Origin of the sequence: Micromonospora sp. NPDC023956 (genome assembly GCF_040639195.1) — a bacterium.
GTDB lineage: Bacteria > Actinomycetota > Actinomycetes > Mycobacteriales > Micromonosporaceae > Micromonospora.
Genome location: NZ_JBEZZN010000012.1, coordinates 1 through 115,343 on the forward strand (window position 1 = coordinate 1; position 115,343 = coordinate 115,343).

The 115,343-nt window shown below is 73.4% G+C and carries 97 protein-coding genes and 1 tRNA gene (1 of these 98 running past the window's edge); 62 read left to right on the plus strand and 36 right to left on the minus strand.

Features of this window, described 5'->3' with window-relative positions; translation table 11 throughout:
- The first annotated feature begins 242 nt into the window (after positions 1 to 242).
- The 11 genes from AB0F58_RS21895 (at position 243) to AB0F58_RS21945 (ending at position 9,899) form a co-directional block, all read left to right on the plus strand.
- Positions 243 to 575, plus strand: a complete 333-nt coding sequence (locus AB0F58_RS21895; RefSeq protein WP_091457254.1) for a PadR family transcriptional regulator — start codon at positions 243 to 245, stop codon at positions 573 to 575.
- A complete protein-coding gene (locus AB0F58_RS21900) occupies positions 572 to 1,594 on the plus strand; it encodes a hypothetical protein (protein ID WP_357145807.1) in 1,023 nt (340 codons plus the stop codon). Before AB0F58_RS21895 ends, AB0F58_RS21900 begins: the two co-directional genes overlap by 4 nt.
- 134 nt (positions 1,595 to 1,728) lie before the next feature.
- Positions 1,729 to 2,430 carry a hypothetical protein gene (locus AB0F58_RS21905; protein ID WP_357145810.1) on the plus strand — a complete coding sequence of 234 codons (702 nt, stop codon included), beginning with the start codon at positions 1,729 to 1,731 and terminating at the stop codon, positions 2,428 to 2,430.
- Between the two features lie 140 nt (positions 2,431 to 2,570).
- Positions 2,571 to 3,257 carry a dienelactone hydrolase family protein gene (locus tag AB0F58_RS21910; protein WP_357145813.1) on the plus strand — a complete coding sequence of 229 codons (687 nt, stop codon included), beginning with the start codon at positions 2,571 to 2,573 and terminating at the stop codon, positions 3,255 to 3,257.
- A gap of 19 nt (positions 3,258 to 3,276) precedes the next feature.
- Positions 3,277 to 3,990 (plus strand): uracil-DNA glycosylase, encoded by a 714-nt coding sequence (locus AB0F58_RS21915; RefSeq protein WP_357146312.1) that lies wholly within the window; start codon positions 3,277 to 3,279, stop codon positions 3,988 to 3,990.
- 21 nt (positions 3,991 to 4,011) lie between these two features.
- Entirely contained in the window at positions 4,012 to 4,749 is a 738-nt protein-coding gene (locus AB0F58_RS21920; protein ID WP_357145816.1) for a DUF4129 domain-containing protein, read from the plus strand.
- Positions 4,746 to 5,333 (plus strand): hypothetical protein, encoded by a 588-nt coding sequence (locus AB0F58_RS21925; protein WP_357145819.1) that lies wholly within the window; start codon positions 4,746 to 4,748, stop codon positions 5,331 to 5,333. The genes AB0F58_RS21920 and AB0F58_RS21925 overlap by 4 nt, the downstream gene beginning before the upstream one ends.
- A 1-nt stretch (position 5,334) precedes the next feature.
- A complete protein-coding gene (locus AB0F58_RS21930; protein ID WP_357145821.1) occupies positions 5,335 to 6,342 on the plus strand; it encodes a MoxR family ATPase in 1,008 nt (335 codons plus the stop codon).
- Positions 6,339 to 7,718, plus strand: coding sequence for a DUF58 domain-containing protein (locus AB0F58_RS21935; protein ID WP_357145824.1), 1,380 nt, complete (start codon positions 6,339 to 6,341; stop codon positions 7,716 to 7,718). The genes AB0F58_RS21930 and AB0F58_RS21935 overlap by 4 nt, the downstream gene beginning before the upstream one ends.
- A 173-nt stretch (positions 7,719 to 7,891) precedes the next feature.
- Entirely contained in the window at positions 7,892 to 8,464 is a 573-nt protein-coding gene (locus AB0F58_RS21940) for a hypothetical protein (RefSeq protein ID WP_357145827.1), read from the plus strand.
- 103 nt (positions 8,465 to 8,567) lie between these two features.
- A complete protein-coding gene (locus AB0F58_RS21945; protein ID WP_357145830.1) occupies positions 8,568 to 9,899 on the plus strand; it encodes an NAD(P)/FAD-dependent oxidoreductase in 1,332 nt (443 codons plus the stop codon).
- Positions 9,900 to 9,952: 53 nt separating this feature from the next.
- On the opposite strand, the gene AB0F58_RS21950 is transcribed toward AB0F58_RS21945, so the two are convergent.
- Entirely contained in the window at positions 9,953 to 11,827 is a 1,875-nt protein-coding gene (locus AB0F58_RS21950) for a hypothetical protein (RefSeq protein ID WP_357145833.1), read from the minus strand.
- Between the two features lie 103 nt (positions 11,828 to 11,930).
- Between AB0F58_RS21950 and AB0F58_RS21955 the strand changes: the two genes are divergently transcribed.
- The 3 genes from AB0F58_RS21955 to AB0F58_RS21965 all read left to right on the plus strand — a co-directional run bounded on the left by AB0F58_RS21955 (position 11,931) and on the right by AB0F58_RS21965 (position 13,578).
- Positions 11,931 to 12,014 (plus strand) — tRNA-Leu (locus AB0F58_RS21955).
- A 105-nt stretch (positions 12,015 to 12,119) separates the two neighbouring features.
- The gene (locus AB0F58_RS21960) at positions 12,120 to 12,950 is read left to right on the plus strand and encodes a Bax inhibitor-1/YccA family protein (protein ID WP_357145836.1); all 831 of its coding nucleotides are present in this window, start codon (positions 12,120 to 12,122) and stop codon (positions 12,948 to 12,950) included.
- 292 nt (positions 12,951 to 13,242) lie between these two features.
- On the plus strand, positions 13,243 to 13,578 hold the full coding sequence (locus AB0F58_RS21965) for a hypothetical protein (RefSeq protein ID WP_357145838.1): 336 nt from the start codon (positions 13,243 to 13,245) through the stop codon (positions 13,576 to 13,578).
- Between the two features lie 57 nt (positions 13,579 to 13,635).
- Here AB0F58_RS21965 and AB0F58_RS21970 read toward each other — a convergent pair whose 3' ends face one another.
- The 3 genes from AB0F58_RS21970 to AB0F58_RS21980 form a co-directional block, all read right to left on the minus strand.
- On the minus strand, positions 13,636 to 14,898 hold the full coding sequence (locus AB0F58_RS21970) for an acetyl-CoA C-acetyltransferase (RefSeq protein WP_357145841.1): 1,263 nt from the start codon (positions 14,896 to 14,898) through the stop codon (positions 13,636 to 13,638).
- A 104-nt stretch (positions 14,899 to 15,002) separates the two neighbouring features.
- Positions 15,003 to 15,806, minus strand: a complete 804-nt coding sequence (locus AB0F58_RS21975; protein ID WP_357145844.1) for an SGNH/GDSL hydrolase family protein — start codon at positions 15,804 to 15,806, stop codon at positions 15,003 to 15,005.
- A complete protein-coding gene (locus AB0F58_RS21980) occupies positions 15,803 to 16,960 on the minus strand; it encodes an SGNH/GDSL hydrolase family protein (RefSeq protein ID WP_357145847.1) in 1,158 nt (385 codons plus the stop codon). The genes AB0F58_RS21975 and AB0F58_RS21980 overlap by 4 nt, the downstream gene beginning before the upstream one ends.
- Before the next feature lie 190 nt (positions 16,961 to 17,150).
- Between AB0F58_RS21980 and AB0F58_RS21985 the strand changes: the two genes are divergently transcribed.
- A complete protein-coding gene (locus AB0F58_RS21985; protein ID WP_357145850.1) occupies positions 17,151 to 17,507 on the plus strand; it encodes a YkvA family protein in 357 nt (118 codons plus the stop codon).
- A 74-nt stretch (positions 17,508 to 17,581) separates the two neighbouring features.
- Entirely contained in the window at positions 17,582 to 18,952 is a 1,371-nt protein-coding gene (locus AB0F58_RS21990; RefSeq protein WP_357145852.1) for a cystathionine beta-synthase, read from the plus strand.
- Positions 18,953 to 19,039: 87 nt separating this feature from the next.
- On the opposite strand, the gene AB0F58_RS21995 is transcribed toward AB0F58_RS21990, so the two are convergent.
- From AB0F58_RS21995 to msrA, 6 genes are all read right to left on the minus strand, one after another.
- Positions 19,040 to 19,558, minus strand: coding sequence for a GNAT family N-acetyltransferase (locus tag AB0F58_RS21995; RefSeq protein WP_357145856.1), 519 nt, complete (start codon positions 19,556 to 19,558; stop codon positions 19,040 to 19,042).
- Complete coding sequence (locus AB0F58_RS22000; protein WP_357145859.1) at positions 19,555 to 20,487, minus strand: ribonuclease Z; 933 nt, start codon at positions 20,485 to 20,487, stop codon at positions 19,555 to 19,557. The genes AB0F58_RS21995 and AB0F58_RS22000 overlap by 4 nt, the downstream gene beginning before the upstream one ends.
- A gap of 317 nt (positions 20,488 to 20,804) precedes the next feature.
- Positions 20,805 to 22,022 carry an osmoprotectant NAGGN system M42 family peptidase gene (locus AB0F58_RS22005; protein WP_357145862.1) on the minus strand — a complete coding sequence of 406 codons (1,218 nt, stop codon included), beginning with the start codon at positions 22,020 to 22,022 and terminating at the stop codon, positions 20,805 to 20,807.
- Complete coding sequence (gene ngg / locus AB0F58_RS22010; protein WP_357145865.1) at positions 22,019 to 23,899, minus strand: N-acetylglutaminylglutamine synthetase; 1,881 nt, start codon at positions 23,897 to 23,899, stop codon at positions 22,019 to 22,021. The genes AB0F58_RS22005 and ngg overlap by 4 nt, the downstream gene beginning before the upstream one ends.
- 2 nt (positions 23,900 to 23,901) lie before the next feature.
- Positions 23,902 to 25,686: an N-acetylglutaminylglutamine amidotransferase gene (locus AB0F58_RS22015; protein WP_357145868.1), complete on the minus strand. Its 1,785-nt coding sequence runs from the start codon at positions 25,684 to 25,686 to the stop codon at positions 23,902 to 23,904.
- 296 nt (positions 25,687 to 25,982) lie between these two features.
- The gene (gene msrA, locus AB0F58_RS22020; protein WP_357145872.1) at positions 25,983 to 26,645 is read right to left on the minus strand and encodes a peptide-methionine (S)-S-oxide reductase MsrA; all 663 of its coding nucleotides are present in this window, start codon (positions 26,643 to 26,645) and stop codon (positions 25,983 to 25,985) included.
- A gap of 173 nt (positions 26,646 to 26,818) precedes the next feature.
- On the opposite strand from msrA, the gene AB0F58_RS22025 reads away from it, so the two are divergent.
- Positions 26,819 to 27,382 (plus strand): GNAT family N-acetyltransferase, encoded by a 564-nt coding sequence (locus AB0F58_RS22025; protein ID WP_357145875.1) that lies wholly within the window; start codon positions 26,819 to 26,821, stop codon positions 27,380 to 27,382.
- A gap of 47 nt (positions 27,383 to 27,429) precedes the next feature.
- On the opposite strand, the gene AB0F58_RS22030 is transcribed toward AB0F58_RS22025, so the two are convergent.
- Positions 27,430 to 27,840, minus strand: a complete 411-nt coding sequence (locus AB0F58_RS22030; protein WP_357145877.1) for an HIT family protein — start codon at positions 27,838 to 27,840, stop codon at positions 27,430 to 27,432.
- A gap of 138 nt (positions 27,841 to 27,978) precedes the next feature.
- On the opposite strand from AB0F58_RS22030, the gene AB0F58_RS22035 reads away from it, so the two are divergent.
- The 4 genes from AB0F58_RS22035 to ilvA are packed head-to-tail and all read left to right on the plus strand — an operon-like array spanning position 27,979 to position 32,684.
- Entirely contained in the window at positions 27,979 to 29,121 is a 1,143-nt protein-coding gene (locus AB0F58_RS22035; RefSeq protein WP_357145880.1) for a cystathionine gamma-synthase, read from the plus strand.
- Positions 29,122 to 29,137: 16 nt separating this feature from the next.
- Positions 29,138 to 30,547 carry an amidase family protein gene (locus AB0F58_RS22040; protein ID WP_357145883.1) on the plus strand — a complete coding sequence of 470 codons (1,410 nt, stop codon included), beginning with the start codon at positions 29,138 to 29,140 and terminating at the stop codon, positions 30,545 to 30,547.
- 50 nt (positions 30,548 to 30,597) lie between these two features.
- Positions 30,598 to 31,467: a DUF4328 domain-containing protein gene (locus AB0F58_RS22045; RefSeq protein ID WP_357145885.1), complete on the plus strand. Its 870-nt coding sequence runs from the start codon at positions 30,598 to 30,600 to the stop codon at positions 31,465 to 31,467.
- A complete protein-coding gene (gene ilvA / locus AB0F58_RS22050) occupies positions 31,464 to 32,684 on the plus strand; it encodes a threonine ammonia-lyase (RefSeq protein WP_357145889.1) in 1,221 nt (406 codons plus the stop codon). Before AB0F58_RS22045 ends, ilvA begins: the two co-directional genes overlap by 4 nt.
- Positions 32,685 to 32,793: 109 nt before the next feature.
- Here the strand turns inward: ilvA and greA are convergent, their stop codons facing one another.
- Together greA and AB0F58_RS22060 are read right to left on the minus strand one after the other, a co-directional pair.
- Positions 32,794 to 33,294 (minus strand): transcription elongation factor GreA, encoded by a 501-nt coding sequence (greA, locus tag AB0F58_RS22055; RefSeq protein WP_357145892.1) that lies wholly within the window; start codon positions 33,292 to 33,294, stop codon positions 32,794 to 32,796.
- Positions 33,295 to 33,424: 130 nt separating this feature from the next.
- Positions 33,425 to 33,859 (minus strand): DUF4307 domain-containing protein, encoded by a 435-nt coding sequence (locus tag AB0F58_RS22060; protein ID WP_357145895.1) that lies wholly within the window; start codon positions 33,857 to 33,859, stop codon positions 33,425 to 33,427.
- A 206-nt stretch (positions 33,860 to 34,065) separates the two neighbouring features.
- Here AB0F58_RS22060 and mca point away from each other — a divergent pair, with 206 nt between their 5' ends.
- From mca to AB0F58_RS22075, 3 genes are all read left to right on the plus strand, one after another.
- The gene (mca, locus tag AB0F58_RS22065) at positions 34,066 to 34,947 is read left to right on the plus strand and encodes a mycothiol conjugate amidase Mca (RefSeq protein WP_357145898.1); all 882 of its coding nucleotides are present in this window, start codon (positions 34,066 to 34,068) and stop codon (positions 34,945 to 34,947) included.
- Between the two features lie 48 nt (positions 34,948 to 34,995).
- Positions 34,996 to 35,241, plus strand: coding sequence for a hypothetical protein (locus AB0F58_RS22070; RefSeq protein WP_357145901.1), 246 nt, complete (start codon positions 34,996 to 34,998; stop codon positions 35,239 to 35,241).
- A gap of 319 nt (positions 35,242 to 35,560) precedes the next feature.
- On the plus strand, positions 35,561 to 38,005 hold the full coding sequence (locus AB0F58_RS22075; protein ID WP_357146315.1) for an EAL domain-containing protein: 2,445 nt from the start codon (positions 35,561 to 35,563) through the stop codon (positions 38,003 to 38,005).
- A gap of 107 nt (positions 38,006 to 38,112) precedes the next feature.
- On the opposite strand, the gene AB0F58_RS22080 is transcribed toward AB0F58_RS22075, so the two are convergent.
- The 5 genes from AB0F58_RS22080 to AB0F58_RS22100 form a co-directional block, all read right to left on the minus strand.
- On the minus strand, positions 38,113 to 39,150 hold the full coding sequence (locus AB0F58_RS22080; protein ID WP_357145903.1) for a phosphatidylinositol-specific phospholipase C domain-containing protein: 1,038 nt from the start codon (positions 39,148 to 39,150) through the stop codon (positions 38,113 to 38,115).
- A gap of 104 nt (positions 39,151 to 39,254) precedes the next feature.
- Positions 39,255 to 39,959, minus strand: coding sequence for an NUDIX domain-containing protein (locus AB0F58_RS22085; protein WP_357145907.1), 705 nt, complete (start codon positions 39,957 to 39,959; stop codon positions 39,255 to 39,257).
- Positions 39,960 to 40,005: 46 nt separating this feature from the next.
- A complete protein-coding gene (locus AB0F58_RS22090) occupies positions 40,006 to 40,842 on the minus strand; it encodes a hypothetical protein (RefSeq protein WP_357145910.1) in 837 nt (278 codons plus the stop codon).
- Complete coding sequence (locus AB0F58_RS22095) at positions 40,839 to 41,765, minus strand: 5'-methylthioadenosine/S-adenosylhomocysteine nucleosidase (RefSeq protein ID WP_357145913.1); 927 nt, start codon at positions 41,763 to 41,765, stop codon at positions 40,839 to 40,841. Before AB0F58_RS22095 ends, AB0F58_RS22090 begins: the two co-directional genes overlap by 4 nt.
- Positions 41,762 to 43,468, minus strand: a complete 1,707-nt coding sequence (locus tag AB0F58_RS22100) for a hypothetical protein (RefSeq protein WP_357145916.1) — start codon at positions 43,466 to 43,468, stop codon at positions 41,762 to 41,764. Before AB0F58_RS22100 ends, AB0F58_RS22095 begins: the two co-directional genes overlap by 4 nt.
- A gap of 228 nt (positions 43,469 to 43,696) precedes the next feature.
- Between AB0F58_RS22100 and AB0F58_RS22105 the strand changes: the two genes are divergently transcribed.
- The 3 genes from AB0F58_RS22105 (at position 43,697) to purE (ending at position 47,563) form a co-directional block, all read left to right on the plus strand.
- Positions 43,697 to 45,724: a thioredoxin domain-containing protein gene (locus tag AB0F58_RS22105; protein WP_357145918.1), complete on the plus strand. Its 2,028-nt coding sequence runs from the start codon at positions 43,697 to 43,699 to the stop codon at positions 45,722 to 45,724.
- Positions 45,725 to 45,857: 133 nt separating this feature from the next.
- Entirely contained in the window at positions 45,858 to 47,018 is a 1,161-nt protein-coding gene (locus tag AB0F58_RS22110) for a 5-(carboxyamino)imidazole ribonucleotide synthase (protein ID WP_357145921.1), read from the plus strand.
- Between the two features lie 53 nt (positions 47,019 to 47,071).
- Complete coding sequence (gene purE / locus AB0F58_RS22115) at positions 47,072 to 47,563, plus strand: 5-(carboxyamino)imidazole ribonucleotide mutase (RefSeq protein ID WP_357145924.1); 492 nt, start codon at positions 47,072 to 47,074, stop codon at positions 47,561 to 47,563.
- Between the two features lie 47 nt (positions 47,564 to 47,610).
- On the opposite strand, the gene AB0F58_RS22120 is transcribed toward purE, so the two are convergent.
- Both AB0F58_RS22120 and AB0F58_RS22125 read right to left on the minus strand, forming a co-directional pair.
- Positions 47,611 to 52,545, minus strand: a complete 4,935-nt coding sequence (locus tag AB0F58_RS22120; protein WP_357145926.1) for a permease — start codon at positions 52,543 to 52,545, stop codon at positions 47,611 to 47,613.
- 194 nt (positions 52,546 to 52,739) lie between these two features.
- Positions 52,740 to 54,167 carry a UDP-glucose/GDP-mannose dehydrogenase family protein gene (locus AB0F58_RS22125; protein ID WP_357145929.1) on the minus strand — a complete coding sequence of 476 codons (1,428 nt, stop codon included), beginning with the start codon at positions 54,165 to 54,167 and terminating at the stop codon, positions 52,740 to 52,742.
- A 247-nt stretch (positions 54,168 to 54,414) separates the two neighbouring features.
- On the opposite strand from AB0F58_RS22125, the gene AB0F58_RS22130 reads away from it, so the two are divergent.
- Positions 54,415 to 55,578 (plus strand): acyl-CoA dehydrogenase family protein, encoded by a 1,164-nt coding sequence (locus AB0F58_RS22130; RefSeq protein ID WP_357145932.1) that lies wholly within the window; start codon positions 54,415 to 54,417, stop codon positions 55,576 to 55,578.
- Here the strand turns inward: AB0F58_RS22130 and AB0F58_RS22135 are convergent.
- Positions 55,550 to 56,893, minus strand: a complete 1,344-nt coding sequence (locus AB0F58_RS22135; RefSeq protein WP_357145934.1) for an HEXXH motif-containing putative peptide modification protein — start codon at positions 56,891 to 56,893, stop codon at positions 55,550 to 55,552. The genes AB0F58_RS22130 and AB0F58_RS22135 overlap by 29 nt on opposite strands.
- A gap of 158 nt (positions 56,894 to 57,051) precedes the next feature.
- Between AB0F58_RS22135 and AB0F58_RS22140 the strand changes: the two genes are divergently transcribed.
- The 4 genes from AB0F58_RS22140 to AB0F58_RS22155 are packed head-to-tail and all read left to right on the plus strand — an operon-like array spanning position 57,052 to position 63,534.
- Complete coding sequence (locus AB0F58_RS22140; protein ID WP_357145937.1) at positions 57,052 to 57,312, plus strand: hypothetical protein; 261 nt, start codon at positions 57,052 to 57,054, stop codon at positions 57,310 to 57,312.
- A 27-nt stretch (positions 57,313 to 57,339) separates the two neighbouring features.
- Entirely contained in the window at positions 57,340 to 61,122 is a 3,783-nt protein-coding gene (gene fxsT, locus AB0F58_RS22145) for an FxSxx-COOH system tetratricopeptide repeat protein (protein WP_357145940.1), read from the plus strand.
- The gene (locus AB0F58_RS22150; RefSeq protein ID WP_357145943.1) at positions 61,119 to 62,282 is read left to right on the plus strand and encodes a hypothetical protein; all 1,164 of its coding nucleotides are present in this window, start codon (positions 61,119 to 61,121) and stop codon (positions 62,280 to 62,282) included. Before fxsT ends, AB0F58_RS22150 begins: the two co-directional genes overlap by 4 nt.
- A gap of 4 nt (positions 62,283 to 62,286) precedes the next feature.
- Positions 62,287 to 63,534, plus strand: a complete 1,248-nt coding sequence (locus AB0F58_RS22155) for a hypothetical protein (RefSeq protein WP_357145946.1) — start codon at positions 62,287 to 62,289, stop codon at positions 63,532 to 63,534.
- Here AB0F58_RS22155 and AB0F58_RS22160 read toward each other — a convergent pair.
- The 4 genes from AB0F58_RS22160 to AB0F58_RS22175 form a co-directional block, all read right to left on the minus strand.
- Positions 63,515 to 65,794, minus strand: a complete 2,280-nt coding sequence (locus AB0F58_RS22160) for a BREX system ATP-binding domain-containing protein (protein WP_357145949.1) — start codon at positions 65,792 to 65,794, stop codon at positions 63,515 to 63,517. The two genes, AB0F58_RS22155 and AB0F58_RS22160, sit on opposite strands and share 20 nt — an antisense overlap.
- Positions 65,794 to 66,735 carry a hypothetical protein gene (locus AB0F58_RS22165; RefSeq protein ID WP_357145952.1) on the minus strand — a complete coding sequence of 314 codons (942 nt, stop codon included), beginning with the start codon at positions 66,733 to 66,735 and terminating at the stop codon, positions 65,794 to 65,796. The genes AB0F58_RS22160 and AB0F58_RS22165 overlap by 1 nt, the downstream gene beginning before the upstream one ends.
- 5 nt (positions 66,736 to 66,740) lie before the next feature.
- Positions 66,741 to 67,574, minus strand: a complete 834-nt coding sequence (locus tag AB0F58_RS22170) for a hypothetical protein (RefSeq protein WP_357145955.1) — start codon at positions 67,572 to 67,574, stop codon at positions 66,741 to 66,743.
- Positions 67,575 to 67,780: 206 nt separating this feature from the next.
- Complete coding sequence (locus AB0F58_RS22175) at positions 67,781 to 68,434, minus strand: hypothetical protein (RefSeq protein ID WP_357145958.1); 654 nt, start codon at positions 68,432 to 68,434, stop codon at positions 67,781 to 67,783.
- 23 nt (positions 68,435 to 68,457) lie between these two features.
- Here AB0F58_RS22175 and AB0F58_RS22180 point away from each other — a divergent pair, with 23 nt between their 5' ends.
- Entirely contained in the window at positions 68,458 to 68,976 is a 519-nt protein-coding gene (locus AB0F58_RS22180; protein WP_357145961.1) for an acyl-CoA thioesterase, read from the plus strand.
- A gap of 146 nt (positions 68,977 to 69,122) precedes the next feature.
- Positions 69,123 to 71,117 carry an acetoacetate--CoA ligase gene (locus tag AB0F58_RS22185; protein WP_357145963.1) on the plus strand — a complete coding sequence of 665 codons (1,995 nt, stop codon included), beginning with the start codon at positions 69,123 to 69,125 and terminating at the stop codon, positions 71,115 to 71,117.
- 72 nt (positions 71,118 to 71,189) lie between these two features.
- Here the strand turns inward: AB0F58_RS22185 and AB0F58_RS22190 are convergent, their stop codons facing one another.
- Complete coding sequence (locus tag AB0F58_RS22190; RefSeq protein WP_357145966.1) at positions 71,190 to 71,870, minus strand: TIGR03089 family protein; 681 nt, start codon at positions 71,868 to 71,870, stop codon at positions 71,190 to 71,192.
- A gap of 162 nt (positions 71,871 to 72,032) precedes the next feature.
- Between AB0F58_RS22190 and AB0F58_RS22195 the strand changes: the two genes are divergently transcribed.
- Together AB0F58_RS22195 and AB0F58_RS22200 are read left to right on the plus strand one after the other, a co-directional pair.
- Positions 72,033 to 73,178 carry a glycosyltransferase family 1 protein gene (locus AB0F58_RS22195; RefSeq protein WP_357145969.1) on the plus strand — a complete coding sequence of 382 codons (1,146 nt, stop codon included), beginning with the start codon at positions 72,033 to 72,035 and terminating at the stop codon, positions 73,176 to 73,178.
- Between the two features lie 126 nt (positions 73,179 to 73,304).
- A complete protein-coding gene (locus AB0F58_RS22200; protein WP_357145972.1) occupies positions 73,305 to 74,396 on the plus strand; it encodes a sugar phosphate nucleotidyltransferase in 1,092 nt (363 codons plus the stop codon).
- Here the strand turns inward: AB0F58_RS22200 and AB0F58_RS22205 are convergent.
- On the minus strand, positions 74,365 to 75,009 hold the full coding sequence (locus AB0F58_RS22205) for an NUDIX domain-containing protein (RefSeq protein ID WP_357145975.1): 645 nt from the start codon (positions 75,007 to 75,009) through the stop codon (positions 74,365 to 74,367). The two genes, AB0F58_RS22200 and AB0F58_RS22205, sit on opposite strands and share 32 nt — an antisense overlap.
- A gap of 39 nt (positions 75,010 to 75,048) precedes the next feature.
- On the opposite strand from AB0F58_RS22205, the gene AB0F58_RS22210 reads away from it, so the two are divergent.
- Together AB0F58_RS22210 and AB0F58_RS22215 are read left to right on the plus strand one after the other, a co-directional pair.
- Positions 75,049 to 76,092 (plus strand): hypothetical protein, encoded by a 1,044-nt coding sequence (locus AB0F58_RS22210; protein ID WP_357145978.1) that lies wholly within the window; start codon positions 75,049 to 75,051, stop codon positions 76,090 to 76,092.
- 197 nt (positions 76,093 to 76,289) lie between these two features.
- Complete coding sequence (locus tag AB0F58_RS22215) at positions 76,290 to 77,279, plus strand: winged helix-turn-helix domain-containing protein (protein ID WP_357145981.1); 990 nt, start codon at positions 76,290 to 76,292, stop codon at positions 77,277 to 77,279.
- Positions 77,280 to 77,339: 60 nt separating this feature from the next.
- Here AB0F58_RS22215 and AB0F58_RS22220 read toward each other — a convergent pair whose 3' ends face one another.
- Entirely contained in the window at positions 77,340 to 78,428 is a 1,089-nt protein-coding gene (locus tag AB0F58_RS22220; protein WP_357145985.1) for a coenzyme F420-0:L-glutamate ligase, read from the minus strand.
- A complete protein-coding gene (cofD, locus tag AB0F58_RS22225; RefSeq protein WP_357145988.1) occupies positions 78,425 to 79,372 on the minus strand; it encodes a 2-phospho-L-lactate transferase in 948 nt (315 codons plus the stop codon). Before cofD ends, AB0F58_RS22220 begins: the two co-directional genes overlap by 4 nt.
- A gap of 101 nt (positions 79,373 to 79,473) precedes the next feature.
- Between cofD and AB0F58_RS22230 the strand changes: the two genes are divergently transcribed.
- The 3 genes from AB0F58_RS22230 (at position 79,474) to AB0F58_RS22240 (ending at position 84,423) form a co-directional block, all read left to right on the plus strand.
- Positions 79,474 to 80,565, plus strand: coding sequence for a hypothetical protein (locus AB0F58_RS22230; RefSeq protein ID WP_357145991.1), 1,092 nt, complete (start codon positions 79,474 to 79,476; stop codon positions 80,563 to 80,565).
- Between the two features lie 217 nt (positions 80,566 to 80,782).
- Positions 80,783 to 83,341, plus strand: coding sequence for a bifunctional FO biosynthesis protein CofGH (locus tag AB0F58_RS22235; protein ID WP_357145994.1), 2,559 nt, complete (start codon positions 80,783 to 80,785; stop codon positions 83,339 to 83,341).
- Between the two features lie 824 nt (positions 83,342 to 84,165).
- Positions 84,166 to 84,423 carry a WhiB family transcriptional regulator gene (locus AB0F58_RS22240; RefSeq protein ID WP_088980572.1) on the plus strand — a complete coding sequence of 86 codons (258 nt, stop codon included), beginning with the start codon at positions 84,166 to 84,168 and terminating at the stop codon, positions 84,421 to 84,423.
- A gap of 69 nt (positions 84,424 to 84,492) precedes the next feature.
- Here AB0F58_RS22240 and AB0F58_RS22245 read toward each other — a convergent pair whose 3' ends face one another.
- Complete coding sequence (locus AB0F58_RS22245; RefSeq protein ID WP_091394113.1) at positions 84,493 to 84,942, minus strand: metallopeptidase family protein; 450 nt, start codon at positions 84,940 to 84,942, stop codon at positions 84,493 to 84,495.
- Positions 84,943 to 85,140: 198 nt separating this feature from the next.
- Here AB0F58_RS22245 and AB0F58_RS22250 point away from each other — a divergent pair, with 198 nt between their 5' ends.
- From AB0F58_RS22250 to AB0F58_RS22275, 6 genes are all read left to right on the plus strand, one after another.
- The gene (locus AB0F58_RS22250) at positions 85,141 to 85,512 is read left to right on the plus strand and encodes a DUF3499 domain-containing protein (RefSeq protein WP_357145998.1); all 372 of its coding nucleotides are present in this window, start codon (positions 85,141 to 85,143) and stop codon (positions 85,510 to 85,512) included.
- A gap of 252 nt (positions 85,513 to 85,764) precedes the next feature.
- Positions 85,765 to 86,949, plus strand: coding sequence for a spermidine/putrescine ABC transporter substrate-binding protein (locus tag AB0F58_RS22255; protein WP_357146001.1), 1,185 nt, complete (start codon positions 85,765 to 85,767; stop codon positions 86,947 to 86,949).
- Positions 86,949 to 88,100, plus strand: a complete 1,152-nt coding sequence (locus AB0F58_RS22260; RefSeq protein ID WP_357146004.1) for an ABC transporter ATP-binding protein — start codon at positions 86,949 to 86,951, stop codon at positions 88,098 to 88,100. Before AB0F58_RS22255 ends, AB0F58_RS22260 begins: the two co-directional genes overlap by 1 nt.
- Before the next feature lie 40 nt (positions 88,101 to 88,140).
- Positions 88,141 to 89,058: an ABC transporter permease gene (locus tag AB0F58_RS22265; RefSeq protein WP_357146007.1), complete on the plus strand. Its 918-nt coding sequence runs from the start codon at positions 88,141 to 88,143 to the stop codon at positions 89,056 to 89,058.
- A complete protein-coding gene (locus tag AB0F58_RS22270; protein WP_357146010.1) occupies positions 89,055 to 89,870 on the plus strand; it encodes an ABC transporter permease in 816 nt (271 codons plus the stop codon). Before AB0F58_RS22265 ends, AB0F58_RS22270 begins: the two co-directional genes overlap by 4 nt.
- A gap of 106 nt (positions 89,871 to 89,976) precedes the next feature.
- Positions 89,977 to 90,669 carry a G5 domain-containing protein gene (locus AB0F58_RS22275; RefSeq protein WP_357146013.1) on the plus strand — a complete coding sequence of 231 codons (693 nt, stop codon included), beginning with the start codon at positions 89,977 to 89,979 and terminating at the stop codon, positions 90,667 to 90,669.
- 75 nt (positions 90,670 to 90,744) lie between these two features.
- Here AB0F58_RS22275 and AB0F58_RS22280 read toward each other — a convergent pair whose 3' ends face one another.
- The 3 genes from AB0F58_RS22280 to AB0F58_RS22290 all read right to left on the minus strand — a co-directional run bounded on the left by AB0F58_RS22280 (position 90,745) and on the right by AB0F58_RS22290 (position 94,043).
- Complete coding sequence (locus tag AB0F58_RS22280) at positions 90,745 to 91,089, minus strand: DUF779 domain-containing protein (RefSeq protein ID WP_357146318.1); 345 nt, start codon at positions 91,087 to 91,089, stop codon at positions 90,745 to 90,747.
- Between the two features lie 116 nt (positions 91,090 to 91,205).
- Positions 91,206 to 92,711 (minus strand): aldehyde dehydrogenase, encoded by a 1,506-nt coding sequence (gene adh / locus AB0F58_RS22285; protein ID WP_357146015.1) that lies wholly within the window; start codon positions 92,709 to 92,711, stop codon positions 91,206 to 91,208.
- A 39-nt stretch (positions 92,712 to 92,750) separates the two neighbouring features.
- Positions 92,751 to 94,043, minus strand: coding sequence for a transcriptional regulator (locus AB0F58_RS22290; RefSeq protein WP_357146018.1), 1,293 nt, complete (start codon positions 94,041 to 94,043; stop codon positions 92,751 to 92,753).
- A 373-nt stretch (positions 94,044 to 94,416) separates the two neighbouring features.
- Here AB0F58_RS22290 and AB0F58_RS22295 point away from each other — a divergent pair, with 373 nt between their 5' ends.
- Positions 94,417 to 95,133 (plus strand): G5 domain-containing protein, encoded by a 717-nt coding sequence (locus AB0F58_RS22295; protein WP_357146021.1) that lies wholly within the window; start codon positions 94,417 to 94,419, stop codon positions 95,131 to 95,133.
- 71 nt (positions 95,134 to 95,204) lie between these two features.
- Here AB0F58_RS22295 and AB0F58_RS22300 read toward each other — a convergent pair whose 3' ends face one another.
- On the minus strand, positions 95,205 to 96,710 hold the full coding sequence (locus AB0F58_RS22300; protein WP_357146320.1) for a S8 family peptidase: 1,506 nt from the start codon (positions 96,708 to 96,710) through the stop codon (positions 95,205 to 95,207).
- Between the two features lie 327 nt (positions 96,711 to 97,037).
- On the opposite strand from AB0F58_RS22300, the gene AB0F58_RS22305 reads away from it, so the two are divergent.
- Entirely contained in the window at positions 97,038 to 98,477 is a 1,440-nt protein-coding gene (locus AB0F58_RS22305; protein WP_357146023.1) for an aldehyde dehydrogenase family protein, read from the plus strand.
- Positions 98,478 to 98,541: 64 nt separating this feature from the next.
- Here AB0F58_RS22305 and AB0F58_RS22310 read toward each other — a convergent pair whose 3' ends face one another.
- The gene (locus AB0F58_RS22310) at positions 98,542 to 99,777 is read right to left on the minus strand and encodes an SUKH-3 domain-containing protein (RefSeq protein ID WP_357146026.1); all 1,236 of its coding nucleotides are present in this window, start codon (positions 99,775 to 99,777) and stop codon (positions 98,542 to 98,544) included.
- Positions 99,778 to 99,866: 89 nt separating this feature from the next.
- On the opposite strand from AB0F58_RS22310, the gene AB0F58_RS22315 reads away from it, so the two are divergent.
- The 12 genes from AB0F58_RS22315 to ahcY all read left to right on the plus strand — a co-directional run bounded on the left by AB0F58_RS22315 (position 99,867) and on the right by ahcY (position 114,269).
- Positions 99,867 to 100,277 (plus strand): YbaB/EbfC family nucleoid-associated protein, encoded by a 411-nt coding sequence (locus tag AB0F58_RS22315; protein ID WP_357146029.1) that lies wholly within the window; start codon positions 99,867 to 99,869, stop codon positions 100,275 to 100,277.
- The gene (locus AB0F58_RS22320; RefSeq protein ID WP_357146031.1) at positions 100,274 to 100,621 is read left to right on the plus strand and encodes a hypothetical protein; all 348 of its coding nucleotides are present in this window, start codon (positions 100,274 to 100,276) and stop codon (positions 100,619 to 100,621) included. Before AB0F58_RS22315 ends, AB0F58_RS22320 begins: the two co-directional genes overlap by 4 nt.
- A gap of 18 nt (positions 100,622 to 100,639) precedes the next feature.
- Complete coding sequence (locus AB0F58_RS22325) at positions 100,640 to 104,710, plus strand: toxin glutamine deamidase domain-containing protein (protein WP_357146034.1); 4,071 nt, start codon at positions 100,640 to 100,642, stop codon at positions 104,708 to 104,710.
- Positions 104,676 to 104,978 (plus strand): hypothetical protein, encoded by a 303-nt coding sequence (locus AB0F58_RS22330; RefSeq protein WP_357146037.1) that lies wholly within the window; start codon positions 104,676 to 104,678, stop codon positions 104,976 to 104,978. Before AB0F58_RS22325 ends, AB0F58_RS22330 begins: the two co-directional genes overlap by 35 nt.
- Before the next feature lie 212 nt (positions 104,979 to 105,190).
- Positions 105,191 to 105,841 carry a deoxyribonuclease V gene (gene nfi, locus AB0F58_RS22335; RefSeq protein ID WP_357146040.1) on the plus strand — a complete coding sequence of 217 codons (651 nt, stop codon included), beginning with the start codon at positions 105,191 to 105,193 and terminating at the stop codon, positions 105,839 to 105,841.
- Positions 105,842 to 106,132: 291 nt separating this feature from the next.
- Positions 106,133 to 107,311, plus strand: coding sequence for a hypothetical protein (locus AB0F58_RS22340; RefSeq protein WP_357146042.1), 1,179 nt, complete (start codon positions 106,133 to 106,135; stop codon positions 107,309 to 107,311).
- 61 nt (positions 107,312 to 107,372) lie between these two features.
- Positions 107,373 to 108,758, plus strand: coding sequence for a phosphomannomutase/phosphoglucomutase (locus AB0F58_RS22345; RefSeq protein WP_357146044.1), 1,386 nt, complete (start codon positions 107,373 to 107,375; stop codon positions 108,756 to 108,758).
- A 62-nt stretch (positions 108,759 to 108,820) separates the two neighbouring features.
- Positions 108,821 to 109,000: a Trm112 family protein gene (locus AB0F58_RS22350; RefSeq protein WP_275033856.1), complete on the plus strand. Its 180-nt coding sequence runs from the start codon at positions 108,821 to 108,823 to the stop codon at positions 108,998 to 109,000.
- Complete coding sequence (locus AB0F58_RS22355) at positions 108,997 to 110,190, plus strand: SIS domain-containing protein (protein ID WP_357146047.1); 1,194 nt, start codon at positions 108,997 to 108,999, stop codon at positions 110,188 to 110,190. Before AB0F58_RS22350 ends, AB0F58_RS22355 begins: the two co-directional genes overlap by 4 nt.
- Positions 110,191 to 110,251: 61 nt before the next feature.
- On the plus strand, positions 110,252 to 111,319 hold the full coding sequence (locus tag AB0F58_RS22360; RefSeq protein WP_357146051.1) for a cation diffusion facilitator family transporter: 1,068 nt from the start codon (positions 110,252 to 110,254) through the stop codon (positions 111,317 to 111,319).
- A gap of 2 nt (positions 111,320 to 111,321) precedes the next feature.
- Entirely contained in the window at positions 111,322 to 112,485 is a 1,164-nt protein-coding gene (gene manA / locus AB0F58_RS22365; RefSeq protein ID WP_357146054.1) for a mannose-6-phosphate isomerase, class I, read from the plus strand.
- 287 nt (positions 112,486 to 112,772) lie between these two features.
- Positions 112,773 to 114,269, plus strand: coding sequence for an adenosylhomocysteinase (gene ahcY, locus AB0F58_RS22370; protein ID WP_357146056.1), 1,497 nt, complete (start codon positions 112,773 to 112,775; stop codon positions 114,267 to 114,269).
- A gap of 62 nt (positions 114,270 to 114,331) precedes the next feature.
- On the opposite strand, the gene AB0F58_RS22375 is transcribed toward ahcY, so the two are convergent.
- Positions 114,332 to 114,487, minus strand: coding sequence for a hypothetical protein (locus tag AB0F58_RS22375; protein ID WP_357146059.1), 156 nt, complete (start codon positions 114,485 to 114,487; stop codon positions 114,332 to 114,334).
- Positions 114,488 to 114,654: 167 nt separating this feature from the next.
- On the opposite strand from AB0F58_RS22375, the gene mtrA reads away from it, so the two are divergent.
- A protein-coding gene (gene mtrA / locus AB0F58_RS22380) for an MtrAB system response regulator MtrA (RefSeq protein ID WP_088980532.1) crosses the window boundary here: on the plus strand, positions 114,655 to 115,343 show its 5' portion. Its footprint extends 1 nt past the window's final position; 689 of the gene's 690 nt are visible here — the first part of the coding sequence; it begins with the start codon at positions 114,655 to 114,657; the stop codon is cut by the window's right edge — 2 of its three bases fall inside, at positions 115,342 to 115,343.

Below are 115,343 nucleotides of genomic sequence, written 5' to 3' on the forward strand. Positions count from 1 at the left end.
AGGTCAGCGGCGAAGGTGCGGCCGTCGTCGCGGCGCAGCGCGTAGTCGACCGTGCAGGGAGCCGGGCGGTCGAGCCCCATCCGGGCCTCGTCCGGTGGGCCGGGCCTCCGCCGCAGCGCGTCCGGCGTCGACGCTCCGCCACCCAGCGTCCCCGATCCTCGGGCGGCGGACGGGCCTGCTCCCGGCCGGTGTCCGGGAGCGTCGGTTGACGCTATTGCGCATCGCACAGTAGTGTGCGGCGCGTGGATACCACCCAGCTCCTGAAGGGCGTTCTGGATCTCGCGGTCCTCGCCGTTCTCCGCGAGGAGGACGGCTACGGCTACGACATCCTGCGCCGGCTGCGTGCGGCCGGGCTGGAGGAGGTCGGGGACGCCTCGGTCTACGGCACGCTCCGGCGGCTCTTCGCCGCCGGCCTGCTGACCGCGTACGTCGTGCCGAGCGAGTCCGGCCCGCACCGCAAGTACTACTCGCTCAACGCGGCCGGGCGGGACCAACTGCGCCGGTCGGGCAAGCTCTGGCGCTCGTTCGCCACCACCATGGATGCACTGCTCGACGATCGGGGGACGGCGGCATGACCGTCATGGAGCAGGAAATCACGGCGTACGCCGAGCGGGTCCGGGCCGCGTTGGCCGACCTGCCCCCGGCCCAGCGGGACGAGTTGACCGAGGACCTGCCGGAGCACCTCGCCGAGGTGGCCGCCGAGGACGGGGGGTCGCTGGTCGACCGGCTCGGTGAACCGGAGGTGTACGCGGCCGAGCTGCGGGCCGCCGCCGGCGCCCCGGTGCGGAGCACGCCCAACCTGGACCAGCGGGTCGCCGGCCTCGCGCTCGGGGCCCGCACCCGGCTGCGTGCCCTCGACGTCCGGCTCGGCCCGCCGCTCGGGTACGCCGCCGCCTCGGACTACCTGCGGCTGCTCCGTCCGGCCTGGTGGCTGGTCCGGGCCTACCTGGCCGCGATGCTGGTGACCGCGCTGAGCACCGGCGGCCCCTTCGGGGTGCTGCCCCGGCTCGGTGGCAGCGACCTGGGCGGTCTGGTGCTGCTGGCCGGCTGCGTGGTCGGCTCGCTCTGGCTCGGTCGTAACGCGGACCGGCTCTCCCGGTGGCCACGCCGGCTCGTGCTCGTCGGGTCGCTGGGGCTGGCCTTCTTCGGGCTCGTCGGGGCCGCCACCCTCGACGGCCGCGCCCGGTGGGGCGGCTACGACGGCTACTCCTCGGTGTCGGTCGACAACCAGTACTCCGAGATCCGGGACGTCTTCGTCTACGACCGCGAGGGGCGGCTGGTGCGGGACGCCCGCCTGTTCGACCAGGACGGCACCCCGATCCGACTCGGCTGGCCGGGCTACTGCCAGGCGCCGGAGGCCGATCCGGTCGACGAGTCGATCCGCAGGACCTACCCGTACTGCCCGGAGCAGGCCCCGTTCCAGTTCGGTACGTCGGACCCGACGACGGCCCCGCCGCCCGCCGACCCGACCGCGACGCCGGACGCCACCCCGGGCGACCCGGCCACCCCGAGCGGTGCGGCCACCCCGGGCGATCCGGCGAGCCCGAGCGGCGAACCGGCGCCGACCCCGACGGAGTCCGTGCCGGCCCGGTGAGCCGGTAGGCCGGTGGAGCCGACCGGTCGACCGGCGGCGGCCCGACAAGGGACGGAGGTCACGTTCCGGGGGACAGCGCGAGCGGTGCCACGTGGTTACCGTTTCCGCTGTCGATCATCCTGGAAGGATCGCCCGTGACCGAGCAGGCCGTGCCCCCCGCGTCGACCGAGGACGAGAGCGCCGGAGGAGGGCCGACCGGCCGGACCGACGCCGCCCCGGCCGACGACGCGACACGGGTCGAGGGCACCGCTCCGGTGGCCGACGACGCACCGGCCGAGGAGGCCCCACGGGCCGACGACGCCACGCCGGCTGCGGGCGGGCCCACGCCGACCAGCGGTGATCCGCAACCGGCCGCCGACAGCGAGCCAACCGCCGCCGAGCCGGCCGACGACAGCGAGCCAATCGCCGCCGAGCCGGCCGACGAGGCCGGGCCGGGTGGGCGGGGAGGGCACCCGCTGCTGCGGGTGCTGGTCACGCTCGGCGCGGTCGCGGTGCTGGTGGGCGTGCTCGTGGTGGTCGGGCTGCGGTACGACGTCGCGGGCCGCCTGCTCAACCCGGACCGGACCGCCGACGCGCGGGTGGGGGACTGCCTGGCCCCGCTGCCCGACGTCGCGCAGGGCGGGCAGCGCCGGACCGCCGAGGCGCGGGAGGTCGCCTGCTCCTCCCCGGACGCCGCGTACAACGTGGTCGGGCGGGTCGACGGGCAGCGTAGGGAGCAGGTCGGCGACGGCAGCCAGTGTGAGCCCTTCGTCGCCGTGGGGGCCACCTACTACATCTACAGCAGCATCCCGCCCGGCGGCACCGGGTACCTGCTCTGCCTGGTGCCGCGCGGCTGAGCCGCCGGGCCGCCGCAGCGGTCGAACAGGAGGTGAATCCCACTCTGCCGGTATCTTCCCCGGCCGGTCGGCGCATGACACGCTACCGGCACGTAACCACGCGACCAGCCAACGATGACTGACCGCCAGGAGGATGCCCGATGGGCGAGATGGTGAGCTACCGCCACGACGGTACGACGAGCGAGGGGTACCTCGCGATACCCTCCGGCGGTGCGCCCGGTCCTGCGGTCATCGTCATCCAGGAGCGGTGGGGTCTCGTCCCGCACATCACCTCGGTCGCCGACCGGTTCGCCGAGGCGGGGTTCGTGGCGTTCGCGCCGGACCTCCAGAACGGTGTCCCGACCGGGGACGCGCAGGAGGCGAAGCGACTGATGACGGCGTCGCGGATGGACGATGCGGCGGCCGGTGTCCACGCCGCCGCCGGATACCTCGCCGACCGTCCGGAGGTCACCGGCGGGATCGGCTGTGCCGGTTTCTGCGCCGGGGGCAGCCTGGCGCTCTGGTCGGCGACGATCTCCGACCGGATCGTCGCCACCGCCGGCTTCTACCCGGTGCTGCCCTGGGCGGAGATGCGTCCCGAGTGGGCCGACTACGCCGGCAAGACGGCGGTCATCCACTGCGCCGAGGCGGACGGCACCTCCACCGCCGAGGGGGTGCAGACCGCCCGGCGGGCGATCGAGTCCGCCGGTGGCACCTGCGTCCTCCACGACTACCCGGGCACCGCCCACTCGTTCTTCAACGACGACCGGCCCGAGGTCTTCGACCAGTGGGCCGCCGCCAGCGCCTGGGCCCGTACCCTCGAACTCTTCCGGAGCCGGCTTGGCTGAGCCCCGTACCGCCGAGGAGGTGGCCGCCCGCGCCCGGCGGGCGGCCGACCTGCCCGACCTCGACGGCGCGATCAGCGGGTGTTTCGCCTGCCCGCGCCTGGTCGCCTGGCGGGAGGAGGTGGCCCGGACGAAACGGGCGGCCTTCCGGGACCAGGAGTACTGGGGCCGCCCGGTGCCCGGCCTCGGGGCTTCCGACGCCCGCATCGCCATCCTCGGCCTCGCCCCTGCCGCGCACGGCGGCAACCGGACCGGGCGGGTCTTCACCGGGGACCGTTCCGGTGACGTCCTCTTCGCCGCGCTGCACCGGGCCGGCCTGGCCAACCAGCCGACCAGCGTCGCCCGGGACGACGGGCTGGCCCTGCGGGCGACCCGGATCTTCGCCGCGGTGCGCTGTGCGCCGCCGGACAACAAACCCACCCCGGACGAGCGGGACACCTGCGCCCCGTGGCTGCACCGCGAGTTGGAGCTGATCCGGCCCACGCTGCGCGTCGTGGTCGCGCTGGGCGCGTTCGCCTGGGCCGCGTGGTGGCCGGCGCTACGTGCGGTGTACGGCGTCCGGCCGCCCAGCCCGCGACCGGTGTTCGGCCATGGGGCACACTGGTCCGGCACGGCCGTACCGGAACTGCTGGGCTGCTACCACGTCAGCCAGCAGAACACCTTCACCGGACGGCTCACACCACGGATGCTGGACGAGGTGTTCACCCGGGCGAAGCAGGTGGCCGGGGTGGACTGACACTGCGCGGGGCGGTGACGATTGGATTTCAGCGTGCTGCGCAGATGGTGGCCGGTCCTGGCGGTGGCCGCCCTGCTGGCTGTCACCGCGGTCACCGCCGCGCACTCCGCGCTCGGTGCGACCCGGATCCCACCGGCGGCGGAGAATGTCCCGTTCATTCCGGAATATCCCGAGTCCCAGCCCTCCCCGTCGTTCCCGGTCGAACCCCGGGAGGCCGCCCGGGAGACCGCGGCGCGCATCCCCGGCTGGGTCACCACCGCTGCGGTCGTGCTGCTGGGCCTGACCGCCCTGCTCGCCCTCGGCTACGCGCTCTGGACGGCGCTGCGGGGCGCGCTGCGCCGGATCAACCGGCGGCGGCTGCCCGCCACCCGGCCCCGCCCGTCGGCCGAGGGGACCACCCGGGACGTGGTCGCCGCGCTCGACGCCGGCCTGATCGAGCTGGACGACCGCTCCAGCGACCCCCGTACCGTGGTGATCGCCTGCTGGGTACGGCTGGAGGAGGCCGCCGCCACCGCCGGCGTGTCCCGGCGGGCCGGCGACACCCCGACCGACCTGGTCACCCGCCTGCTGCGGGGGGAGAACGACAGTGGCGTCCCGGCGATCGTCAGCGCCGACGTGCTGGCCGAGTTCGCCCACGTCTACCGGTCCGCCCGGTACGACACCCGCACCGTGGACGAGCGGATGCGCGACCAGGCCCGCGCCGCGCTGCGCCGGATCCGGGCCGAGCTGACCGTCTTCGCCGACGAGGTGCCGACGTGAGCGAGCCGGGCCTGCTCGGCGGCGCGAGCATCGACGACCTGCTCCGGTTCGAGGACGAACCGGTCGTCCGGTCCGAGCGCCGCCGGGGCGGCTGGCTGCGCTGGCTGCTGCGGACCGCGCTGGTCACCGGGGCGGCCACGGCGGTGCTGGTCGCCGTGCTCCGGGCGATCGGCTTCACCGTCTCGTTGCCGGTTCTGGTGGCCGGGGTCCTCGCCCTCCTCGGGGTCCGGACGGTCACCGGCCGGCTCGCCCCGCCGCCGTCGCGCCGGGGTCCGGCGGTGACCGGCGAGGACGAACCGCCGCCCGCCGGGGACGCGCTGCGGGCCGCCGTCGACGGCTGGGCCCTGCCCCTGCACTGGGCGACCAGCGAGCCGGACCGGTTCACCCGGGTCGTCCTGCCCCGGATCACCGAGCTGGCCGACGAACGACTGCGCCAACGACACGGCGTGACCCGCGAATCCGATCCGGCCCGCGCCCGTGCCCTGCTGGGCGAGCGACTCTGGACCTTCCTCGCCGCACCCGGCCGCCGCCCCCCGACGCCGCGCGACCTCGCGGCGATCGTCGCCGAACTGGAGAAGATCTGAGATGAACGACGTGGACCGGAACGTCACGCCCGCCGAGGCCGGTCGGCTGGCCCGCTCGGTGCTCGACGCGGTGGGCTCGGTCGTGGTCGGCAAGCGCGACGCGCTGGAGCTGGTCCTCGCCGGGATCCTGGCCGGCGGGCACGTGCTGCTGGAGGACCTGCCGGGACTGGGCAAGACGCTCACCGCGCGGTGCTTCGCGCAGGCCCTCGGCCTGGACTTCCGCCGGTTGCAGTTCACCCCCGACCTGCTGCCCGCCGACGTCACCGGCTCCTTCCTCTACGACCAGCGCAACGGTGACTTCACCTTCCGGCCGGGTCCGCTCTTCACCAACCTGCTCCTTGCCGACGAGATCAACCGGACCCCGCCGAAGACCCAGTCGGCGCTGCTGGAGGCGATGCAGGAGAAGCAGGTCTCGGTGGAGGGCGTCACCTACCGGCTGGACGAGCCGTTCCACGTGCTCGCCACCGCCAACCCGATCGAGTACGAGGGCACGTACCCGTTGCCCGAGGCACAACTCGACCGGTTCCTGCTCCGGGTCTCCTTCGGCTACCCGGAACGCGAGGAGGAGTGGGAGGTGCTGCGCCGGCGGATGGCCCGCCGTCGCGAGGAGGCGGAGATCAAGCCGGTGGTCGACGCGACCACCCTGCGCTCCATGCAGGCCGCCCTGGAGGACGTGGCGGTCGAGGACTCCGTCGGGCGGTACATCGTCGAGCTGGCCGCGGCCACCCGGGACCACCCGTCCGTGCTGGTCGGCGCGTCGCCGCGCGGGTCACTGGCGCTGTTGCTGCTGGCCCGGGCCCGAGCCGCGTTCGGCGGCCGGGACTACGTGGTGCCGGAGGACGTCAAGGACGTCGCCGTGCCGGCCTTGGCACACCGGATCACCCTGCGTCCGGAGATGTGGCTGCGTCGGGTCGACCCGTCGTTCGTCGTGGGCGAGGTCCTCGACGCCACCCCGGTGCCGGCCAGCGGCGCGCTGCCCAGCTACGCCGCCGGTCGGGGCGGACGTTGACCGGTACGCCCACCGGGTCGCCCCCGGATCCGCAGACCCCGACCGCCTGGGTGCCGACCCGGGCGCTCGGCCGGGCGGTGCTGCTCACCGGGTTGCTGCTGGTGGCCGGGGTGATGCTCGGCCGGGTCGACCTGGTGGTGCTGGCCGCCCCGTTCGCGCTCGGGACCGCGTACGCGCTGCGCCGCCGGCCGGTCGCGCCGCCGCAGGTCTGGCCGGGGGCGGCCGAGGGACACCTCGTCGAAGGTGGCGACCTCGCCGCGACGGTGACCGTGGGCAACCCCGACGGGGCGGGTTACGACCTGGCGGTGCTCCGGACCCGGGTGTCGCCGTGGCTGCGCGTCGAGCGGTCCGGGTTCGACGTGGAGACCCCGCGCCAGGGGCCCGCCGACCGTCCCTTCGCGACCTTCGTCCCGGCCGGTGAGGCGGTCGACCTGACGCTGGCCGGCACCGCGCTGCGCTGGGGCCGGCACCCGGTCGGCCCGGCCGGCGTGCGGGCCGCCGCCGCCGACGGGCTGCTGGTCTCCCGGGTGGTGGTGGCCGAGCCGGCCCGGGTGACGGTGTACCCGAAGACCGAGCCGTTCGAGGCGGTCGAGGCGATGCCCCGGGCCGCCGGCCTGGTCGGCGCGCACCACTCCCGCCGCCCCGGCGAGGGGGGAGAGCTGGCCGGGGTACGCGTGTTCACCCCCGGTGACCGGCTCCGTCGGATCGACTGGCGGGTCTCGCTCCGGACGAAGCAGTTGCACGTCGCGGCGACCCTCTCCGACCGCGACGCCGAGGTGGTGCTCCTGCTCGACGTGCTCGCCGAGGCGGGACGCTCCGGCGGGATCGACGGCGCCGCCTCGGTGCTGGACACCACGGTCCGCGCCGCCGCCGCGATCGGCGAACACTACCTGCACCGGGGTGACCGGGTGGCGATGCTGGAGTTCGGTCCGACCGCCCGGCGGCTGCGTCCCGCCACCGGCCGCCGGCAGTACCTCACCGTGCTGGAATGGCTGCTCGACGTCCGTGCCGAGTCGTGGCCGGACGAGGCGGACGACCAGGTCTTCGGTCCGCAACTGCTCTCCTCGGACGCGCTCGTGGTGGTGCTCACGCCGCTGTTGCAGGAGCGGTCCGCCCAGATGCTCGCCCAGCTCGCCCGCTCCGGTCGGTTCGTGGTGGCGGTGGACACCCTCCCCACCGACCTCCCCCCGCCGGGGGGACGGCGGAACTGGGCCGAGGTGGCGTTCCGGCTCTGGCGCCTGGACCGGGACGTGATGATCGAGCAGTTGCGCGAGCACGGCGTGCCGGTGGTGCGGTGGGCCGGTGCCGGCAGCCTGGACCAGGTGCTCCGGGACGTGGCCCGCCTCGCCACCGCCCCCCGGGCAGGTAACCGGTGAGCGCGAGGAACGCAGCGCAGCGGAGTCCCGCAGTCGGGAACGGAAGGTGGCTCCGGTGAGCGCGAGGAACGCAGCGCAGCGGAGTCCCGCAGTCGGGAACGAAGGGTGGCTCCGGTGAGCGCGAGGAACGCGGCGCAGCGGAGTCCCGCAGTCGTGAACGAGAGGCAGTCCCGATGACGACGGTCGTCCGGCGGGTGGTCGACCGGGTGCGCGCGGCGCGGCACGCGGCCCGCCGGGCCACTCTGGTGCCGTTCCTGGTCCGGGCCGGGGTCTTCCTCACCGTGCTGGTCGGCTTCACGGTGGCGTTCCCCGTCGACGTCTGGTTCGGCGACGCCCTGCCGGCGCTGCTGGTCACCGCGCTGCTGCCGGCGCTCGGGCCGCGCCGGTTCTGGCCGACGTTCGCCGCCCTGGTCGCCGTGGGTGGCTGGCTGCACGGCACGTTCAACCAGGGGGAGCCGATCGGGCTGTGGCGGCTGTTGCTGCTGGCCGCCCTGCTCTACCTGGGGCACACCCTCTGCGCCCTGGCCGCGCTGCTGCCGTACGACGCCGTGGTCGACCCGGCGCTGGTGGTCCGCTGGCTGGTCCGCGCGGGCGGGGTGATCCTCGCCGCCGGGGTCGCCAGCGTGCTGCTGCTGACCCTCGCCGGGGTCGGCGGGGAGCGGGGGGCGCTGCCGGTGACGATCGGCGGGCTGGCGGTCGCGGTCGCGGTGACGGCGGTGCTGGGGTGGCTCCTGCGCCGCCGGTGACACCGGCCGGGACCGATGGTCGTGCAGGTCACAGGCGGGTTCTGCGTCACAGAGAAGGGGCGCGAACAGGATTACCCCGACCGGGCGGGGAAAGATAGAAGACGTGAATCCGAAGCGGATCCTTGTGGTAGGCGCCGGCCACGTCGGGCTGTACGCGGCCCTGCGCCTGGCGAAGAAGCTGAGCTCACGTGAGGCCGAGGTCATCGTCGTCGACCCGCAGCCGCACATGACCTACCAGCCCTTCCTCCCGGAAGCGGCGGCGGGCAACATCTCTCCCCGGCACAGTGTGGTGCCGCTGCGGCGGGAGTTGCGTAAGTGCACCATCGTCGCGGGTGCGGTGACACGGATCGAGCACTCCCGCCGGATCGCCACGGTCCAGCCGATCACCGGCCCGGTGCGCGAGATCCGGTACGACCACGTGATCGTCGCTCCCGGCTCGGTCTCCCGGACCCTGCCCATCCCCGGTCTGCACGAGCAGGGGATCGGCTTCAAGACCATCGGTGAGGCCATCTACCTGCGCAACCACGTGCTGAACCGGTTGGACGTGGCGGCGGCCACCACCGACCCGGACGTCCGCCGTCGCGCGCTGACCTTCGTCTTCGTCGGCGGCGGGTACGCCGGCATCGAGGCGCTCGCCGAGATGGAGGACATGGCCCGGGACGCGCTGAAGTACTACCCGGAGCTGACCCCCGAGGACATGCGCTGGGTGCTGGTCGAGGCGACCCAGCGGGTGCTCCCCGAGGTCGACCGGGACATGGGCGCGTACACGGTGCAGCAGTTGCTCAAGCGGAACATGGACATCCGGCTGGACACCCGTCTGGAGTCCTGCGTCGACGGGGTGGTCAAGCTCTCCGACGGCGACAGCTTCGCCTCCGACACCCTCGTCTGGACGGCCGGCGTGAAGCCGTCGCCGCTGCTGGACGCCACCGACCTGCCCCGCGACGAGCGGCGTCGGGTCACCTGCCTGCCCACCCTCCAGGTGGTCGACGGCGACCGGATCGTCGAGGGCGCGTGGTCGGCCGGTGACTGCTCGGCGGTGCCCGACCTGACCGGCCCGCCCGGGACGTACTGCTCGCCGAGCGCGCAGCACGCGGTGCGGCAGGCCACCCGGATGGCCGACAACATCGTCGCGGTGATCCGGGGCCGGGAACCGGTCGACTACCGGCACAAGCACGCGGGCAGCGTGGCCAGCCTCGGCCTGTACAAGGGCGTCGCCCAGGTGTACGGCATCAAGATGACCGGTTGGCCGGCGTGGTTCATGCACCGGACGTACCACATGAGCCGGATCCCCTCGCTGAACCGCAAGGTGCGCGTGGTGGTCGACTGGACGCTGGCGTTCTTCCTCCGCCGGGAGGTCGTCGCGCTCGGCCAGCTGCACGACCCGCGCGAGGAGTTCGTCGAGGCCTCTCAGCCCGTGGGCGCCCCCCACGCCTGAGCTGTGACGGTAGGGCCCCTGTCACCGTGGCAGGGGCCCTGCCGCCCAGATGCCTAGGGCCGCCAGATCCACGCGTCGGCCACCCGGGTCGCCGGTCCGTAGAGCTGCTCCAGCGTGCCGCGCAGGCTCTCCGCGTGCCGTTCGTTCGCGGCGAGGACCACGCAGGACGCGTTCCAGAAGTCGGCGTCCAGGGCGGCCTGCCGGCGTTGACCCTCGCTGACCACCGGCTGTTCGCCGTGCCGGGCCACCTCCGCCAGCAGCGCCGACGTGGGCTGCTTGTAGGTGCCCATCGCCGCCGTCCCGTCGCGTCCGTACGGCCCGATGAAGAACCCCTCGGGCAGGGCGAACGCCGCGTCCGCCGCCACCGCCCAGCGCATCGGCCAAGGCTCCCTCGGGGTGGGCGCGGGCACCGGGACCAGCACTCCGCCCGGTCGTACGCAGTCACGCCAGTGCCCGGCGGTGATGAACTCCGGCACCGGCGGCCGGTCCTCGGTGGCCAGGGGGGTGGGTGCCGCCGGCAGCAGCGCCGCCACGACGGCGGCCGGGACGACCACCCGCCACCGGCCGCCCTGGCGCCCGGCCCGGTCCACGGCGAGCACGAGCACCGTGGCCAGCAGCGGGAGCACGGCCAACGCGAAGCGCATCGGCAGCGCGCCGTCCACCACCGGCACGTCGAGCAGGAACCGGAACGGTCCCGGAACCCCGGTCCGCTCACCGTCGACCACCACGTCCGGGCCGAGCGACAGGGCGCCCATCGCCAGTGCGCCGGCCACGCAGGCGACCACCAGCGGCTGACGGCGCAGCCAGACCGCGCAGGCCGCGCCGACCAGCAGCAGCGGCCAGCCGAGGAAGGTGTTGTACTCGGCGGGACCGGTGGTGAGCCGGGCCGCCGCGTCGTCGCCGGCCAGCGAGAGCGGCGAGAACGTCCACCAGCTCGTCAGATCGGCCGAGAAGTAGTACGGACTGAACATCCCGTCGGCCACGCCCTGCGGCCCGGCGAACTGGAACCAGAGCGGGTAGGCGAGCACGACCAGGGCCAGTCCGGTGGCGAGCAGCATCCCCGCCGCGAAGCCGGGGAAGGCCCGCCGGGCGAGTCGCCGGTCGACGGCGGCGTAGGCGGCGGTCATCACCGCCAGGGTGAGTGCGGCGAGGAACAGCACCTCCTCACCGACGAAGACCTGGACGGTCACCACGACGGCCAGCCCCACCGCCGAGACGAGCATCCGCCGGTCCGCTCCGCCGGCACCGTCCCGCCCGCTCCGCCGACCGCCGTCCCGACCCGCGCCGTCCCGGAGGGGCCGGTCGGCGGCCCGGACCATCCGGACCACCAGCCAGACGATCACCGGAACCAGCCACTGCGCGGTCATGTGCAGGTGGCTGTTGGTCTGCGACACGATGCCCGGCCCGAAACCGCAGAGGCCGGCACCGAGGGCGGCGGCCAGCCGACCGGCTCCGAGCACCCGGACGTAGAGCGCGTACCAGGCGATCGCGGTGCCGGCCAGGTTCACCGCGGCGAGCAGGGCGAAGGTGGTCGGCGCGCCGAAGAGCAGGGTGACCGGGGCGAGGAGCATCCCGAGCGCGATGACCGTGGTGTTGGCCATCAGGTTGACCCCGTCGGGTGCGTTGAGCCGGTCGCTGAGCAGGCTGAAGTCGCCGAGCAACGCGCGTGAGTCGACGGCCAGGAACCACTCGTAGAGGGTCTGGTCCGCCGGGTTGAGCGCCAGTACCCGACCGGACGGGTTCGGCCAGAGCCCGTGGGTGAGCACCCCGGCGAGGACCAGGAAGCCCAGACCCGCCAGCAGGTCCACCCGGTTCCGGTGGAGCGTGGCGACGAGCCGCGCCCGCCGGGAGCGGGGCACCGCCGGGGCCTCCGGGCTGGGCTCCCGACCGGGCCCGGCGTCCTGGTCGGTACAGGCTGCGCTGCTCACGGCCTCGACCATAGTGCCGCAGTGGTATCGGGGTACGCCGGGTTCGGCGAGACCGGCTACCGTGACACTGCACCGCCGCGTGTCGACGCGCCGGTGGTCACCCGCCCGGGTGGTGGAAAGGCAGACACGGCCGCCTTAAAAGCGGCTGCCGCAAGGCGTGCGGGTTCGACCCCCGCCCCGGGCACCAGACTCTCAGCTTCCCTTCAGCATGGTGATCACCAAGAGGTCGGGCCGGCGGTTTACCCTGGACAGGCACGTTCACCGTGCATCGACCCCCTGAGGGAGGCTGAAAGTGAAGACCTCGAACCCGGTGCTCGCCCGGCTCGGCCAGGCGGCTGAGCGGGAGCGGGCGGCCGGGTACGCCCCGGCCGGGCCCCACGGGCAGCCCGGTTATCCCCAGCAGTACCCGGGTGCGGGCTACCCGGCGGCCCCCGGTTACCCGGCCGCACCGCCCACCGTGACGCCGATGTCGCTGGACGACGTCGTGGTCAAGACCGTCGTGCTCCTCGGCATCCTCGCCGCCTCCGCCGCGGCTGCCTGGGTGCTGGTGCCCGACGCGCTGGTCGGCGTCGCCTGGATCGGCGCCGCCGTCGTCGGCCTCGTGCTCGGGATGATCATCTCGTTCTCGCGGATGGCCAACCCGGCGCTCGTCATCACCTACGCGGTCGTCGAGGGTGTCTTCGTCGGCATGGTGAGCAAGGCCTTCGAGTCGCTCTACGACGGCATCGTGCTCCAGGCCACCACCGCCACCTTCGGCGTGTTCTTCCTGATGGCGATGCTCTACAAGGCGCGCGTCATCCGGGCCACCCCGAAGTTCGTGCGCGGCATGATCGCGGTGATGGTCGGCCTCTTCGCGGTGATGCTGATCAACCTGGTGCTGGCGCTGTTCGGGGTCAACACCGGCCTGCGGGACGGCAGCCCGCTGGCCATCGGCTTCAGCCTGGTCTGCATCGTGGTGGCCGCGCTCAGCTTCATCCTGAGCTTTCACGAGGTGGAGGAGGGCGTCCGGATGGGGCTGCCCCAGCGCTACTCCTGGGTGGCCGCGTTCGGCATCCTGGTCAGCCTGGTCTGGCTCTACATCGAGATCCTGCGCATGCTCAGCTACTTCCAGGGTGACGACTGATCAGACAGTCAGCAGCTGGTCGACCGGTGCGCCCGCCCCCTCCGCAGGGGGCGGGCGCCCGTCGTCGTGGCGGACGCGGTCCACGGAAGGCCTGCTGGTCCGCCCCTGGACGGCGGGGGCGGGCGCCGGTCCCCGCCGAGGTGCACCGGCTCCGGTCCACCACCCGCCCGACCCGAGCAAACGGCGGGGCCGACCGGGTCCGTGGCGGTCGGCGCGACCGTAGACTCGCTCCGGTGAACAGCGCGCAGACCGGGGCTCACCCGGTGGAACAGGCCGGGGCCCGGTGAAGCCGGTGGCCGGCGATCCGACCTCCGGCGCCGCCCTCGACCGGGCGGTGGAGGCCCTGGTCCGGCAGGTCGGGCACTGGCAGCCGCCGCGCTGGGCCGCGTTGGCCGCCGAGGGCAACGTCTCCCGCGCCGACCTGGTGCACCGGTGCGTGCAGGAGGTCGCCAACCTGGCCGCCGACGCCGAGGGCCAGCCACGGCGCACCGTTCCCCGGCTGGAGAACGACCTTGCCCTGCCCGACCAGCTCCGGGTGGTCGCCGCCGACCTGGTCGCCGCGACGCCGCCGCCCGAGGCGCTGGCCCGGGCCGCCGCCGAGGTGACGGCGACCCGGAGTGCCCTCTGACCGACCCGGCGCGATCTGCTGGGGAGTCCGGCCGGGGATGCCGAGCGCGGGCCGGCGTCAGGAGAGGCGTTCGAGGACCATCGCCATGCCCTGACCGCCGCCGACGCACATGGTCTCCAGGCCGACCGACCTGTCGTGCCAGTCGAGGGCGTTGAGCAGGGTGCCGGTGATCCGGGCCCCGGTCATGCCGAAGGGGTGCCCGACGGCGATCGCGCCGCCCATCACGTTCAGCTTCTCCACCGGGATGTCCAGCTGCCGGTACGAGGGGATCACCTGGGCGGCGAACGCCTCGTTGATCTCCACCAGGTCGACGTCGTCGATGGTCATGCCGGCCCGCCGCAACGCCTGCCGGCTCGCCTCGACCGGACCGAGTCCCATGATCTCCGGGGAGAGCGCGGTGACGCCGGTGGAGACGATCCGGGCCAGCGGGGTGATGCCCAGGTCCGCGGCCCGCTGGGCGCTCATGATCACCACAGCGGCGGCCCCGTCGTTCAGCGGGCAGCAGTTGCCGGCGGTGATCCGGCCGTCCGGGCGGAACACCGGCTTCAGGCCGGCCACGCCCTCCAGGGTCACCCCGGGACGGGGGCCGTCGTCGGTGCTGACCACCGTGCCGTCCGGCGTGGTGACCGGGGTGATCTCCCGGGCCCAGAAGCCGTCGGCGATCGCCTTCTCGGCGAGGTTCTGACTGCGGACGCCGAACTCGTCCATGTCGGCGCGGGTCACGTCGTACGCCTGGGCCAGGTTCTCCGCGGTCTGCCCCATGGTCAGGTAGATGTCGGGCAGCTCGCCGGCTTCGCGTGGGTCGGTCCAGACCTCCGCCCCGCCGGCCGCCCGCCGGGCCGAACGCTCCCGGGCCGCCGCGAAGCGCGGGTTCTCCCACCCGCCACCGACCAGCGCCTGCGCCTCCGGCGGCAGGCCGTCGGAGTTGCCCCGGACGTACCGGGAGACGACCTCGACCCCGGCGGAGACGAAGACGTCCCCCTCGCCGGCCCGGATCGCGTGCATCGCCATCCGGGTGGTCTGGAGGGAGGAGGCGCAGTACCGGGTCAGGGTCGCGCCGGGCACGGTGTCCAGCCCGAGCAGGGTGGCCACCACCCGGGCCATGTTGAAGCCCTGCTCGCCGCCGGGCAGTCCGCAGCCCAGGTAGAGGTCGTCGATCTCGTTCGCGTCGAGCTGGGGGACCTTGTCCAGCGCGGCCCGGATGATGGTCGCCGCGAGGTCGTCCGAGCGGACGTCGCGGAGGGAACCCTTGTACGCCCGGCCGATGGGGGAGCGGGCGGTGGCGACGATGACGGCGTCGCGGGACGGCTCAGTCGGCATGCGTCAACGTTAACCCGTGGGTAACTTGTGCGGGTAGTGGCCCGAGGTCGGCACGACCGGCCGTGCCGCAGGTCAGCGGCCCGGGGTGACCGTGGTCACGCCGGTCAGCGGGACGAGGCGACGGCCGCGGCAGCGGCCACCGCCGGGAGCAGCGCGTGCGCCCAGACCCGGTAGCCGTCGGCGGAGGGGTGGTACCCGTCGTGGCAGAGCGTCCCGGCGTCGGCCCGGAAGACCGCTCCGGTCTCGGTGGCGAGATCCACCACCGTGCCGCCGGCCTCCAGCACCGCCACGGTCTGTGCCCGTGCGGTGCGCCGACCGGACCAACCGATCACCTGACGCAGCGGCGGGGCGACCGCCCGGACCGCACCGAGGTCGGGGCAGGTGCCGACCACCACCTCCACGCCGGCGTCACACAGCCGGCGGACCGCACCACCGAGGTACGCCGCCGCGTCGGAGGGCCGGCGCAGGGTCGTCGCGTCGTTCGCCCCGATCAGGATCACCGCCACGTCCGGGCGGCTCCCGAGCAGGGCCCGAGCCACCTGCGTGGTCAGGTCCGTGGAGCGGGACCCGGAGACACCCACGCTGGACAGGTGCACCCGCCGGCCGGTGGGCCCCTCGGCGAGCAGGTGGGCCAGCTGGCCGCCGACCGTCTCGCCGAACTGCTGCACGCCGACCCCGAGGGAGGCCGAATCCCCGAGCAGGACCAGCCGCAGCGGGGGCGCGTCCGCCCGCCCCACCGTCGCCCGCAGGGCGAGGCCGAGTTCCGGCTCGGCGTAGCGGCGGGTGCGGGCCACGATCGCCTCCCCGGCCAGGACGGCCGCGCCGCCGATGGTGCCGGCCAGCAGGGAGAAAGCCGCGAGCCGGCCCATCCGGGCCGCCCGATCGGTGCGGGTGTTCCGCTCGCTCATGCTCGTCCCTCCACTGCTGTCTCCGTACCCCCGGCCGGTCGGACCGTGTCGGCTGTCTCCGGGCTCCCCGCCGGGCGGAGCACGTCGTCGCCGGGCGCCCGGACCGGGTCGGCGGCGCGGTGCGGCACCGGCTGGCCCGCGTGCGCGGGGAGCGCGCCGACCGCGACGAAGGCCCGCCGTCGCAGTTGCGCCCAGCGCCCGGCCGGACCCCGGTCGCGCCCACTCACCTGGGTCCCGCTCACCTCGGTGCCCGGGTTCCGGACAGCCTCCTGCGCGGCCTGCGGCAGCGACCGCACGCCCTCGCCCCGGGCCAGCGCCGGCTGGCGCTCCGGCGCCCCGCCGAGTGCCGAGAGAATCGTCGGCAGCAGCACGGACGCGGCCACCGCGTACCCCTCCGCGGACGGGTGGAACCGGTCCCAGGCGAACATTCGGCCCGGCTCCGCCGCGAACCGGGGGCCGAGCAGGTCGCCGAGGGAGACGGTCCAGCCGCCGGCCTCGACCACCGCCACCGTCTGGGCGGCGGCGAGCTGCCGGCCCCAGCGGCGGGCCAGCCAGCGCAGCGGCGGTGGGATCGGCTGGATCGTCCCGAGGTCGGGACAGGTGCCGACGACCACCTCCGCGCCGGCGGCGCGCAGGTCGTGGACCGCGTCGGTCAGGAACCGGACCGCCACGGCCGGCGGGGTGCGGTTGGTGACGTCGTTACCGCCGACCATGATCACCGCGACGTCCGGCTGCTGCTCCAGGGCGGCCTCGACCTGGTGGCGCAGCCCCGCCGAGAGGCTGCCGACGACGGCGAACCGGCGCAACCGCACCGGTCGGTGCAACCGGCGGGACAGGCCGGTGGCGAGCAGCGCGGGAAGGGTCTCCCGGCGCCGGTGCACGCCGTAGCCGGCGGCGGAGGAGTCGCCGAGGAGCACCAGGGTCAACGGGGGACCGGGCAGTTTGGGACCGTAGACGCCGTCGCAGCGGGGCGGGGGCGCCTCGGCCATCGGGATCGTCCGACGGGCCTGTTTGGCCTGGCCGAGGAGGACCCCGGTCGTGGTGACGAAGGCTGCCGCCGTGGCCCCCGCGCCGATCGCCGTGAAGCGGGCGACCTGCCGGGCGAGTCGCCAGCGTGTTCCGGTCGGCACGACGGGTCCGGTCACCTCCTCCATGAGCCGACAGTACCGCGCGACAGCGACACGTCGCTGTCCCCGCGATGGCGCTCCGGTGCCTGCCGGCGGGACTTTCTGGGTACGTCATCCATCGACCGCCGGCCGTCCGGGTCGACGACCCGGCCGCCGCGCGGCACCGGTGGCGGTTGCGTCGGCCCGGCACCCTGGTCGAGGAGAGAGGGGCACTGACATGGCGAGGACGTTGAAGCGGAGTGCGGCATTCGCCGCGTTGGCCCGAGCACTGATGTCCGGGGCACGGGGTGGTCCGTCCCTGGGCGCCCGGATGGCGGCGTTGCCCCGGATGATCAAGGCCACCACGCGCGGCGAGTACGACGGTGGCCTCCGGCTGGCCCTGATGGCCGCGGCGGCGGCGTACGTCGTCTCCCCGATGGACGTGGTGCCGGAGATGTTCCTGGCCGTTCTCGGCCTGGTCGACGACGCGGTGATGGTCACCTGGCTGGCCGGCAGCGTGCTGGCCGAGACGGAACGGTTCCTGGAGTGGGAGGCCGGCCGCGCGTCCGTGGTCCCTGGGAGTGTCCTGTCCTGACGCCACGTACCCTGGGCGACGACCTAACGTCGTCCGGCGCCGCCGCCGGCACCGGAGGAGAAGGGCACAACGAGGTGCAGTACTACGACAACGTCGTCGAGCTGATCGGCAACACCCCGCTGGTGAGGCTCCGCAACGTCACCGCCGGCATCCAGGCCACCGTCTTGGCGAAGGTGGAGTACCTCAACCCCGGTGGCTCGGTGAAGGACCGGATCGCGACGCGGATGGTGGAGGACGCCGAGCAGGCCGGCCTCCTGAAGCCGGGCGGCACCATCGTCGAGCCGACCAGCGGCAACACCGGCGTCGGGCTGGCCCTGGTGGCGCAGCTCAAGGGCTACCGGTGCGTCTTCGTCTGCCCCGACAAGGTCAGCCAGGACAAGCAGGACGTGCTGCGGGCGTACGGGGCCGAGGTGGTGGTCTGCCCGACGGCGGTCGCCCCGGAGGACCCCCGCTCCTACTACAACGTCTCCGACCGGCTGGCCCGCGAGATCCCCGGCGCGTGGAAGCCCAACCAGTACAGCAACCCGGCCAACCCGCGCTCGCACTACGAGACCACCGGCCCCGAGCTGTGGAAGCAGACCGACGGCGGGCTGACCCACTTCGTCGCCGGGGTGGGCACCGGCGGCACCATCTCCGGCATCGGCCGCTACCTCAAGGAGGCCTCCGAGGGCCGGGTGCAGGTGATCGGCGCGGACCCGGAGGGCTCGGTCTACTCGGGCGGCACCGGTCGGCCGTACCTGGTCGAGGGGGTCGGCGAGGACTTCTGGCCGGAGACGTACGACCGGACCGTCGCCGACCAGATCATCGAGGTCTCCGACAAGGCGTCCTTCGAGATGACCCGACGGCTGGCCCGGGAGGAGGGGCTGCTCGTCGGCGGTTCCTGCGGGATGGCCGTGGTGGCCGCCCTGGAGGTGGCCCGCGCCGCCGGCCCGGACGACGTGGTCGTGGTGCTCCTGCCGGACAGCGGCAAGGGCTACCTGTCGAAGATCTTCAACGACACCTGGATGGCCCGGTACGGCTTCCTGTCCGCCAGCGGCGACGAGCCGACGGTCGCCGACGCGCTCGGCGCCAAGCCGGCGCGCCTGCCCGAGCTGGTGCACGTGCACCCCACCGAGACGGTCCGGGACGCCATCGACTACATGCGCGAGTACGGCGTCTCGCAGTTGCCGGTGCTCAAGGCCGAGCCGCCGGTGGTGACCGGCGAGGTGGCCGGCTCGATCGCCGAGAAGGACCTGCTCGACGCCCTCTTCACCGGCCAGGCCCACCTGCACGACACCATCGAGCGGCACATGGGCGAACCGCTGCCGATGGTCGGCGGCGGGCAACCGGTCAGCGAGGCGGTGGCCCTGCTGGAGAAGTCCGACGCCGCGCTGGTGCTGATCGACGGCAAGCCCAAGGGTGTGCTCACCCGGCAGGACCTGCTGGCCCACCTCGGCGGTCGCTGAACCGACAACCGACGCGCCGGGGGCCGGGACCGCGCTGGTCCCGGCCCCCGGCGACGTTCACCCGCGCCCGGGTCGGCGCCGACGGCCTCAGAGCGGGCGGACGTAGCGCAGCTGCGGGACGGTGACCGGGCCGAAGGACTCGTCGCGGACCGTGCCGGCCGGGGCCCAGCCGCCACGCTCGTAGAAGCGCCGGGCGTGGGTGTTGCCGGCCAGTACCCAGAGGGTGGCCCGGCTCCGTCCCCACGACCGCATGGTGTGCAGCGCGTCGTGCATCAGCACCCGACCGGTGCCCCGACCCCGCTCGGCCGGGTCCAGGTGGATGGCGCGCAGCATCGCCGCGTCCGGGTCGACCACGCCGTCCAGCTCGTCCGGGCCGACGTAGGTGAAGCCGACCAGCCGGCCGTCCCGCTCGGCGACGGTCATCAGGTGGTCGTCCCGCTCGTACGACCAGCGCTCGACCCAGTACCGCCCCATCCCCTCCGGCGTCGGGGTGGCCAGCGCCTCCGGGGGCAGGAACGACGAGTAGGCGGCGGCCCGGGACCGCTGGTGCAGGTCGCCGACCGCCATCAGGTCGGCGGCGTCGGCGGGGCGGAGAGTGGGTGTCACCCGGGCGAGGGTACCCGCCGGGGCGGCACCGCGACCGTGGCCAGGTCCTCGGCGATCACCAGGTCGCCGGTGAAGTGCTCGCGGGCCTCGGCGGCGAACCGGGCCGGGTCGGCGTACCGCTGGGAGAAGTGGGTGAGCACGAGCCGGCGTACCCCGGACTCGGCCGCGACCCGGGCGGCCTGGGCGGCGGTGAGGTGCCCGACCTCGGCGGCGAGCGCGGCCTCCGAGGTCAGGAAGGTGGACTCGATCACCAGCAGGTCGGCCCGCTCGGCGAGGGCGTAGACCGCGTCGCAGAGGCCGGTGTCCATCACGAAGGCGAAGCGCTGCCCGGGTCGGGGCTCGCTCACCTCGTCGCGGCGCACGCGGCGTCCGTCGACGTCCAGGTGGCCGACGCGGAGCAGCTCCCCGACGGCGGGACCACCGATGCCGTACGCGGCCAGCCGCTCGGGGAGCATCCGGCAGCCGTCCGGTTCGACCAGCTGGTAGCCGTACGTCTCGATCGGGTGGCGCAGCCGGCGGGCGGTGAGGGTGTGGCCGCCGCGCAGGGCGAACCGCTGCCCGTCGGCGTCGACCGGCTCGCAGGCCAGCTCGGCGGTCTCGTGGAAGCTGGTGGCGTGCCGCAGCCGGGCGAAGTACTCCGCGCCGCCGGCCGGGAAGTGCACCGCCACCGGGTGCGGGACCCGGTCCAGCGAGAGCCGCTGGATGATTCCGGGTAGCCCGAGACTGTGGTCGCCGTGGAAGTGGGTGACGCAGATCCGGGTGAGGTCGGTGACGGTGACCGTGCTGTGCAGGAGCTGCCGTTGGCTCCCCTCGCCCGGGTCGAGGAGGATCACCTCGTCGTCCCAGCGCAGTACGTACCCGTTGTGGTTGCGCTGCCGGGTCGGCGTCTGGCTGGCGGTGCCGAGCACCGTCAGCTCGCGCATCGACACGACGTACACCCTCCGTACAGGGGTCGACCCCCGGGGATTCCGCGCTGACGCGCGGACCGGCTGGACTGGGCCGGCACCCCGGGGGTCGGGTGGCTGTTCTGGATTCGCCGCACCGCTGCCACACGGTCTCGACGATCTTCTGTGCCCGCCCCGGAGGACGGACGGTCGACTGTCAAGGACAGCGGCTAGCGGACAGCCACCTCACGAGTCCGATAACTACACAAAGCTTCGGATCACCTCCCTTCACGTGTACCGCCACGCTATCCAGTTCCCGACTCCGGCGGCAACGGTTTTACGTCACCCGCTTCCGACGCAGGTCAGGACGGGTCCGGAGCGTGCCGGCCGGTGGGGTCGGCGATGCCGATCGGCCCCTCGCGTGGCCCCTCCTCGGACGCCGGCTGCACCGCCAGCGACGGGAAGTCGGCGAGGTCGCCCTCGGGCTCGGCGTCCCACTCGGGGAAGACCAGGTCGCTCTGGAGGTAGAGGCAGAGCAGCTGGGTCAGGTGGCGCAGGCCCTCCAGGTGGGTGCGCTCGTGGCCGTGGGTGGCGTCCACCCCGAAGCCGAGCAGCGCCACCCGGGCGTGCGCGCCCGCCTCGACCGCCGCCGCCACGTCCGAGCGGTAGTACTCGAAGACGTCCCGGACCAGGTCGACGCCGTGCTCGGCGGCGATCGAGGCGAGCTTGCGGGTCAGGTGGTAGTCGAACGGGCCGACCCCGTCGCCCATCGCCAGGGTCGCCGCGTTCTCCCGGGACTGCTGCCCCGGGGCGACCACCGCCGCGTCCACCGAGACGATCTCGGCGACGTCCGGGTCGAGGCCGTGGCTGGCCCCGTGCCCGATCTCCTCGGTGACCGTGACCAGCAGGTGCGCGGTGACCCGGGGCTGGACGCCCGCGTCGACCATCGCCTTGAACGCGGTCAGCACCGCCGCCACCCCGGCCTTGTCGTCCAGGTGGCGGGACTTGACGAAGCCGCTCGGGGTGATCGTCGGATTGGGCAGGAAGGCCACGAAGTCGCCCGCGTCGATGCCGAGCGCGCGGAGCCCGGCGATGTCCTCCACCGGCTCGTCGACCCGGACCTCCACCTGCTCCCAGCCGACCCCCTGGAGGTCGACCGCCTCGTTGTAGCGGTGGCCGCTGGCCTTCAGCGGCAGCACCTGGCCGGTGATCACCCGGTCCAGGTCGTCGGTGAAGATCCGCACGTGCGCGCCCTCGGCGAACCGGGCACTGTGCGTACCGATCGACATCAGCTCCAGCCGGCCGTTCTCCTTCAGCCGCTTCACCATCCCGCCGATGGTGTCGGTGTGCACCACGATCGCCCGGTCCGCCCCGGTCGACCGGGGGCCGGGCAGGCAGGCGCCCAGCGCGCCGCGCCGGGTCAGCGTGGAGGCGATGCCGAGGGCGGAGAGCCGCTCGCCCACGTACTGCTGCACGTGGTCGGTACGCCCCGACGGGCTGGGGATCTCCAGGAGTTCCAGCAGCACCTGGCGCAGGTAGTCCAGGTCGAGCGGGAGCGGGACGGGACGGCGTTCGGTCATGCCGTCGAGGATGCCGTACCCGCCGGGGACCAGAGCCGGTGCGGTGCCCGGGTGCCCGGGAACAGCAGGTCGACGAAGCGTTCGGCGGTCGGCTGGGGCTCGTGGTTGGCCAGCCCCGGCCGCTCGTTCGCCTCGATGAAGACGTGCGCCGGCTGGTCCGGGGCGACGACCAGCAGGTCCAACCCGGTGACCGGGATGTCCAGCGCCCGGCTGGCCGCCACGCACGCCTCGGCGATCTCCGGGTGCAGCTCCCCGGTGACGTCGTGGATGGTGCCGCCGGTGTGCAGGTTCGCGGTGCGCCGGACGGCGAGCACGGTGCCCTCCGGGAGGACGTCGTGCATGCCGTACCCGGCCTCGGCGACCACCTCGCGGGTCATCTCGTCGATCGGGATGCGCGACTCGCCGCCGGTGGCGGCGGCCCGGCGGCGGCTCTGCCGCTCGATCAGCTCGGTGACGTCGTGCACCCCGTCGCCGGTGATCGAGGCGGGTCGCCGGACGGCGGCGGCGACCACCTCGTGATCGATCATGACCACCCGCAGGTCCTCGCCGGAGCAGAGTTCCTCGACCAGCACCTCCGGGCAGTACGACCGGGCCAGCTCGACGGCGGCCCGCAGCGCCTCCGGCGTCCGCACCCCGACGGTGATGCCGTTGCCCTGCTCGCCCCGGGCCGGCTTGACCACCACCGCGCCGAGTTCGGCCAGGAACGCCTCGTCCGCGTCGTCCCCGGTGGCCGTCCGGCCGGCCGGCACGGCGAGCCCCGCCGCATCGAGGATCCGCCGGGTCACCCGCTTGTCGTCGCAGCGGCTCATCGCCACCGCCGAGGTCAGCTCGGACAGCGACTCGCGGGTCAGGACGGTCCGCCCGCCGGTGCTCAGGCGCAGCTCGCCCCAGGCCGGATCGGTCACCTCCACCCGGATGCCCCGGCGCATCGCCTCGTCGGCGATGATCCGGGCGTACGGGTTCAGCCCGTCGTAGCCGGGCGGCATGGCGGGCAGGAAGAGCCGCTCGTTGATCGGATTCTTCCGCTTCACGCAGAGCGTGGCGGTGCGGTAGAAGCCGAGCCGCTCGTAGAGCCGGATCGCCCCGACGTTCTCCGCCAGTACGGAGAGGTCGACGAAGGACCGCCCCCGGTCGCCGAGCCGGGCGGCCAGCCCGGTCAGCAGCGCCTGGCCGGTGCCGGGCGGGGCGTGGTTGAAGTCCACGGTCAGACACCACAGGCTGGCGCCGTTGTCCGGGTCGGCGAAGACCTCGACGTGGTCCACCCCGGTGATCGTGCCGACGATCTCCCCGGTGGCGGACTCGGCGACCAGGTGCAGGAAGGACGGGGTGGTGGCGTTGGCGACCAGCACGTCCACCGGGGCGGTGACCATCCCGTTGCTGGCGTAGATCCGGTTCACCGCGTCGGCGTCGGCCGCGTCGCGCAGCGGGCGGACCCGCAGTCCCGGCAGGTCCGCGCCGGCGCCGCCGGCCGCCTCGCCGCCGATCGGGCCCGGCCCGGGGGCCGCCTCGGGGCTCAGCGGCAGCCGGTAGGTCAACGACGGGTCGATGAACAGCTCGTCGTGCAGCCGGGACACCAGCACGTGCGGATCACGCAGGTAGATGCAGATGTCCCGGGATCCGGCGGCCTCCGAGCGGAGCACGTCGGCGACGGCGGCCGGGTCGCCGAAGGTCTGGCCGAAGACCAGCCGCCCCCAGCCGCAGTCGAGCACCACGTCGGTGCGGCCGGCCCGGCTCGACGCCTCCGGGTCGGCCGACCGGCCGCCCGGCTCGCCGGGGGCGACCGGGTCACCGCCCGGCCCGACCCGCTCCCGTTTCCGGGCCATCCGGGCCCGCTGCCCCTCGGTCAGGGCCGTCCCGGTCGCCAGGGTGTCGGTCACGGTCAGTCGATTCCGTGGCTCTGGAGCCACATTTCCAGGAGTCCGAGCTGCCACAGCTTGTTTCCGTTCAGCGGGGTGAGTTCGGCGTTCGGATCGGTGAGCAGGGCGTCGACGTAGTCGGCGCGGAACAGGTCGCGGCGGCGGGCCTCCGGGGCGTGCAGCGCGTCGCGGACCCGGTCGAGGACCTTGCCCTCCAGGTGGGTGAGGCCGGGCACCGGGAAGTAGCCCTTCGGGCGGTCGATGACCTCCCAGGGCAGCACCCGGCGGCCGATTTCCTTGAGCACGCCCTTGCCGCCCTGGGCGAGCTTCAGCTCCGGCGGGCAGGCTGCGGCGAGCTCGACGAACTCGTGGTCGAGGAAGGGCACGCGGGCCTCCAGGCCGTGCGCCATCGTCATGTTGTCGACCCGTTTCACCGGGTCGTCGGTGAGCATGATCTGGGTGTCGATCCGCAGACCGGCGTCGACGGCGGTCTGCGCGCCGGCCCGGCCGAGGTGCGCGGCGACGAACTCCCGCGCCGGGTCGCCGTCGGCCAGTCGCTCCGGGTTGAGCACCCGGGCCAGCCCGGCCGCGTCCCGGTCGAAGAACGCCTTCGCGTACGTGTCGACGGCTCCGGCCCGGTCGACCCCGGCCAGCGGCGGGTACCAGTGGTAGCCGCCGAGGATCTCGTCCGCGCCCTGCCCGGACTGCACCACCTTGACGTGTCGGGCGACCGTCTCGCTGAGCAGGTAGAACGCCACGCAGTCGTGGCTGACCATCGGCTCGCTCATCGCTGCCACGGCCGCCTCCAGCGGCGGGACGAGGTCGCCGGTGGCGACCCGGATCTGGTGGTGGTCGGTGTCGAAGGTCTTCGCCACCAGGTCGGAGTAGCGGAACTCGTCGCCCTCGCGTCCGCCCACCGCCTCGAAGCCGATGGAGAAGGTGGCCAGGCCGCGCTGGCCCTGTTCGGCGAGGAGCGCCACCACCAGGCTGGAGTCCAGGCCGCCGGAGAGGAGCACGCCCACCGGCACGTCGGCGACCATGCGTCGCCGGACGGCGGTGGTGAGCGACTCCCGCAGGGCGTCCTGCCAGTCCCGCTCGGACCAGTCGGCCCGGTCCGGGTGGCGGGTGAACGCCGGGTCCCAGTAGACCCGCTCGGTGACCCGGCCGTCCGGCTCGTACACCCGGACGGTGGCCGGGGGCAGCTTGGCCACGCCGCGCAGGATGGTCCGGGGCGGCGGCACGATGCTGTGGAAGCTCAGGTAGTGCGCGAGCGCGACCGGGTCGACCGCGGTGTCGATGCCGCCCCCGGCCAGCAGGGCGGGCAGGGTGCTGGCGAACCGCACCCGGTCGGGGCTCTCGGCCAGGTAGAGCGGCTTGATGCCGAGCCGGTCCCGGGCCAGCACGAGGCGTCCGGTGGCGCGCTCGGTGATCGCCACGGCGAACATCCCGACCAGGTGGTCGACGAAGTCGTCACCCCACTCGGCGTACGCCTTGAGGACCACCTCGGTGTCGCCCGAGGAGAAGAAGGAGTGCCCCTTCGCCTGGAGTTCGGCGCGCAGCTCGCGATAGTTGTAGACGCAGCCGTTGAAGACGCCGGTCAGCCCGGCGGCCGGGTCGACCAGCGGCTGCCCGCTCGCGGCCGAGAGGTCGATGATCTTCAGACGCCGGTGTCCCAGGGCGACCGGTCCCTGCGACCAGACCCCGCTGTCGTCGGGGCCCCGGTCGTGCATGGTCGCCGCCATCCGCTCCACCGCCGCGACGTCGGCGCGCGAGCCGTCCCGACGGAACTCCCCAGCCAGTCCGCACATGCCGAATAATGCTGCCAGAGGACGGTGCGCTTCGCCTGTTGAGCTGATAGCTACCGGGGTGATGGGTTGCTACAATGCCCAACCTTCCGCGAGTCGGAGTGGATCACCGGGGCTTCTGGGTCCGTCAGGCGCGGTGTGACCCTTTTGCGAGTGCGGTTCGTTGTGAGGAACCTCCCAGCATCCGGCCTGCTCGCACCGGCTGCCGGGGTGCCGGGGCGGGCCCGGACACCGGCGCGGCGAGCAGGTGCGCCGCGCCGCGCCGGACCCTCCCGTACGTCCCGACGGGCCCCTCGGGCTCAGCCGCCGGTGCGGGCTACGCCGACCGGACAGCTCATCCCGTTCGGGCCGTGGTTGCAGTAGCCGTTCGGGTTCTTGGTCGGGGCGAGGTACTGCTGGTGGTAGTCCTCGGCGAAGTAGTAGTCACCGAGCTTGCCGATCTCCGTGGTGATCTCGCCCCGTCCGGCGCGGGCCACGATCGGGGCGAACGCGTCCCGGGCGGCCTGGGCGGCGGCGAGCTGCTCGTCGGTGGTGGTGTAGATGGTGGACCGGTACTGGGTGCCGACGTCGTTGCCCTGGCGCATGCCCTGGGTTGGGTCGTGGTTCTCCCAGAAGACCTTGAGCAGGTCCTCGTAGGCGATCGTCGACGGGTCGTAGACCACCTCGACCACCTCGGCGTGCCCGGTACGTCCCGAGCAGACCTCCTCGTACGTCGGGTTCCGGGTGTAGCCGCCCGCGTATCCGACGGAGGTGGTGAACACGCCGGGGAGGCCCCAGAACAGCCGCTCCGCGCCCCAGAAACAGCCCATCCCGAAGACGGCCACCTGCGTGCCCTCCGGGAACGGACCCTTCAGCGGGGTGCCGAGCACCTCGTGGCGGTCGCCGACCGGTATCGCGATCGGTCGGCCGGGCAGGGCCTGGTCGGGCGTGATCATTTCGGCCTTCATGCGGCGCAGGAACACGGTGACTCCTCTCGTATCTGTCTATCCTGCAACGCCGGCGGGCCCTGCGTCCTTACCCGTCCGCCCGATGATCAGACCTCCACGGTCCGCTGTCGGGAGCCCGGAGGGCCGATCCGCGTCGATCGTGGTGGTGACGCCCCACCCGGGGCCCGTTGCTGCCACGATGTCCTGCGATGGACATCAGGGACATGACACCGGGCACGGACGGGACGGTCGCGGAGCAGGTGCTGCGGGTGCAGCGGGCCGCGTACGCGGTGGAGGCGGCGCTGATCGGTGACGACCGCATCCCCGCGCTCCGGGAGACCCTCGCCGACCTGCGGGCCGCGCCGCTGCACTGGCTCGGTGCCTTCGGCGCCGGGCGGGAACCCGCCGGGCCGCCGGACGCGGCGCCCGCCCGGATCCACGAGCCCGGTCGACCCCGGGAACCCGCTGGCCGGCTGGTCGGAGCGGTGGCCTGGACCGAGGACGCGACGATGCTCGACATCGACCGGCTCGTCGTCGACCCGGCCGCCCACCGGCGCGGCGTCGGCCGGGCACTGGTCGACGCGGTACTGGCCCGCGGCGGCGACCGTCGGGTGCTCGTCGCCACCGGCCGGGCCAACCGGCCGGCGCGGGCCCTGTACGAGTCGTCCGGCTTCATCGCACTCGGTGACGAGGAGCCCGTCCCCGGTCTCTGGATCACCCGTTACGCGCTCACCCCCCGCCCGGGTCCGGATCGGGCGGCACCTGCCTCCTGACGGCCCGGACCGACTCGACGCGGGGCGCTCGCCCACCGTGCGGGAGGTCAGAGGGCGGCGGCGACCCGGTCGGCGTACGAGCGCGCCTCGGCGTCGTCGGCGTAGCGGGTCCGTGGCCAGAAGAACCCGCGCAGCCCGTCCCCCTTCGTCCGGGGCACCACGTGGGTGTGCAGGTGCGGCACCGACTGGGAGACCCGGTTGTTCATCGCCACGAAGGTGCCGCCCGCGGCCAGCCCCGCCTCGACCGCCACGGCGATCCGGCGGACCAGCCCGAAGTAGCCGGCGAGCGACTCCGGCGGCAGGTCGGCCAGGGTCACCAGGTGGGTCCGGGGCACCACCAGGACGTGCCCCCGGAACACCGGGCGGGTGTCCAGGAACGCCACCCCGTCCGCCTCGTCGGCCACCCGGAACGCCGGCACCGCACCGGCCACGATGCCGCAGAACACGCACCCGCTCATCCGGGCAGGTTAGTGCCCCGGACCGGCGGCCGTGGCCGGGCCGGACAGCCGCCGGTTCCGGGCCGGGGCGTCCCGGCGCGGACCGGGACGGCGTGCTTCCCGCTCGGCGGAACGGCCCGGGGCACTAGCCTCTCGGGAATGAACCACGGTTTCGAGACGCTCGCGATCCACGCCGGCCAGGACCCGGAGGCCCGCACCGGCGCGGTGATCCCACCGATCTACCAGACCAGCACCTACGCCCAGGACGCCGTCGGCGCGCCCCGGCTGGGTTACGAGTACAGCCGTTCCGGCAACCCGACCCGGGACGCCCTCCAGGAGTGCCTCGCCGCGCTCGAGGGCGGTCCGGTCGGCCTCGCCTTCGCCAGCGGCCTGGCCGCCGAGGACACCCTGCTGCGCGCCGTCTGCAAGCCGGGTGACCACGTGGTCATCCCGGACGACGCGTACGGCGGCACCTACCGGCTCTTCGCCCGGGTCGCGGAGCGCTGGGGGCTGGACTACACCCCGGCGAGGGTCTCCGACCCGGACGCGGTGCGGGCCGCCATCCGTCCGGGCAGCACGAGGATCGTCTGGGTGGAGACGCCGACCAACCCGCTGCTCGGCATCGCCGATATCGCCGCCCTCGCCGCCGTCGCCCACGACGCCGGGGCGCTGCTGGTGGTGGACAACACCTTCGCCTCGCCGTACCTCCAGCAGCCGATCGCGCACGGCGCGGACGTGGTGGTCCACTCGACCACGAAGTACGTCGGCGGTCACTCCGACGTGGTCGGTGGCGCCCTCGTCACCGCCGACCGGGAACTCGGCGAGCAGCTCCGCTACCACCAGAACGCGATGGGCGCGATCAACGGTCCGTTCGACGCCTGGCTGACCCTGCGCGGCATCAAGACCCTCGGGGTCCGGATGGACCGGCACTGCGACAACGCCGAGCGGATCGCCGCCTACCTGGACGGGCACGCCAAGGTGGCCGAGGTGATCTACCCCGGCCTGCCGTCCCACCCGGGTCACGAGGTGGCCGCCAAGCAGATGCGCCGGTTCGGCGGGATGATCTCCTTCCGGGCCAGCGGCGGCGAGGAGCACGCGGTGGAGATCTGCAACCGGGCCCGGCTCTTCGTGCTCGCCGAGTCCCTCGGCGGGGTGGAATCCCTGATCGAGCACCCGGGCCGGATGACACACGTAAGTGCCGCCGGCTCGCCGCTTGAAGTTCCCGGCGATCTCGTGCGACTGTCTGTCGGCATCGAGACGGTCGACGACCTGCTCGCCGATCTGGAGCAGGCGCTGGGCTGACCGCTGGCTGGGGAGGGTGGCCGTGCAGGACATCATGCCGACCTGGGTCGGGGGGACCGCGAAGCAGATCGCCCGGGGCGTACGCCGGGGTGACGTCTCGGCGACTCAGGTGGTGGCCGACCACCTCGACCACATCGCCCGGGCCGACGCCGACCTCGCCGCGTTCCGGACGGTACGCGGCGGGGAAGCGATCACCGAGGCGGAGAAGGTCGACGAGCAGGAGGACCTGGCCAACCTCCCGTTGGCCGGGGTGCCGGTCGCGGTGAAGGAGAACACCCCGGTCGCCGGCCTGCCGACCTGGCGCGGCTCGGCCGCCGTGCGTACCCCGGTGGCCGAGGAGGACCACGAGGTGGTCCGCCGGCTGCGCGGCGCGGGCGCGGTCATCCTGGGCGTCACCCGGATGCCGGAACTCGGGCTCTGGGCGGTGACCGACGACGAGACGGCGGTCACCCGCAACCCGTGGGATCCGGGCCGTACCCCGGGCGGCTCGTCCGGGGGCGCCGCCGCGGCGGTGGCCGCCGGGCTGGTGCCGATCGCGCACGCCAACGACGGCCTCGGGTCGATCCGCATCCCGGCGGCCTGCTGCGGCCTGGTCGGGCTCAAGCCCGGCCGGGGCGTGGTGCCCTGGCAGCTCGGCGCGGAGGACTGGTTCGGGCTGGCCGAGCACGGCATGCTGACGACCACGGTCGCGGACGCGGCGGTGGGCTTCCAGGTGCTCGCCGGCCGTCCCCAGGAGAAGCTGGTGCCACCGCAGCGGCTGCGGGTGGGCGTCTCGTTGCGCTCGCCGGTGCGCGGCATCGCCGCCGACCAGCCCAACCGGGACGCGGTCGCCGCCGCCGGCCGGCTGCTCGCCGCCGCCGGGCACGACGCCGTGCCGGCCGACCCGGTGTATCCGGCCGCGCTCGGCCTCAAGGGCATCGCGACCTGGTTCGCCGCGGCCGCCGTCGACGTCCGGGCCGGTGGCCTGGAGCGTCGGCACCTCCAGCGGCGCAGCCGGCGGCACGTCGCCCTGGGGGAGTGGGCGCAGCGCCGGGGCTACGTCCGCCAGGCCGACCGGGACGCCTGGCGCGAACGGTCGGTCGGCTTCTTCACCGACCACTCGGTCGACCTGCTGCTCACCCCGGCGCTGGCCAGCGCGCCGCCGGCGGCGCAGAGCTGGTCGGGCCGGTCCTGGCGGTCGAACATGAGCACCAGCATCCGGTACGCCCCGTACGCCGCACCGTGGAACATCGCCGGTCTGCCGGCGTTGGTGGTACCGGTGGGACGGCGTCCCGACGGGCTGCCGGTGGCGGTGCAACTGGTCGGCCCGCCCGGCTCGGAGCTGCTGCTGCTCGGCGTCGCCGGTCAGTTCGAGATGCAGGCCCCCTGGGCGCGGCACGCCCCCGGGTACCCGCGCGTCGGCACCGGATCGCCCGCCCCCGCATGATCGTCTAGTGTGGTCCGGCCCCGACACACTGCACGCGAGGACGGTCGGCCATGCGATGCGCGACCTGCGACGGCGAGACCTCGCCTCGGCTGAGTGACTGCCCGACCTGCGGTACGCCGGTCGGCGCCCCGGCGGTGAACCCCGGGGTGCCGACCCGGTCGGTACACGGGGTCGGTCTGGCCGCCTCGGTGGCGGTCGCCGCCACCACCGTGTGCTATCTGCTGGCGTCCCTCACCGCGCTGGTCGGCCGCGTACTGGCCGAGCGGGCCGCCCGCACCGAGGACCAGGACACGCTGCTGGTCGCCGGGTTCGTCGAGTTGGCCGCGAACATTCCCTACCTGCTCGCCTACCTGACCGCCGTGGTGCTGGTCATCGTCTGGACCTACCGGGTACGGGCGAACCTGGACGCGTTCCCCGGCTCGGCGCCCGGCCTCGGCGCGGGCTGGGCGATCGGCGGTTGGCTGGTGCCGCTGGTCAACCTCGTCGTGCCGTACCGGGTGGTCGCCGACGTCACCCGGGCAAGCGTGTGGCGTCCGGGCACCGCCCGGCTGGTCGGCGTCTGGTGGGCGGCCTGGCTGGTCTTCCTGGTCTCCGAGCGGTGGACGGAGCGGGCCTCGGAGCGGGAGTTCGAGCGGCTGTCGGCGTACCCGACCATCCGGCGGGAGTTCCTCGACTACGCCGACCAGTACTCGGCGGCACTGAACCGGAGCATCGTGCCGATGGTGGCCTGTGTCGTCGCCGGAGCCACCCTGATCGTGGTGATCCGGCGGGTCTCGGCCGCCCAGCAGGCCCGGATCGGGCGGGGACGCCCGGCCGCGCCGATGGTTCCCGGGACGCTGGTGCCGTACCCGGTGGCCCCCGGCACGACCCCGCCGCCCCCGATGCCCCCACCAGGGGCAGGTGGCACCATCAGGGCATGACGGAGCTGGTCGGCCTTGCCGACGTCCAGGCAGCGCGGGAACTGCTGGCCGGGGTCACCCGGGCCACCCCGCTGGAGCCCTCCCGCCCACTCACCGCCGCGCTCGGTAAACCCATCTGGCTCAAGTGCGAGCATCTGCAACGCGCCGGTTCGTACAAGGTGCGCGGCGCGTACGTGCGGATCGCCCGGCTGAGCCCGGCGGAGCGGGACCGGGGTGTGGTCGCGGCCAGCGCCGGCAACCACGCGCAGGGGGTGGCACTCGCCGCCGGCCTGCTCGGCACCACCGCCACGGTCTTCATGCCGGTGAACGCGCCGCTGCCCAAGGTGGCGGCCACCAAGGGGTACGGCGCGCAGGTGCAGCTCGTCGGGGCGACCGTGGACGAGTCCCTGGTGGCGGCGCAGACCTTCGCCGAGCAGACCGGGGCGGTGTTCATCCACCCCTTCGACCACCCGGACGTGATCGCCGGGCAGGGCACGGTGGCGCTGGAGATCCTGGAACAGTGCCCGGAGGTGCGGACCATCGTCACCGGGGTCGGTGGGGGCGGGCTGGTCTCCGGGATCGCCGTGGTGGTCCGGGCGCTCCGCCCGGACGTACGGGTGATCGGGGTGCAGGCGGCCGGGGCGGCGGCCTTCCCGCCCTCGCTGGCGGCCGGGCAGCCGGTACGCCTACCGGCGTTCAGCACCATCGCCGACGGCATCGCGGTCGGCCGTCCCGGTGACCTCACCTTCACCCACGTGCACACGCTCGTCGACGAGGTGGTCACGGTGGGCGAGGAGGACATCTCCCGGGCGCTGCTGATGCTGCTGGAGCGGAACAAGCAGGTGGTGGAGCCGGCCGGCGCGGTCGGGGTGGCGGCGCTGCTCGCCGGTGCGGTCGAGGTGGGCTCGCCGACGGTGGCAGTGCTCTCCGGTGGCAACATCGACCCGCTGCTGATGCTGCGGGTGATCGAGCGCGGTCTCGCCGCGGCCGGCCGATTCCTGCGGATCACCGTCCGGTGCGTGGACCGCCCCGGGCAGCTCGCCTCGCTGCTCGGCGAGATCGCCGAGCACCGCGCCAACGTGGTGGACGTGGTGCACCAACGGGTCCACCCGCACCTGCGGCTGGGCGAGGTGGAGGTGGCGCTCTCGGTGGAGACCCGGGGCGCCGAGCACTCCGACAGGCTGATCGGCGCGCTCCGCGCCAACGGCTACCAGGTCTTCGCGGCCTCGGAGGCGTGACGCGTCGTCCGGGCACGCCGAACGCCGGGACGGGTGGCTGCACGGGGCACCCGTCCCGGCGCAGGGACGTGGGAAAAGGGCGTTGGTCCGGATGGCCGGACCCCCGGGGTCAGCCGGTGAAGGGATCGAAGGACACGACGGTCACCTTGATGTCCGCGCCGCTGGGCGCGGTGTAGGTGACGGCCTGTCCGGAACGCGCGCCCAGGATGGCCTGCCCGAGGGCCGACTCCGGGCTGTAGACGGTCAGCTCGGTGGTGGACGCGATCTCCCGCGAGCCGAGCAGGAACGTCTCGCTGTCGTCGGCGTCGTCGTCGAAGTAGATCGTCACGACCATGCCGGGTGTCACCACGTCGGCGCTGGGTGCCTCACCGACCTGGGCGGTGCGCAGGAACTCCTGGAGGTAGCGGATGCGCCCCTCCTGCTTGCCCTGCTCCTCGCGGGCGGCGTGGTAGCCACCGTTCTCCCGCAGGTCGCCCTCCTCGCGCCGGGCGTTGATCTCCGCAGCCATCGCCGGGCGGTTGGCGATCAGCTCGTCGAGCTCGGCCTTCAGGCGGTCGTGCGCGTCCTGGGACAGCCAGGTGGCGGGCGCCTTGTTGCCAGTGGTGGACACAGGCGTTCTCCTTGGTTGTGCGGGCTGGCTGACAGGTGAACTACCAAGTTACCAGTGCCGCACCCGGCTCCGAAGCGATGAATACCCCGGGTGACCGGTCGATGTCGTTGCGTGGCAGTGTTTCCGCAGTTCAGGCTGGTGCCCAGCAGCGGACGACCTCGCCGATGAAGGGCCGGGCCGAGGTGGCCAGCCGGTGCCGGGCGGTGATGCTCCGTTCGTCGCCCGGGGCGGTCACCGTCACCTCCTCGCGGGACACCTCCGCGCCGTCGACGTCGCGGGCCCGCAGCAGGCAGGTCGCCGACCCACCGGGCGGCACGGTGACCTGGAACTCCACCACCACCTGCCGGTCGGTGATGTCGGTGTAGGTGACCACCTGGGCGTCGTAGGTCGGGTCGCCGTACTGCTGGTAGAGGCGGAACGTGACCAGTCCGGAGGCGGCGAGCACGACGGCCAGCAGGGCTCCGGTCAGCCACGGTCGGCGCCGGCCCGGAACCCGGCGCCGACCGTACCGGCCGGGTGGGAATACCGGTGCACCCGGTGTAGTTGTGGCGTGCGTCTCGGTCACCGGCGGGTATCTCCTGGCGTCGTCGTCACTGGCTTCGGGAAGAATGGGCCTGGTCCATCCTCTCAGCCCGTTCACGCTGCGATGTTGGCAGGTCAGCGCCCATGCTGACAGGTCGGCAGCCGGTTCACCGGGGCTGATGGAGATATCGGCAGCTCACCCGCCCGGCCCGTGGGGTCCGGGGCCGGGCACAGACGAGGAGTGCGGCTTTGGCAGAGCAACTGCGTCTCATGGCCGTCCACGCCCATCCCGACGACGAGTCGAGCAAGGGCGCCGCGACCACGGCCAAGTACGTCGCCGAGGGGGTGGACGTACTGATCGTGACGTGTACCGGCGGGGAACGCGGCAGTGTGTTGAACCCGAAGCTGGACCGGCCGGAGATCTGGGCCAACATCGGCGAGGTCCGGCGGGCCGAGATGGACGCCGCCCGGGCGATCCTCGGGGTCGAACAGGCCTGGCTCGGCTTCGTCGACTCGGGGCTGCCCGAGGGCGACCCGCTGCCGCCGTTGCCGGAGGGGTGCTTCGCCCTCCAGGACGTCGAGGTGGCGGCCGGCGCGCTGGTCCGGCTGATGCGGGAGTTCAGGCCGCACGTGGTGACCACGTACGACGAGGACGGCGGGTACCCGCACCCCGACCACATCATGTGTCACCGGATCAGCATGGCGGCCTTCGAGGCGGCCGGCGACCCGGAGCGCTATCCGGACCTCGGCGACCCGTGGCAGCCGTTGAAGCTCTACTACGACATGGGCTTCTCCAAGAGCAAGGTGACCGCCCTGCACGAGGCGATGGTCGAGGCCGGCCTGGAGTCGCCGTACGCACAGTGGCTGGAGCGCTGGGAGGACCGGGAGGACAAGGGCCCCCGGGTGACCACCCGGGTGGAGTGCGCGGACTACTTCCCGGTCCGCGACGACGCGCTGCGGGCGCACGCCACCCAGGTCGACCCGGACGGCTTCTGGTTCCACGTGCCGATGGACCTGCAACGGCGCGCCTGGCCGACCGAGGACTTCATCCTGGCCCGTTCGCTGGTCGACAGCGCGCTGCCGGAGTCCGACCTCTTCGCCGGGGTCCGGGAGAGGGCCCATGCCAGGTGAGCGGACGTGGGTCTACGCTGGTCGTAGTCCGCAGACCGGAGGGAACCCATGCTGACCGCCGTGCAGGTGCTCGCCCAGAACAACTTCGGGGACACCCGTACCGGTGGTCTCGCCGGCCCGATGGGCCTGTTCCTCATCCTGGTTCTCGGCACCGCCACCGTGCTGCTGATCCGCAACATGAACGCCCGGCTGCGCCGCCTGCCGGACCGTTTCCCGGGCCAGGAGCCGTCGACGGAGACCACCGGCACCGAGCGGGCAGTCGTTGATCCGACAGATCGGCCGACGTCACCGTAGAAACCCGACGAACGCTCGGTACGGGTGCCAGCAGCACCGCAAGCCGTTCTTGAGGGCATGATCCGGGTCGAACCGGGGCGTCGCCCCCTGTTGCGGTCCCCCGGTTTGGCTTAGCCTTCCGCCGGGGGACCATCAGCCCCCGAGCCGTGCGCGCGCGGAAGGGGGCGCCAGTGACCAGGACCGCACCGGCGGCCCGCCGACCGGCCGGACAACGGCCGGACGGAGGGGCACCGTGAGCTCCGATCCGGGGCGCCGGGCGCCGGACCGGCTCGGTCTCCGGGAAACCCCGACCCGGGTCCGCCTGCTCGTCGGGGTCCTCCTGCTGGTCGCACTGAGCGCCGCCGGGGCCGGGTTCGCCGTCCCCGACCGGCTCTCCCCGGACGACCCGCTGCCCCCGTTGGCCCGGTTCGGGATCGCCGTCGCGGTCTTCGGCATCGCCCAGCTGGCCCGGCTCCGGTTCCGCGCCGCCGCCGGGATGGTCAGCATCACCTGGGGCGAGGCCGCCCTGATCGTCTCCCTCTACCTGGCCCCGGCCGGCTGGCTCCCGGCCGCCGCGCTGGTCGGCACGGCGCTCACCTGGGGGCTGCTGTCGCTGCTGACCGACCGGCGTTCCCTGGTGGAACTGGTGCGGATAGTCGCCACGGTCACCACCGCCACCGCCACCGCCGTGGTGGTCACCGCCGCCCTCGGGCAGCCGTTCCTGGCCCCGCCCACCCCGGCCCTCGCCCTCGCCCTGCTCGCCGGCGCGGCCACCTACCTGCTGGCCAGTGCCGTGCTCGGCGGCCTGGCGCTCGCCCTGCGGCACGGTGCCACCGTCGCGCCGCCGCTGCTCGCGGCGCTCCGCGGCAAGCTGCTGATGTTCGTCGGCAACGTCGTGGTCGGACTGCTGGTGATCGCGCTGATCCGCCTCGATCCGCGCTGGCTGCTGCTCCTGCCGCCGCCGTGCTGGCTGCTCCAGCAGACCTACCGCCACCGGCTGCGCGCCGAGGAGGAACGGCGCACCTGGCGGACGTTCGCCGAAACCACCGGGACCCTCAACCAGCTCGACGAGCGCGGCGCGGCCAGTGCCGCAGTCACCGGTGCGCTCACCCTCTTCCGGGCCGCGCGGGTCGACGTCCACGTGGCCCGGCGCGACGGCCGGTGGTGGCGGTACCGGGGGGATGCCGGGGGCCAGGTGACCGAGCGGGAGTGCGACCCGCCGGAGCCCGTGCCGACCGTCGGGCACGAGCTGGTCCGTACCCTCGCCGTCGGCGCGACCCGCGTCGGCGAGTTGCGGATCCGCTTCGCCGGCTCGACCGGACCGAGCGACTCCGAACAGGACGCCTTCACCGCCTTCGCCGACGCCCTGGCCGCCGCGCTGCACGACGCGGCGACCCATCGGGAGCTGCGCCGGGTCACCGCGCGGTCGTCGTACGACGCGGTGCACGACCCGCTCACCGGGCTGGCCAACCGGAGCGCCCTGCTCTCCCGGGGGGACGAGGCGCTGCGCCAGCTCGCGCACGGGCACCCGGTGGCGTTGCTGCTGCTCGACGTCAACCACTTCAAGGAGGTCAACGACACGCTCGGGCACGGTGCCGGCGACCACCTGCTGCAACTGACCGCGAACCGGCTCGGTGCCCTGGTCCGCCCCGGTGACCTGCTCGGTCGCCTCGGTGGCGACGAGTTCGCGCTGCTGACGACCGCCCTTCCGGTGGTCGACCACGGCAGCGCCCCGATGGCGTCCGCGCTGCGCCGGGCCCGGGAGATCGTGGAGCGGCTCGCCGCGCCGACCGAGGTGGCCGGGGTACGGATGTCGACCGAGGTGTCGGTCGGGGTGGTGGTGGCCGGCGCCGGTACCGCCGACCTGGCCGAGCTGCTGCGCCGGGCGGACATCGCGATGTACCAGGCGAAGAAGGGCGGCGGGAGCGTCGCCCCGTACGACAGTTCCCGGGACGAGGCCAGCACCGACCAGCTGACCCTGCTGGCCGAACTGCGGGAGGCGCTGGCCGTCGACGACCAGCTCCAGCTCGCCCTGCAACCGGCGGTCGACCTGGCCACCGGCGCGCCGACCGGGGTGGAGGCGCTGGTCCGCTGGCTGCACCCGCGCCGGGGCCTGCTCACCCCCGCCGACTTCATCGGCCCGGTCGAGCACAGCGAACAGCTCGGCGCCTTCACCCGATACGTGCTGGACAAGGCCCTCGCCATCGCCGCCGGTTGGGCCCGGGACGGCCTGGACGTGCCGATCTCGGTGAACATCTCGGCGCGCAGCCTGCTCGACCCCCGCCTGCCCGCCGAGATCGCCGAGGCGCTGCGTCGGCACGACGTCCCGCCGCGCCGGCTCGTGCTGGAGATCACCGAAACCGTGGTGATGAGCGAGCTGGAGGTGGTCGACGAGGTCCTCGGCGCGCTCCGCGCGACGGGCGTGCAGATCGCGGTGGACGACTTCGGCACCGGCTTCTCCTCGCTGACCTTCCTGACCCGGGTGCCGGTCGACGAGGTGAAGGTGGACCGCTCCTTCGTGATCCGGATGGCCGACTCGCCGGAGGCGGCGGCGATCGTCCGGACCACCGTCGGGCTCGCCCACGAGTTGGGGCTGCGGGTGGTGGCCGAGGGGGTGGAGACCGCCGAGCAGCGGATCGCCCTGGCCGAGCTGGGCTGCACCGCCGCCCAGGGCTACCACTTCTTCAAGCCGATGCCCGCCGACAAGATCTCCACGGTGCTCGGTTCACTGCTCGACTCGGCCCCCGCGAACGTCCTCCCGCTCCGCGCCGACGGCGCGTCCTGAGCGGCGGGGAGTCGACGCTGCTCCCGGCCCCTCGTCGTCGTGCCGGCGGGCGTGGCTGCGGTGTGCCGCAGAGCTGACCCGACCACGATCGTTCTGCGGCACCCGGTTCAGCCCCGGTCGAGGACGTCGTCGACGACCTCGGGGATGGCGGCCCAGTCGGCGGAGGCGACGCTGGCGTGTGCGGCGGCCAGTTCGGCGACGCGGGCGCGGGCGGCGGCCGGGTCGGTGCCGCCCACGGCGGGCGGGACGTTCTGCGCGTCGGTCATCACCAGCAGGTAGTGGTTGCGGCCGTACCAGGCGGTGTCGATCCCGCCGGTGACGTACGTGGTGGCGTCCCCGTCGAAGACGACGAACCAGGGGCGCAGGGTGGTGTCGGCGTACCGGGTGCGGGGATCGCCGGCCTGGGCCTTGTGCACGGCGGGGAACGCCTGGGCGCTGGCCAGCGTGCCGGCGGCGGCCGACGTGTGCAGGTGGCGGGCGTACTCGACGTCGGTCCAGAGGCTGTCGGTCGGGTTGCCCTGCTCGACCGTGCCGGGAATCAGGTGGACGATCACCCGGCCGGCGAGTTGCTGCCGCGTCGGCCAGGCGTCGGCGCGGGCGGCGGCGTCCAGGGTGGCGTGTCCGCCGCGCAGTTCCGCCGGGCGGTAGACCCGGTTGCCCAGCCGGGCGGCCAGCACCGCGTCGAGCTGGGTCGGCCCCTGCCCGGTCCGGGCGCTGAAGCCGGTCTTCAGTTCCAGCTTGAGGCGCAGCGGGCCGGCGTCCGGATGGGCGGCGAACCAGAGCCGGATGTTGTCCAGGCAGTGCTCGAGGTTCCGGTTCCGGGTGCCGGTGTAGAGCTGGTCGGCACTGGTCGCGGCGACGCAGTTGTTGTCGTTGCCGAGCGGGTTGGAGTGGCTGACCCGCCACTGCTTCGTGATGATGTCCGGCCAGACGTCCAGCTCGATCATGCCGGGCCGGGCGTCGAGCGCCTGGGCGAGGTAGGCGTACGTGCCGCGCTCGTAGGCGTTGTGCGTGCCGACCGTGGTGCTGGCCGAGATCCGGGTGGTCGGGCCGGCAGCGGTGGCGGGGGCCGGGGAGCCGGTGACGAGCAGGGCCGTGACCAGGGCGGCCGAGGTGAGCAGCGAACGGGGACGGGATCCGCGCATGCGTGCCTCCGGGTGGGAAGGCCGGCGACAACCGCCGGGCATGCACTGATGAAAGTCGATGAATTCGTTCCGGGGAAGCCCCGCCGGCCCGGTTGTCGACGGTGCTACTGGCGCCCGGCACCCGGGCGGAGCATCGCCGGGTGGAGCATGGTCGCGTCGCCCCGCCGGTACAGCGCCGCCGGACGGCCGGTGGGCGGGTTCCGGCGGCCCCCGGTCGGTGCCACGAAGCCGCTCACCCCGGTGACCTTCCGGTGGAAGTTGCGCGGGTCGAGGCGGACCTGCCAGACGGCCTCGTAGACGGCGCGCAACTCGCCGATGGTGAACGTCTCGCCGCAGAAGGCGGTGGCGAGCGGGGAGTACTCCAGTTTGGCCCGAGCCCGTTCGAGGGCGTCCCGCAGGATGGTGTCGTGGTCGAAGGCGAGCCAGCCGTGACCCAGCCGGTCGTGGTCGACCGGCTCCCAACGGGCCCGCGCCGCGTCGGTGCCCGCGACCGGCACCGGCAGGTCCGGGGCGATGGCGAGGTAGGCGACCGAGGCGACCGGGCCACGCGGGTCCCGCCCCGGCGTGGCGTACGTGCGGACCTGCTCCAGGTGGAGGGTGCGTCCCTCCAGTCCGGTCTCCTCGGACAGTTCGCGTACCGCCGTGTCGTCCAGGTCCTCGCCGGCCCGGACGAACCCGCCCGGCAGCGCGGCGCGTCCCTCGAACGGCGGCTTGCCCCGCTCGATCAGCAGGACCGCCAACCGGCCGTCACGGATCGTGAGGATCGCCAGGTCGATGGCGATGCGGAAGACGGTCGGCTGGTTGGGCACACCGGAAGGGTATCGGCCGCGCCGGGACCCACCGCGACCATCCCGATCAGGCGGCGCGGCGGTCATCCCGGACGCGACCGCTGGCCCAGATCCGGTCGAACTCCCGGGCGAAGTGTCGATACCAGACCGGTTCGCGGTCGGCACGCAGGGTGATCGTCGCCTCGCGTCCGTCCGGGTGGTGCGAGTAGATGTCGATCGAGATCCGCCCGGCGGGGTCCTCCGGGTCGACCATGGCCATGCCGAAGGCGGGCACGAAGTCGAGCAGCCGGACCTCCAGTCGCCCGGAGCCGGCCGTCTGGGCGGCCAGGTAGTCCAGCAGGTCGATGGTGGGCTGGATCCGGTGCTCGAAGACCTCGCCGCCACCGGCGGCGTCCAGGCCGTTGCGGCGGGCGGCCTCCCCGGGCGCCGTGCTGTCCGGGTCGATGAGCGCCACCCGCACCGTCGCGCCCGCCGCCAACTGCTGCCGCAACTCGTCCAGGTGGTTGCGGACCGTCCGGCTGAGGGTCACCCCCACCAGCCGGACGTCCCGGGCACCGGCCATCCCCGTCGCCGTGCCGGGCAGGGCGGGGCGCAGGAGCCGGTCCGCCGAGTCGACCCCTTCGGTGCGCAGGTTGCCCGCCACCGAGCGCAGGGTCGACTCGACGCGCCGCAGGTGCCGGCGACCGGTGAGCAGGTCGAAGGTGATCACGCCGAGGACGGCCAGGGTGGCGGCGGCGACCACCTCGGGACTGGTGACGTTGAACAGGCCGAGCGCGCCGACGACCAACGCCGCCCCCGATACGAGGTACGCCTCCAGATCCCGGTTGGTGAGCCTGCGCAGGAGGGGCCGCCGGCGTGCGGGGGGAGCGTTCTCGCTCTGGCGTGGGACGTCGGCGCGGGTCACCGGTCGTCCTCCACCAGACGCAGGTACGGCAGGAGTCGTTCCATGACCAGCGCGGCGTGCCGGGAGGCCAGCTCGTGATCCCGGTGTCCCTTGTACCGGTCGGCCCGGTCGGAGATGCCCCGGATCGTCATCCAGCCGTGCAGCGCCCGGTCGTCGGCGATCTCCTCGTAGAAGGCCTGGGCGACCCCGCCCGCCTCGGTCTCCACCGCCAGGGTCTTCTCGTGTGTCTGACGCAGCCAGACCCGGATGTCCGAGCCGGCGTCGGTCACCACCGCGTTGCCGGAGCCGATCGGCCCCCGGTGGATGTGGAACCGCCGGTCCGGCTCCGGGTCGACCACGGTGCCGTGCCGGACCAGGAAATCGCTGATCCGGTGCCGCAGCACCGGTGCCGTGGCCTGGGTCCGGCCCCGGCGGCGGGGGCCGTCCTCGGTCTCCCGGCGGCTGTCGTACCAGATCACCTCGTCGGCGAGGACCACGTCGCCCACCGGCAGGTCCGGGCGGACCCCACCGGCGATGCCGACCAGCAGGACGAGTGGGGGCGCGAAGCGGCGACGCAGTTGCTGGTAGGCCAGCGCGGCGGAGTGCGTTCCGGGCTCCAGGGCCTGAGTGGCCACCACCCGGACCGGCCCTCCCTCGGCTCCGAAGGTGGCCCGGTGCACGGCGGCGCCCCCGTACACCTGCTCGACCCGGTGGTCGACGGCCCGGCGCAGGACCTCGACGACCGCCGTCGTCTCCTCGCGCAGGACGGTCAGGATGCCGACGTCCGCCGACCGGTCGGTCCGACCCTCCGACGCCTCGGGACGCGTCGGCCCGGCCTGCGGGCTCTCGCCCCCGTTGTGCTGGACGGCGTTGACGCTGCCGCCGACGGTGACGGAACCGCCGCTGACCACCATTCCGGTGTTGTGCGGCCCCGGTCCACTCACTGCCCACCCCCGCTGTCCCCGCCGGTGTTGGTCTGGGTGCTGGTGATGTCGCCGTGCACGGTGAGGCTGCCGCCGGTGACCACCGCACCCGCGTTGAGTACGGTCATCGCCCGTTGCCGGTACTCACCGGTGTCCACCCCACGGCTCTCCAGGAAGTCGAGCACGGCGGCGAGCAGACGACGCTCGACGATCCGCTGGTACTTGTCGATCTCCTGGGTCTGGACGTGGTTACGGGTGTCGGGAGCCATGCCCAGCTCCCGCACGCCCACCTTCGCGCCGTGGTCGTACCCCGGGCGGGACGGCCGGGCGGAGGTCACCGACGACGAGTTCAGCAGGGCGTCGAAGCCGGCCCGGAGCAGGTTGAACGGGGCGCGGCCGATGGTCAGCGGGGCGTCGAGCAGTCCCTGGAACCCGGCCCGCAGGTAGGCCGCGAACCCCGTCCCGTCGACCTGGTCCACCACCCGGAACCGCTCGTCGCAGGGGGGCAACGCGGTCGAGGTGAACTCGACGTAGAGCGACTTGCCCTGGACCGCGACGTGCACGTAGACCGTGGTGACCAGTTCACCGCGCCAGGAGACCACCTGGCAGACCAGGTAGTGCCGGGCCGGCGCGGTGGGATGACGGATGATGTCGGCCACCGGCCCCGGCTCGGTGAAAGCGGCCAGGTTCGGCACCTCGGTACCGGCGAGGAAGATCCGGTCGTCGACGGTGAGCCCGGGAATGTGCCGCTCGGCCTCCGGTTCGGTGGTCAGTGCGGTGAGTTCGCCCCGCAGGTGGTCGACCAGTTCCCCGGCGGTGAAGGGAGCGCTGGTGAACTCCCGGTCCCCCTCGGGCGCCAGGCTGGCGAGGGGGCCGGCGGCCCGTACCAACCGCTGGGCGAATCCCCAGTTCTTCCAGAGGAAGCCGGAGCCGACGAAGGGCCGGTAACCGGAGAAGGCGACGGTGTTGCCGCTCTCCTGCCGCCGGATCTCGTCGAACCGGGCGGAGCGGCTCGGTGGGCTGGGTATCCGGCCGGGGGTGAACTCCTCCAGCCGGCTCTGCCGGACCAGGCCCGCCGCGACCGGCGGCGCGAGGACCAGGAGCACCAGCATCAGCAGCAGGCCCGGATTCATGCCGAGGCTGAGCAGGTGGGTGGGATCGCTGCCGACCGCCTCCCCGCCCACCGTCGCGCCCACGGCGGCGACCACCGCCAGGAGCCCGGACAACAGGACGAAGACCAGGCTCGCCCCGACGAAGCGGAACAGCACGAGCACCGCCCGGCCGAAGATGAGCCCGGCGCTGGCGGAGCGGCCCCTGCGCAGTTCCCGCGCGGTGTCCTGGATCAGCCGCCAGGTCGAGGAGACCAGGTAGAGGGTGATCAGAACGGCGAAGACGGCAGCCATCGCGAGGGGGGCCGCGCAGGCGGCGACGACCAGGCCGCCGACGATCACCGCATCCCGGACCGTGGCGAGCCGGCGGGCCCGCAGGCAGTGTCCGAGTACGGCGACCAGGTCGAAGCCGTACGACGGGGCGACGAGGCGGTCCGTCTGGTGGTAGACCTCGTTGAGGCTGGCGCGGTGGAACTCCTCGTCGAGGTACGCGCCGGCGCAGAGGTGCCGGGTGGCGCTGGAGGCGGCCGGCGGCAAGGCAGCGGTGGGCGGAACCGGGGCGGTGGGCGGAACCGGCGGGGTCGGGGCCGCGCCGGTCGGTGCGGGATTCGTCATGGCGTCCGTCCGGGGGACAGTCGTGGGCCGCGTCGGCCCGAGGGATGGTCCGGAAAGGAGGGGCCGCGCGCGGCGGTGTGACCGCGTGGCCAAGCCAATTTACGTTAGTGTGACGATAAGTAGACGGTACGCTCCCGGCTACTTAATGTCAATGCGACGATTAGTCGACCCCGGCGGTCCTCGCAGGACCCCGGTGTCGCCGTACCGGTGGCTGGTTATGGTCGTGCGGTGAACCGACTCGCCGAAGCCACCAGTCCGTACCTCCTCCAGCACGCCGACAACCCGGTCGACTGGTGGCCCTGGTGCGACGAGGCGTTCGCCGAGGCGAAACGGCGCGACGTGCCGGTGCTCGTCTCGGTCGGCTACTCGGCCTGCCACTGGTGTCACGTCATGGCCCACGAGTCCTTCGCGGACGAGACCGTCGGCCGGCTGGTCAACGAGGGCTTCGTGGCGGTCAAGGTGGACCGGGAGGAACGCCCGGACGTCGACGCGGTCTACATGACCGCCACCCAGGCGATGACCGGGCAGGGCGGTTGGCCGATGACCGTCTTCACCACGCCGGACGGCACCCCGTTCTTCTGCGGCACCTACTTCCCCCGGCCCAACTTCCTCCGGCTGCTGGAGTCGGTCGGCACCGCCTGGCGGGAGCAGCGCGACGCCGTGCTCCGGCAGGGGGCCGCGGTGGTCGAGGCGATCGGCGGTGCACAGGCCGTCGGCGGCCCCACCACCCCGCTCACCGCCGACCTGCTCGACACCGCCGCCGCCCAGCTCGCCGAGGAGTACGACGCGACGAACGGCGGTTTCGGCGGTGCGCCGAAGTTCCCGCCGCACATGAACCTGCTCTTCCTGCTCCGCCACCACCGGCGCACCGGCTCCCGGCAGTCGCTGGAGATCGCCCGGCACACCTGCGAGGCGATGGCCCGGGGCGGCCTGCACGACCAGCTCGCCGGCGGGTTCGCCCGGTACTCGGTGGACGGGCACTGGACCGTGCCGCACTTCGAGAAGATGCTCTACGACAACGCCCTGCTGCTGCGGGCGTACACCCAGCTCTGGCGACTCACCGACGACCCGCTCGCCGCCCGGGTGGCCCGCGACGTCGCCCGGTTCCTCGCCGACGAGCTGCACCGGCCCGGCGAGGGCTTCGCCTCCGCCCTCGACGCGGACACCGACGGCGTCGAGGGACTCACCTACGTCTGGACGCCGGCCCAGCTCGTCGAGGTGCTCGGCGAGGACGACGGCCGGTTCGCCGCCGACCTGTTCGGGGTCACCCCGTCCGGCACCTACGAGAACGGCACGAGCGTGCTGCGGCTGGCCCGGGACGTCGACGACGCCGACCCGGCGGTACACGCCCGGTGGCAGGACGTCGCCCGCCGGCTGCTCGCCGCCCGGGACACCCGGCCCCAGCCGGCCCGCGACGACAAGGTGGTGGCCGCCTGGAACGGCCTGGCGATCACCGCGATCGCGGAGTTCGTCCGCCTGGTCGAGACCCGGGGCACCGGCGGGGACAACCTGCTGGAGGGGGTCAGCATCGTCGCCGACGGCGCGATGCGGGACGCGGCCGAGCACCTCGCCGGCGTGCACCTCGTCGACGGCCGGCTCCGCCGGGTCTCCCGCGACGGCGTGGTCGGCCAACCGGCCGGCGTGCTGGAGGACTACGGCTGCGTGGCCGAGGCGTTCTGCGCGATGCACCAGCTCACCGGGGAGGGACGCTGGCTGGCGCTGGCCGGGCAGGTGCTGGACACCGCGCTGGACCGGTTCGCCGCGCCCGGCGGCGGCTTCTACGACACCGCCGACGACGCCGAGCAACTGGTCACCCGACCCGCCGACCCGACCGACAACGCCACCCCCTCCGGCCGGTCGGCGATCATCGCGGCGCTGGTCGACTACGCCGCGTTGACCGGGTCGACCCGCCACCGCGAGGCCGCCGAGGCCGCACTGGCCACGGTCGCCCCGCTGGTCGGCCGGCACGCCCGGTTCACCGGGTACGCGGCAGCCGTCGGCGAGGCGCTGCTCTCCGGGCCGTACGAGATCGCCGTGGTCACCGACGACCCGGCCGGGGACCCGCTGGTCGCCGCCGCGTACCGGCACGCCCCGCCCGGCGCGGTGCTCGTCGCCGGCCGACCGGACCAGCCCGGGGTGCCGCTGCTCGCCGACCGGCCGATGGTCGACGGCCACCCCACCGCGTACGTCTGCCGGGGCTTCGTCTGCCAACGTCCGGTGACCACCGTCGACGACCTCGTCCGCCAACTGACCTGAGTCCGGGCTGCCCGGCCGGGGTGGTGGCCGGGGTTCCCTGTCCCCGCTCGCTGCGGAGCGGGGGACCCCGGCGGACCCGGGTGCGGCGGCGACTGCCGGCACCCCGGGCGGCCCGGATAGGCTGGGCGCCGCTATGGACTCCCGTACCGGTCTCCCCGTTGTCGGCATGGTGGGCGGTGGCCAACTGGCCCGGATGACCCACCAGGCCGCGATCGCCCTCGGCCAGTCACTGCGTGTGCTGGCCCTCAGTCCCGACGACGGCGCGGCGCTGGTCGCCGCCGACGTGCAGTACGGGGACCACACCGATCTGGCGGCGCTGCGCACCTTCGCGAAGGACTGCGACGTGGTCACCTTCGACCACGAGCACGTGCCGACCGCGCACATCCGCACCCTGGCCGCCGAGGGGGTGAAGCTCTACCCGCCGGCCGACGCGCTGGTCCACGCCCAGGACAAGCAGGTCATGCGGGAGCGGCTCACCGCGCTCGGCGCGCCGGTGCCCGCCTGGCAGCCGGTCACCGCCCCGGCCGACCTGGTCGACTTCGGTACGCGGACCGGCTGGCCGGTGGTCCTCAAGGCGGCCCGGGGCGGCTACGACGGTCGCGGCGTCTGGCTGGTCGACGGGCCGGCCGAGGCCACCGAGCTGGTCGGCAGGCTGCTCGACAGCGGCACCCCGCTGATCGTCGAGGAACGGGTCCGGCTGCGTCGCGAGCTGGCCGTGCAGGTGGCCCGCTCGCCGTTCGGCCAGGTCGCCGTCTACCCCGTGGTCGAGACGGTGCAGCGGGACGGCATCTGCGTCGAGGTGCTGGCTCCCGCGCCCGACCTGCCGGAGGAGTTGGCGGTCACCGCCGGGCAGCTCGCCATCGACCTGGCCACCGCGCTCGGCGTGGTCGGTCTGCTCGCCGTGGAACTCTTCGAGACCCCGAGCGGGCTGGTCGTCAACGAGCTGGCCATGCGGCCGCACAACTCCGGGCACTGGACCATCGAGGGGGCCCGGACCTCGCAGTTCGAGCAGCACCTGCGGGCGGTTCTCGACTACCCGATGGGGGACACCTCGCTCACCGCGCCGGTCGTGGTGATGGCGAACGTGCTCGGTGGCGAGCCCGGTGGCATCGGGATCGACGAGCGGCTGCACCACCTCTTCGCCGCCGAGCCCGGAGCGAAGGTGCACCTCTACGGCAAGCAGGTCCGGCCCGGTCGCAAGATCGGGCACGTCACGGTGCTCGGTGACGACCTCGACGACGTACGGGCCCGGGCCGCGCGGGCCGCCCGTTGGCTGCGCGAGGGCCACCAGTGAGCGTGACCGGCGAACACCCCGGCCCCGTGGCCGAGAAGGAAGGGAATGCCAGCGTGAGCACCGTCGGGCTGATCATGGGCAGCGACTCGGACTGGCCGACCATGCGGGCCGCCGCCGAGGCGCTCGACGAGTTCGGCGTGGCGTACGAGGTGGGTGTGGTCAGCGCGCACCGGACGCCGGTCAAGATGATCGAGTACGCCCGCTCCGCCGTCGACCGGGGCCTGAAGGTGATCGTCGCCGGTGCCGGCGGTGCCGCCCACCTGCCCGGCATGGTCGCCTCCGCCACCCCGCTGCCGGTGATCGGGGTGCCGGTGCCGTTGAAGCACCTGGACGGGATGGACTCGTTGCTCTCCATCGTGCAGATGCCGGCGGGCGTGCCGGTGGCCACCGTGTCCATCGGCGGTGCGCGCAACGCCGGGCTGCTCGCCGTCCGAATCCTCGCCGCTGCCGACCCGATCCTGCGGGAGCGGATGACGGCGTACCAGGCGGGCCTGGAGCAGTTGGTCGCCGAGAAGGAAGCCGCCCTCCGCGCCTCGCTGACCTGAGCGCCTGCCCCGCCACCCCAGCTCCGGCCGGGGTGGCGGGGCGCGGTTCAGCGCATTCCGCGTAGGGCGGACTGGAGGCGGTCCTGGGCGCGGCGGCGGCGCTCGTTGCTCGCGCCGAGCACGAGCAGCACCAGACCGACCAGGAGCAGGGCCAGCCACGGCCCGAAACTGAACAGCGCGTGCAGCGCGGCGAACGTGGTCACCACCGCGCCGACGATCACCGGGGCCTGTTGCTGGGTCATCGAGCCCCAGATCAGCACGGCCACCGCGCCGAGCAGCAGGAGCACCTGCCGGAGCATGCTGGAGTCGGAGGCCAGCACGATCGTCAGGGTCGGCACGAACGCGGCCACCAGCGCCGGCCCGTACGCCACCCAGCTGCTCAGATCCGGTCGCTCCCGCAACTCCATCATGCCGACCAGCAGGGCGAGCGCCGCGAACGGCAGCGTGTACGCCTCGGGCAGCGCCACGTCGGCGACCCGCATCAGGATCCACCACGCGACGATCTCGCAGCCCACCACCGACCAGAACAGGATGCGCCGCTCGGTCGGGCGGCGCCCCGGCCGGGTGGCGGCCACCCCGAGGACGGCACCCCAGCCGGCCAGCAGGGCGGCGATGTGCTGTGGCGAGTCGAAGGCCAGGGCCAACGCGATCAGTGCGGCGGCGTACCCGCTCCACTCCACGGTGGCCGCCTCGCGGTGTGCCTCCGGCCGGCGCAGCCGGGGCAGTCGGGCGGCGAAGACCTGGAGCGCCGCGCCGACCGCGAGCACCCCGAACGCCGACCAGACCGGGGCCAGCCCGGCGACCAGGCCGATGGTGAGCACCAGCAGCTGAGCCGTCAGCGAGGCGAAGAGCCAACCGAGGATGCGGGCCCGCTCGGTGCTGCCGAAGAGCGCCGCGATCGTACCGACGGCGACCGCTCCGGCGAGGGTGAAGACGGTGAGGTCGCGACTGGCGAGGCTGCCGGCGAGTCCGGCTCCACCTGCGGCGAGCCCGATGCCGAAGGTCAGGACGCGGGTCCAGCGCAGCGACCGGGCCCGCTCCACCCCGGGCGGCGGCGGGGTCAGCGCCAACCCGAGCATCGCCAGGGTGAACACCGCCAGTGCGGCCAGGGTGGTCTGCGGCCAGCCCTGGCCGAGCGCGATCGGCGCGATGAGCACGGTGACCGCGAGTCCGGGCAGCACCACCGGAACCGCCCGGAAGTACTGCCCGCCGCTGAACGCGGTGGCGGCGAGGGCCGCGCAGATGGTGAGCAGCAGGGCGGTCAGCACGTGGGTCGGGTCGGTCGCCCCGACCGGCGGGGCGAACAGCTGCGGCGGTGGTCCCGCCCAGATCCGCGACAGCGTGCCGTACGGCTCGACCAGTGCGACGACCAGGGCCGGGGCGATCGAGGCCACGGCCAGCGCGACCGGCAGCGCGGCGGCGGCGAGGGCCCCGGCCGCCGGGCTCACCCGCCAGCGCCGGTCGGCGAGCCGGTCCGGCATCCGGCGCAGCGCGCCGTCGATCAGCACCGCCCAGCGGCCGACCGGCTGGGCCGAGGTGGCCGGGGGTACGGTGGCGGCCCGGACCAGCTCGGCGAGGACCCCGAGCAGGGCAGCCGCCGCGGCGAAGACCCCGACGGGCAGGCTGGTGGGGATCGCGGCGAGCGCGCTGACCGTGGCCCCGGCGGCGATGCCGAGGCTCGCGTACGGCAGGTACTGCGGTACCCGCCGCCGGAGGGCGGCCACCGCCGCCAGGCCGATGCTGGACGCGGCCAACGCGGCGGTGAGCAGCACCTCGGGGCCGTGTCCGGCTTCGGCGGCCAGTGCGGCGACCACCCCGGGGAGGGCGAGCAGGGCCGCCGCCGTGCCGAGCCCACCCAGGGTGACCAGGTGCGGCGGCATGCCGTCGGTCTCGATCCGCTCGGTCTGCCGGGCGGCGAACATCCGGGCCAGCCCGGCGACCGTCGCCCCGACCAGCACCACGATGCTCAGTGCCAACGCGGTGGTCCAGGGCCGGACCAGCCCCGCGCCGACCCCGTGCAGCGCCACCACCGCGGCGACGGTGGCCCGGGAGAGCGCCGCCCGTGGGTCGGCCGCCGCGACGGCGGCCATCCCGAAGACGGTGGCGACCGTGCCGCCGACCAGCACCGGTGACCACCAGGGCAGGTCGAACGCGGCGGACGCGCCGATGGTGGCCAGCACCGCCGCCGCGCCGGAGACGTCGTGTCTCCACGGCTCGGGCAGGAGGATTGCGGCGGCGACACCGAGCAGGACCAGCGCGACCGGTGCCTGAGAGGTGGCGCCGCCGGTGGGCGCGGCGGGCCAGCCGGTCAGGTCACCCGCCCAGATCGGACCGGGCACCGCGATGACCCCGAAACCGCCGCGCAGCGCCATCCAGCCGGCCAGCGCGCCGACGATCGCCCCGGCGACCGCCATGCCGAGGACCGGGCCCCGCCGCCACTCGTCGGGCAGCGTCCGGGCGGCCACCGCGACCAGCAGCACCAGCGCCGCCGCGACCATCAGCTGCGCACCGGGAGCGAGCACCGCCGCGATCCGCAGCAGGGTGGCGACGAGCGCGGCGGTGGCCGCCGCCGCAGCGAGATCGGAGCCGTCGAGAGCGAAGTCGACCCGGCCCCGGGCGTCGATCGCCGGCGCGAGGAAGAGCAGCAACGCGGCGACCAGCAGCAGTGCCGCGATCCAGGTGTCGGCGGAGGTGCTGCCCGGAGCGGCGAAGGCCGCCGCGGCGACGACCAGCGCGCCCAGCCCGGCCCCCACCGCCAGCGGCGGGCTGATCTCCCGTTGCGACACCTGGACGATCGCCGAGTAGCCGAGCGTGACGCAGACGGCCAGGAAACTGGCGGCGAGGATCGGGACGGTGAGTTCCCGCAGGGCGGCCGGGGTGAGCACCGGACCGGTGGGGGTCAGCGCGGCGACGAAGGCGGCCACCGCCCCGGGCAGGGCGAACGCTGCGCCGCCGGCGGCCCAGGCGGTGACGGTGTCCGCTGCCGCCGCCGAGGCGACCCGCACCCGGGGTGCGAGGGTCACCAGCACCCCGCCCGCGAAGAGGGCGAGCAGCACGGCGGCGGTGAGCGCCGGCCGGGCCAGCGACGCGCCGGCACCGATCGATCCGACCACCGCGGCGGCGACGACGTGCGTCCGGGCGGCCCGGAGGGTGCGGGCGGAGAGCCCGACCAGACCGAGACCGATGGCGGTGAGCACCGGCGGCCACGGGGCGAGCGCCCAGCCCAGCCCGAACGAGGCCGGTACGGCCAGCGCGGTCACCGCGGCCCCGACCACCGCGAACTCCCGCCGGATCTCGCCCGGGAGGGCGAGTATCGCCGCGACGGTGAGCAGCAGCGCGCTGACCGCCAGCTGCCAGCCGGCCGGCCCGGCGGCGGTGGCGAGCGCCGCCGGGTACCGGTCGAGGTCGGCGGACCAGGCGGGCAGCGCCGCCTGGACCGGGGCGAGCCCGGCCAGCAGTGCCGTGGACCCGACGAACAGCCCGGTGACGGTCAGCGCGACCGCCGAGGCCAGTTGCGGGCCGCGCCGCATTCCCGCCGGTACCGCCCGGACGGCGACGCTGGTCAGCGCGATGACGAGGCAGACCGGCAGCATCACCTGGCCGGGCAGGGCGACCGCGGCGACCCGGCTGAACGCACCGATCACGGCGAGGGTGGCGATCGCGGCCCCGAGGTCGGGCAGGGGCGGACGGCGTACCGCCGTCGTCCCCACCAGGGTCACCCCGGCGGCCAGCAGGAGCACGACCGCCGCACCGAGCACGGCGGGGAGGGTGTCCGCGCGCAGCAACGCGGTGACCGCGTAGGCCAGGGCGAGGGCGATCGCCACGGCGTGCAGGGCCCAGGCCAGCTCCGCGAGCCAGGGCACCGGTCGGACCGGGGCCGCCGGCCGGGCAGCGGCCGGGTCGGCCCGGGTGCCCGCCGCCGGGTCGCTGAAGACCTCGTCGGCCTCCTCCGGGGCACCCTCCGGCCGGGCGGCGGACCGGTCCCGGGCCCGGGTGGCCGGCGGTGGGCCGACCGGACGCTCGGTGGTCAGCGGGGACCGGGCCAGCCACAGGTCGAGCGCGGCGACCACGGTGAAGACCAGTGCCCAGCCGGTGGCGGTGCGCACCAGTCCGGACGCGAGCAGCGGCACCACCGGCTGCACGGCGAGCACGGCGGCGAACCGGGGCACCCGCAGGCCGGTCAGCCGGGCGTAGCCGTAGCCGACCCCGGCGGTGACCGCGAAGATCAGGCCGGCGAAGACCGTGCCGGGGACCGCGCTCGAGTCGGACGCTCCCACCGCGTAGAGGGCGTACCCGTCCAGCGGCACCAGGATCAACCCGACCGCGGCGATCGTCTCGGCCGTGGACACCAGCCCCCGGCGCGCGACGACGGGCGCGGTGGACAGCATCAGCGCCGTGGCGGCGAGGAGGATGAGCAGCCGGGCCAGCGCGTCCATCGAGGACGTGGCCACGCCCGCGAAGACCACCGCGGCGACGCCGATCAGCAGCGCGCCCAGGCCGAGCGGGATGTTCTGCACCTCCCGTGAGGACGTCTCCGGCGGATGCTCCGGGTCGTCCGCGTCGAGCCAGGTGGCGCTGGTCGTCGTCGGTGGATCGTCCGGGGGGCGGTTGCCCTGGCGGGGCACCCGGGGCGGGGCGTCGGACGGGACGGCGCCGGTGGTGTCGGTGGCGGTGTCCGGTGGGGCGGCGGGGGGCTGGCGCGGGGTGCGGCGGCGCAGCACCCGGCGGGTCTTGGTGGCCTGCTTCAGCTTCTCCTCGCCGGCGTGCGCGAGGATGTCCCGCTGGAAGAGCGCCGCCTGCATCTTCTGCGCGATCTGCCGTTGCTCGCGGGCGATCTCGGCGTCCCGCGCCTTCATCTCCGCGATGGACCGTTCGACCTCGGCGATGTGGGCCGCCCACTGTGGCTGCTCGGCCCCGCACACCGGGCAGCGGCGGGCCGGCTTGATCTCCCGACCACACGAGGAGCACTGGAAGCTAGCCACGAACAACTCCTCTGCCCGGTCGCCCCGCACCGTGGAATCCCACTGTGGCAGCATGCCGAAACCTGGCACGGATTTCGATAGTCGCCGCCGCGTCGCGGCGAGAAAAGTCGCGGACAGCCGCGGGGCCGGTCGCGGAGAGTGCTCCGCGACCGGCCCCGGTCACGTGTTCGGCGGCGGTCCGCCCGGTGGCCCGGTCAGGGGCGGCCCATGCCCCGGTACTCCCAGCCGGCCTGCACCCAGAGGGTCGAGTCCAGGCAGTTGCGACCGTCCACCACCCGGCGCTGGGCGACGAGTTCACCGAGGGCCACCGGGTCGGCGTTGCGGAAGTCCGCCCACTCGGTGAGGACGCAGACCAGGTCGGCCCCGGACACGGCGTCGTTGATGCTCGGCTCGTAGTGCAGCTCGGGCATCGCCCGACGGGCGTTCTCCATGCCCTGCGGGTCGTAGACGCGGACGTCCGCGCCGGCCTTGCCGAGCAGGGCGGCGACGGCGAGCGCCGGGGCGTCGCGGACGTCGTCGGTGTTGGGCTTGAAGGTGGCCCCGAGTACCGCGATCCGGGTGCCGGTGAGATCCGGGCCGGCCGGACCGTACCGGCGGCCGAGCAGGTCGGCGGCGAGTTGCAGCACCCGGCTGCGGCGGCGCAGGTTGATCAGGTCGACCTCGTGCAGGAAGCGCAGCGCCTCGCCGGCCCCCAGCTCCTGAGCCCGAGCCTGGAAGGCGCGGATGTCCTTGGGCAGGCACGCGCCGCCGAAGCCGAGCCCGGCCTGGAGGAAACGGTTGCCGATCCGGGGGTCGTACCCGATGGCGCGGGCGAGCTGGGAGACGTCGCCGCCGGCCACCTCGCAGACCTCGGCCATCGCGTTGATGAAGGAGATCTTGGTGGCGAGGAAGGCGTTCGCGGCGACCTTGACCAGCTCGGCGGTGGCGAAGTCGGTGACCACCAGGGGTACCTCGCGGTCCTCCGTGGCCGCCAGGTCGAAGACGCCCTTGTGGGCGGCGTAGAGCATGCCGTTGGCCCACTCGCTCTTCACCCCGACCACGATCCGGTTGGGGCGCAGCACGTCGTCGACGGCGAAGCCCTCCTGGAGGAACTCGGGGCTCCACGCGACCTCGACACCCAGGTCGGGGGAGGTGTGCTTGCCGACCAGCTGCTCGACCCACTCGGCCGTGCCCACCGGCACGGTCGACTTGCCGACGATCAGCGCCTTGCGGGTGAGGTGCTGGGCCAGGCTGCTCACCGACGCCTCGACGTAGGTGAGGTCGGCACCGAGGCCGTCGGCGCGCTGCGGGGTGCCCACGCAGATGAAGTGCACGTCACCGAATTCGGCGGTCTCGGCGATGTCGGTGCTGAACCGCAGCCGCCCGGCGGTCAGGTTCCGCTTGAGCAGCTCGTCCAGGCCGGGTTCGTGGATCGGCACCTCGCCCGCGTTCAACTTGGCGATCTTGTCCACGTCGACGTCGTAACCGAGCACCTCGTATCCGAGCTCGGCGTAGCAGATGGCGTACGTCGCACCGAGGTAGCCGGTGCCGAGGAAGGTGACCCGGGGCCGAGGGGCGCCGGAGGGGGGAGTCACCGCCGGGATCGCCGGCATCGGCTGGGTGTTCGGGTACGGGATCGTCACGCCTGTCTTCTCCGCTCGCGCTGGCGGCGCTTCGTCGCGTCGCAATCGGCTGCGGCGCCTGGCCGGGCACCGAGGGACAATTTTGTCGTCTGCATGGTCCGCTGGCGATGTAGGGGCGGGCCGTTGAGGCTGGAGCCTACGCGCCGGTAGGGACCAGCTGAACCCTGGTCGCTATCCTCAGTCTGCGTGGTCCGTGGCCCACGAAGCCACGGTCTGGGCATGATAGCGGCGAAGGGGAGGGGCCAACATGGCCGCAGAGCAGTCGTTCGACGTCTACCGGTTGCCCGAGGAGCACGAGGCGGTCCGGGAGGCGGTCCGGGAGGTCTGTGAGGCGAAGGTCGCCCCGCACGCCGCCGAGGCCGACGAGACCGGCGAGTTCCCGAAGGCGTCCTACGACGCCCTGCGGGCCGCCGACTTCCACGCCCCGCACATCCCGATCGAGTACGGTGGCGCCGGCGCGGACGCGCTGGCCACGGCCATCGTCATCGAGGAGGTGGCTCGGGCCTGCGCCTCGTCCTCGCTGATCCCGGCGGTGAACAAGCTGGGCACCATGCCGCTGCTGCTGGCCGGCTCCAAGGAGCTCAAGCGGCGCTACCTGCCGCCGGTCGCCGCCGGGGAGGCGATGTTCTCGTACTGCCTCTCCGAGCCGGAGGCGGGCAGTGACGCGGCTTCGATGACCACCCGCGCGGTGCGTGACGGGGATCACTGGGTGCTCAACGGCGTCAAGCGGTGGATCACCAACGCGGGCGTCTCGGAGTACTACACGGTATTCGCCGTGACCGATCCCACAGCCCGTTCCCGGGGGATCTCCGCCTTCGTGGTGGAGAAGTCGGACCCGGGGGTCAGCTTCGGCGCTCCGGAGAAGAAGCTCGGCGTCAAGGGCTCGCCCACCCGCGAGGTCTACCTCGACCAGGTGCGCATCCCGGCCGACCGGATGATCGGTGCCGAGGGGTCCGGGTTCGCCACCGCGATGAAGACGCTGGACCACACCCGGGTCACCATCGCCGCCCAGGCGCTCGGCATCGCGCAGGGCGCGCTCGACTACGCCAAGGGGTACGTCAAGGAGCGCCGGCAGTTCGGCAAGCCGGTGGCGGAGTTCCAGGGCATCCAGTTCATGGTCGCCGACATGGGCATGAAGCTGGAGGCCGCCCGGCAGCTCACCTACGCCGCCGCCGCCCGCTCCGAGCGCGGCGACGCCGACCTGACCTACTTCGGCGCGGCGGCGAAGTGCTTCGCCTCGGACGTCGCGATGGAGGTCACCACCGACGCGGTGCAGCTGCTCGGCGGCTACGGCTACACCCGGGACTACCCGGTCGAGCGGATGATGCGGGACGCCAAGATCACCCAGATCTACGAGGGCACCAACCAGGTGCAGCGCATCGTCATGGCCCGTCAGCTCCTGCGCGACTGACACCCTGCGGGAACTCGCCCGGTCCGTGGACCGCCGGGTCCGCGACCCCGGACCGGCCGCCCCGCGGGGCGGCCGGTCCGGGGCGGTCCCACTCCGCCACGACCCGGTGCAACTGGTCCACCAGCAGTCGGCCGTGCGGGGTGAGCCGGTCACCGGCGAGCAGCAGTTCGGCGACCTCCCGGCAGGCGGCGCGGGTCCGGCGGAACTCCGTCCGGGCCCGGAGCAGCCCGGCCGGCCGTGACTCGTGGTGCTGCTGACGACGCCAGAACCGGGCCACGCAGACGTGCGCGTAGAGACCCTGGAGCAGGGCCGGGAGCGGGCGCGGCCCGACCCGCCACGGGGCGGGGAACCGGACGTCGTCGCCCGGCCGCAGGAGCGGGAAGAGGTTCTCCAGCGCGGCGAGCTTGTTGTGGGCCAGTTCGTGCACCAGGGTCGCCGCCGTGGTCGCGGCGTCCCCGCCGCCGGAGAGCGCGACGCAGCCCACCCCGGCCGGGAACGTCCCACTGATCAGCGTCGCCCCGACCTCGGCCGGCACCCCGGAGCCGGTCAGCTCGGCCGCCCCGGGCGGCAGCGGCATGACCATCGAGACCATGGCGGCCAGCTCGTCGGCGTAGCCCCGGTGGCGGGTGGCGAGCAGCCGCCAGCCCGGGGCGAGCGCCGCCCGCCACCGGGCCGCCTCGTCCGGGGGGACCGGGTCGGCCGGTCGGGAGAGCGACCAGAGGTCGTCCAGCCGTAACTCGAGCCGCCCCGCGCGGAGCCGGGGCACCGGCCACCAGCCGGTACCGGGACGCGGCGGGACGCCGTCGATCGTCACGCCGTGTGCCGTGACGGTCAGCGCGACCCGCGCCGGGCCGTCCGGATCGAGCCGGACGTGACCCGCCATGGGCAGCGGGAACGCCGATCCGGGCGGTGTCGGAAACCCGACGGTGGCCGGCATCCCGGCGTACCGGGCCGCCGCCGCGGCGACCGGCGCGAGCATGGCCGGCCACCCGCCCGCTGCCGGGCCGCCGATTGGGCTCTCCCCGTGCCCCCGGTCCGTCGGCGCCAGCCGGGTGACGGTCTGCGCCGCCCAGGCGCTCACGCTCGGGTACGTCAGCACCCGGCGGACCGCGCCGGGGTCGGTCCCGCGGAGCCCGCCGAGCAGCCGCCAGGCCTGCCGGACGGCGTCGGTGTGCGGATGGCCGAGATCGGCGCACCGCTCCACGAGTTCACGCAGAGTCAACAGGTTCCGGCTGTACTGCGCGCCCAGCAGGACCCGGACGGCGGAACGCCCGCCACCGCCCCGGGCCAGCGCCAGGAACGTTCCGGGAGGCATCACGTGCCGGTCGGCTCGCCCCGACGACCGTTCCGGGTCACGCACGGTTCCCCCGAAATGACTGCTGAATATCGATGAACGCTACGATAGGTTACTGGCGGAGCGCTGGCTGTGCTGCTTACGGTGCGGTTCTCGATATGTCGAAGGTGGGGCGGGGCATGCCGGAAAGGATGAGCAAGCACGACCGCCCCCTGATATCTGATCTTCTCAATGCCGAGGAGCTGGACCCGTCGGACCTCGACGCGCTGCCCCGGATCCTCCTGCGGCAGTCGCTACGGCGGCTCCTCGACGAGGCCGGCGAGCCCCGTGGACACTTCCTGTGGTTCCCCAACCAGACCAGTGACCCGGGCGTCGCCCGGCCACCGGGCGGAGGCGAGAGCGGAGACCGACCGAAGGAGAGGGATGGACATGACGGGTGACCGCCGTCCAGACGGGCCGGAGCCGCGATGACCGGACCGGTGCCGTTCCGGTCGGAGAGCGGTCCGACCGGCACCAGCGTGGTGGCCTTCCTGGCGCCGACGAGCCGGACCGGGCGTACCAACCTGGTCAGCAACCTGGCCTGGACCCTGGCCCGCGCCGGCCGCCGGGTGCTCGTCGTCGACGCGGGCCGGGGCACCGTACGGGTGCACGAGCACCTGCGGATGTTCCACACCGACGAGTGGCCGGTCGCTGACCAGCTCCCGCCCGAACTCGTCCGGTCGCTCTTCCCCGCCTCGGTGGGACCCGGCCGGCAGTTCGCCGAACAGCCCGTCCTGCGCCGGTACGCGGCCCCGCCCGGCCGGCTCGACGTGGTCTGGATACCGGAGTCCGCCCCGTGGCCGCCCCCCGAGGAACTCGGCGACACCTCCTTCACCGAGCTGCGCCGGCAACTGCGCTTCACCGAGTACGACGTCGTCCTCCTCGACCCGGTCGACACCGACCCCACGGTGGCCCGCTGGGCGGCGGTGCTCTGCGAGGCGGTGGTGGTCTGCTTCCCGTACCGCTATCCCCGGCTGCCCGAGGTGGCGGCGCTGGCCCGGCGGGTGCACCGGGCCGCGCCCGCCGGGGTCCGGCTGGTCGGCGTGGCGACCGGCGTGGACGAGCCCGACCCGACCCGCGCCGCGCAGCGGCGGGACGTCATCCGCCGGGGTCTGGGCGCCGCGCTCGACGAGCCCGCCGGGGCGGTCGAGATGTCCCTGGTGGAGGTGCCCGGCAGCCCGACCGGGCAGACGCTCGCCCCGCTGCTGGAGGAGTCGCCCCACCGGGATCGGGTGCTCGCCGCCCACGGCGACCTGCTGCGGCTGGTCACCGACGGCGCACTCGACACCGCCCGGCCCGAGCCGGAGCCGTTGCGTACCCGCTACCGGTACGGGCTGGGCCGGCAGGCCGCCGACGACCAGAGCGAGGTCCACCTGGCCCACCCGGCGGGTCAGCGGCCCTGGGCGGACTGGCTCCGGGCCGAACTGGCGGTGGTGGGCGTCCGGGCCCGGCCGTGGCCCCGGGACGACGAGGGGCGACGGTCCACCGGCCGGACGACCGTGCTGGCGGTGGTTCCGGCGGACGACTCGGAGGACCGGTGGCTGTCCGGTGTGGTCGGCGCGGTCCGTGCCGACCCGGAAACCGAGCTGCTGGTGGCGCGGACCGGCCCGGCCACCGAGGAGGCCCTGCCGGTCGAGGACGTCCGGGTGGTCGACCTGACCGGGTGCCCCGAGGAACAGGCCCGCGAACGGCTGCGCGGCACGCTCGGGCTCGCCGGGATCCGTCCGGTACCGACGGACCGGCCCTGGCGGCCGGGTTTCCCCGGCGGCCGGGAGCAGCCGCCCCGGGAGTTCCAGCTGCCGTCCCGGCCCCGCCTCTTCGTCGGCCGCGACCGGGAACTGGCCGAGCTGCGCGACCTGCTGCTGGCCGGGCCGCCGGGGCGGCCGGTCGTGGTGACCGGGCCGGCCGCCGTGGGCAAGACCAGCCTCGTCGGCGAGTACGCGCACCGCTTCCGCTGGGACTACGACCTGATCGTCTGGATCGCCGCGGGCGGGCTGCACGACGTCCGGGCCGCGCTGGCCGAGCTCGCCGCCGAGCTGGGCGTCGAGCCCCGGGGCAACCCCGTCCAGGAGGTGCTGCACGAGCTGGGCCGGCGCAGCGGGCAGTGGCTGGTCGTCTACGACGGCGCGGGGGACGAGGAGCTGTCCGACCTGCTCCCGGACGGCTCCGGCCACGTCGTCGTGACCCGCCGCTCCGACGCCCACCCGCCGCCGGGCGCGGTGACCGTCACCGTGGGTGACCTCGTCGAGGCCGACGCCGTGCGCCTGCTCACCGCGCGGGTGCGCGGCCTCTCCCGGGTGCCGGCGACGGCGGTGGTGGAGACCGTCGGGGCGTCCCCGCTCGACCTGCGCCTCGCCTCGGGCCTGCTCGGGCAGGCCGGCATCCTGCTCAGCTCGGCGCACGCGGTGGCCGACTCCCGCAGTGCCGACACCGCGGTGCCCGCGTTCTGCGCGGCGGTCGCCGGAACGGCCGGGGAGCCCGCCGCCGCCCGGATCGTCCGCGTCGCGACGGCCCTGATGCAGGAGGACTTCAGCGGCCGGGTGGCGGTGGTGGTGGCGCAGATGTGTGCCTTCGCCTCCCCCCTGGGCCTCTCCCTGTCGATCCTCGGGTCGCGGCCGATGCGGGCGCAGGTCGCGCGCGGCCTCTCCGACGCCGACGGCGCCATGTTGCGCGCCGACGGCTGGGAGATGGACCGGGCACTGGCGGCGGCGGTCCGGTTCCGGCTGGTGGAGGTCGCCTGGGGGCGGGGTGGCGTGGTGCGGATGCATCCGGCCGTGCAGACCACCGTCCTGGCCGGCATGTCCGTCCAGGAGCGCGAGACCCGGCGTGGCCAGTTCCTGCGCGGCCTGGCGGACGCGGCGCCCAGGACGATCGCCGCCGACTCCCCGGTGCGCCGGGAGCTGCACCGGCATCTGATCAGCTCCGGCGCGCTGGACGTGGACGGTCCCGACGAGGTCCGACGGTGGCTGGTCGAGCAGCTCGAACACCTCATCGCCCGGGGCGACGGCGAGGCCCCGGACGCGCTGCGCCGGTGGCGTCCGGCGCTGGACCGGTGGCTCACCCGCTACGGCTGGCGGGACCGGTTCACCCTGCGGCTGGCCACCCGGCTGGCCGACGTCGCCCGCTCGCTCGGTCGCGGCGGGGAGGCGCTGGACCTGAGCCGGACGGCACTGCGGGAGGGCACGGCCCTGTTCGGCCCCGACCACCCCTGGGTCCTGGTGACCCGTCGGGGCCTCGCCGGGGACCTGCGCGGACTGGGCCAGTTCCGGGCCGCCCTGGTCGAGGACCAGGCCACCTGGCGCGGCTTCCGGGACCAGTTCGGCAACGACCACCCGGAGACGCTGATCGCGGCGCACAACCTGGCCAACTCGTTCCACCTGGCCGGGCGGACCGACGAGGCGCTGCGGGTCGGGGAACGGGCCCGGCACCGCCGGTCGCGGCTCTTCGGCGGGCAGAACGCCGACACCCTCTGGCTGGTCAGCGACATCGGCAGCTTCCGGCGCGAGCTGGGCGACCTGGAGGAGGCCCGCCGCCTGCTCGCCGAGGCGTACCGGCGGCGGGGCGGCCGTGGCCGCGGCGACGAGGACACCCTCCTGCTGCGGATCCTGCGCAACCTCGCGGTCACCGAGCGGCGGCGCGGCCACCTCGACCGGGCCCGGGAGCTCAACGGCCGGGCGTACCTCGCACTGCGGCGGCTGGTCGGGGAGCAGAGCCCGCTGACCCGCTCCTGCCGGCTCAGCCTCGCCGTCGACTACCACCTGGCCCGGGACGGCGAGCACGCGACCCGCCTGATCGGGGAGAGCCTCGCCGGGTACGAACGCGACCTCGGCCCGGAGCACCCGTTCACGCACATCTGCCGCAGCCTGCGCGCGGTCGTGCTGCGCAACCGGGAACGGCTCGACGAGGCGGTCGTCGACGCGGAGAAGGCGGCGGCGGGGCTCAGCGCCATGCTCGGCGAACCGCACCCCTGGGCGATCGGCGCGCTGGTCAACCAGGCCGTCGTCGTCGCCGCAGCCGGCCGGCCGGCAGCTGAGGAGCTGCTGCGGGCGGCCGTCGAACAGGGTCGGGACTTCCTCGGACCGGACCACCCGTGCCTGCGTACCGCCCGTCGGGCACTGGCGACGGTGGTCAGTGCGGGCGAGGTCACCGGCCAGGGTCGTGGGGGCGGGCCGCCCTTCGACTTCGTCGACATGGAGGTGCCGGAAACATGAGCGGACAGACGCCGGCCGACGCGACGGCCGCCGGAGGCACCCCGCCGGCCGATCGTCCGGCCCCGGCGGGGGCGACCGCACCTGCCGCCCCCGGCCGGGACGCGCCCCGGCGGCGGGTCGACGTCACGCTCGGCACCCACCTCGGCGACCGTCGGCCGCCGGCGCTCCGGTTCTGCGAGGAACTCATGGACGAGGTGGGCAGCATCTCCCACCTGGCCCGCTACCGGACCGGCACCTGCGACTTCGCCCTCGACGCCTGGGAGCCCGTCGGCCCGCGCGGCCCGCTCGGCCTGACCGCCGACGAACGGCAGCTCATCGGTCGGGACGTGACGCACGTGATGACGGAACTGGACGACCAGCTCCGCCCGGCGGGCAGCGGCGACCTCGTCCGGCTGCTGCTGCACACCGACCGGGGTGCCCTGTTCAGCCTCTCCGTGCTGCGGGAACAGTTCCTGGTGGCGCTGGGTTGGTCCAGCGGCACCCCCGACCAGTTGCCGCCGCAGGACCCGGCCGTCCGGGCCGCCGACATCGAACTGGCCGGGCTGGCCAACCGGTTGCGGGAGGCGGTCAGCCAGCAACCCACCGACTACGGCGGTTGGCTCGGACTGCACGAGCAGGTGCTCAGCTCCGGCATCCGGGACATCCGGCCGAGTTCGGTCACGTCTGCGATCCCGCCGCCCCGGGAGACGCCGCCGGATCCCGGGTCGTCCGTCGGCGTGCCGCCGGTACCCCGGCCCGTCCTGTCGTCCCGGTTGGGCCGGTCCACGCCGGACCTCGCCGCGACCTGCCGCCGTCACGTGAGCGTCGAGGACCTGCACTACGTGGCCGTCTGCCGGGCCGGCCGGGTGGAGGCCACCGAGGACGTCCTGGACGACCCCCGGCTGGTCCGGTTCTTCGACGACGTCACCCCGCAGCGGCGCCGGCACTTCTACGCCCTGCTCGGGCAGCGCGTCGACGTCCACCTGCGCACCCTGGTCCGGGCCACCCACCTGGCCCTCGGCTCCCGGGTCCGGCGGCTGGTGCTCGACGTCGAGCAGGGTGCCCTGTTCTGCTACCCGGTCGGGCTGGACCGCTACCTGCTCGCGATCACCCTGGACCAGCACCTGGTCTGGGCCGCCGACGACCGGGCGGCCCAGCTCGCCCGCCGGCTCGGCGGGTAACGGAGTGCCGCTGCGGCAGGCCGGGCCGCCCCGGTGGACGCGTTCCGGGCGGGCAGCCGCCCCGCCCCGGCTCCGGCGTCGGTGGCGACCGCCCCGTCCCCCCGGCGACCGGCCCGCCCGTCGGACCGGCCTGCGGGAGGCGGTCCTGCCGTCGCTGGCGCGCACCGGCACGTTCGTGCTGGTGGCGGCGCTCGGCTGGCTGCTCGCCGAGAACCGGGACTGGGTCGGTACGTACCGCTCGGACACGTACCTCACGGTGGCCGGGACGCTGCTCGCGGTCGGCCTCTACGCCAGCACGTACGGCATCGACCTGGGGGCCGCCCGCCGCAACGTCCGCCTGGTCGTGCTCGCCATCAGCGGTGGGGTGGTGGTCAAGGCCGCGCTCATCTCGGCGGTGATGTACCTCGCCTTCCGGGAGCCGGCGTACCTCGTGCTCGGTGTCGCGGTCGCCCAGATCGACCCGGTCTCGTTCGCCGCCGCCCGGCTCCAGTCCCGGATGTCGGCGCAGGCCAAGACGATCCTGTCGGCCTGGGCGTCGTTCGACGACCCGATCACCGTCCTGTTGACCGTGTACGCGGCCGCCTGGGTCTGGCCGTTGGTGCCCGCGGACCCGGCGGCGGCCACCGCGCCCCCGCACACCGGGCTCGAGTCCTTCGGGCTCTCCCTGGCGCAGAACCTGGCCCTGGCCGGGGTGGCCGCGCTCGTCTGGTGGGGCACCGAGCGGCTGCGCCGGTGGGTGCCGGGTCGGCTGGTGACCGCCCTTCAGATCGTGGCGTTGGCCGGGCTCGCCGCCGTCGCGGTCTGGCAGTTCCTCATGCTGGCCCTCGCCGTGGCCGGGCTGTTCTACCGGCCGCCCCTCGGGGACGTGCTGGACCGGCTCACCCAGGGGGCGTTCCTGGCCGCCAGCTTCGCGTTGGGACTGGTCCTGGTCGGCGGGATCAGCCCGCTGGCCGGCGTGGTGCTGGGCCTCGCGGCGGTCGGCGCGCACGTCGTGGTGGCCCTGGTGATCGGGTGGCGGCTGCCCCGCTCCGACCGCGTCGACGTGCTGCTCGGCCAGCAGAACGGGATCACCGCGATCATCCTCGCGCTGGTGCTGGAGCGGCAGTTCGTCGGCACGGTGGCGGCGGTCGCCCCGGCGATCCTCACCATCAACGTGCTGCACGCCCTCGGCAACGGGCTGCGCGAGACGTACCGGCGACCGGTGCCGGCGGTCGACCTGCCGGCACCGCCGCTCAACCCTCGACGGGGGTGAGCGCGGCCAGCAGTTCCTCCCGGACCCGGGAGCTGAAGTCGCCGAGGATGTCCTCCGCCTCCTGCTGCTGTCGGCCGGGCACCGTGTAGCCGATCATCCCCTGGAGGCTGCGCAGCTGGTAGAGGGGGAGGTACTCGTAGACCACGTCGAAGATCCGGCAGATGGTGTCGAGCCGCTCCCGGTGCCGCACGGTCAGTCCGTTGCCCGGCGGCTGGTCGACCGACCGGTACCACTCCACCGCGGCGTGCCCGAACGCCTCGATCAGCGAGGTCAGCAGGGCGGTCACCCCGGTCGCGGCGTGCACCTCCGAAGTCCGCATCCGGGCCCGTACCGACTGCCGTGCCCCCCGCCCGCTCTCGTCCTCCTGGAAGGCCCGGCGCAGCAGCTCCCGGGCCGGGGTGAGCAGGTCGACCGCGGCGAAGGCGGTGTCGAAGAGCGTGACCACCGGCGCGGGCAGGGTGGCGACGACGGCGATGTGCCCACGGCGTTCGCCGTCGACGGAGGAGAGGCCGCGCTGGATCTCGTGCAGTTCCCGGTAGATCGCGGCGAGTTGCTGGTCGTTACGCCCCCGCAGCTCCTCCAGCGAGCCGGTGAGCACGGTCAGCAGGTGCTGGGTGGCCGACTGCCGCCGGTCGAGCCGGGTCAGGTGGGGTGCCACCGCGGCGAGCGGCCCGTCCTGCGGATACCGCTCCTCCAACCGGATCGCCATCGCCTTGAACTCCAGCGCGAACTGGTCGGTGAAGGACCGGGGGTGGTAGGTCAACGGTTCCCGACCGACCGACTCGCGCAGCCGCTGGCGGTACCGGGCCGGGGGCGGCTCCAGCGCGACCAGCAGCAGCTCGCAGTCGCGGTGCGCGCGGATCGACCGGCACCGGCGTTCGAGCGCGGCGATGTCGGTCTCGTCGAGCAGCGGTTCGGAGAGCAGGATCGCGCAGCCCACGTCGTTCGAACCGATCGGCACCCAGTAGTCCACCCGGCTGTCCGTGCCGCTGTCCAGGAAGTGGTCGGGCACGTAGGTGTCGTACCCGGCGGCCACCAGGACCTGCCGGATCTCGGCGCGGACGTTCTGCGCGTTGCCGGCGTCGTAGATCTCCCGGGCGGTCTGCCGGACCATCGGCGGGGACACCAGGGACCGCTGGTCGTGGGCCCGCCGCCAGAGCCGGTGGCAGAGCGAGATGACCTGCCGTGGCACCCCGTTGGTCAGGTCGACGACCTGCGCGACCGTCTGCTCGGTGAACGGCTCCAGTCGGCCGCCCTGCCGGGTCAGGACGTACTCCTGCACCTCGGCGGCGGTCAACGCGGACATCGTGATGTGCTCGGTGATCCGGTCGCGGACGTCCCGCCGCAGGGAGCTGAGCAGGTCGGGCAGCCCGGCCAGGATCAGGAAGGTGTTGGAGGCGGCGAAGACCCGCAGCATCTCCTTGAACGCGTCGATCGCCTCGTCGGCGCGTCGACCGGCGGCGGTGAGCAGCTGGTCCAGCTCGTCGATCACCGCCACGAAGGGGTGGTCGCCGTGCCCGATCAGCAGGGCGAAGACCCCCATCGCCTGCAGGGCGGTGGTCTCGCTGCTGGTGATCGCCTCGGTGATGCCCCGCTCGCGGAGCACGTCCGAGGGGGGCGCGCCACCGAACCACTCCCAGACCGCGTCCTCGAAACCACCCCGCAGCAGCAGGGTGAGCGCCTGGCTGAACTCCGCGTTGTCGGTGACCTCCCGGAGCCGTTCCCGCAGTTGCCGCAGGAACGCGCTCTCCATCAGGCCGAACATCTCCACCAGCGCCACCGGGTCGATCGCCCCGGCGCGGAGCTGCTCGGCCACCGGCGCGGTCGCCGAGGAGGCGCGCAGCTCGTCGGCGAGGATCTCGGCGTACAGGCTGCGGACCCGCTCGTGGACCAGCTCCCGGCGCTCGGCCAACTTGTCGGCGAAGGCCCGGTAGAGCGAGACGAAGGTGTCCGGCGGGGCGTTCAGGTGCACCGACTGCACGGCCCCGCCCAGGTTGGTGGCGGCGTGCCGGATCAGGTACGAGGCGAGGTGGGTCTTGCCGGTGCCGTAGTCGCCGACGATCGCCAGCACCTGCCCCGACGGGGTCTGCGGGCGGGCCCGGACGGCGGAGAGGTAGGAGTCCATGGCGTTGACGGCCCGCCGGACGGCGACCGTCGGGATGGTGACCGAGGTCGATCCGGCGTCCGCGATCTGGGCGACGGCGCTCGACGGATAAGGATTCACCTCACCGCTCAGGTCCAGGTGCTCGAAGGCGTCCATCAGCGCTGATTCTCCAGCAGACTCACGGCGATACTCAGAAAGTGTTGACTGATGTGCTGGTAGGTCACCTCGTCCGGTCGGTCGGCTTGTACGCGTAGTTTCTCGTACATGCCGTAGAGTAGCCGCTGCACCTCACCGATGGACACATGTCGACGGAACGTCGTGTAGTCGTCAAGAGCCTTCGGAGCGACCCGGGGCAGTTCCCCCTCGGGCACCACGCCGAGACGGTGCTCGGCGAACCGGGCCGCGTCGTGTTCCCGCAGCCCACCCACCTCCAGGTAGACCGGCGGAGCGTGCCCGGCCTGGTCGAGCCGCTGACGGCGATCGTCCGGCAGCTGGTAGGACGTCTCACCGAAGAACACGATCCGGGACCGGGCGTCGGTGGCGTAGGTGAGCAGTTCCTCGGTCAGGTCCGCCGAGCGGGGCAGCAGCACGATCAGCACCAGGTCCGTCGGCAGGCAGCTCGCCAGGTTGAAGTACGCGTCGTCGGGCTGCTCGCGCATCTGGTGGACCAGTTCCGAGATGAACAGCTGCCGCTGGAACACCGTGTCGACCAGGGCCTTGCACACCTTGGCGCGGCGCTCGGCCATCGGCTCGTTCTCCCGGGCCTGCCGGGTCACGTCCACGACCTCGCCCCGCAGGCCGGCGGTGGACAACTGCTCCCGCAGCCAGTGCGCGCAGCGGTTGATCAGGGCGGTCTTGCCGCATCCCCGGTCGCCGGTGACCACCACGAGGCGTCCGGTGTCGACCAGGTACGACGGATCGTCGAACGCCATCCGGCAGTGCGCGAACGCCGTCTCCGTGTTGTCCACCGGCACGTAGAGCGAGAGGTGCCGGTCGTTGCGGACCGGGTTGAGCGGGTCCACGTCCCGCATCAGGCCCGGCACCGCGAACGGGTTCGTCGGCACCTTCTCGGCCGGCTCGGGAAGGGAGCTGAGCACCCCGGTCACCGCCGGCCCGCCGGCATCCGCGTCCGGAACGGGCCCGGTTCCCGCATCGCCTCTGCCACCTGCGCCACATCCGCCTCCAGTCGGCCCAGTGCCCCGCGCGTCTCGGCAGCCCAGCCGGGCCGGTCCTGCGGTGGCCGGGCGGTCCACCGCGCCACCATCCCCGCGCCGAGCGGTTCCCGGTCCAGCGTCTCGCCCAGCGTGCGCGGCAACGACCAGTCACGGTACGTCGCCGACACCGCCCGGAGCCGGGTCGCCAACTCCAGCTGCCGGTCCTGCACCTCGCCGTCGTCCGGGGCCATCCCGGGGCGGCGCTGTTCCAACTCGCGCACCAGGCGCTCGACCGCCGCCCGGTAGGCGCGGGCCGCGGCCCGCAACGCCTCCGCCTCGACCCGCCGGGCGTCCGCGACGGCCGACCGCCGGCTGAACCAGGCGGCCAGCGCGGCGCTGACCACGGCGAGCAGCAGCGCGGGGGTGAAGCCGGACCACGGGGACGAACCACCGCCCGACGGCCGCTGCTCCGCGCCGATCAGGGCCCGGCAGGTCCGGGCGAAGTCCGCCGGGCGCTCGCTGCGCCACCGCTCGGCTCCGCCGCTCCCACCCGACCAGCGCACCCGCTCCACGGTCGACTCCGGGTGCACCCGTCCGAGCGCGCGGGCGGCCTGCACCAGGGCGGGACGCCGGTCGGCGGTCAGACACCAGACGGCGGCGGCGTCCATCGTGTCCGCCCGGTGCCGCCGGTACGCCCAGACGGCGGTGACCACCACCGCGACCAGGGCGACGGCCACCGCGACGGCCACCGTGCGCCGGCCGATGACGGTTGGCACTCGCATAGCCGCTGACTGTAGTGAATGACCGCCGGTCGGGGTACCGCCCGGCCGGAGATCCGACCGCGCCGCCGGCCACCGGCTCGTCCGTCCGTCCACCGGGGACGGTCACCCGGACCGGCTCGCGGCGGTCGGGCCGCTGCCGCTGCCGACGGCGTCGGCCGGGTCCACCCGGAGCCCGGGTGGGTGGGGTCGTCCCGTCGGAGGCCGGCTCAGCCGGCGTCGTCCCGGTGGGACGACCGCGGTGGCTGGGACCAGGGCGACGCGCCAGCGGTACGCCGGGGCAGCGGCTCGGTGGGCTGCTCGTCCGGGTAGCCGAGGGTGAGCGGGGGCGTGTCCCGGTCGTCCGAACGGGCCGGCGCGTCGAAGTCGGTCAACGCGAAGGTCGGCTCCTCCTCCGCCGGTGCCGGTCCGGTCGCCGGTACGGGGACGATGGTGGGCCTCGGCCAGCGCCGCCAGCGCTGACCGCTGAACACGGCCACCAGCAGTGCGACGCCGATCAGGAAGAGCGTGCCGTTGCGCACCGGCAGCAACAGCGGCAGCGGGTCACCCAACACCCGCCAGCCGCTCGGCACCCGGTCACGCACGTCGAACGGTGCGACGAGCATGCCGACGTACGGGGCGACCAGCAGCAGGCCGGCGACGAGTGGCCCGAGCGGCGAGAACCGCAGCATGCCGACCAGCCCGAACAGGAGGCCGGCGACACCGAGGTAGACGGCCGGTTCGATCAGGTTCGCGGTGTTGAACGTACCCAACTCCACCCAGCGGTCGATCGTCCGGCTCGATCCGTCCTGCCCGAGGGCGATCAGCACCCAGGTGACCGGTGCCACCACCACACCGGCGAGGAAGCTCCAGAGATGTCGCATCCGCGCACCGTACCGTCTTCGTCATGACCGAGCACCCCACCGCCGCGCCCCCGGGCAAGCCGACCTCCTACTCCCGGGTCACCCTCAGCCGCATCATGACCGCGGTGGACGTCAACCTCTACGGCACCGTGCACGGGGGTGTCCTGATGAAGTTCGTCGACGACGTGGCCGGGGCGGCGGCGGCCCGGCACAGCGGCGGCACGGCGGTCACCGCCGCGATCGACGAGATCGTCTTCGCCGAACCGGTCCGGGTGGGCGACCTGGTGCACGCCCACGCCCAGGTCAACTGGACCGGGCACAGCTCGATGGAGGTGGGCGTCCGGGTCGTGGCCGAGCGGTGGGACTCGGCCGAGGACGAGCCGCTCCCGGTGGCCACCGCCTACCTGGTGTTCGTGGCGGTCGACGTGGGTGGCGCGCCGCGTTCGGTCCGTCCGGTGCTGCCCGAGACCCCGGAGGACGAGCGCCGGTTCCGGGAGGCGGAGATCCGCCGGGCGCACCGGCTGGCCCGCCGCCGCGCCATCCAGGCCCACCGCGCCACCTGACCGCGCCACCCCGGCGGGCACTTTGTGTGGGATGAACACACATCGATCAAGGCTGCGGAGGCGGAGAATGGTGGGTTGAGGTAGGGCAAGATGGCGTCACGGCCCACGCACAGTGTCGTGACGGGTCGCGGGGAGGGATGGACACCGTGTCTGACGTGCTCTGGACGCCGCCGGCGGACGTACTCGAGCGGTCCCGGATCGGCGACTACCTACGCTGGCTGCGGGCGCACCGGGGGCTGGAGTTCGCCGACTACGCCGAGCTGTGGCAGTGGTCGGTCACCGACCTGTCGGCGTTCTGGGGCTCGGTCTGGGACTACTTCCAGGTGCACTCCCACACTCCGGCCACCGATGTGTTGGCCGACGCCACCATGCCGGGGGCGCGCTGGTTCCCCGGCGCCACCCTCAACTACGCCGAGCACGTGCTGCGGATGCCCGGCCTCGCCGACGACGACCCGGTGGTGATCGCGCACGGGCAGACCCGCGCCCCGGCGGCGCTGACCGCCGCCGACCTGCGCGAGCAGGTCCGCCGGGTGTCCGCCGGGCTGCGCCGGCTCGGTGTCGGCGCCGGCGACCGGGTGGCCGCGTACGCCCCGAACATCCCCGAGACGTTCGTGCTGATGCTCGCCACCACCAGCCTCGGCGCGGTCTTCTCCTCCTGCGCACCCGAGTTCGGCACCCGCAGCGTCACCGACCGCTGGCAGCAGATCGAGCCGACGGTGCTGGTCGCGGTGGACGGCTACCGGTACGGCGACAAGCCCGTCGACCGGCGGGGTGAGGTGGCCGCCATCCGGGCCGCCCTGCCGTCGCTGCGGCACACCGTCACGATCCCCTACCTCGACCCGTCCGGCACGCCGTCCCCGGGAACGACCGACTGGGCCGAACTGGCCGCCGCGACCGACGAGCCGCTGACCTTCACCCCGGTCCCGTTCGACCACCCGCTCTACGTGCTCTACTCCTCCGGCACCACCGGCCTGCCCAAGCCGATCGTGCACGGCCACGGCGGCATCCTGCTGGAACACCTGAAGATGCTCGCCCTGCACCACGACCTCGGGCCGGGCGACCGGTTCTTCTGGTTCACCACCACCGGCTGGATGATGTGGAACTTCCTCGTCTCCGGGCCGGCGGTCGGCGCGGCGATCGTGCTCTTCGACGGCAACCCCGGCCACCCCGACCTCGGTGCGCTGTGGCGGCTGGCCGAGGAGACCGGCATGACGTACCTCGGCACCTCACCGCCGTTCCTGCTGGCCTGCCGCAAGGCCGGCCTGGTGCCGAAGGAGGTCGCCGACCTCTCCGCGCTGCGCGGCCTCGGCTCCACCGGCGCACCCCTGCCGCCCGAGGGCTTCACCTGGGTGTACGAGGCCGTCGGTGACCACCTCCAACTCCAGTCGCTCTCCGGCGGCACGGACGTCTGCACCGGCTTCGTCGGCGGCGTGCCGCTGCTGCCGGTGTACCCCGGGGAGATCGCCTGCCGGGCGCTGGGCACGAAGGTCGAGGCCCGCTCGGCCGACGGCAGCCCGGTCGTCGGCGAGCTGGGCGAGTTGGTGATCACCGCTCCGATGCCGAGCATGCCGGTCGGGTTCTGGAACGACCCGGACGGCAGTCGTTACCGGGAGGCGTACTTCGACTTCTACCCGGGCGTGTGGCGGCACGGCGACTGGATCACCGTCAACTCCCGGGGCGGCTGCGTGATCACCGGCCGTTCGGACGCCACCCTGAACCGGGGCGGGGTCCGGCTCGGCACCGCCGAGTTCTACTCGGTGGTCGAGGGGCTGGACGAGGTCGTCGACTCGGTGGTGGTGCACCTGGAGGACGCCGACGGCGGCCCCGGCGAGCTGCTGCTCTTCGTGGTGCTCGCCGAAGGGCTGGAGCTGGACGACACCCTGCGCAGGAGGATCGCCCGCGAGCTGCGGACCGCGCTCTCCCCCCGGCACGTGCCCGACGAGATCCACCAGGTGCGGGCGGTGCCGCGCACCCTGTCGGCCAAGAAGCTGGAGGTGCCGGTGAAGAAGATCCTCACCGGTACGCCGGTGGACTCGGCGGCGGCCACCGGTGCGCTGGCCAACCCGGAGTCGCTGACCGCCTTCGCCGCGTTCGCCCAACGTCGCGCCGACGAGGAGGACGCCGAGTCGGTTCGCCGATAACGCGGTGTCCCGCCGCAGGGAGACCGCGTTGTCGCCGAAACGGCGGCGCCCAGACGGCGCCGAGAGGGGACGTCAGGCCAGCGGGCGGGTGACCTTCTCCGTCGTCAGCCGGGAGTCGAGGCGGGTCGGGTCGAGGTTGCCGCAGAGGACCACGCTGCCCCGGACGCTCAGCGGGGCGAGCAGCCAGTCCACCGGGTCCGGGTGCCGGGCCGCGTCGACCAGCACGCGGTCACCGGGGGCGAGACCGAGTTCCTCCGCGCGTCGCGCCGCGCGGGCCACCAGCTCCGCACCCCCACCCGGGTACGGGGCGAAGTGGTCGCCGTGCACCCGTACCTCGACCACGTAGTCGGCGAAGCCGGCGGGCACCTCGCGCAGCGGCAGGGCGAACGGGGCGAGCGCCAGCGCGTAGCGTTCCCCGGCCGACCAGGCGTCCGCCTCGGGCGCCCGGTCGGCGGCGGCGAAGAGCACGTCCACCGGCCCCGGCTCGGTACGCACCGTCAACCCGGCCGACCAGCAGCCGAGCAGCACGGCGGCGGTCTGCCAGTGCGGGGGCAGCAACATGCCGGCGACGCTGCCGGGCCCGGCGGCCACCTCGTCGACGAGCAGGTTGGCGGTCTTCGCCACCCAGTTCGCCAGCGTCGCGCCGGAGAGCTCGGTGCGCTCACCGGTGGCGTCGTCGTACCAGGTCAGCAGGGGGCGGGCCGGGTCGGCGGCGATCGCGTCGGCGAAGACCCGGGGAATGTCGTCGGCCACGGGCGAACGATACAGCCGGCCGACGTGCCCACTCGATGCCAACTCGAGACCCGTCGAGGGTCGGGTCGCCGTCACCGCACGGGCCGGCGGGCGGCGTAGGCTTGTACCGAGTGTTGTTTGCCACAGAAGCACCAAGTGTTGTTCCCACAAAGGAGTTGCCCCGTGACCGCCGGTCGCCCGCCCCGCGTGCTCATCGACGCCACGAGTGTCCCCGTCGATCGTGGGGGCGTCGGTAGATACGTCGATGGCCTGCTCGGCGCCCTCGGCAAGGTCACCGGTACGGGTGTCGACCTGGCCGTGGTGAGCCTCCGCACCGACCAGGAGCGTTACGCCCGGATGCTGCCGGGTGCCGAGATCATCCCCGCCCCGGCCGCGGTGGCCCACCGCCCGGCCCGGCTCGCCTGGGAGCAGACCGGCCTGCCGCTGCTGGCCCAGCAGGTCGGCGCGCAGGTGCTGCACTCGCCCTTCTACACCTGTCCGCTGCGGGCCGGCTGCCCGGTCACGGTGACCCTGCACGACGCCACGTTCTTCACCGAGCCGGAGCACTACGACAAGTCCCGGCGCACCTTCTTCCGCAGCGCCATCAAGACCTCGCTGCGCCGCGCCAGCCGGGTGATCGTGCCGAGCAAGGCCACCCGCGACGAGCTGATCCGCCTCCTCGACGCCGACCCGACCCGGATCGACGTGGCGTACCACGGTGTCGACCACGCGGCCTTCCACGCCCCGAGCGACGAGGAGAAGGCCCGGGTCCGGGCCCGGCTCGGCCTCGGCTCCAGCAGCTACGTCGCCTTCCTCGGGGCCAAGGAGCCGCGCAAGAACGTCCCCAACCTGATCCGGGGCTGGGTACGGGCGGTGGCCGAGCGGACCGACCCGCCGGCCCTGGTGATCGCCGGTGGGCAGGGGCACGACGACGACATCGACCGCGCGGTGGCGGAGGTCCCGTCGCACCTGCGCCTGCTCCGTCCCGGCTACCTGCGCTACGCCGACCTGCCCGGCTTCCTCGGCGGGGCGCTGGTCGCCGCCTACCCGTCCTACGGCGAGGGCTTCGGCCTGCCGATCCTGGAGGCGATGGCCTGTGCCGCCCCGGTGCTGACCACGCCCCGGCTCTCCCTGCCCGAGGTGGGCGGCGACGCGGTCGCCTACACCAGCGAGGACCCGGACCAGATCGCCGCCGACCTGGCCGCCCTGCTCGACGACGAGTCGCGCCGGCTGACGCTGGCCAAGGCCGGCTTCGACCGGGCCAAGGAGTTCACCTGGGAGTCCAGTGCCGAGGTGCACATCGCGGCGTGGAGCCGGGCCCGGTCCTGACCGGTCGCGCCCGGCCCCGGTCGGCGCGGAGCGGGCCGGGAGGCCGGCCCGCCGTGGGCGTCGGGCGCTCGTGGCGGTTCGGTGCGGCAGGCGTCCGTCCCGTGGCGGTTCGGGCATGATGTGCTGATGCTGTACGCCGTCATCCCGGCGGGCGGCAGCGGCACGAGGTTGTGGCCGCTGTCCCGTGCCGGGCATCCCAAGTTCCTCCACCCGCTCACCGGCTCCACCCGGTCGCTGCTCCAGGCCACCGTGGACCGTCTCGCGCCCCTCACCACACCCGAGCGGACCCTCGTGGTCACCGGGGCGGCGCACGTCGCGGCGGTGGCCCGGCAGCTCACCGGCCTGCCGGAGGAGAACATCCTGGTGGAGCCCTCGCCCCGGGACTCGTGCGCGGCCATCGCCCTGGCCGCGGCGGTGATCGCGGAACGCGACCCGGAGGCGGTGATGGGATCGTTCGCGGCCGACCACCTGATCGGGCAGCCGGACCGCTGGGCGGAGACGGTCCGCGAGGCGGTCCGGGGCGCGGAGCGCGGCCTGCTCATGACGGTCGGCATCACCCCCACCCGGGCGGAGACCGGCTACGGCTACCTGGAGACCGGCGACCCGGTCGACGGGGGGCCGCTGCGCCCGGTCGCCGAGTTCAAGGAGAAGCCCGAGGCCACGGTGGCCGAGGCGTACCTGCGTTCCGGCCGGCACCTGTGGAACGCGAGCATGTTCGTCTGGCGGGTGGACGTCTTCCTCGCCGAGCTGGCCCGGCAGCAGCCGGCGCTGCACGCCGGGATCACCGCCATCGCCGCGGCCTGGGGCACCCCCGAGCAGGACGACGTGCTCGGCACGGTCTGGCCGACCCTGCCGAGGATCTCCGTCGACTACGCGGTGATGGAGGGCGCGGCCACCGCCGGGCGGGTCGCCACCGTCCCCGGCGACTTCGGCTGGAACGACGTCGGTGACTTCCACACCCTCGGCGAGGTGCTCCCCGCAGACGAGCGGGGCAACGTGGTCCTCGGCGGCGACACCGGGCCCGGTGTGCTGCTGCACGACACCGACGACCTGGTGGTGGTCGCCCAGTCCGGTCGGCTGGTCACCGTGCTCGGCGTCCGGGACCTGATCGTGGTGGACACCCACGACGCGGTGCTGGTCTGCCCCCGCGACCGGGCCCAGGACGTCAAGAAGCTCGTCGACGAACTCAAGGAGCGGGGCGAAGAAGGCCACGTCTGAGCGCGGCCAACCCCGGTTCGAGGAGCTGGTCGACCCCGCCGAGCCGGGGGGTGGGCAGCCGGTCCGGCGGGAACCAGCCCAGCGCCTCGGACTCGTCGCTGACCCGTTCCACCGCGCCGGGCGGGGCGAGGACCGCGAACCGGACGTCGTGGTGGAACGAGCCGCCCTGGCAGGGCACCGGGTGGATGTCCACGTCGATCGGGACGGGGTCGATCCGCAGGCCGGCGATGCCGGACTCCTCGGTGGCCTCGCGGAGGGCGGCACCGGCCAGCGTCCGGTCGGTCGGCTCGCAGTGGCCGCCGAGCTGCACCCACTGCCGGAACTTCCCGTGCAGGCAGAACAGCAGCCGCTCGCCGGTGGCGTCGACGATCAGCACGCTGGCGGTGACGTGGCCGGGGCGGTGCGCCCGGGTCACCGCCACCGGCCCGGCGGCGAGCAGCGCCAGCGTGCGGTCGCGGGCCTCGGCGGCGGCCGGGCTGGTCGGTTCCCAGCCGGAGAGCACGGCGGTGGTGTCGGCGTGCAGGGCGGCGACGGTGTCGCCGGACGGGACGGCGTCGGCCGGCGGGGTCCCGTCGGCGCGCGGGTCGGTGGTGTCAGCACGGGCGTCGGGCATCCGGACACTCTACGAGCACCCGGTCTCTACCCTGGCCGGGTGACACTTGAGCTGCTGGAATTCGTCGTCGCCGGCAACGAGGCGAGCGATCTGCTGCCGGTCCGCTCCGCCGCGCTGCTGCGTCGGCACCGGGCACGGCGGGGCTTCTGGACCGTCCTGGACGAGGGGCCGGTGGAGGAGTGCCTCGCCCTGCTGCTGGAGCGGGAGGACGGCGAGTGGACCGCCGCGCACGTGCCCGCCGACGCCGGGGTGGAGAACCGCCGTACCGAGGACGGTGAGGCGCTGGCCCACCACGACGGCTGGGTCTACGTCTTCGGCTCGCACTTCGGCTCCAAGGGCGGCCCGCTGCGTCCCCGCCGGGCCTTCGTCGCCCGGTTCCGGGAGGACGACGCGGCGGCCGACGGCCCGTTGCCGGTACGGGTGGTCCGTAACTCGTTCCGGCTGCACCGGGTGCTCAACGACGCGCTCGCCGCCGCCGACCTGGACACCCTGCCGCCGGGGGAGCAGGTCCGCACCCGGTTCATCGGGGAGACCGTGGCCCGGGGCACCGCTCGGGCGAAGCGCTGGGTGAGCCGGCTGAGCGAGGGGGACCTGCCGCTCAACGTCGAGGGCGCCGCCTTCACCCCGGCCGGCTCCGTCCTGCTCGGGCTGCGCTTCCCGGTCACGACCGACGGCGCGCCGATCCTGGTCGAGGTGACCGGGGTGGCGGAGATGTTCGCCGAGCCCCGGGCCTGGCCCCGGGCGGTGCGGGCGTACGCGCTGACCGGGGTGACCCCGCCCGGGGCGCTCACCGGATTCCGGGCCATCGCCCCGACCGACGACGGTGGCTACACGGCGGTGATCGGCTCGATCGACGCCCTCGGCAAGGGTTCCGTGCTGCTCGACGACCACCCGCACGGTGGGGAGGTGACCTCCCGGCACGTCCGGTTCCGGCTGCCGGTGGAGCCGACCCACCTGGTGCCCGGCGAACTCGTCGCCGACCTGGCCCCGTTCCACCACGTGGAGGGGATCGCCGAGACGGACGGCCGGTGTTTCTACGTCACCGACGAGGATCACCGGGTGGCCCTCTGGCTGCGCGGCTGAGGGGCCGGGCGACAGCTCTGTGGACGCGCTGGGCCACAGACCCTCGTGCCGTCGCCCGGCCCGACACCAGCATGCCGAAGCGGTCACCCGACGTCGATGCTTTTCAGCTCACACTTAAAAGCCGAGATCATGGCCGGTACAGTGCAGACGGTCGCCGGGCGGCAAGCGCTGTCCGGTGCCCACGGGGAGCGCTGGCGATGCTGACTATCCACTTCTCCCGCGAGGACGTCCTCCGCACCCGGGTGGCGCCCTCGGCGGACCCGCTGTGGGAACTCGTCCTCAGCCTGCACCTTCTGCAGGACCGCCAGGCTGACCCGCTGGTCAACGGTTGGCGGCGGGTCGTCGCCGCGCGGCTGCGCCGGGAACAGGACGGCGAACGGCTGCGCCTGCTGCTCACCCTGAACCCGCCGAGAGGCTACTTCCCCGACTTCCTCACCCCGTACCAGAGCGTGGACGGCTTCGAGGCCGGGCTGGACGCGGTCCGGACCACCTCGCCGGAACTGCTCCGGCGGGACCTGACCACGCTGGCGGGCGGACGGGAGCTACCCGCCCCGGCCGCCGCACTGGCCCGGGGCGAGCCCGAGGCGCTGCACCACCTCACCGACTCGTTACAGCGGTACCGGTCACTGGCGCTGCGCCCGTACTGGGGCCGGATCCAGGCGGCGGTGGAGGCGGACCGGATCCGTCGGGCCCGGGCCATGCTCGACGGCGGCGCGGAGGGGCTGCTGGAGAGCCTGCGCCCGACGATGCGCTGGGAGTCCGGGGTGCTGGAGGTCCCCGACTACCCGGCCAGTCGACAGCTGGACCTCGACGGGCGTGGGTTGTTGCTGGTGCCCTCGTTCTTCTGTGCCCGGACGCCGGTGGCCCTGCTCGACCCGGCCCGACCGCCGGTGCTGGTCTACCCGGTGGACCGACTCGGCGCGCTCGTCCCGGCGGCCGGGCCGGCCGGTGGCGACGGCCGGACGGCGCTCGCCGCGCTGATCGGCCGGACCAGGGCGGCGGTGCTGGAGGCGAGCGACGCCGGGCTGACCACCGGCGAGGTGGCCCGCCGCCTGGGCATCTCACCGGCTGCGGTCAGCCAGCACACCACCGTGCTGCGCAACGCCGGCCTGCTGGTCAGCCACCGGGACCGCAACACCGTCGTGCACACGTTGACCCCGCTCGGCCGCGCCATCCTCGACGGCTGACCCGCGCACCACCTCCGGAACGACCGGCTCGGGTGCCGGGCCCCGAGCGGGCGGGCCGGCTCAGATGGCCAGGGCGGCGCTGGCGGTGCTGCCCGCCGGGGGCGGCAGCAGCAGCGACGGCACCCCGTGGGCGGCCAGCGCGGCCCGCAGCCGCTGCGCGTCGGCGCCGAACCGCACCAGGTCCGGCTGGTCGACCGGCGTGGGGGCCTCGCCGAGGATCAGTCCGGTCGCCGTCGCCGGCCAGCCGGGGACGGCGGCCGTCAGCACCGTGCGTGTCTCCTCGTCGGCGACCAGGGTGAAGACCGTGCCGGACGCGACCGTGCCGGCCACCGCGTCGATCGCCCGGCGCACCGCCGTCGGGTCGGCCGGCTCCGGTCCCGGCCCGTCGTCCAGCGTGGCGGCGGCGAGCAGCCCGGCGGCCCGCGCCTCGGCGGTACCGAGCGAGAAGAGGTCCTGCTCGGCGTCCCGGACCAGGACACGTGCGCCCGGACCGTCCACCGCGCCGTTGCCGGTCAGGTAGCCGCGCACCACCGCCACCGGCACCTGGTCGCACTTGCCCTTGATCAGTTCCCCCGCGCCGGCCAGCTCGTCGACCACCGCCATCTGGGTGACGTGCAGTTCGTTGCCGTACGGGTCGATCTCGCCCCGGTGGTCGCGGATGGCGGGCAGCCCGGCGACCCCGAGGGCCACGTCGGTGAGGCCGTTGCGCCAGGGCCGGCCCATGGTGTCGCTGACGATCACCGCGACGTCCACGTCGTACCGCTCCCGCAGGGCCGTGCGCAGCGCGCGCGCCGAGGCGTCCGGGTCCTCGGGGAGCAGCACCAGCCGGGTCTTCTCCACGTTGGAGGCGTCGATCCCGGCCGAGGCCAGCACGAAGCCGTGGTGCGTCTGCACGATCCGGGTGGCGCCCCGGGTCGCCACCACCCGGGCGGTCTCGGCGGCGAGCACCTCGTCCCGGGCGGCGGCCCGCTCCGGGCCGTCCGCCGGCACGTCGACCAGCCGCCCCTCCGCCTTCGACACGACCTTGCTGGTCACCACCAGCACGTCGCCGTCGCGCAGCCACGGGGCGGCGGTCGCGATCAGGGCGGCCAGGTCGTCGCCCTGGGACACGTCGCCGATGCCGACCACCGGCAGGATCTCCAACCTCATGTCAGCTCCACCGCGGCCCGGACCATGCCGGCCGTCGCCGCCTCGTCGGTCATCCACAACGGCACCGCCCGTACCGTCACCCCGGGCACGACCGCGTCCTCGTCCTCCGGGGCGACCAGCCAGCCGTCGAGCAGCCCGCCGGCCCGCCGTCCGCCGTAGAGGCGGCCCACCCCGGCGGCACTGCACTCCACGTCGAGCACGGCCAGGCACCGGTCGGCCATCCCGCGCACCGGCGCGCCACCGATGATCGGGGAGACTCCGACCACCCGTCCGGGCGTGTCGGCCACCGCCTCCCGCAGTCCGGGCACGGCCAGGACCGGCGCGATGCTCACCACCGGGTTGCTCGGCGCGACCAGCACCACGTCGGCCGTGCCGAGCGCGTCGAGGACCCCGGGTGCCGGCGTGGCGCTGTCCGCGCCGACGAAGACGAACCGGTGGGTGGGGATCTCGGCGCGGTGGCGGACCCACCACTCCTGGAAGTGGATCGCCCGTCGGCCGCCGTCCAGGTCGACTACCGCGTGGGTCTCCAGGCGGTCGTCGGTGGCCGGCAACAGGCGTACGCCGGGCTGCCAGCGGGTGGCCAGGGCGGCGGTGACCGCGGAGAGCGGGTACCCGCCGTCGATCATGCTGGTCCGTACCAGGTGGGTGGCGACGTCCCGGTCGCCGAGGCCGAACCAGGTCGGCTCCGCCCCGTACGCGGCGAGTTCGCTCTTCACCGTCCAGGTCTCGTCGGCCCGCCCCCAGCCGCGCTGGCGGTCCGCGCCCCCGCCGAGGGTGTAGAGCACGCTGTCCAGATCCGGGCAGATCTTGAGTCCGTGCAGGTAGAGGTCGTCGCCGACGTTGACCACGGCGGTCACCTCGGCGCCCACCTCCCGGGCGTACGCCCGGACGCCGAGCAGGAATCGGGCGCCCCCGATGCCACCGGCCAGAACCACGATGCGCATGCCGACCATCCTCGCGCACGTGACGTCCCCGTTCGGGCATGGTCCGGAGAGACTAGGCTCACGTCGCACCTGTCCGACATCGCCCGAAGAGGGGGAGCCCCTTGACCAGCCCCGCCGAGCCCGCGTCGACTCCCGACGCGCCGCAGGCCGCCCAGCACACCAAACCACTCCGGGAACTCGTCGCCCTCGTGCTCCTCGGCGCCAACGCGGTGCTGCTCTTCGTCGGGCTGATCCGGCTGCTGGTGCCGATGTCCGAGTACAGCACTCTGACCGGCCGAGCGGTGGGGGTCGTCAACACCTTCATCGGCATCGAGGCGACCGTCCTGCCGATGCTCGCGTTCCTGCTCGCCACGCACGTCCAGCCGGCGGTGCCGAAGGCCAAGCAGATCACCCAGATCGCCCTGATCGAGTACGTGGTGAGCGCGGTACTGGGCGTGCTGGCCTTCCTGATCGGCGTGATCGGCCTGCTCGCCGAGGGCGAGGTCGGTGACGCCTTCCTGCTCCTGCTGACCTCGGTCGCCTTCCTGGCGGTGCTCGCGGTCGCCGCGGTCGTGGTGCACAAGGTGTGGCGTGGGCTCTACCACGTCCCCAAGCCGAAGGCCCAGCCGGGCGTGTACGGGCAGCCCCAGCCGGGCTGGCCCCAGCAGCAGCAACAGGGCTACCCGGGCTACCCGGCCCAGCCCGGTCAGTACGGTGCCCAGCCCGGCCAGTACGGTGCGCAGCCCGGCTACCCGGCCCCGCCGTACGGCCAGCCGAACCCGCAGTCCGCCCCGCCGTACCCCGGCGCGCCGCAGTCCGCCCCGCAGTTCGGTGCCCCGCCGCAGTCCGCCCCGCCGTTCGCCGGTGCGCCGCAGTCGGCGCCGCCGTTCGGGCAGCCGGGCACCCAACCGTCCTTCGGCACGGCGGCCCCGTCCGCCCCGTCGTACGGCGCTCCGGCCGCGCCGCCCTTCGGGCAGCCGCCGTCGGCCGACCCGACGCAGGCGATTCCGCGCCAGTCCACCGAGTCCACCCCGACCCCGGCCCCGGACGCCGAGAGCGACCGTACCCAGGTCGTCGCGCCGGACGCCGGCAGTGACCGTACCCAGGTCGTCGCGTCGGATACCGACGGTGACCGTACCCAGGTCGTCGCGTCGGACGCCGACGGTGACCGTACCCAGGCCGTTCCCCGCGAGCCCGGCTCCGAGAACCGCTGACCTCCGCTCCACCGACGCACCCCACCGCCGTTTCCGGCTCGCTCCGGGGCCGGTCGACGTCCCACCGGACCTCGACCGGCCCCGGACCGCGTCCGGCCCGGGACGACGCCGGGTCGCCCCGGTTCGGGGCCCGCACACCGGAGGCGCCGGATCGACCGGCGTGACCTGGTGGGGAGGACGACGTGGCCGGGGGAGCGGGCCGGAATAGGGTTGGGCAATGCGGGAGAACAGCGAGGCGGGGGCGACCGGCGGGGCGGACACGGCGGTCGGCGGACCGGCCGCCGCTGGCGTGGTGACCGGGGCGGGCGTGCACCGCGCCCTGCGTCGCGCGGCAACCGGGCGGGCGCTGGACACCGACGAGGCCGTGGCGCTGCTGGCCGCCCGGGGCGACGCCCTGGCGGAGCTGTTCGCCGTCGCCGCCGGGATCCGCGACGCCGGACTGCGTGACGCCGGCCGGCCCGGGGTGATCACCTTCTCGAAGAAGGTCTTCGTCCCGCTGACCCGGCTCTGCCGGGACCGCTGCCACTACTGCACCTTCGCCACCGTCCCGCACCGGCTGCCGGCGGCCTTCCTCGACCGGGACGAGGTGCTGGCGATCGCCCGCGAGGGGGCGGCGCAGGGCTGCAAGGAGGCTCTGTTCACCCTCGGTGACCGGCCCGAGGAACGGTGGCCGGCGGCCCGGCGCTGGCTGGACGAACGCGGTTACGACTCCACCCTGGACTACCTGCGGGCCTGCGCGGTGGCGGTGCTGGAGGAGACCGGCCTGCTGCCGCACCTCAACCCGGGCGTGCTCACCTGGTCGGAGCTGCAACGGCTCAAGCCGGTCGCGCCGAGCATGGGCATGATGCTGGAGACCACCGCGACCCGGCTCTGGTCCGAGCCCGGGGGCCCGCACTTCGGGTCGCCGGACAAGGAACCGGCGGTGCGGCTGCGGGTGCTCGACGACGCCGGGCGGGTCGGGGTCCCGTTCACCACCGGCATTCTGATCGGCATCGGCGAGACCCTCGCCGAGCGGGTGGACGCGCTGTTCGCGATCCGCCGGGCACAACGCGAGTACGGCCACCTCCAGGAGGTGATCGTGCAGAACTTCCGCGCCAAACCGGACACCGCGATGCGGGGCATGCCCGACGCGGAACTGCACGACCTGGCCGCCACGGTGGCGGTGGCCCGGGTGCTGCTCGGGCCGAAGGCCCGGATCCAGGCCCCGCCGAACCTCATCGCCGGCGAGTACGACCTGCTGCTGCGCGCCGGCATCGACGACTGGGGCGGGGTCTCCCCGGTGACCCCGGACCACGTCAACCCGGAGCGCCCCTGGCCACAGCTCGACGAGTTGGCCCAGCACACCGCCGCCGCCGGGTTCACGTTGCGCGAGCGGTTGACGGTCTACCCGGAGTACGTCCGGGCCGGTGACCCGTGGCTGGACCCCCGGCTGACCCCGCACGTGACCGCCCTCGCCGACCCGGAGACCGGGCTCGCCGTCGAGGCGGCACGGCCGGTGGGTCTGCCGTGGCAGGAGCCGGAGGAGACCAACGGCGGACGGGTCGACCTGCACGCCACCATCGACACCACCGGGCGGACCGGCGACCGGCGGGGCGACTTCGACAGCGTCTACGGCGACTGGGCGCAGGTCGCCACCCGGGTCACCACGGCGGCCAGCGCCGGGGGCGGCGACGCGGACCTGCGTACCGGTCTGCGGCTGGCCGCCGACGATCCGGCGACGCTGCTCGACGCCCGGCACGCCGACGCGGCGCTGGCGCTCTTCGCGGCCGACGGCGCGGCGCTGGACGCGCTCTGCCGGCTCGCCGACGACGTCCGCCGCGACACCGTCGGCGACGACGTGACCTACGTGGTGAACCGCAACATCAACTTTTCGAACGTCTGCTACGTGGGCTGCCGGTTCTGCGCGTTCGCCCAGCGCGAGCGGGACGCCGACGCCTACCGCCTCTCCGTCGAGCAGGTGGCCGACCGGGCCGAGGAGGCGTGGGCGGCCGGCGCGACCGAGGTCTGCATGCAGGGCGGCATCGACCCGAAGCTGCCGGTCACCGCGTACGCCGACCTGGTCCGGGGGATCAAGCGGCGGGTGCCGGGGATGCACGTACACGCCTTCTCCCCGATGGAGGTGGTCACCGCCTCCGCGAAGGCCGGCGTGTCCATCCGGGACTGGCTGGAACAGTTGCGCGAGGCCGGCCTGGACACCATCCCGGGCACCGCCGCCGAGATCCTCGACGACGAGGTGCGCTGGGTGCTCACCAAGGGCAAGCTGCCCACGGCCGCCTGGGTCGAGGTGGTGACCACCGCGCACGAGCTGGGCATCCGGTCCAGCTCGACCATGATGTACGGCCACGTCGACCATCCGGCGCACTGGCTGGCGCACTTCCGGGTGCTGGCCGGGGTGCAGGACCGTACCGGCGGGTTCACCGAGTTCGTGGCGCTGCCGTTCGTGCACACCAACGCGCCGATCTACCTGGCGGGTATCGCCCGCCCCGGCCCCACCCGGCGGGAGAACCGGGTGGTGCACGCGATGGCCCGGCTGCTGCTGCACGGTCGGATCGCCAACATCCAGTGCTCCTGGGTGAAGCTCGGCGACGAGGGCACGGTGGCGATGCTGCGGGGCGGCTGCAACGACCTGGGTGGCACGTTGATGGAGGAGACCATCTCCCGGATGGCCGGGTCCGGCAACGGATCGGCGCGGACCGAGGAACAGTTGCGGACCATCGCCACCGCGGCGGGTCGTCCGGCCCGGCGGCGGACCACGGCCTACGGCCGGCCGTCCTGACGGGTGAACCGCCGCCGGTCGGCTACCGCATCCGGGACACGCGGCGACGCCGAATGGCGGCGGTCGTCCGGCGGCGGCGGTGGACGTGGTCCTCCCGGCCGGCCGACCGGTCGGAGGACGATGCGGTCGGTCCGTCGTCCGTTTCACCATCGGTGCCACAGGGAAACTCGGATTATGAAATTCCCGTGTGGTACGTAACACGACGGGTGCCTGTCGTTGCGGACCGCCGACGGCGTTCCCCGAACGGCGTCCGTACCGTTTGGTGAGACGTTTTCCGGCGGTGAGCGAGGTTTCCCGTGCCCGCATCCGATCGTGCGATGGCCATCCTGACCAGGGGAATCCTGCTTTCGGGCCATAACCGACGAATGATGGACCACATCTTCTGTCCACATGGTGAGCGGAGCGCGGGCGCTGCCCGGGGCTCGACGGGCGGTGTCGCGGAAGTCGCGTTAACCTGTGCCCCACCAAGATCGCTGATCTTGGTGGGGGCTCTCCAGCCGTCCTCGACGACGGCGAGGTCCGGGTCGGACGGTGGAGCGCCACGGGAGAAATCTCGACCAACTCGCCGGCGAGGGCGTTACTCCTCAGGGGTCTGAATCGATAGGGCAGGTTGCGGGGTCGGGCGGCCCGGATGGCCGTCCGGAGCGTGTCGGGAGGACGACTCCATTATCAAGTCCGGCTTGACGGCGCACGTATTACACGCGTGTAATTTGAATGGGGTTGTCTACACGGAACGCAGCAAATCGGTACCGGAGGGACAAACGCGCCTTTCCGCGTGGGGGTTGCAGCGGCGATAACGCCGGTGCGCGACAAGGAGGCATGCGATGGACGGCCAGCTTGAGGTGGCCGACCTGCTCGGAAACGCGCCGGAGTGGCAGGAGCGGGCGCTCTGCTCGCAGACCGATCCGGAGGCGTTCTTCCCCGAGAAGGGCGGCTCGACCCGCGAGGCGAAGCGGATCTGTTCCCGATGCGAGGTCAAGACGGAGTGTCTGGAGTACGCACTCGGTCACGACGAGCGGTTCGGGATCTGGGGTGGCCTCTCCGAGCGGGAGCGCCGCAAGCTCAAGCGGCGGGTGGCCTGACGTTCCCCGTGCCGGGCGGTGGGGGCCGCCCGGTCCGGGCCCCTGACGGGACCCCCGGACCGAGCCCGTTCAGGCCAGCTCGTCGGGATCGACCCCGAGCAGATTGGCGACCTGCTCGATGATGACATCGTGGACCAGGTCGGCGAGATCCTCCCGGTCCATCGCGCGGAACTCCAGGGGACGCCGGTAGAGCACGATCCGCGGCGGGACCTCCTGCCGGCCCGGCCGGCCCGGCAGCAGTCGGGCGAGGGGTACCTCCCCGTCCTCCAGTACGTCCGAGTCGTAGACGTTGAGATCCGGGGGCACGTCCTCGACGGCGAACTCAACCCCGGCCAGTTCCTTGGCGAACCGGCGCTCCAGCGTCTCCACCGTGTCCAGTACCAGGTCGTCGAAGACCTCCGCCTTCGTCCGGGCCAGTGGCACGGTCGCCGGCACCAGCCGACCGCGCAGACCGCGGCCGTGCCGGTCGCGGTGCACCCGCCGACCGGAGCCGGGGCGGCGGTGTTCCGGACTGGTCATGGGGCAAGGGTAGTCCCCGTCCCCGCTGGCCTGCCGCTCCGGCACTCCCGGGAGCGCTGGCCCGGGAGTGTCGCGTCCGTTGTGCGGCGATCTCTCCTGCCGCCGATGCCACCGGCGGCCGAATTGTGATCTCGGTGACGGGCGTGTCGCACCGTGAACCAGTGCGGCGGACCCGGTAATGGAGATACCCTGCCGCACGTGAGGTCATCACGGCGCTGCTCCAGAAACGGCTGCCCCCGGCAAGCGGTCGCCACATTGACCTATGTCTACAACGAGTCGACCGCCGTCGTCGGTCCGCTCGCCGCCTTCGCCGAGCCGCACACGTACGACCTCTGCGAGCCGCACGCGCGGAACCTCACCGCGCCCCGGGGCTGGGACGTCGTCCGGCACGAGGGCGAGTTCGAACCGCCCCCGCCCACCACCGACGACCTGGTGGCCCTCGCCGAGGCGGTCCGTGAGGCGGCGCGCCCGGCACCCCGCCCGCCGCAGGACTCCTCGCGGCAGGACCATCCCCAGACGCCCCAGACCGGCCGTCGGGGGCACCTCCGCGTCATCCCGCCCACCCACTGACCCGTCCGCACCCCCGGGGCCGTACCCCGGGTGCCGGTCCGGGCGTGGCGCCGGAGGTGGACGACCGCCCCGGCCCAGGTGCCCGGCACGGTGCGGAGCCGTTGCGGAATCGCCGGCAGGTGGTCGTCGTCGCGGCAGAGCACCTCGGTCAGCAGGGTGAGAGTTCTGCATGTCAGTATCGTTCGTCCCATCGCCCGGCTGCCGCCGGCGGACCCCTCGCCCCTCGCCGACGACGACCCCAGGAGCCGTCACATGCGTAGTCACCCCCGGACGGTCTCCCGGCGTGGTCTGCTCTCCGGTGCGCTCGGCTCGGCCGTGTCGCTCACCGGGGGCGGCGCCCTCGCCGGCTGTGGCACCGAGGCGGCCCAGCAGACCGAGGAGGGCTGTGTCAGCGAGGACCGCTCGGCCAGCGAGAAGAAGCTGATCTTCTCGAACTGGCCGCAGTACCTCGACGTCGACTCCGCCGACGGGTCGAAGCGGCCGACCCTGGACGCGTTCCAGGCCGCGACCGGGATCCAGGTGACCTACACCGAGGACATCAACGACAACAACGAGTTCTTCGGCAAGGTGCGCAACCAGCTCGCCGGCTGCCAGAGCATCGACCGGGACCTCATCGTGCTGACCGACTGGATGGCCGCCCGGATGATCCGGCTCGGCTGGATCCAGCAGCTCGACCCGGCCCGGCTGCCCAACGTCCAGGCGAACCTGCTGCCGTCGTTGAAGGGGCGCTCGTTCGACCCGGAGAACCGGATCGCCGTGCCCTGGCAGACCGGTCTCGCCGGCCTGGCCTACAACGGCAGCGTCACCCGGGAGATCCGCACCATCGACGAGCTGTTGACCCGCCCCGACCTCAAGGGCCGGGTCACCGCGCTCAGCGAGATGCGCGACACGATCGGACTGCTGCTCCAGGCCCGGGGGCACGACCCGGCCAACTTCACCGAGGCCCAGTTCGACGACGCCCTCGCCACGCTCAGGCGCGCGGTGGACAGCGGGCAGATCCGTCGGTTCACCGGCAACGACTACGCCCCGGAACTCGCCCGGGGCGACATCGCCGCCTGCATCGGATGGTCCGGCGACATCATCCAGCTCGGCTTCGAGAACGAGAAGATCAAGTTCGTGGTGCCGGACTCCGGAGCCATCCTCTACTCCGACGACCTGCTGGTGCCGAACCGGGCCACCCACCGGGCCAACGCCGAGAACCTGATCGACTACTACTACCAGCCGGCGGTCGCCGCGAAGCTCGCCGCGCACGTCAACTACATCTGCCCGGTGCAGGGCGCCCAGGCCGAGATGGAGAAGATCGACCCGGAGCTGGCCGCCAACCCGCTGATCTTCCCGGACGACGCGATGCTCGCGAAGTCCACGGTCTTCATGGCGCTCGACGAGGCGCGGGAGAAGGCGTACGAGGCGAAGTTCCAGCAGGTCATCGGGGCGTGATGGCGACCCGGACAACCGCCGGCGACCTGCGGCTGGTCGCCCTGGCCAAGCGGTTCGGCGACCTCACCGCCGTCGCCGACCTCACCCTCACCGTCGCCCAGGGCTCCTTCTTCGCCCTGCTCGGGGCGTCCGGCTCCGGCAAGACCACCACCCTGCGCATGATCGCCGGGCTGGCGGAACCGACCGGCGGGCAGGTCCTCCTTGGCGAGGAGGACATCACCCGGCTGCGCCCGTACCGGCGGCCGGTCAACACCGTCTTCCAGAGCTACGCCCTCTTCCCGCACCTCGACGTCGCCGAGAACGTCGCCTTCGGGCTGCGCCGGCGGGGCATCCGTCAGGTGCGCCCCCAGGTCGAACGGATGCTCGCCCTGGTGCAGCTCGACGGGTACGGGCGGCGTCGCCCCGCCGAACTCTCCGGCGGGCAGCAGCAACGGGTCGCGCTGGCCCGCGCCCTGATCAACCAGCCACAGGTGCTCCTGCTCGACGAACCCCTCGGCGCGCTCGACCTCAGGCTGCGCCGGCAGATGCAGAGCGAACTCAAACGGATCCAGACCGAGGTCGGCACCACCTTCGTGCACGTCACCCACGACCAGGAGGAGGCCATGACGATGGCCGACACGGTCGCGGTGATGAACGCCGGACGGATCGAACAGGTCGGCGCCCCCGCCGACCTCTACGAGTTCCCCGCCACCGTGTTCGTGGCGAACTTCCTCGGCCAGTCGAACCTGCTCGCCGCCGAGGCCGCCGGGCCGACCCGGGGCGAGGTCGCGGTGACCGCGCACGGCGCGCGGTTCACCGTCCCCGTCGCCCGCGCCCGCGCCGACCGGGGGCCGGTCCACCTCGGGGTACGTCCGGAGAAGCTACGCCTCGCCACCTCCGCCGACCAGGTCCCCGCCGGGCACCAGCACGTCGCCGGGGTGGTCGCCGACGCCGCCTACGTCGGGGTGAGCACCCAGTACCTGATCCGCACCGGCACCGGGGGTGAGCTGTCGGTGTTCGCGGCCAACACCGGCACCGAGGGGCGGCACCCCGTCGGCGCGTCCGTGCTGGCGTACTGGCGACCGGAGCACGCCTTCCTGCTCGCGCGCGCGACCGATGCCGTGGACCGGGTCGGCCCGCTGCGCGACGAGCCGGTGACGGTGGCGCCGTGACCGGGTCCCCCGCCCCTGCCCGGACCCACCGGGTCCCGCGGTGACCGCGTTCGTCCACCTGCCGGGCGGCACCGGACCGGCCGGCAGCCCGGCCGCCCCGCCCCGCCCCGGGCGGAACGGGCTGCTGCCGTACCTGCTCCTGCTGCCGGGGGCGGCCTGGCTGGCCGTCTTCTTCGTCGTGCCGCTGTGCCAACTCGCCGCCGCCAGCCTCTACGACCCGGCCGGCTCGCTCGCCACCGGGTACGCGATGACCTGGGCGTTCGGCAACTACCCGGACGCGCTGGCGGCGTACTGGCCACAGTTCGGGCGCTCGTTCCTCTACGCCGGTGCCGCCCTGGTGCTGGCGCTGCTGCTCGGCTACCCGCTGGCGTACGCGATCGCCCGGAAGGCGGGACGCTGGCGCAACGTCCTGCTGGTGTGCGTGGTCGCCCCGATGTTCACCAGCTTCCTGGTCCGTACGCTGGCCTGGAAGACCATCCTGTCGGACAACGGTGCCCTGGTCGGCCTGCTGCGCGATGTCGGCCTGCTGGACACCGACGGGCGACTGCTGGCCACGCCGGTCGCGGTGGTGCTCGGCCTGACGTACAACTTCCTGCCCTTCCTGGTGCTGCCGCTGTACGCGAGCCTGGAGCGGCTCGACCCCCGGCTGCTGGAGGCGGCCGGCGACCTGTACGCCGGCCCGGTGCAGACGTTCCGCCGGGTGGTGCTGCCGCTCTCCCTGCCCGGTCTGACCGCCGGGACGCTGCTCTTCTTCATCCCGGCCAGCGGCGACTACATCAACGCCGAACTGCTCGGCACGCCGAACGAGTACATGATCGGCAACGTGATCGACTCGGCGTTCCTGGTCCGGCTGGACTACCCGCAGGGCGCCGCACTGTCGTTCCTGCTGATGGCGGCGGTCCTCGCCGTGGTCTTCGGCTACCTGCGCCGCGGCGGCGGCACCCAGGAGTTCCGTTGACGCGGGCGCTGCGCTGGCTGGCCGACCGCTGGGTGGTCGGCGTGGCCCTGCTCGTCTTGGGCTACCTGCTCCTGCCGGTCGCCGTGGTGGCCGCCCTGTCGGTCAACCGGCCGGCGAGCCGCCTCTCCTACGACTTCCACGAGTTCACCCTCGACAACTGGCGCAACCCGTGCGCGAGCGTCGAGATGTGCGACGCGGTGGTCCGCAGCGTGCAGATCGGCTTCCTCGCCACGCTGGCCGCCACCGTCCTCGGCACGCTGATGGCGTTCGCCCTAGCCCGGCACCGGTTCCGGGGCCGGGCCACGGTCGACGCGCTGGTCTTCCTGCCGATGGCCACCCCCGAACTGGTGATGGGGACGTCCCTGCTCGCCCTCTTCGTCTCCGCCGGGGTGCCGCAGGGCTTCTGGACCGTCGTCATCGCCCACGTCATGTTCTGCCTGTCGTTCGTGGTGGTGACGGTGAAGGCGCGACTGGTCGGCATGGACCGGCGGCTGGAGGAGGCCGCGATGGACCTCTACGCCAGCGAGTGGCAGACCTTCCGCCGGGTCACCCTGCCACTGGCGCTGCCCGGGATCGTCGCCGCCGCGCTGCTCGCCTTCTCCCTCTCCTTCGACGACTTCATCGTCACCAACTTCAACGCCGGCACCACGGTCACCTTCCCGATGTACGTCTGGGGTGCCGCCCAACGGGGCATCCCGCCGCAGGTCAACGTGGTCGGCACCGCGATGTTCGCGGTCGCCCTGCTCCTCGTCCTGTCCACTGCCGTCCGCTCCTCCCGCTCCCGGGCGCTCTCGGGTCAGCAACGCTGCTGAGGACCCGGCGACCGTCATCGACGCCGCGGGAACTCACCCCCGACGGTGGGAGGAACCCGGGAGGTTCCCCATTGCCTTGGTGACCGACGCGGTCGAAACTGCCACCATGACGTCTTCGCGGTCGTCCCGTGACCAGGCGGCCGATCGGCCGCGCCCGGCCGGCAACGGCTCCGGTGGCCGGACCACGGTGGCACTCCTCGCCGGGATGCTCACCTTCGTCCTTGCCTGTGGCGTGGAGTTGACAGCGGTCGGCGCGCTGCTCGGCGTCCGACCCGGTGGGGGGTCACCGACGGCGGACGGGCTGCGGGCGGAGTGGGACGACCCGGAGGCGGCCCCGCCGTCGACCGGGCCGGCGACCACCGGGAACCCCTCCCCGGGGTCTTCCGGCGAGGTGCAGACGAAGCAGGTCACCGAGACGGCCCGGATCCCCTTCCCGGTGGAGATCGTGGACGACCCGGCCCTGCCGGAAGGGCAGCAGGCGATCCGCATCCGGGGGGTCGTCGGCGTGAAGACCCTCACCTACGAGGTGACCTACGTGGGCGACGAGCCGACCGACAAGCGGCTGCTCCGCTCGGTGGTCAGCCGGGCCCCCGTCACCCAGCTGGTCGCGGTCGGGACGGCTGCCACGGCGGCGTGCGACCCGAACTACAGCGGCTGCGTGCCGGTCGCCGAGGACGTCGACTGCGCCGGACGGGGAGACGGCCCGGCCTGGATCACCGGCACCGTCAAGGTCACCGGTTCCGACGTCTACCGCCTCGACCGGGACCGCAACGGCATCGCCTGCGACGAGAAGAACTGATCCGCCGCAGGCGACCGTGGTGGCCGACGGCCCGCCCGGGGCCGCCCGCCACCACGATCCGCACCCGGCACGGGATCAGGTGGCCAGATCGGAGCGGATGAGGAAGCGGACGCCCTCCGGGGCCTCCAGCGAGAACCCGCTGCCCCGGCCGGGCACCACGTCCACGGTCAACGTGGTGTGCCGCCACAGCTCCCACTGGTTCGCCGACATCCAGAACTCGACCGGCTCCGGAACCCCCTCGACCGCCAGCGCCGCGAGCCGGACGTCCGACGCTCCGGTCCGGAACTCACCCTTCGGGAAGCACATCGGCGCGCTGCCGTCGCAGCAGCCGCCGGACTGGTGGAACATCAGCGGCCCGTGCCGCCCCCGCAGCGACCGGATCAGTTCGGCCGCCGCAGGGGTCAGGGAGACAGGTGGCACGCTGCCCGGGTCGGCTGACGCCGTGGCGTCCGGATCGGCTGCTGCGGTGGCGTCCGGGTCGGCTGCTGCGGTGGCGTCCGGAGAGCCGGGCTGCACCGCGTCGGGACCGCCCGGCATCAGAAGAAGCCGAGCTTCTTGGGGGAGTAGCTGACCAGCAGGTTCTTCGTCTGCTGGTAGTGCTCCAGCATCATCTTGTGGTTCTCCCGGCCGATGCCGGACTGCTTGTACCCGCCGAACGCGGCATGCGCCGGGTAGGCGTGGTAGCAGTTCGTCCAGACCCGGCCGGCCTGGATTCCCCGGCCCGCCCGGTAGGCGGTGTTCATGTCCCGGGTCCAGACGCCGGCGCCCAGCCCGTACAGGGTGTCGTTGGCGATCTTCACGGCGTCGGCCAGGTCGGCGAAGGAGGTCACCGAGACCACCGGGCCGAAGATCTCCTCCTGGAAGATCCGCATCGCGTTGTCGCCCTCGAAGACGGTCGGCTGCACGTAGTACCCGCCGGACAGCTCACCGCCCAGGTCGGCGCGCTCGCCGCCGGTGAGCACCCGCGCGCCCTCCTTCCGGCCGATGTCCAGGTAGGACAGGATCTTCTCCAGCTGGTCGTTGGAGGCCTGCGCCCCGATCATCGTGTCGGTGTCCAGCGGGTGCCCCTGCCGGACCGCCCTGGTCCGTTCCACGGCGGCGGGCAGGAAGTCGGCGTAGTGCCCCTGCTGGATCAGCGCCCGGGACGGGCAGGTGCAGACCTCGCCCTGGTTCAGGGCGAACATGGTGAACCCTTCCAGCGCCTTGTCGAAGAAGTCGTCCCGGGCGGCGCTGACGTCGTCGAAGAAGATGTTCGGGCTCTTGCCGCCCAGCTCCAGGGTGACCGGCCTGATGTTCTCGCTGGCGTACTGCATGATCAGCCGCCCGGTGGTGGTCTCCCCGGTGAACGCCACCTTCGCCACCCGGGGCGAGGACGCCAGCGGCTTGCCCGCCTCGACGCCGAAGCCGTTGACCACGTTCACCACGCCCGGCGGCAGCAGGTCGGCCACGAGCGAGAGCCAGTAGTGGATCGACGCGGGGGTCTGCTCGGCCGGCTTGAGCACCACCGCGTTGCCGGCGGCGAGCGCCGGGGCGAGCTTCCAGGTCGCCATGAGCAGCGGGAAGTTCCACGGGATGATCTGCCCGACCACGCCGAGCGGCTCGTGGAAGTGGTAGGCCACCGTGTCGTCGTCCAGTTCGCCGAGGGAGCCCTCCTGGGCCCGGATCGCCCCGGCGAAGTACCGGAAATGGTCGATCGCCAGCGGGATGTCGGCGGCCAGGGTCTCCCGTACCGGCTTGCCGTTCTCCCAGGTCTCGGCGACCGCCAGCTCCTCCAGGTGCTCCTGCATCCGGTCGGCGATCCGGTGCAGCAGCAGGGCCCGCTCGGCCACCGGGGTCCGCCCCCAGGCGTCGGCCGCGCCGTGTGCCGCGTCCAGCGCCTTCTCCACGTCCTCGGCGGTGCCCCGGGCCACCTCGCAGAAGGTCTGACCGGTCACCGGCGTCGGGTTCTCGAAGTACCGGCCGCCGTGCGGTGCGACGTACTCGCCACCGATGAAGTGGTCGTAGCGGGACTGCCAGTGCGTCGGCGCGTCGTAGCGCGTCATGGGTACCTCCGCCGTCGGAAGGATGTGACGGCGGCCACGCTAGGTGCCGGGACGTTGCAACGACGTTGCGCCGGTGAGCCCGTACTCCCGTCGGAGCTGGTGGACCCGGGCCGCCGCGAGCGGCCGGCGGGGCGCGCCCGGTGGCAACGCCCGCGCCAGCGCCTGCCACGCGGCCAGGTCGTCGGTGCCGGCGGGCGTCGCGGTCCAGGCCGCGAGCAGCGCCGGGTCGCCGCCGGCCAGCACCGCCGCCCGTAGCTGCCCGTCGAGCAGCCGGCGCAGTCGGGTCACTCCCGGCGCGTCCGAGGCGGGCAGCAGACTGCCCGGGTACGCGTCGAGCGCGCCCGCCACCTCACCGCGTTCCAGCAGCTCCGCGACGGTACGGAAGTCCGCCCGGACGGTCCCGCGCAACCGGTACGGGCGGGAGTCGAGCAGGTCCGCACCGAGGATGCGCCGCAGCCGGGACAGCTCGGCGCGCAAAGTGACCGGACGCAGCCGGTCGTCGCCGTAGAGGTCCAGGCCGAGCTGTTCCCCGGTCCGCCCCTGCGGGTGCTGGAGCAGCAGCACCAGCAGCTCGCTGTGCCGGCGACCGAGCCGGACGCGCCGCCCGGCGACCCGCAGCTCCGCCTCGTCCCGCCCCAGCGCGGTCACCGTCACCGTGTCCGGCCCGCCCTGCCCCGGCGGCCCGGCCAGCCATGCCTCGGCCGCCCGCGCGGTGGCCCGGACCAGCGCCAGGCTCTGCGGGTTCGCCAGGTGGTCGCCGCCGGTGATGTCGACCGCGCCGAGCAGCCGCCCGGTGAGCGGGTCGTGGATCGGCGCGGCGGCGCAGGTCCAGGGCTGCACCGGCCGGCTGAAGTGTTCGGTGGCGAAGATCTGCACACTGTGGTCGACCGCGAGGGCGGTGCCCGGGGCGTTGGTGCCCGCGTGCGCCTCGTCCCACCGCGCGCCGGGCACGAAGTTCATGCCCTCGGCCCGCCGCAGCACCCCCGGATGCCCCTCCACCCAGAGCAGCCGCCCGGACGCGTCGCAGACCGCCATCAGGTGCGCGCCGTCGGTGGCGATCCCGCCGAGCAGGTCCCGGAAGAGCGGTAGCACCCGGGCCAGCGGATGGGCGGCCCGGTAGCCCTCCAGGTCGTCGCCGGTCAGCTCGACCGGCGGGGTGCCCTCCGGGTCGAGCAGCGCCCCGACCGACCGCCGCCACGACCGGTGCACCACGTCGCGTACCTGCTGCGGGCTGGGGTCACCGGTCAGGAAGGCCTCGTGGGCGGCGCCGACCTGCGCGATCCGTTCGCCCGGATCGGCACCGACCTCCAGGGCGAGCCACGGGTCGACCACGGCCACCTCCTCGCCCCCATCGTGGCCCCGATCACCGCTGATCGCCAAGGGTGGACGGCGGGAAGCGGGACTATCCGGCGGGGACGTCGACCGGCTGATCGCGACACCCGTCCTCCCCGAACGGACGGCCACAGTGGACAGGCGGCCCGACCGGGCTGCCGAGCGGGTGGCCGCGTACGGCATCCGGCGGCGGTACCTCGCCGACGGCGTGGGCGGCACGGACCTGGTCGGCGTCGGAACCCGGCAGCACGGTGGTTACCGACCGCGTTCCCGACGACGACACTCGATCGCTGTGACAGACCAGCCTCCGCACCAAGCACCCCCGCCGCCCGGGTACGGACCGCCGCCCCCGCACCATCCCTTTCCGCCCGGCATGGTCCCGCCGACCGCCGCCGGTCCGAGCTGGTTCGGCCGGCTGACCGCAGGGCAGCGCACCGGACTGCTCGTCGGCGGCGGGGCGCTGACGCTCGTCCTGCTCTGCTGCGGCGGTCTCACGGTCATCGGCGCGACGGCCGAGCCACCGCCCCAGGAGGCCCGCCCGGCCGCAGCCGCCGGCATCGACGCCCCGAGCGCCGACGAGCCGTCGGCCCACGCGGAGCCCACCGTGGCGTCCCCGCCGGTCGCGTCGCCCTCCTCGGCTCCGCCGCCCGCTCCGTCGCCCTCGGCGCCCCCCTCCCCGGTGGTCGAGGTGCGGACGGAGACCGCGACGGAGCAGGTCCCGCACGGCGCGCGGACGGTGCGGGACTCCTCCCTCGCCGAGGGGAAGCGCGTGGTCCGTACCCGGGGGGTCGACGGGGTGCGGACCCTGACCTACCAGGTCACCGTCACCGACGGCGTGCCGACCGGCCGGAAGCTGGTGCGATCGGTGGTGACCCGGAAACCGGTCACCGAGGTCGTGGCCGTCGGCACCAAGCCCACCCGGAAGTGCGACCCGAACTACAGCGGGTGCGTGCCGATCGCCAGCGACGTCGACTGCGGGGGCGGCAGCGGCAACGGCCCGGCGTACCTGTACGGGGTGGTCGAGGTCATCGGGACCGACATCTACGACCTGGACCGGGACAACGACGGCCTCGCCTGCGAGCGGGACTGAGTGGGACTGAGCGGAACGCGTCGGGCCCCTGCCGCCGGGAGGTGCGCGGCAGGGGCCCGACGGTGTGGTGACTAGAGGTTCAGGGTGAAGCTGTTCAGGTAGCCGACGTCCCCGCTCGCCGCGTCCTGGACCCGCAGGGTCCAGGTGCCGTTACGGGTCTCCGAGGACAGGTTGACCGTGTAGGTCTGGTTGATGTTGTCGGTGGAGCCACCGCTGCGGTTGTGCAGGGTGTAGGTGCTGCCGTCCGGGGCGATCAGCCGGACGACCAGGTCGCCGATGTAGGTGTGCACGATGCTGACCGCCACCGTGCTGGTGGCCGAGGCGGTGCCGGTGCAGCCGGAGACCGCGACGGTGCTGTTGACGGTGGTGTTGTCGCGGACGGTCACGTCGGTGCCGTTGGTCCGCGAGCAGCCGGTGGGCGGCGGGGTGGTGCCGCCGTCACCGACGTAGAGCAGCTTGTTCGGCGAGCCGGTGCCGGGGCTGGTCACCACGTTGCTGGTGGCGTCGTTGACCAGCTTGTCGCGGACCTGCTGCGGGGTGAAGCTCGGGTTGGCGGCGAGCACGAGCGCGGCGGCGCCGACCACGTGCGGGGTCGCCATCGAGGTGCCGCTGATGCTGTTGGTGGCGGTGTTGCTGGTGTGCCACGCCGACGTGATCGAGCTACCCGGGGCGAAGATGTCCAGGCAGCTGCCGATGTTGGAGTAGCTGGCCCGGGCGTCGTTGGACTGGGTCGCGCCCACGGTGATGCCGGCGGGGGTGCTGGCCGGCGAGCTGTTGCAGGCGTTGGCGCCGTAGTCGTTGCCGGCCGCGAGGCCGTAGGTGACGCCGTCGGCGATCGACCGGGCGACCGCGTCGTTGGTGGCCTGGTCGAAGCCGCCGCCGAGGCTCATGTTGGCGACGGCCTTCTCGCCGGCGGCGTGGTTGCCGGTGACCCAGTCGACGCCCGCGATGACCCCGGCGTTGGTGCCGCTGCCCTGGCAGTCCAGCACCCGGACGCCGACCAGGGTGACACCCTTGGCCACGCCGTACGCGGTGCCGCCGACCGTCCCGGCGACGTGCGTGCCGTGACCGTTGCAGTCGTCGGCGCTGCCACCGTCGACCGAGTCGAACCCGGTGACCGCCCGGCCACCAAAGTCGCTGTGCGAGAACCGGATGCCGGTGTCGATGATGTACGCCTTCACGCCCGCGCCGTTGTTCGCGTACGTGTAGGAGTTGTTGAGCGGAAGGGCACGCTGGTCGACCCGGTCCAGGCCCCAGGAGGGGGTGGGGGTCTGGGTGGCGGAGATCCGTACCGTGTGGTTCTGCTGGACGTAGGCGACCGACGGGTCGGCGGCGAGGCGCTTGGCCGCCGTCTCCGACATCCGGGCCTCGAAGCCGCGCAGCGCGTTGGAGTACGTCCGGCCGACGGCGCCGCCGTGCTTGCCGGTCAGGCCGCGGGCCCGGGTGCCGACCTCGGGCCGGCCGACCGCGGTGTCCTTGAAGACCACGATGTACGAGTTGTCGACGGCGGTCGCGCCACCGGCGAGCAGGATCTGCCCCTCGGCGGGAGCTGCGGTCGCCGGGGTGCCGAAGGCCATGGCGGCGGTGGCAGCGGTTGCGGCCACGGCGAAACGCCAGCGGCGTCCTGTGGCAGGGGAGTCTGTCATCCCTCTGGGTGTCCTTCCGTTCAACCGCGTGCCGGGACACGCAGATCGATCAAGGCTGATCGAGTGACGGGGATCGTATGGCATCGATGGCCCTGTAGAGAGGAGTGTTGATCTATTCGTGATCATCCGAGGGTGGTTTGCTGTCGCAATCCGGGGTAGATCAGACCTGCCGTCACCCACGGTCAGTGCGTCGATACGCCCTGGTCGGATGGTGTGTGGTCGCGGTCACGGACACGCGCCGTGTTCTACGCTCGCGGCGTGGAGCCACGTGCCTTCTTCGTCGCCGGTCGTCCCGTCCACGGTGCGGGCGAACTGACCGTCCACCACCCGTACGACGGACGACCCGTCGGGCGTACCACGCACGCCACGCCGGAGCAGGTCGAAGCGGCCGTCGCGGCAGCCGCCGGCGTGGCCGCCGAGGGTGCGGCCCTGCCCGCGCACGTGCGCGCGACGGCCCTCGACCACGTCTCGCGCCGGCTCGCCGAACGGGCCGAGGAGATCGCCCGGCTGATCACCGCCGAGAACGGCAAGCCGGTCAAGTGGGCCCGCGCCGAGGTCACCCGCGCGGTCTCCACCTTCCGGTGGGCCGCCGAGGAGGCCCGGCGATTCAGCGGCGAACTGCAACGCCTCGACACCGACCCCACCGCCACCGGACGGATCGCCCTGGTCCGGCGGGTGCCCCGCGGCCCCGTACTGGGCATCACGCCGTTCAACTTCCCGCTCAACCTGGTCGCCCACAAGGTCGCCCCGGCGCTCGCCGTCGGTACGCCGATCGTCGTCAAGCCGGCCCCCGCCACGCCGCTCTCCGCGCTGCTGCTCGGCGAGATCCTCGCGGAAACGGAGCTGCCCGAGGGGATGTTCTCGGTGCTGCCGCTGCCCAACGAGCGCGCCGCCGAACTGGTCGCCGACCCCCGACTGCCGGTGGTGTCGTTCACCGGCTCCGGGCCGGTCGGCGCGGCGATCCGTCGAGCCGTCCCGGAGAAACACGTCACCCTGGAACTCGGCGGCAACGCGGCGGCGGTCATCTGCGAGGACTGGAACACCGACGAGGACCTCACCTTCGCCGCGCACCGGATCGCCACCTTCGCCACCTACCAGGCCGGCCAGTCCTGCATCGCCGTGCAGCGGGTCTACGTGCACGAATGGCTCTACGACGCGTTCCTGCCCCGACTGGTCGCCGCCGTCGAGGAACTGCGGACGGGGGACCCCACGGACGACCACACCGACGTCGGCCCGCTGATCTCCGCCGACGCGGCGGCCCGGGTCGAGGCGTGGGTGGACGAGGCGGCCGTCGCCGGGGCCACCATCGAGGTCGGCGGCCGGCGGGACGGCGCCAACTACCCGCCCACCGTGCTGACCGGCGTGCCGGCCGACGCGCGCGTGAACACCGAGGAGGTGTTCGGGCCGGTGCTGGTGGTCACCCGGGTCGAGCACGACCGGGCCGCGTTCGCCGCCGTCAACGACTCCGCGTACGGGCTCCAGGCCGGCGTCTTCACCCACCGCCTCGACGTCGCCTTCGCCGCACACCGGGCCCTGGAGGTCGGTGGAGTGATCGTCGGCGACGTGCCGGCGTACCGGGCCGACCAGATGCCGTACGGCGGGGTGAAGGGCAGCGGGGTGGGCCGCGAGGGCGTCCGCAGCGCCATGGACGACTACACCGAACCGAGGGTGCTGGTACTCACCGGAGTGCAGCTCTGACCACCGGTTCGGCGGGGAGCGGGACGGGTGGTGGCAGGGGACTCCTGCCACCCCGTCGGACTGGTCACCAGGTGCCGTCGTCGCGCACCCGGGCGGGAGCGCGACCGAGGAGGAGGGTGGTCAGGGCGGCGTCGATGTCCGCCCCGAGGAACCACTCGCCGGCCTGGTCGAGCGCGAAGATCCGACCGAGTTCGTCCACGGCGAGGATGCTCTCCGGTGGGCGTTCCGCACCGATCGGAAAGAGCCGCATACCCAGTACCGCCCCGAAATCCGCCAGCGTGTCCGCGCTGTGCGCCCCGAGGAGCGGACTGAGGGTGAATCGGCTGATCCACACCTGCTCGCCAGGCCCCCTGCGCTTGGAGAACAGCGACAGGAAATCGGTCAGTGCCGCCTGGGCGGCAGGGAATGCCTGGTGGCGGTGGGCCGCGGTGCCGATCCCGAGGGTTTCCCGGATCGCGGCAGGAACGATTTCCGCTACGAGATCCATTCTTCCCCAACCCGCCGCGACGAGCGCGTGCGAGACCTCGGGCGCGAACCGGTACGGGTCGGGTGCGGATTGGGGCCCCGGTCGCCATTCGCTGACTCCCCAGACCGTGTCGTACCAAGGGAGTAGCCGCATCCGGGACAGGGCGGTGGCGCACGAGTCGCAGACCTCGTCCGCCGGCCCTCCGGCCGGGTCGCCTGGTTCGCGTACCCGGAAGACCTCCAGCCGAGCACTGTTGAGCAGCGCCAGTTGCTCCTCGAAGTCCAGAGGGTGCAGTCCTTCCGTCTCCCGCCTGTGGTCCTGGTCGTGGAGGGCGTCGGAGACGACGATCAGTTCGGCATGACGGTCGACGCCGCGTACCAGTCGTCCGGTGGGGACGCTGTCCAGATAGCCCTGGACCAGGGGGTGATGATTCAGGTCGACGTCACCCTTCGCGCCCTGCGCGACGTAGGAGCGGCCACCGAGGGTCAGGTGCGCCGAGGTCCCCGGGGTGGACGGCCGGCGCAGTTCGCGAAGCAGTTGGGCGGCGGGCTCGACGGTGCGGGGCGCGGGCCGGTCGGGTCGACGCTGCCGGTACGTCTGGGCGATGACGTCCGCCGGGACCCGCGGCCAGTGGGTGACCTCCCCGGTCTCGCGGTCGATCACCGTGTTCGGCAGGTCACCCGGGCGCATCGTCAGGTCACGCGGCACCGAGTACCAGATCACGTATCCGAGGTCGAACTCCTCGACCAGCGGGGTGCACTCGCGCCCGAGGCGCTGCGACTCCCGGCCCGCCCAGATGGTGGCGAGTTGCTCGGCCTGTTGACGGTCGATCACGCAGTGAAGTTACCCGACCCCACAGGTCGGTGACGGACCGGTATGGTCTGGCCTACCCAAGGTGACGGGAGGCGGTGTTGGCGGGAAGCGTGGACCGGGACGCCAATCGCGCGTTGCGAGCACGGTTCGACGAGGTGCACGGCCAGTACCAGCAACTGAGGTCCGGTTTGGACGAACTCCAGGTTCGGCTGGCGCAACTGCGGATCACCGAACGTTCCGACGATGGCCAGGTGACTGCCACCGTCGGTGCCCGGGGGCAGCTGATCTCCCTGGACCTGCATCCGTCGGTCTACCAGGTCCGCGACGCCCGGGGACTCGGACAGAAAATCACCGCTACGGTCCAGAGGGCCACCGCTGCCGCGGCTGCGTCGACGCAGGAACTGGTCGCCGGTTACCTACCCGCCGGCTCCGGGACTCCGGACTTCCTCCGCTCGGGTGACTTCGGCTCTCTGCTCCGCCGGGTAGACGCGATCATGGGCCGCGACGGTGGTCCGACGTGACTGACGGACGACTCTGGCTCGATCCGGGGCGAGCCCGGCGCGCCGGCACGGATCTCTCACTCGCCGGTCGTGCGGTCAGGGCGAAACGGGACAGCGTCGGTGGCGAGATCGCGGCGGCGAGCGCGCAGCGGCCCTGGGGCCGGGACGACATCGGCGCCGCGTTCGAGAGGACGTACCGAGGGTTGGAAGCGACCGTCCTGCGAGCCTGGGACGGGCTTGGTCGCCATGTCGAGGGAATCGGTGCCGATGTGGTCCGTTCGGTCGACGCGAACGTCCAGACCGACACCGGCAACGCCGGGCGCCTGAACCGGGTAGGCGAGCAGCCTCGGCCCGATGTGCCCTGATCGGTCAGGAGCGCTGGTGTGACCGTACTGCCGAGTCCGATTCCGCACCCTCTCGACTTCTGCCCCTGGCAGCTGCCCGGCTGGGTCTACGAGGCGCTCGACTGGGTCGTCGGCGTCGAGTGGCCGGAGGGGAACGAGCGGGCGGTCTGGGACCTCGCCGACGAGTGGTACGGCGTGGCAGCCGCGCTCGCCGGACCCCGCGACGACGCCGTCACCGCCGCCGGTGAGGTGCTCAGCGGATACGGGGCGGTGGGAGCAGTCGCGGACGCCTTCGACACCGCCTGGCGGAAGGTGGCCGAGGGGGATGAGGCGCCGCTGCCGTTGCTGCTCTCGGTCAGTACCGACCTCGGTCGTCTCGTCGAGGAGTGCGGCTGCGACATCGAGGGGGCCAAGCTCGAGGTCTGGATCGAGCTGGGCATCCTGGTGGTCGAGCTGCTCGCCATGACGGTGGCGGTCGTCCTCACCGCCGGTGCCGCGTCGCCGGCCGCAGCCGCCGCGATCACCGCGACCCGTTTCGTGGTCCAACAGATCTTCAAGAAGCTGATCGCGCAACTCGCTCGGAAGACTCTCAGGAAGGGGATGCAGGAGGCCACCGAGCGGGCCGCGAAGCAGGTCACCAGGGACGGTCTGCGCGGGCTGGGGCGGAACGCACTGCGGGGTGGCCTGTTGGAGGCCGCCCAGGAGGGCGGCGTCAACCTCGCCATCCAGGGCTACCAGAACTCCACCGGCCGACGGGACGGTGTCGACCTGACCGACCTCGGCACCTCCGCCCTCGGCGGGCTCGCCGGCGGTGCCGCCGCCCCCCTGGCCGGGCTGGGAAAGCACGCCAGCAGCCGCGGTGGGCAGTTCGCCGAGAACCTCGGCCGGGAGATGGGCGGCGAGGTCGTCGCCGACCAGGCGGCGAGCCTGGCGACCGGCGGAGGATTGGTAGGTCTGGAGGATGCGGCGCGCGCCGCTGCGTCCGGAGCCACCGGCTCGGTGGTCAGTCAGAGCGACGCGGCACTCCAGGCGCGGCTCGCCGCACGCACGGGCGCTCTGGACGACACGTCCCCTCCCGTGCTGGTCGACAGTCCACGATCCATGTCGATCCCGCCGACCGATCCCGCTCCGTCGTCGTTCCCTCACCAGCCAACCGGGTCGGGCACCGGCGACGCCGGCACGAACGCAGCGGCACCCATATCCTCCGGAGTGGACGTCACGGCAGATCCGCCGTCGTCACCGGCCAGGAGCGTGAATGGTTCCGCCGAGGTGGGTGGTACTGCGAACGTCCGTGGTTCGGTCGAGGCGGGCGGGCACAGCGGAACCGACGGACAGGTCGACCGCCGGACCGAGGCTGTTTCCCACACGAGTCCCGCCCAGGCGACCGCCGCCATGAGTTCTTTGTCGACCACCGTTCCGCCTCCGACACCTGTCCCGATCGCCGCGACGCCGAGTCCGTCGTCCGTTTCGGTGGACCCGGTGTTGGCGGCGACCCCGGCCACTGCACCTGCGTTCGAACCGGCGGGCACGACGAGCCTGGCCACAACCACGGCCTCGACCGTCGCCAACGCACCGACCCCAGCCCAAGCGGGCTCAATCGGCACGCCCAATGGCACATCCACCGCCATGGTGTCGGGCCCCACACCTGTGGTCACGTCGGCCTCGGTAGCGACATCCGGAGTCGCCCCGCCCGTTGTCACCATGGACAAGCCGGCCACGGCCTCGGTGCTCGACAACAAGATGACGACAGCCCGGCCGAACCCGTCCGCCACCGTCGAACCGGCATCGACGGCGCCCGGCAGCGAACGGCGGAAGCAGCCGGACATTCCCATGGTCGACCTCTCCAAGCTGGAGGCGCTGGCTCCGGAGATGTCCCAGTCGCAGTCGCCAGATCCGCTTCCTGTCGCTCCCGAACCCACGCCCCAGAACTCGACGGACCCTCCCTTTCGAAGCCGCGAGTGGTACGAGACGAGGTGGGAGGCGGACCGGGAGGAACTCGAACGGCGTCGCTACCGCGGCTACTACGAAGCCCAGCGCGCCTGGTTCGAGGATCGGCGACGGGACGATCTCGTACGGGAGCTTCGCAGTGAGGCGGATGCACACTACGGGAACGCGCGCTGGTTCACCGCGCAGGCTCACGAGCTGCACCGCGCTGGGAAACGGGACCTGTCCGACCAACTCCTCGCGCGCGGCCGTGAAGAGGAACGTCTCGGCCACCGGCAGACGGACCTGGCCGAGGAGGTGCGGGAGGGCTCGGTTCTGCCGGATGTCACGTTCGTCGACGACTACGCGGACTTCCGCCGGATCAACGACGATGTGGCGGGACTGGCGGAAGGCGGGGTCGACACCGGCACCCGGTCCGCCCTCACCGGCAAGGACGTGCCGCCGTCGATCGACCAGGACCGGCCGTACGGAGAACGTGGCGGACTGCGCCCGCCACTGGCGCTGCACCAGACCGACCTGGAACAGCAGATGCCGCGCAAGTCCGACGGCAGGGTGATCCGGACAGCCGATCCTCGACGAGGTCGGTGGTTCTCGCTGGTCAACGACGGCGGGCCGAGCGCCGACGCGACCCGGGGCATCAACTGCCTTGACTGCACCCTGTCCCTCTACGAGACGTGGGTGCACGGCCGTCCCCGGGTTTCTGCGCCGCGTACCTTCGACGGCTACTTCGAGGGGAACGTCAACCGGCCGATCGACGGTGAGTGGGGCGGCCCCGGCCGGGTGGAGCGGGCCACCGGAGGCGTCTACCAGCGGGTGACCCCGTCGACCGAGGGCCTTTCGCCGGCCGTCGCGCGCCAGCAGGTCATGCAGGGGTACGCCGACCTGCACCGACAACTTCTCACCGGCGGCCACGGCAGCTTCGCCTTCCTGGTGAACACCTGGGAGGGCGGTGGGGCGCACGCGTGGGTGGCCCTGAACCAGAACGGCACGGTGCTGTACCTCGACCCGCAGATCGGCACCGTGTCGGACCGGCCGCCGTACTTCCACCGAGGCGTGGCGCATACGGGGAATGTCGCCAGCCTGGAAGCGCTCGTGGTCGGCCCGGACGGCAAGCCACTGCCGCTGCCGGGCCGCGAGGTGGGCGACTACAGCGAGCAGCGGGGCTCGACCGGGCGGCCCTCTGTACCTGTTAAAAAACCGCACCCGAGAGCCGGGCGAGCGCCTGAGCCTCCGGGGAAGTCGGTTCCGCCTTCCGGTGCGGATCCGCGTGACAGGACGACAGGCCCGTCAGCAATGGATGGCGTGGGAGATGTAGGCGGTGACCCCAGTGCAACCCTGAGCGAGGAGGAGTGGCAGGCTCTGGTGGTTCTCCACGGGCAGGCGGCAGCCGCAGCCGATGAGGTGGAGCTTATTCTTGCTGACGTGGCGGGCAGGGCGACGCGAACGCTGGACGTCAGTCATCCGATCGAACTCCGGGACCGTCAACACCGGCTGAAGACCCTGAACTCGCTGGCCCGAAAGTTCCACGACGAGTCGGCGATCGTGGGTGCGTCGATCGACGACTTCGTGCGAGAGGTGAATGACGTACTGCGGTTCTCATTTGTCCTGCCGGCCGGCGGCTTGTATACCGACGCTGTCGCTCTCGTTCTCGGGGAGCTGAGCCGCCTTGGTTGCTCTGTCGCCGACGACGACTGCAAGAACTTCTGGCGGGCCGGGAATCGCTTCTACGGGTTTAACTGCACGATTCGCTCCCCCTCTGGCCAGCTCTTCGAGTTGCAACTGCATACGGAGGCCTCGCGGCGTGCCTGGCTCGCCACCCACCATGCGTATGAGGTGCTTCGGCGTGCTGCTGAACCGGCAAAAGAACGGGTGTACGCGTTCCTTGATATGTTGGCGTTGAATCGTGCGCAGGGAATGCCGCAGGCTGTTCCGCAGGAGCTTTTCCGACGCTTTCCGCCGAAGGATGCAAGTTTCGCAAAGTGGATCTCCCGTAACCGGGCCGTCTGGACTGAGTATCGGCGTCAACTGCGCGCCGATGGACTCGATTTCAGGGAGGTGGTGGCATCTAAAGGGCTCACCCGCAGCGACTTCCCCATTGCAGGAGATTTGATGCCCCGGATGGAGAGTGACGATGTTGACGTACTACGTGGTCTACGGGAACGCTGAACGCGTCGAGCCCGCTGGAGTCTTCGCGGTGGACCCTGGCAGCGGGCACGCCCTCATGTGGAACCACCGGCAACGCCGATGGTTCTTCGCTCCCGCCGCAGTGGCGCGCTTCCTCGACGACCCTCGGAACCTGGATCGCTACGAGGAGGCGGACCGAGCGACGGTCGATCGTGTCGTGCCATCCCTGACCGGTGGAGTGGAACTCCCCACAGAGGATGAGATAGTCGCTGTATTCCGGCGCAGTGCAGAACCCACGCCGAGATCATGAGGCTGCTTTCGAGGGGCGACGACGCTAGGGTCGGCTGAGTGAATGAAGATCAACACCGTTGCCCTGGTACTGCTCGGTCGAGCCGTGGATATGGCCCTGACTCTGACCTGAACACGTCGCCCGAGGCAATGGCCGCCTCCACAGACGAGGAGCCTGCGGGACCGTGGGAAGCGGAGAACACGGAGTTTCAGGGCAGGCGTGCCGAGTGGCCGGTGACGGTGGCGGAGGCGCTGGGCGTACAGGATCGGTTGCGGCCGTTGGTCGACCTGGTCGGGCCCGGTCCCACCGCGCCCGCGACGGTGGCCGGCCTGGACGTCGCCTACGCCGAGGACGGTGACCGGCTCGCGGCGGCCGTCACCGTGTTGGACGCGCGGACGTTGCGGGTCGTCGACTCGGCGGTGGCCGTTGGCCGGCCGGCGTTCGACTACGTGCCCGGCCTGTTCGCCTTCCGGGAGTTGCCGGCGCTGCTGGACGCGCTGGACCGGCTCACGGACCGGCCGGATCTGCTGGTCTGCGACGGGCACGGGTTGGCGCACCCCCGGCGGTTCGGGCTCGCCTGCCATCTCGGCGTGGTCACCGGGCTGCCGGCGATCGGGGTGGGGAAGACCCCGCTGGTGGGCACCTGGGATCCGCCCGGCGAGCGGCGGGGTGACTGGTCGCCGCTGGTGGACGGTACGGAGACCGTGGGCCGCGTGCTGCGTACCCAGGACGGGGTGAAGCCGGTCTTCGTCTCCGTCGGGCACCGGATGGGGCTGGCGGACGCCTGCGAACGGGTGCTCGCGCTCGCCCCGCGCTACCGCCTGCCGGAGACCACCCGTACGGCGGACCGGCTCTGCCGGGCGGCGCTCGCCGGTCGGACCTGACGATCCGGCGGTCACGCCCGCCCCCGGCACGCCGCGTGATCCGGCCCGCGACGGCCGGCTGGACGTCCGACTGGCGCACTCGCCCCCGTACCCGCACCCGCCCCGCACCCGCACCCGCACTCGCCCCGCACTCGCCCCGCACCCGCACCCGGCACACCGCACCTGACGGATCGCCGGGTCGGCCCGGGGAAGCGGGACGGAGTCATGGTCGTTCTCGACGCCGCAGGCTGGTCAGTCTCCGGTAGTAGCCTGTCGGCCGGACCCCAACCGGGGAGGAACGGCGAGGTGATCATGACGGTACGTCGGAGCGCGGCGCGCCTGGCGGTGGTCGGCGCGCTGCTGGGCGTCGCGGTGGTCGTGGGGGCGACACCCGCGCTGGCCGACGACGACTCGGTGAAGGTGCGTGCCTCCAGCAGCTTCACCGCCGGTGGTTCGGCCGGCTCGGTCGCGGTCGAGGTGCGCAAGCGCAGCGAAGGGTGTGTCCTGCTCCGGACCGGGCTGCGGCTGCGGCTGGAGGGGGTACGGGCCGACCAGGTCGAGGTGCAGGTGTCCGCCGGCGGCCAGTGGTGGCCGGTGCCGGTCTCCGGTGGCGACGTGCTGGCCAGCGGGCGGACGTCCCCGGCCAACCCGACCCTCTGCAAGGGCAAGGCCATCACCGTGCGGTACCGGGTGACCTTCCTGCCCGGCGCGCCCGACGGCAAGCTGACCGTGGCGGGGGAGGCGACCACCGCGGGCGGCCAGACGATCGGCCGTGGCGCGGACACGTCCAAGGTCCGGGCGGGCCGGGACGCGAGCCCGAGCCCGACGCCGACGAAAACTCCGAGCCCGACGCCGAGCCCGGTGGAGACCGGACCGCCCACCGAGGGCCCGGCGCTGGAGTCGACGCTCGCCGCCGTGGCCGGGGGTGGTGGCCAGGCCGCCGACGAGAGCGGGTCGGGTGGCGGGCTCTCTCCGGTGATGGTGGTCGGCGTGGCCCTGGTGGTGCTCGGGCTCGGTCTGATCGTGCTGTTGTTCCGTCGTTCGGGTGCGGATCGGCGGGGTGGGGGTGCGGCGACCTCCACGCCGGTACCGCCGTTGCCGGGCAGTCCGGGTGGCACCACCTACCGCTCGGGAGGCCAGCCCGGCGCGGCGTCGGCGGCCGGTACCGGCTACGGCGGCGGGCCGGTGCCGGGCGCCGGGCACGTCGACGATCCGGCCGGTCACCCGGTCCCGCCGGGCGGTCGGGCGGCCGGCCCGACGCGGGGCACGGTCTACCCGGGCTCGCCCCGGGGCGCTGACCAGCCGCTGTCGGGTGGGGTGCATCCGGCGACGCCTCCGGGCCCGGCCCGTCCGGCGTCGCCGTCGGGACAGACGTACGGGCCGGCCGGCCGGGTGTATCCGGCGGGATCCGGACAACCTGGCACGTTTCCCCCTCCGGAGGTTGCCGGCGGTGGTGACTCGACGGCCATCATGCCTCGCCTACCCGAGTAGCCGCCGCACCCTCCGATACGCTCAGTGGCGTTGACGAACCGTGGGCGAGGGAGCGAATTCGGTGTCTGATCTGTCCCAGATCGTGAAGGCGTACGACGTCCGAGGGACGGTGCCGGACCAGTGGGACGAACGGGCCGCCGAGGCCCTCGGTGCCGCCTTCACCCACCTGCTGAACACCACCGGTGAGCCCGGCGAGCAGGTGGTGGTGGGGTACGACATGCGGGCCTCCTCGCCCGGTCTGGCCGCTGCCTTCGCCGCCGGCGTGCGTGCCGAGGGCCGCTCGGTGGTCGAGATCGGTCTCGCCTCCACCGACATGCTGTACTACGCCTCCGGCGCGCTGGGCCTGCCCGGGGCGATGTTCACCGCCAGCCACAACCCCGCCCGGTACAACGGCATCAAGATGTGCCGGGCCGGTGCGCGGCCGATCGGGCAGGACACCGGCCTGGCCGAGATCCGGGACCGGGCCCAGGCCCTGTTGGACAAGGGGGAGTCCGCCCCGGCGGGGCAGCCGGCCGCGTCGGCCGCCCAGCGCGACCTGCGTCCGGAGTACGCCGCCCACCTGCGCGGCCTGGTGGACCTCTCCGGCATCCGGCCGCTGAAGGTGGTGGTCGACGCCGGCAACGGGATGGGCGGCCACACCGTGCCCAGCGTGCTCGGCGACGCCGTCCTGCCGGCCCTGCCGCTGGAGATCGTGCCGCTCTACTTCGAGCTGGACGGCAGCTTCCCGAACCACGAGGCGAACCCGCTGGACCCGGCGAACCTGGTCGACCTCCAGCGCGCGGTCGTCGCCCACTCCGCCGACGTCGGGTTGGCCTTCGACGGCGACGCCGACCGCTGCTTCGCCGTCGACGAGCGGGGCGAGCCGATCTCCCCGTCCGCGATCACCGCGCTGGTGGCCGCCCGTGAGCTGGCCAAACACCCCGGCTCGACGATCATCCACGGTCTGATCACCTCCCGCGCGGTGCCCGAGATCGTTCGGGAACACGGCGGCAACCCGGTGGTGGCGCGGGTCGGCCACTCCTTCATCAAGGCGGAGATGGCCCGGACCAACGCGGTCTTCGGCGGCGAGCACTCCGCCCATTACTACTTCCGGGACTTCTGGTTCGCCGACACCGGCATGCTCGCCGCCATGCACCTGCTGGCCGCCCTCGGTGAGCAGCAGCGTCCCCTCTCCGAGCTGGCCGCCGCCTACGAGCGCTACGTCGCCTCCGGGGAGATCAACTCGACGGTCGCCGACCAGGCCGCCAAGGTGGCCGAGGTGCGGGCCGCGTACCCGGCGGCCGAGGTGGACACGATGGACGGGCTGACCCTGCGTTTCCCCGACGGCTCCTGGTTCAACCTGCGTGCCTCCAACACCGAACCGCTGTTGCGGCTCAACGTCGAGGCGCCCACCCGCGAACGGATGGCCGCACTCCGTGACGAGGTGCTCGACCGGGTTCGCCGATAAGATCGCGTGCGCCGGTCGGCGGGACCGACCGGTGAAACCACATACGTGGAAGGAGCCGCGCCGTGGCCCTGGATCCGCAGTTGCTGGAGATCCTCGCCTGTCCGGACACGCACCACGCCCCGCTCGACTACGACCCGCAGGCACAGACGCTGACCTGCACCGAGTGCCACCGGATCTTCGAGGTACGGGACGACGTGCCCGTGCTGCTGCTGGACGAGGCCCGCCCGGGGCGGCCGTCGTGATCGAGGGTACGGCCGGAGTCAGCGGCCACCGCGAGGCCGACGAGGCGTTGCTGGACAACCCGGACGCGCTCGCCGAGAAGGACCCGGGCGGCATGCTCCGGCACATCGCCTCCGCCGGGGCACAGGTCCGCGAGACGGCGGCGCTGGCCGCCGAGGCGAACCTCCAGCTCCTCGCCGACGAGGGACGACCACGGGCGGTGGTGATCGCGGGCATCGGCACCGCCGGGCGTACCGGGGACGTGCTGGCCACGGTCGCCGGGCCGCGCTGCCCGGTGCCGGTGATCCCGCACCGCAGCGCCGGGGTGCCCGGCTGGGTCGGCGCGGCGGACGTGGTGATCGCGGTCAGCGCCTCGGGCCGCAGCCCGGAGGCGCTCGGCGCGGCCGAGGCCGCCCACCGCCGGGGGGCCCGGCTGGTCGCCGTCGGCGCACCGGACTCCCAACTTCAGTCGGTGGCCGAACGGGCCCGTGCCCCGTTCATCCCGGTGCCGCGTCGGGCCCCGGCCCGGGCCAGCCTCTGGGCGCTCACCGTGCCGGTCCTGCTCGCCGCCCGTACGCTCGGCCTGGTGAAGGTGAACGAGGCCGACCTGGCCGAGACGGCCGCCCGGCTCGACGCCGACGCCGACCGGTGCCGTCCGACCGCCGAGTCGTTCGTCAACCCGGCGAAGTCGCTGGCGCTCGGGCTGGCCGGCTCGATCCCGATCGTCTGGGGCTCGTCGCCGCTGGCCACCGTGGCGGCCCGCCGTTTCGGTGACACGCTCTCGGCGAACGCCCGCTACCCGGTGGTGGCCGGGGCGCTCGGTGAGGCGGGTCGGGGTCGGGTGGGCCTGCTCGACGGGGTCTTCGGTGGGCTGGTCGAGTCGGCGCGGGACATCTTCGCCGACTCCGACGACACCGCCGACGGCACCCGGCTGCGGGTGGTGCTGCTGCGCGACGGCGGGCTCAACGCCGACGACGACTCCGACGAGCCGCTCGCGGTCGAGGAGCGCCGGGCCGACGCGGTGCAGACCCTCGCCGAGCGGCGCGGCGTGCGCTGCGACGTGGTGACCGCCGAGGGGGGTTCCGCCCTGGAGCGGCTCGCCTCCCTGGTGGCCGTCCCGGACTTCGCCTCGATCTACCTCGCGATGGCACACGGTCTGGACCCGATGGCGGTACCCGCCGTCTCAGAGATGAAGGAGCTGGCCAACCCGTGAACGAGTCGACCCCCCGGCTCGGCACACCCGTGCCGCACCACACACCGCACGGAGCGACGGCATGAGCGCCAGTGGCGGCACCAAGGCGATCGTGGCCGCGCTGCTGGCCAACGCCGGCATCGCCGTCACCAAGTTCGTCGCGTTCCTGCTGACCGGCTCGTCGTCGATGCTGGCCGAGTCGATCCACTCGGTCGCCGACTCCGGCAACCAGGGGCTGCTGCTGCTCGGCGGTCGCCGGGCCCGGCGGCGGGCCACCCCGCAACACCCCTTCGGGTACGGCCGGGAGCGCTACGTCTATGCGTTCATCGTGTCGATCGTGCTGTTCAGCGTCGGTGGTCTCTTCGCGCTCTACGAGGCGTACCACAAGTGGCACGACCCGCACCCGATCGACAAGTGGCAGTGGGTGCCGGTGGCCGTGCTGGTGGTGGCGATCGTGATGGAGACGTTCTCCTTCCGGACCGCGATCGTGGAGTCCAACCACGTCCGGGGCAAGGCCTCCTGGGTGCAGTTCGTCCGCCGGGCCAAGGCCCCGGAGCTGCCGGTGGTGCTCCTGGAGGACCTCGGCGCGCTGGTCGGTCTGGTGCTCGCCCTGATCGGTGTCGGGATGACCCTGATCACCGGCAACGGCGAGTGGGACGCCGCCGGCACCGCGGCGATCGGCGTGCTGCTGGTCACCATCGCGGTCATCCTGGCGATCGAGACCAAGAGCCTGCTGCTCGGTGAGGGCGCCGAGGCCGACGACGTGGCCCGGATCGAGCGCGCCATCACCGAGGGTTCCGAGGTGGAGCGGATCATCCACATGAAGACCCTCTACCTCGGCCCGGAGGAGCTGCTGGTGGCCGCGAAGATCGGCGTGCCGGCCTGGGAGACCGCCGCCGAGCTGGCCGACGGTATCAACGCCGTGGAGGGCCGGATCCGGGCGGCGGTGCCCGTCGCCCGGGTGATCTACCTCGAACCGGACATCTACTCGGCGGCGCGGGCGCGCGGTGACGACGCCGCGGCGGCGGCCGGCGACGGCGCGGCGCACACCGCCGCGGCGACCGGCGAGGCCACGGCGCGAACGGCGGCGGACGGCGACGGCGCGGCGACATCCGGCACGGGGACGGCCGGCGGGCAGCCCGGGCACTGACCATGGAGCAGCTGTACGGGCCGATCCGGGACTACGCATGGGGGTCCCGGTCGGCCCTCGCCGCGCTCCAGGGGCGTCCGGTGCCCAGCGACGGGCCGGAGGCGGAACTGTGGCTGGGCGCCCACCCGGGCGCCCCGGCGAGGGTGGACCGGGACGGCACGCGGGTGAGCCTGCTCGACCTGCTCGCCGCCGATCCCGGCCACTGGCTCGGCGCTCAGGTGCTGGACCGGTTCGGCCCCCGGCTGCCCTTCCTGCTCAAGGTGCTGGCCGCCGAGGCGCCGCTGAGCCTCCAGGTCCATCCGGACGCCGAGCAGGCCCGCATCGGGTACGCCGCCGACCGCAGCCGGGGTGACGGGCACCGCAACTACGTCGACCCGCACCACAAGCCGGAACTGCTGGTGGCGCTCACGCCGTTCGAGGCGCTCTGCGGGTTCCGTGACCCGACCGTCTCGGCAGCGGCGCTCGCCGGGTTCGGCGTGCCGGCGTTGGCGCCGGTGCTGGCCGCCCTCGACGACGGCGCGTCGGGCCTGCGGGAGGCGGTCCGGCTGCTGCTGGAGTGGCCGGCGGCGGAGCGCGCCGGGCTGGTCGGCGCGGTGGTGGCGGCACCGGTCACCGGCCCGGACGCGGCGCTGGTCCGCGACCTGGCCGCCCGCTACCCGGAGGATCCCGGCGTCCTGGTGGCGGTGCTGCTGCACCGCGTGCGGCTGGCGCCCGGCGAGGCCATCTGGATGCCGGCCGGCAACCTCCACGCCTACCTGCGGGGCACCGGCGTGGAGCTGATGGCGGCCAGCGACAACGTGCTGCGCTGCGGGCTGACCCCCAAGCACGTCGATCCGGTGGAGTTGCTGCGGATCCTCCGGTTCGACGTCCTCGACGATCCGGTGGTGTCCGCCCGGCCGGTCGTACCGGGTCTGGTGACCTGGCCGGTACCGGTCGACGACTTCGTGCTCTACCGGTTTGCCGGGAGCGCGGGATCCGCAGCGGTGCCACTGCCGGTGCCGGGCCCCCGGGTGGCCCTCTGCGTGGCGGGGACCGTCACCGTGGGCGACGACGCGGGCAGGGTGACCCTGCGGTGCGGTGAGGCGGCGATCGGCACGGCCGGAGCCGGCCCACTGGTGGTCGAGGGCCCCGGGGACGCCTTCGTCGCCGCTGCTGGCCTGCGCTGACGCCACTCCGCACGGCGAATTGGGAATTTCGGGCTTAAAGGAGATTCTTGGCTCAACACGCAAGCCGGATATTCCAGAAATGCTTGACGTGTCCGTCTTGTGATGTGAACCTGTGAGTACGCACCGTTATCGCGACGCAGGTCCGAGAGGCGGGCGGGGAACCAAACCGGGGGGATGCGCGGGGCGGCCGATGCTGGACGGATTCTCCGTCTGTGCTCGACCGCCCCGCGCGCTGTCTCGCGTAAGGTGGATAGCCGCCCAAGAATCTCGTTCCGACAGGAGCTCTCATGACCAGCACCCTCCCGGCGTCGAGCAGTGCGCCGTCCGAGGCTCGGCCGCGCACCGTTGCCGAGGGCGACTTCAAGGTGGCGGATCTGTCGCTCGCCGAGTTCGGGCGCAAGGAGATCCGGCTCGCCGAGCACGAGATGCCCGGCCTGATGGCGATCCGTCGCGAGTTCGCCGAGGCACAACCACTGCGCGGCGCGCGGATCACCGGTTCGCTGCACATGACGATCCAGACGGCGGTGCTGATCGAGACCCTGGTCGCGCTGGGCGCGGACGTGCGCTGGGCGTCGTGCAACATCTTCTCCACCCAGGACCACGCCGCGGCGGCCATCGTGGTCGGCCCGGAGGGCACCCCGGAGGCCCCGGCCGGTCTCCCGGTCTACGCCTGGAAGGGCGAGACCCTTGAGGAGTACTGGTGGTGCACCGAGCAGGTGCTCGCCTGGCCCGACGGCCAGGGGCCGAACATGATCCTCGACGACGGCGGTGACGCCACCCTCCTCGTGCACAAGGGTGTCGAGTTCGAGAAGGCCGGGGTGGTGCCGCCGGTGGAGTCCGCCGACTCGGAGGAGTTCGCGGTCATCCTGGACGTGCTGCACCGCTCGCTGGCCACCGACAACCAGCGCTGGACCCGGATCGCCGCCGCCATCAAGGGGGTGACCGAGGAGACCACCACCGGCGTGCACCGCCTCTACGAGATGCACCGGGAGGGCAAGCTCCTCTTCCCGGCGATCAACGTGAACGACTCGGTGACCAAGAGCAAGTTCGACAACAAGTACGGCTGCCGGCACTCGCTGATCGACGGCATCAACCGGGCCACCGACGTGCTGATCGGCGGCAAGATGGCGGTCGTGCTCGGTTACGGCGACGTGGGCAAGGGCTGCGCCGAGTCGCTGCGCGGTCAGGGGGCCCGGGTCGTGGTGACCGAGGTCGACCCGATCTGCGCCCTCCAGGCGGCGATGGACGGCTACCAGGTCGCCACCCTCGAGGACGTGGTGGAGCAGGCCGACATCTTCATCACCGCCACCGGCTGCTTCGACGTGATCACCAACGAGCACATGGCCCGGATGAAGCACCAGGCCATCGTCGGCAACATCGGCCACTTCGACAACGAGATCGACATGGCCGGTCTGGCCCGGCGGTCGGACGTCACCCGCGTCAACATCAAGCCGCAGGTCGACCTCTGGCAGTTCGACAACGGTCGGGCGATCATCGTGCTCTCCGAGGGCCGGCTGCTGAACCTGGGCAACGCCACCGGGCACCCGAGCTTCGTCATGTCGAACTCGTTCGCCAACCAGACCATCGCGCAGATCGAGCTGTACACCAAGACCGACCAGTACCCGGTCGGCGTCTACGTCCTGCCGAAGCACCTCGACGAGAAGGTCGCCCGGCTGCACCTGGACGCCCTGGGCGCGAAGCTGAGCACCCTCACCAAGGAGCAGGCCGCGTACCTCGGCATCTCCCCGGAGGGCCCGTTCAAGCCGGATCACTACCGCTACTGAGCACCGACGCGACCGGGCCGGCGGGACACCGTCGGCCCGGTCCGGCGTATCCGCCCGCCGGCTCAGCCGCCGCCGCGCCGCAGTGCCGCCCGGATCCAGGTCCAGACGCACCACACCAGCCAGCCCACCGACACCGCCGCCGCGAGCGCGCGCAACCGCAAAGCGCTGAGCAGCAGCACGACGGCCAGTACGGCCAGCCACGGGCCGAAGACACGCATGCCGGTCCCTCCTGTCGCACCGGCCACACCGGTGTGGATCCCGGCACCAACGTCCAGGGGTGGCGGGCCCTGCTCATCGCGGGTTTTCTGTGGCAAGCTTGCCGGCGCGGACATCGCGCCGAGGACACCGATCCCACGATGACGAACGGGGATGGAATATTAACCCCATGAGAGCACGGGTACTGGTGGTCGACGACGACCCTGCGCTGGCCGAGATGCTCGGCATCGTGCTGCGCAACGAGGGGTTCCAACCCTCCTTCGTCGCCGACGGGGAGCGCGCACTGGCCGCCTTCCGGGAGAACCGGCCCGACATCGTTTTGCTCGACCTGATGCTGCCCGGGATGAGCGGGATCGACGTGGCCCGTGCGATCCGGGGCGAGTCGGGCGTGCCGATCGTCATGCTGACGGCCAAGAGCGACACCGTCGACGTCGTACTCGGGCTGGAGTCCGGCGCGGACGACTACGTGGTCAAGCCGTTCAAGCCCAAGGAACTGGTGGCCCGGATGCGGGCCCGGCTGCGCCGGGGCGAGGACGCCGCGCCGGAGATGCTGACCATCGGCCCGCCGGACAACCAGATCACCATCGACGTGCCGGCGCACACGGTCAGCCGCAACGGCGAGGAGGTCAAGCTCACCCCGCTGGAGTTCGACCTGCTGGTCGCGCTGGCCCGCAAGCCGCGCCAGGTGTTCACCCGTGAGGTGCTGCTCGAGCAGGTCTGGGGGTACCGGCACGCGGCGGACACCCGGCTGGTGAACGTGCACGTGCAGCGCCTCCGCGCCAAGATCGAGCCCGACCCGGAGCGGCCGGAGATCATCCTGACGGTGCGGGGCGTGGGCTACAAGGCGGGTACGGGATA

Bases quoted from the DNA above. Each gene is read 5' to 3' on its own strand.
- AB0F58_RS21900 (WP_357145807.1), top strand. From the start codon at position 572: ATGACCGTCATGGAGCAGGAAATCACGGCGTACGCCGAGCGGGTCCGG.
- AB0F58_RS21910 (WP_357145813.1), top strand. From the start codon at position 2,571: ATGGGCGAGATGGTGAGCTACCGCCACGACGGTACGACGAGCGAGGGG.
- AB0F58_RS21930 (WP_357145821.1), top strand. From the start codon at position 5,335: ATGAACGACGTGGACCGGAACGTCACGCCCGCCGAGGCCGGTCGGCTG.
- AB0F58_RS21940 (WP_357145827.1), top strand. From the start codon at position 7,892: ATGACGACGGTCGTCCGGCGGGTGGTCGACCGGGTGCGCGCGGCGCGG.
- AB0F58_RS21970 (WP_357145841.1), bottom strand. From the start codon at position 14,898: ATGCCGACTGAGCCGTCCCGCGACGCCGTCATCGTCGCCACCGCCCGC.
- AB0F58_RS21975 (WP_357145844.1), bottom strand. From the start codon at position 15,806: ATGAGCGAGCGGAACACCCGCACCGATCGGGCGGCCCGGATGGGCCGG.
- AB0F58_RS21980 (WP_357145847.1), bottom strand. From the start codon at position 16,960: ATGGAGGAGGTGACCGGACCCGTCGTGCCGACCGGAACACGCTGGCGA.
- AB0F58_RS21985 (WP_357145850.1), top strand. From the start codon at position 17,151: ATGGCGAGGACGTTGAAGCGGAGTGCGGCATTCGCCGCGTTGGCCCGA.
- AB0F58_RS22005 (WP_357145862.1), bottom strand. From the start codon at position 22,022: ATGACCGAACGCCGTCCCGTCCCGCTCCCGCTCGACCTGGACTACCTG.
- AB0F58_RS22015 (WP_357145868.1), bottom strand. From the start codon at position 25,686: ATGTGCGGACTGGCTGGGGAGTTCCGTCGGGACGGCTCGCGCGCCGAC.
- AB0F58_RS22025 (WP_357145875.1), top strand. From the start codon at position 26,819: ATGGACATCAGGGACATGACACCGGGCACGGACGGGACGGTCGCGGAG.
- AB0F58_RS22030 (WP_357145877.1), bottom strand. From the start codon at position 27,840: ATGAGCGGGTGCGTGTTCTGCGGCATCGTGGCCGGTGCGGTGCCGGCG.
- AB0F58_RS22035 (WP_357145880.1), top strand. From the start codon at position 27,979: ATGAACCACGGTTTCGAGACGCTCGCGATCCACGCCGGCCAGGACCCG.
- AB0F58_RS22045 (WP_357145885.1), top strand. From the start codon at position 30,598: ATGCGATGCGCGACCTGCGACGGCGAGACCTCGCCTCGGCTGAGTGAC.
- ilvA (WP_357145889.1), top strand. From the start codon at position 31,464: ATGACGGAGCTGGTCGGCCTTGCCGACGTCCAGGCAGCGCGGGAACTG.
- AB0F58_RS22070 (WP_357145901.1), top strand. From the start codon at position 34,996: ATGCTGACCGCCGTGCAGGTGCTCGCCCAGAACAACTTCGGGGACACC.
- AB0F58_RS22080 (WP_357145903.1), bottom strand. From the start codon at position 39,150: ATGCGCGGATCCCGTCCCCGTTCGCTGCTCACCTCGGCCGCCCTGGTC.
- AB0F58_RS22100 (WP_357145916.1), bottom strand. From the start codon at position 43,468: ATGACGAATCCCGCACCGACCGGCGCGGCCCCGACCCCGCCGGTTCCG.
- AB0F58_RS22110 (WP_357145921.1), top strand. From the start codon at position 45,858: ATGGACTCCCGTACCGGTCTCCCCGTTGTCGGCATGGTGGGCGGTGGC.
- AB0F58_RS22130 (WP_357145932.1), top strand. From the start codon at position 54,415: ATGGCCGCAGAGCAGTCGTTCGACGTCTACCGGTTGCCCGAGGAGCAC.
- AB0F58_RS22135 (WP_357145934.1), bottom strand. From the start codon at position 56,893: ATGCCTCCCGGAACGTTCCTGGCGCTGGCCCGGGGCGGTGGCGGGCGT.
- AB0F58_RS22140 (WP_357145937.1), top strand. From the start codon at position 57,052: ATGCCGGAAAGGATGAGCAAGCACGACCGCCCCCTGATATCTGATCTT.
- fxsT (WP_357145940.1), top strand. From the start codon at position 57,340: ATGACCGGACCGGTGCCGTTCCGGTCGGAGAGCGGTCCGACCGGCACC.
- AB0F58_RS22150 (WP_357145943.1), top strand. From the start codon at position 61,119: ATGAGCGGACAGACGCCGGCCGACGCGACGGCCGCCGGAGGCACCCCG.
- AB0F58_RS22160 (WP_357145949.1), bottom strand. From the start codon at position 65,794: ATGGACGCCTTCGAGCACCTGGACCTGAGCGGTGAGGTGAATCCTTAT.
- AB0F58_RS22170 (WP_357145955.1), bottom strand. From the start codon at position 67,574: ATGCGAGTGCCAACCGTCATCGGCCGGCGCACGGTGGCCGTCGCGGTG.
- AB0F58_RS22175 (WP_357145958.1), bottom strand. From the start codon at position 68,434: ATGCGACATCTCTGGAGCTTCCTCGCCGGTGTGGTGGTGGCACCGGTC.
- AB0F58_RS22180 (WP_357145961.1), top strand. From the start codon at position 68,458: ATGACCGAGCACCCCACCGCCGCGCCCCCGGGCAAGCCGACCTCCTAC.
- AB0F58_RS22200 (WP_357145972.1), top strand. From the start codon at position 73,305: ATGCTGTACGCCGTCATCCCGGCGGGCGGCAGCGGCACGAGGTTGTGG.
- AB0F58_RS22205 (WP_357145975.1), bottom strand. From the start codon at position 75,009: ATGCCCGACGCCCGTGCTGACACCACCGACCCGCGCGCCGACGGGACC.
- AB0F58_RS22215 (WP_357145981.1), top strand. From the start codon at position 76,290: ATGCTGACTATCCACTTCTCCCGCGAGGACGTCCTCCGCACCCGGGTG.
- AB0F58_RS22220 (WP_357145985.1), bottom strand. From the start codon at position 78,428: ATGAGGTTGGAGATCCTGCCGGTGGTCGGCATCGGCGACGTGTCCCAG.
- cofD (WP_357145988.1), bottom strand. From the start codon at position 79,372: ATGCGCATCGTGGTTCTGGCCGGTGGCATCGGGGGCGCCCGATTCCTG.
- AB0F58_RS22235 (WP_357145994.1), top strand. From the start codon at position 80,783: ATGCGGGAGAACAGCGAGGCGGGGGCGACCGGCGGGGCGGACACGGCG.
- AB0F58_RS22240 (WP_088980572.1), top strand. From the start codon at position 84,166: ATGGACGGCCAGCTTGAGGTGGCCGACCTGCTCGGAAACGCGCCGGAG.
- AB0F58_RS22245 (WP_091394113.1), bottom strand. From the start codon at position 84,942: ATGACCAGTCCGGAACACCGCCGCCCCGGCTCCGGTCGGCGGGTGCAC.
- AB0F58_RS22255 (WP_357146001.1), top strand. From the start codon at position 85,765: ATGCGTAGTCACCCCCGGACGGTCTCCCGGCGTGGTCTGCTCTCCGGT.
- AB0F58_RS22260 (WP_357146004.1), top strand. From the start codon at position 86,949: ATGGCGACCCGGACAACCGCCGGCGACCTGCGGCTGGTCGCCCTGGCC.
- AB0F58_RS22275 (WP_357146013.1), top strand. From the start codon at position 89,977: ATGACGTCTTCGCGGTCGTCCCGTGACCAGGCGGCCGATCGGCCGCGC.
- adh (WP_357146015.1), bottom strand. From the start codon at position 92,711: ATGACGCGCTACGACGCGCCGACGCACTGGCAGTCCCGCTACGACCAC.
- AB0F58_RS22295 (WP_357146021.1), top strand. From the start codon at position 94,417: ATGGTCCCGCCGACCGCCGCCGGTCCGAGCTGGTTCGGCCGGCTGACC.
- AB0F58_RS22300 (WP_357146320.1), bottom strand. From the start codon at position 96,710: ATGGCCTTCGGCACCCCGGCGACCGCAGCTCCCGCCGAGGGGCAGATC.
- AB0F58_RS22330 (WP_357146037.1), top strand. From the start codon at position 104,676: ATGTTGACGTACTACGTGGTCTACGGGAACGCTGAACGCGTCGAGCCC.
- AB0F58_RS22340 (WP_357146042.1), top strand. From the start codon at position 106,133: ATGACGGTACGTCGGAGCGCGGCGCGCCTGGCGGTGGTCGGCGCGCTG.
- AB0F58_RS22360 (WP_357146051.1), top strand. From the start codon at position 110,252: ATGAGCGCCAGTGGCGGCACCAAGGCGATCGTGGCCGCGCTGCTGGCC.
- manA (WP_357146054.1), top strand. From the start codon at position 111,322: ATGGAGCAGCTGTACGGGCCGATCCGGGACTACGCATGGGGGTCCCGG.
- ahcY (WP_357146056.1), top strand. From the start codon at position 112,773: ATGACCAGCACCCTCCCGGCGTCGAGCAGTGCGCCGTCCGAGGCTCGG.
- AB0F58_RS22375 (WP_357146059.1), bottom strand. From the start codon at position 114,487: ATGCGTGTCTTCGGCCCGTGGCTGGCCGTACTGGCCGTCGTGCTGCTG.